Origin of the sequence: Pseudomonas azotoformans (assembly GCF_900103345.1) — a bacterium.
In the GTDB taxonomy this organism is placed as follows: Bacteria; Pseudomonadota; Gammaproteobacteria; order Pseudomonadales; family Pseudomonadaceae; genus Aquipseudomonas; species Aquipseudomonas azotoformans.
This window is the reverse complement of the sequence record NZ_LT629702.1, coordinates 4,438,078-4,548,817: the sequence shown is the minus strand read 5'-3', so window position 1 is coordinate 4,548,817 and position 110,740 is coordinate 4,438,078. Positions and strand designations below refer to the sequence as shown.

The following is a 110,740-nucleotide window of genomic DNA, read 5'->3' as shown; positions in this document are numbered from 1 at the left end:
GTTGCAGCCCCGTAGATGCGGGCTGATGATTGGGAAGGCGCAGGATTGTAGCGCAGTGGGGCGAGTGCGCCCAAACCCGGGCATTCGTAACCGGATTTTTTAGCAGTGCCCCGAATCGGCCCGCGGCTCTATAATGCTCGGCAGTTTTTCGTCCTCAGTACAGGTATCCCCTATGAAACGTCCAAGTGGTCGCGCTGCCGATCAGCTCCGCTCGATCCGCATCACCCGCAACTACACCAAACACGCCGAGGGATCCGTACTGGTCGAGTTTGGCGATACCAAGGTGATCTGCACCGTCAGCGTCGAAAACGGCGTACCGCGCTTTCTTAAAGGCCAGGGCCAGGGCTGGCTGACCGCCGAGTACGGCATGTTGCCGCGCGCCACCGGCGAGCGTAACCAGCGTGAAGCCAGTCGTGGCAAGCAAGGTGGCCGCACCCTGGAAATCCAGCGCCTGATCGGTCGTTCCCTGCGCGCCGCCCTGGACATGTCCAAGCTGGGCGACGTGACCCTGTACGTCGACTGCGACGTGATCCAGGCCGACGGCGGTACCCGCACCGCGTCCATCACTGGTGCCATGGTGGCCCTGGTTGACGCGCTGAAAGTGATCAAGAAGCGTGGCGGCCTCAAGGGCGGTGATCCGCTCAAGCAAATGATCGCCGCTGTTTCGGTCGGTATGTACCAGGGCGAGCCTGTGCTGGACCTGGACTACCTGGAAGACTCGGCTGCCGAGACCGACCTGAACGTGGTGATGACCAGCACCGGTGGTTTCATCGAAGTGCAGGGCACCGCCGAAGGCGCGCCATTCCAGCCGGCCGAACTGAACGCGATGCTGGCCCTGGCCCAGAAAGGCATGACCGAGATCTTCGAACTGCAGAACGCCGCCCTGGCTGACTGAACACGCCTCAAGGAGAAGCGCCATGAATCACAACAGCCAAATGCCGGTGCCGACGCCTTCCTACGAAGTGCGCCAGGGCGCGATGTTGTGCCATCTCGCGGCGTTTCTGGGGTTTGTGTTCCCCTTCGGCAGCGTCGTTGGGCCACTGATCCTGTGGCAGATGAAGAAAGAAGTGGACCCGTTCATTGATGATCAGGGCAAGGAAGCCCTGAACTTCCAGATCACCGTCGCCATCGCCTGGATCGCTTGCATGGTGCTGGCTTTCGCGGTGATTGGTTTTTTCCTGATGTTCGCCCTGGCGATCGCCACGGTGGTGCTGACCATCATTGGCAGCATCAAGGCCAACAAGGGTATCGCCTACCGCTATCCCTTGACTTGGCGTGTGATCAAATAATGAGCACCCACAAAAAAACCGACAGCGATGTCGGTTTTTTTGTGCCTGGGAAAAGACCTCAGATGGTCAGTGTCCAGTCGTAGTCCACGATCAGCGGCGCGTGCTGCGAAAAGCGTGGCTGGCGCGGCAGGCGTGCGCTGCGAACGAACCGGCGCAGACCCGGGGTCAGCAACTGGTAGTCGAAGCGCCAGCCCAGGTTGAGCATCTCAGCCTGTTCGTTATCCGGCCACCAGCTGTACTGGTCGCCTTCGCGGCTGACTTCGCGCAGGGCATCCACATAACCCATGTTGCCGACAATCTCGTCCATCCAGGCCCGTTCCGGCGCCAGGAAGCCCGGGGATTGCTGGCTGTCGCGCCAGTTTTTGATATCCAGCTTCTGTTGCGCCACGTACAGCGAGCCACAATAAATGTACTCGCGACGTTTGCGTCGCTGTTTATCCAGGTAACGGGCGAAATCGTCCATTAGCTTGAACTTCTGGTTCAAGTCTTCATCGCCGTTCTGCCCCGAAGGAAGCAGCAAGGTCGCGATGCTGACCTTGTCGAAATCGGCTTGCAGGTAGCGCCCGTAGCGGTCGGCTGTCTCGAAGCCGAGGCCGCTGATGACCGCCTTGGGTTGCAACCGCGAATACAAAGCTACGCCACCTTGGGTGGGCACTTCGGCATCGCAGGCATAAAGGAAGTAGCCATCCAGTTGGAAGGCTGGGTCGTCCAGTTCAAAGGCGGAGGCGCGGGTATCCTGCAGGCAGATGACGTCGGCATTCTGGGCTTGCAGCCAACTGAGCAAACCACGCTCGACTGCAGCCTGAATACCATTAACGTTCACACTGATGATCCGCATAAATGGCCCCAAAAATCGCGTGCGTGTATGATACACGCCGTCTACCTAATTAGCTAAATCCGTGGTATCTGAGGCTTTTTTCATGCAGGCGTATCAACGCGATTTCATTCGTTTTGCCATCGATCGCGGCGTTTTGCGCTTCGGTGAGTTCACCCTGAAGTCCGGGCGCACCAGCCCGTACTTCTTCAATGCAGGCTTGTTCAACACAGGTTCGGCCCTGGCTCAACTGGGTCGTTTCTACGCGGCAGCCATCGTTGAAAGCGGTATTTCCTTCGACGTACTGTTTGGCCCGGCCTACAAGGGTATTCCCCTGGCGGCGGCGACTGCCGTGGCCCTGGCGGAACATCATGGCCAGGACCTGCCTTGGTGCTTCAACCGCAAAGAGGCCAAGGCCCACGGCGAAGGCGGCAGCCTGGTCGGAGCTCCGCTCAAGGGTGACGTGCTGATCATCGACGATGTGATCACCGCCGGCACCGCTATCCGCGAAGTGATGCAGATCATTGCTTCCCAGGACGGCGCCAAGGCCGCCGGCGTGCTGATCGCGCTGAACCGCCAGGAGCGTGGCAACGGTGAGTTGTCGGCCATCCAGGAAGTGGAGCGTGATTTCGGCATTCCAGTCGTGAGCATCGTGTCGTTGAACCAGGTGTTGCAGTTCCTGGAAGATGATCCGCAGCTCAAGCAGCACCTGCCGGCGGTGAAGGCGTATCGCGAGCAGTTTGGCGTCTGACCCCGAGCTCCCTTGTGTGTGAAGGCTAGTGTGGGAGGGGGCTTGCCCCCGATGACGGAGTGTCAGTTGCAGTTATTTGGCTGATACACCGCCAATCGGGGGCAAGCCCCCTCCCACATTTGGATCTACAGTGTGTTCAAGCACAAAAAAGGCCCCGCTCAATCAGATTGAGCGGGGCCATTTTGTTTGTAGCCTTTAAGGACGCTTGCGGTTACTGATCAACGTACCCATGCCGGTATCCGTGAAGATCTCCAGCAGTACCGCATTCGGCACGCGGCCATCGATGATCAACGAGCTGCCGACGCCGCCTTGCACCGCTTCCAGCGCGCAGCGGATCTTCGGCAGCATGCCGCCGTAGATAGTGCCGTCGGCGATCAGGTCGTCCACCTGTTGGGTGGTCAGGCCGGTCAGCACCTTGCCTTGCTTGTCCATCAGGCCGGCGATGTTGGTCAGCAGCATCAGCTTTTCAGCCTTCAGCGCTTCGGCCACCTTGCCGGCCACCAGGTCGGCGTTGATGTTGTAGGACTCGCCATTGGCGCCCACGCCGATCGGCGCGATCACCGGGATGAAGTCGCCCTTGACCAACAGGTTCAGCAGGTCGGTGTTGACGCCTACCACTTCGCCCACCTGGCCGATGTCGATGATTTCCGGCTGGGTCATCTCCGGTGTCTGACGGGTCACCGTCAGCTTTTTCGCGCGGATCAACTCCGCGTCCTTGCCGGTCAGGCCGATGGCGCTGCCGCCATGGCGGTTGATCAGGTTGACAATGTCTTTGTTGACCTGGCCGCCGAGGACCATCTCCACCACGTCCATGGTCTGCGCGTCAGTGACGCGCATGCCATCGATGAAGTGACTCTCGATCGACAGGCGCTTGAGCAGGTCGCCGATTTGCGGGCCGCCGCCGTGCACCACCACCGGGTTGATCCCCACGGCTTTCATCAACACGATGTCGCGGGCAAAGCCGGTTTTCAGCTCGTCGCTTTCCATGGCATTGCCGCCGTACTTGATCACCAGCGTCTTGCCGACGTAGCGTCGGATGTAAGGCAACGCTTCGGACAGGACCTTGGCAGTGTTGGCAGCGGCTTCGCGTTCGAGGGTCATTCAGGGCTCCGGTAAAAAATCAGAACGGTAATTGGAGATCAGGGGCAACACGTTTCAACTGGGCGTGGAACACGTCCTTGATGCGCTGCAACTCAGCCTCGGTATCCGCCTCGAAACGCAGGACCAGCACCGGTGTGGTGTTGGACGCGCGAACCAGGCCCCAGCCTTTGGCGTAATCGACTCGCACACCATCAATGGTGGTCAGGTTGGCGCCTTCGCCCCATTGCGCATCGTGCAGTGCGTCAATGATGCTGAATTTGCTCTCCTCGGTCACATGGATATTGATCTCTGGCGTAGAAATATCGTTCGGGAAGGTCTGGAACAGCTCTTCGGCGGTAGATTTTTCCTTGCTGAGGATCTCCAGCAACCGCGCGGCGCTGTAAATACCGTCGTCAAAGCCGAACCAGCGCTCCTTGAAGAACACGTGGCCGCTCATTTCGCCGGCCAACAGGGCGCCGGTTTCCTTCATTTTCTTTTTGATCAACGAGTGACCGGTCTTCCACATTAGCGGGCGACCGCCATATTCCTTGATCAGCGGGGTGAGGCGGCGGGTGCACTTCACGTCGAAGATGATCTCGGCATTGGCATTGCGTGCCACTACATCACGGGCGAACAGCATCAACAGGCGGTCGGCGAACACGTTCTCGCCAGTGTTGGTCACCACGCCCACGCGGTCGCCGTCGCCGTCGAAGGCCAGGCCGACATCCGCTCCGGTTTCCTTGACCTTGGCGATCAGGTCCACCAGGTTCTCCGGCTTGCCTGGGTCCGGGTGGTGGTTGGGGAAGTTGCCGTCCACGTCGCAGAACAGCGGGATCACTTCGCAGTTCAGGGCTTCGAGCAACTGTGGGGCGATTACGCCAGCGGCACCGTTGCCGCAGTCCACCACCACTTTCAGGCGGCGTGCGAGTTTGACGTCACCAGTGATTTGATCAGAGTAGCGCTGCAGGATGTCGACTTTGGTGACGGTGCCCTTGCCGCTGGTCAGGTCGTTGGTCTTCAGGCGGTCATGCAGGGCCTGGATCTGTTCGTTGGCCAGGGTGTCGCCGGCGATGACGATCTTGAAACCGTTGTAGTCCGACGGGTTGTGGCTGCCGGTGAGCATCACCCCGGACTTACCGGCCAGTACGTTGGCGGCGTAGTACAGTGCCGGCGTCGGCACCAGGCCCACGTCGCTCACATGGCAACCGCTGTCTGCCAGGCCCTGGATCAGTTGTTCCACCAACTCCGGGCCGGACAGGCGACCGTCACGGCCGACCGACACGTTGGGCTCGTCCTGGGCCAGGCTCTGGGCGCCGATGGCCCGGCCAATCCAGTAGGCGGTTTCGGCGGTCAGGGTCTTGGGCACCACGCCACGGATGTCATAAGCGCGGAAGATGCTGTCGGGGAATGTCGGGGCTACTCGGGCTGCGGTACTCATCGCGGGGGGAAACTCCATCTGAAGGGGGCAAGGCTGGCCTTAATGTGGCTGGCCGGCAGGCTCAAACTGAAGGGTATGACGGTGTTTTCGGCAGAGAGTTCGTGGTGCAAAAGTGCCATCGGCGTGCTGGCGCCGCTTTTCTGTCTGCGTAATGCTTTGATTTCTATGGGGAAATCTCGCTGATAAAGTCCGCGCATTCTTCGTCCTGAAAAGCCTTGCGGTGGCGTCGGGCCGGGCAACGGCGCCCGGCCAGGTTCAGCTTAGTCAGTGGCTGCCGGAATGCCCAAAACCGCCTGCGCCGCGTTGGGTCTCATCGAACTCCTCGACCAGTTCGAAGTGCGCCTGCACCACCGGCACCAGTACCAACTGGGCAATGCGCTCGCCGACGGCGATGTTGAACGCGGTCTGGCCACGGTTCCAGCACGACACCATCAACTCGCCCTGGTAGTCCGAGTCGATCAGGCCGACCAGGTTGCCCAGCACGATGCCGTGTTTGTGGCCCAGGCCCGAGCGCGGCAGGATCAGCGCCGCCAGGCCAGGGTCGCCCACGTAGATCGACAGGCCGGTGGGGATCAGGATGGTCTGGCCCGGTTCAAGGACGGTGTCTTGCTTGAGCATGGCGCGCAGGTCGAGGCCTGCGGAGCCCGGGGTGGCGTAGGCCGGCAGTGGGAATTCGCTGCCGATGCGTGGGTCGAGGATCTTGGCTTGCAAAGCGTGCATGGAAATTAAACCTGGTTCAGCCGTTGGGCGATAAAAGAGATCAGTTGACGGGCAATCTTGCCCTTGCTGGTCTGGGCGAAAAGGGTGGCGTGCAGGTCGCGGTCGATCACGCTGCAGGCGTTTTCCTCGCTGTTGAAGCCGATGCTTGGGTTGGCGACATCATTGGCAACGATCAGGTCGAGGTTTTTGTCTTTCAATTTGCGTGCGGCGTAGTCCAGCAAATGCTCGGTCTCGGCGGCAAAGCCGACGCTGAACGGACGGTCCGGACGCGTGGCGATGGTGGCCAGGATGTCCGGGTTGCGCACCATTTGCAGGAGCAGGCCGTCTCCGCTCGTAGGGTCTTTCTTGAGCTTTTGCGGGGCGACGACTTCCGGGCGGTAGTCCGCAACCGCCGCCGAGGCAATGAACAGGTCGCACGGAATGGCTGCCTCACAGGCCGCCAGCATGTCGCGGGCGCTGACCACGTCGATTCGCGTGACCCGATCAGGGGTCGGCAAATGCACCGGGCCGGTGATCAGGGTGACGCGTGCGCCTGCCTCGACCGCCGCTTCGGCCAGGGCAAAGCCCATTTTTCCTGAGCTATGGTTGGTGATGTAGCGCACCGGGTCGATGTTTTCCTGGGTCGGGCCGGCGGTGATCAACACGTGCTTGCCGGTCAGGGCCAGGTGCTGGAAACACTCGGCGGCGCACAGAGCCAGGTCAGTGGCTTCGAGCATGCGGCCCATGCCAACGTCGCCGCAGGCCTGGCTGCCGGATGCCGGGCCGAACACCTTGAGGCCTCGGCTTTGCAGAAGCTGGGTGTTGGCCTGGGTCGCGGGGTCGCGCCACATGGCCTGGTTCATGGCCGGGGCGATGGCAACGGTGGCGTCGGTGGCGAGTACCAGAGTGGTCAGCAGGTCATCGGCGATGCCTTGGGCCAGGCGCGCGATCAGGTCGGCGGTGGCCGGCGCGATCAGCACCAGGTCGGCCCATTTGGCCAGCTCGATGTGACCCATGGCGGCTTCGGCCGCAGGGTCCAGCAGGTCCAGGTGAACCGGGTGCCCGGACAAGGCCTGCATGGTCAGCGGGGTGATGAACTCACTGCCACCGCGCGTCATGACCACGCGCACTTCGGCGCCCTGGTCCAGGAGCCTGCGGACCAGCTCTGCGCTCTTGTAGGCGGCAATGCCGCCGCCAACGCCGAGAACGATGCGTTTCCGATACAGACGCTGCATTGGTTTGCCTTTCCAGTTCAGTGTTGCCAGTTCAATGACGCCTGCGATGCCCCCTCCCCAGGGGAAATCGCCTGCAAAAAAGAGGGCCTACGATAACACAGCGTCCGCGAGGCAACAGCGGTACGCATGGCATACAGGGAGAGGGAGGCGGGATGAGTATTCGCGATTGGCCGGCGGCAGAGCGGCCGCGAGAGAAGCTTTTGGAGTGGGGCGCGGCGAGCCTGTCGGATGCCGAGTTGCTGGCGATCTTCCTGCGTACCGGGGTTTCCGGCAGGAGCGCGGTCGACCTGGCGCGCCATCTGCTGGCGCAATTCGGCGGCTTGCGCCCATTGCTGGAGGCCAGCCAAACATTGTTCAACCAACAATTGGGCCTGGGGCCGGCGAAGTTTGCCCAGTTGCAGGCGGTGCTGGAAATGGCCAAGCGTCATATGGCCGAGCGCCTGCGACACGACTCGGTGCTGGAAAGCCCGGTGGCGGTGCGCGATTACCTCAAGGCCATGTTGCGCCATGAGCCCCACGAGATATTCGGCTGCCTGTTCCTTGATTCACGGCACCGGGTGCTGGGTTTCGAGGCTTTGTCCCAAGGCACCATCGACGCGGCGATGGTGTATCCCCGGCAGGTGGTCAAGCGCGCTTTGGCCTACAACGCGGCGGCGTTGATCCTGTGCCACAACCATCCTTCCGGGAGCCTTGAGCCGAGTGCAGCTGATCGGAAATTGACCAAATTACTGCAAAAGGCCTTGGAGGTGGTGGACGTGCGGGTGCTGGATCACATCATTGTGGGGGATGGAGACCCGTTGTCGATGGCGGAATATGGGTGGATGTAGGAGCTGGCAAGCCAGCTCCTACAGAGGGGTTACTTGACGCTGACCTTCGAAAAATCCTGGCGTCCGAACGGGCTCACCTGGTAGCCCTCGACACTCTTGCGGGCCAGGGCAAACGCTGTGGGGTGCGCCAGCGGCAACCACAAGGCCTGTTGCTGGATCTGCGCCTGGGCCTGTTGGTACAGCTTGCTGCGCACGCCTTGCTCGCTGGTGGTCTTGCCGGCGCTGATCAGCTTGTCCAGCGCAGGGTCGCAGTAGCGGGCGAAGTTGGTGCCCGATTTCACCGCCGCGCAGGAGAACTGCGGGGTCAGGAAGTTATCCGGGTCACCGTTGTCGCCGGCCCAGCCCATGAACAGCAGGTCGTGTTCGCCGGCCTTGGCGCGGCGGATCAGTTCGCCCCATTCGATCACACGGATCTCGGCCTGGATGCCGACCTTGGCCAGGTCAGCCTGCAGCAGTTGTGCGCCAAGGTTCGGGTTGGGGTTCAGCAGGCTGCCGGTGGGGCGGGTCCAGAGGGTGGTCTTGAAGCCGTCCTTGAGTCCGGCGCGGTCGAGCAGCGCCTTGGCCTTGGCGAGGTCCTGTGGATAACCCGGCAGCTCCTTGGCGTAGCTCCAGGTGTTCGGCGGGTAAGGGCCATTGGCGGCCTCGGCGGTGCCTTCAAACACGGCCTTGAGGTAGCTGCCCTTGTCGAAGGCCAGGTTGATCGCCTGGCGCACTTCGGGCTTGTCCAGCGGCGGGTGCTGGCTGTTGATGGCCACAAAGGCGGTCATGAAGGCAGCGGTCTTCTCCACCTTGAGCGCCGGGTCCTTTTCGGCCTCACCCACGTCCAGCGGCTTGGGCGACAGCGCAATCTGGCACTCATCGCGGTGCAGTTTCTGCAGGCGTACGTTGGCGTCCGGCGTGATGGCGAAGATCAAGTTATCCACAGCCGGTTTGCCGGCGAAGTAGTCCGGGTTGGCCTTGTAGCGCACCACGGCATCTTTCTGGAAACGGCTGAAGATAAACGGTCCAGTGCCGATCGGCTGGCTGTTAAGCTTCTCCGGCGTGCCGGCCTTGAGCAGTTTGTCGGCGTATTCGGCCGGGTAGATCGACGCGAAGCCCATGCTCAGCGCGGCGAGGAAGGTGGAGTCGGCATGATCCAGGGTGAAACGCACGGTCAGTGGGTCGAGAGCGTCGATCTTTTTTACCAGCGTCGGCAGTTGCAGCGACTGGGCGTGAGGGAAGCCGCTCTGGGCGATCTTGTGCCAGGGGTTGGCCGGGTCGAGCATGCGCTCGAAGCTGAAACGCACGTCTTCGGCGGTCAGGGTGCGGCTTGGGGTGAAGTACTCGGTGCGATGGAATTTCACATCCGGGTGCAGCTTGAAGGTATAGGTCAGGCCATCCGGCGAGACGTCCCAGCTGTCCGCCAGGCTGGGCACCAGTTTGCCACTGGTCGCGTCATAGTCCACCAGGCGGTTCATCAGCACGTCGGCCGAGGCATTGGTGGTGGTCAGCGAATTGTATTGCACCACATCGAACCCTTCGGGGCTGGCCTCGGTGCAGACGCTCAAGGTGCTGGCGGCAGAGGCCAGCGGGGCGATAAAGAGAGGGGCTAGCAATAGCGGTAGGGCAGCGAGGCGCATGTTCGGTTTCCTTTGCAGATCGAAGGCCCATCTGCGAGTGCAGTCTGGAAAAGTCCTACCGTAGTGGTCTGATAGGTAAATGACTAGCCCATTTTTGCCTGTGCTTTTGCGCCAAATGCTGTTTTGATGGCGCCTCGGTGCGTTTCTTCGTGCACTTCACCGTGCCCGTATGCGCCGTAAATCATTCTGTGCGACGAGCGGTCGGCTATGACAGCGGCCCCTCCTGGCAACGGTTCAGGCGTCTGCCGCCAAGATTTACGCCAGTAAAAACACGCGGGCTGTTGTTGCACTGGGGTCTTTCTGGTATAAAGCAGCGCTCTTTTCTAGGGGCCCGGTTCCTTCGCTTGTAGGTGTAGCCGGTAAGACCCTAAAGAAACGCGGCGCCTGGCGCCAAATGACTGAGAGATTAAGCGGCCAACCCATGCCGGGTTGGGCATGTGGTTTTAGAGGGCTGAGGCATGTCGAGAGTCTGTCAAGTTACCGGTAAGGGTCCGGTGACTGGGAATAACATTTCCCACGCAAATAACAAAACCCGTCGTCGTTTCCTGCCGAACCTGCAGCATCACCGCTTCTGGGTTGAAGAAGAGAAACGTTTCGTCCGTCTGCGCGTATCTGCCAAAGGCATGCGCATCATCGACAAGCGTGGCATCACTGTCGTGCTGGCTGAATTGCGCCGCGCTGGCACAATCTAAGGAGCTATATCATGCGTGAATTGATTCGAATGATCTCTAGCGCCGGTACTGGTCACTTCTACACTACCGACAAGAACAAGCGTACTACCCCGGACAAGCTCGAAAAGAAAATGTTCGACCCGCGCGTTCGCAAGCACGTGATCTACAAAGAAGGCAAAATCAAGTAATTGATTTTCCTCCTTGTGAAAAAAAGCCCGTATCTCACGATTCGGGCTTTTTTTTGCCTGATCGTTCCCACGCTCTGCGTGGGAACGCCGCCTCGGACGCTCCGCGTCCCGCCGTCTTGATCAGGCCTTCTGTTCAAACACCACGTAGATCTTGCGGCACGCCTCCAGCACTTCCCAGGTGCCGCTGAAACCAGCGGGAATCACGAAACGGTCGCCAGCGCGCAAGGTCTTGGCGTTGCCGTCGGCATCACGCAGCACGGACACGCCCTGCACAATTTCGCAGTACTCATGCTCGGTGTAATTGACCTTCCACTGCCCGACTTCACCTTCCCACACGCCCGCGCTCATCTGGCCGCAGGGGCTGTTGTAGTGGTTGTAAATCGTTTGTTCGGGGTCACCCTTGAGGATTTTTTCGGCGGCAGGGCGGTAGCGCTCGGCGGCGGTCTTGGCTTGGCTGAAGTCGACGATGTCCTGGATGCTCATGTGCGTGTCCCGTCTGGCCTGCGGTTGGAGAGCCCAAAGTCTATGTTTATTAAAATGAACATCGCAAGGGCGTTTACTGGCGTTATGTCAAATATATTGAAACACCCCCAGCCGCTGGTTTAGGGTGGCAGCTGCCTTGCGCCGAACCATTGGCTGGCGGGCAAGAATTCTTTAAGGCTGCCGTGGGACATCCCCTGGCCCTTGTATTCAATAAGAGGAGGACACTCGCATGACCACCCTGACCCGTGCCGACTGGGAACAACGCGCCAAGGATCTGAAGATCGAAGGCCGCGCCTACATCAATGGCGAGTACACCGCCGCTGTTTCCGGTGACACCTTCGAATGCATCAGCCCGGTCGATGGTCGCCTGCTGGCCACCGTTGCCAGCTGTGACGCCGCCGACGCCCAGCGCGCCGTCGAAAACGCCCGCGCCACCTTCAATTCCGGCGTGTGGTCACGCCTGGCGCCGGCCAAGCGCAAATCCGCCATGATCCGTTTTGCTGCGTTGCTCAAGGCCAATGCCGAAGAGCTGGCGCTGCTCGAAACCCTGGACATGGGCAAGCCGATCAGCGACTCCCTGAACATCGACGTACCCGGCGCGGCGAATGCCCTGAGCTGGAGTGGCGAGGCCATCGACAAGATCTACGACGAGGTCGCCGCGACCCCGCACGATCAGCTGGGCCTGGTGACCCGTGAGCCCGTGGGTGTTGTCGGCGCCATCGTGCCGTGGAATTTTCCGTTGATGATGGCCTGCTGGAAGCTGGGGCCTGCGTTGTCCACCGGTAACTCGGTGATCCTCAAGCCGTCCGAAAAGTCCCCGTTGACCGCCATCCGTATCGCGGCACTGGCCGTTGAAGCCGGTATTCCAAAAGGTGTATTCAACGTGCTGCCGGGCTACGGCCATACCGTGGGCAATGCGCTGGCGCTGCACATGGACGTCGACACCCTGGTGTTCACCGGCTCCACCAAGATTGCCAAGCAACTGTTGATCCGCTCCGGCGAATCGAACATGAAGCGCGTCTGGCTGGAAGCCGGCGGCAAGAGCCCGAACATCGTGTTCGCCGACGCGCCGGACCTGCAAGCCGCTGCCGAATCCGCCGCCGGCGCCATCGCCTTCAACCAGGGCGAGGTCTGCACCGCCGGTTCACGTCTGCTGGTGGAGCGCTCCATCAAGGACAAATTCCTGCCGCTGGTGATCGAGGCCCTCAAGGGCTGGAAGCCAGGCAACCCGCTGGACCCGGCGACCAATGTGGGCGCACTGGTTGACACCCAGCAGATGAACACAGTGCTGTCGTATATCGAAGCGGGTCACGCCGATGGCGCCAAGTTGGTTGCGGGTGGCAAGCGCACGCTGGAAGAAACCGGCGGCACCTATGTTGAACCGACGATTTTCGACGGTGTGACCAATGCGATGAAGATCGCCAAGGAAGAAATCTTCGGCCCAGTCCTGTCGGTGATCACCTTCGACAGCGCTGAAGAGGCTGTCGCCATTGCCAACGACACCATCTACGGCCTGGCCGCGGCGGTGTGGACGGCGGACATCTCCAAGGCGCACCTGACCGCCAAGGCCCTGCGCGCCGGTAGCGTGTGGGTCAACCAGTACGATGGCGGCGACATGACCGCGCCGTTTGGCGGCTTCAAGCAGTCGGGCAACGGTCGCGACAAGTCGCTGCATGCGTTCGACAAGTACACCGAGTTGAAGGCGACCTGGATCAAGCTCTAAGCAGCACGCTGGGTCAAATGTGGGAGGGGGCTTGCCCCCGATAGCAGTGTGTCAGGCGCCAGCGGTGCTCACTGATCCACCGCAATCGGGGGCAAGCCCCCTCCCACACTGGTTTGTGTGAACTTGAAAATGATCCACAGGAGCGTGGAAATGCGTTGGGCGACTTATTTCGCCGTATTGGCCTCGGTGCTCAGCGTCGGCCTGGCCCTGGGCGTCAGCATGCCGCTGGTGTCCCTGCGCCTGGAAAGCTGGGGCTACGGCAGTTTCGCGATTGGCGTGATGGCAGCGATGCCGGCCTTTGGCGTATTGCTCGGCGCGAAGGTTTCCAGTCGCCTGGCCTCATGGCTTGGCACCGCCAACCTTATGCGCCTGTGCCTGTGGGCGGGCGCGGTGTCCATCGGCCTGCTGGCGATCCTGCCCAGCTACCCGGTGTGGCTGGTGCTGCGCCTGATGATCGGCGTGATCCTGACCATCGTGTTTATCCTCGGCGAGAGTTGGATCAACCAGTTGGTGGTGGAGCAGTGGCGCGGCCGGCTGGTGGCGCTGTACGGCTGCAGCTATGCCTTGAGCCAGCTGTCGGGTCCGTTACTGTTAGGCTTGATCGGCACCGATCATGACTACGGTTTCTGGGTGGGTGTCGGCCTGTTGATGGTTGCGCCGCTGTTGCTGCTGGGGCGCTCAGGTGCGCCGAGCGCCGAGTCCTTCAGCGTGACGTTCGCGCAACTGTGGCGCTTCTGCCGGAGCCTGCCGGCGATTGCCTGGGCGGTGGCGCTATTCGCTGCGTTCGAGGCGATGATCCTGACGTTGTTGCCGGTGTACTGCCTGCAACAAGGGTTCACCGCTGAGATCGCCTTGGCCATGGTCAGCACGGTAGTGGTTGGCGACGCGTTACTGCAATTGCCCATCGGTGCACTGGCCGACTATTTGCCTCGGCGCACGTTATTTCTGGGCTGTGCTGTGTTGTTGCTGGTATCGAGCCTGGCGATTCCGCTGCTGATGCACACGCCATTGATCTGGCCGATATGGGTGGTATTCGGTGCGAGTGCCGGCGGCTTGTTTACCCTGTCATTGATCTTGATCGGCGAGCGTTACCGCGATGTCGCGCTGGTACGCGCCAATGCCCACGTGGCGCAGTTGTGGGGTATCGGCTGCCTGATCGGCCCGTTGGTGGCAGGGGCGGGTACCCAGTGGATCAGCGGGCATGCGTTGCCGCTGCTGATGGCGGCGGGTGCGCTGGGCTTGGTGCTTCTGCTGGTGCGCCAGGGTGCCTTCGGCGCAGCACAGCCCGTGTAGGAGCGAGCTTGCTCGCGAAGAGCTCAATGGCACCACGTTAAGTCAGACAGCCCGCGTTATCGTTGACGTTTTTCGCGAGCAAGCTCGCTCCTACAACATGCGCTCAAGGCCAACACTGGTGGCAAACCAGGCATTGAACCGTCGCCACCAGCTCCCCGGCTCGCGGGTCAGGGTGTGCAACTGGCCGTTATCTTCGGTCACCCACACGACCTGGCCGTCCTGCAATTTCGCTTCATAGCTCAGGGCGGGCGCCATGCCTTGCAGCGCCAGGTTGCGCACGTGTTCGGCCAGCTCGGGGCTGTCGACCAGCACACCGACTTCGGTGTTCCACAGCACCGAGCGTGGGTCGAAGTTGAACGAGCCAATAAAGGATTTCTCGCGGTCAAAGATCATCGCCTTGCTGTGCAGGCTGGAATCCGAGCCCTTGAATGTGCCTCGGCGAAACAGATGCGGGCCACTGCCACCGCCATCCCCGGGCTGGCGGCGCAGCTCGTAGAGCTTGACTCCATGCTCCAGCAGCGCCTTGCGGTACGGCGCATAACCCCCGTGCACGGCGGGCACGTCGGTGGCCTCCAGGGAATTGGTCAGCAGGCTCACCGACACGCCCGCATCGGCGCGCCCGGTCAGGTACACCAGCCCCGGCTGCCCTGGCACGAAGTACGCCGAGATCATCATCAGCTCGTGATTGACGCCTTGCAGTTCCGGCGCCAGTTGCGTGGTGAGCAGCAGCCTGGGGTCCGGGTCGGCTTTGGCCAGCACCTTGCTCGGTGCATCCCACAGCGCCTGGTTCCAGGCCCAGATCAGCTCACGGCGCCAGGTGTCCATGCGCGGTTGGGTCTGGTAGGTACGCAGGCGGTTGTACAGCGCGTGGTTCTGCTGGCGCGACTCGGCCAGGGACGCTTCCAGGCGTACGCGCGCGGCGGCCAGGTCGCCCTTGGATGGCGCGTTGGAGACGAAGTCATCGATGGGCTTGCTCAGCGCGCTGTTCCAGTACTGGTCGAAACTGTGGCCCAGTTGCTCGGCCACCGGTCCCACGCTGAGCATGTCGATATCGGTGAAGTTCAGGTTGGGCTCGGCGTCGAAATACTCATCCCCCAGATTACGCCCGCCGACGATGGCCACGCTGTTGTCCGCCAGCCACAGCTTGTTGTGCATGCGTCGGTGTTGCAGCGACAGGTTGAACAGGCGGCCCATGGCCCGCGTTACACCGGTGCTGCGCCCCAGGTGCAACGGGTTGAACAGGCGGATCTCGATCTTGGGATGGGCCGCGAGGGTGGCGATGATCTGGTCGAGGCCGTCGCTGGTGGTGTCGTCCAGCAGGATGCGCACACGCACGCCACGGTCGGCGGCCTTGAGCAGTTCGTCCACCAGCATGCGGGTGCTGATGCCGTCATGCACGATGTAGTACTGCAGGTCGAGGCTGGTCTGGGCGTTGCGGATCAGCTCGGCGCGGGCCATGAATGCCTCGCTGCTGTTGGGCAGCAGGCGAAAGCCCGAGCGCCCCTGATAGGGCGCGGCCTGGGCCTGGATCGAGCGGCCGAACGACGATTGCGCAGCGGGCAGGGCGTCGCTGGGGATACGCGGTGTACTCACGGTGGCACAGCCGCTCAGGGCCAGGGCTCCCAGCAGGCAAAACGGTAATAGCCGTTGAATCATCAAGGGAGCGGCTTCCAGATCAGGGCGGTTGTCGGCATATGACGGCAAATTTCCGGTAAAGGTCAGTCGGCCGTCTCCGCCAGCATCTTGATCGCGGCGGCCCCGACCTTGCGCACGGCTTCTTCAATCTGCGCGGTTGGCTTGGCAGAGTAGTTCATACGCAGGCAGTTCCGGTACTTGCCGGAAGCGGAAAAGATACTTCCTACCGCTACTTGCACGCCTTGTTCCACGAGGACGCGGTTGAGTTTCAACGTATCGAAACCTTCCGGCAGTTCGATCCACAGCATGAAGCTGCCTTGCGGCCGGCTGGCGCGGGTGCCTGGCGGGAAGTAGCGGCTGACCCAATCGAGCATCAAGTCGCGATTACGCTGGTATTGGGTGCGCATCCGCCGCAAATGCGGTTCGAAATGCCCGCCTTTGAGAAACTCGGCTATGGCAATCTGCGGTTGAGTCGCTGTGGAGCCGGTGCTGATGTATTTCATGTGCAGCACCCGTTCCAGGTATCGGCCCGGTGCCACCCAACCAATGCGCAAACCGGGTGCCAGGGTTTTCGAAAACGAGCTGCACAGCAGCACACGGCCGTCTTCGTCGAAAGACTTGATGGTGCGCGGGCGCGGGTAGCTGAAGGCCAGTTCGCCGTACACATCGTCTTCGATAATCGCCACGTCGAAGCGCTGTGCCAAGGTGAGCAACGCCCGCTTGCGCGCCTCCGGCATGATGTAGCCCAGGGGGTTGTTGCAGTTGGGGGTCAGCTGGATGACTTTGATCGGCCACTGTTCCAGCGCCAGCTCCAGCGCTTCGAGGCTGATGCCGGTGATCGGGTCGGTAGGGATTTCCAGGGCTTTCATGCCCAGGCCCTTGAGGGTCTGCATGGCGCCGTGAAAGCTCGGCGAGTCCACCGCAACGATATCGCCGGGCTCACAGATGGCATGGATGCTGGCGGACAGCGCCTCATGGCAGCCGGTGGTGATCACGATGTCCTCGGCCGTCAGTTGGCAGCCGGAATCCAGGGACAGACGCGCAATTTGCTCGCGCAGCTCCATACAGCCGAGAATGTTGTCGTAATACAGGCCCGGCAGGTCCTGGCGGCGACTCACCCGGGCCAGGCTGCGCAGCAGGGGCTTCAAGGTGGGCGACAATACATCAGGCATGCCGCGACCCATCTGTATGACATCCTTGCGCGGCGTTGCGCGTATCAACTCCAGTACCTGGTCCCATTGGGAAATGTCCACTGGGCGCTGAGCCGGACGACCGACTTCGGGCAGGGCCGGCAACTCGCGGCCCACCGGAACGAAGTAGCCGGATTTCGGCTTGGGCGTCGCCAGGCCGTTGTCTTCGAGCAAGCGATAGGCCTGCTGCACGGTGCTCAGGCTGACCCCGTGTTCCACGCTCAAGGCCCGTACAGAAGGCAGTCGATCACCGGGGCGATAGAAGCCTTGTTCGATGCGGGTGCCCAGCAATTCGGCGAGGTTCATGTACAGGGTCATGGCGGTCGCTCCAGAGGGACCATTACAGATAGGCAGAAAATACAGGATTCAGCGCTATATAGGCAGTATCTGTATGGATTTAATAAAGATTGGTTGAATCTGTAATGGTTTTGCCGGCGCGCTCATGCTGGTCACTCAAGGCAACAAGCAACTGAGGGGCGGCAAAATGAACGGCATGAGCGATGTGCGGCTGGCGTTACACAGTCAGGAACTGGAGGCTGGGCAGGAGCGGGCGACGGCGCCGCGCGATATCAGTCGCTGGGGGTTGTTCTGGCACCGTAGCCAAACGCGCAGGGCGCTGCTGCACCTGACCCGCGAGCAGTTGCGCGACGTCGGGCTGACCGCTGAGCAGGCGCGCCACGAAGGACTGAAACCGTTCTGGCGCGATTGATCAGACCAGCTCTTTGAGGCGGTGCCAGAGCATACCCAGTGCCAACAGCGGCGAGCGCAGGTGCTTGCCGCCGGGGAAAGTGATGTGCGGCACCTGAGCGAACAGGTCGAAGCGGCCCTGTTGCTGGCCGCTGATGGCTTCGGCCAGCAACTTGCCCGCCAGGTGCGTGGCGTTGAGGCCATGGCCGGCGTAGGCCTGGGCGTAATACACGTTGGGCTGGTCGGCCAGGCGGCCAATCTGCGGCAGACGGTTGGCGCCGATGCCGATCATGCCGCCCCATTGGAAGTCGATGTTCACATCGGCCAGTTGTGGGAACACCTGCAGCATCTTCGGGCGCATATAGGCGCCGATGTCCTTCGGGTCGCGACCGGAATAATGACAGGCACCGCCGAACAGCAGGCGGCGGTCGGCGGACAGCCGGAAGTAATCCACCGTGACACGCTGGTCGCACACCGCCATGTTCTGCGGCAACAGGTTGGCGGCCTGGGCTGCGCTCAACGGCTCGGTGGCGATGATGTAGCTGCCGGCGGGCAGCACCTTGCCGCTGAGGTGCGGGTTGAGGCCATTGAGGTAGGCATTGCAGGCCAGCACCAGAGTCTTGGCGCGCACGTTGCCTTGGGCGGTGTGTACGTTGACTTCTGGGCCGTAGTCGATGCGCGTGACTTCGGATTGTTCGAACAGCTTCACGCCCAAATGCTGCGCGGCGGCGGCTTCACCGAGGGCCAGGTTCAGCGGATGCAGGTGGCCGGAGCCCATGTCGATCATGCCGCCCACATAGCGGTCGGAGCCAATCACGCTGGGCATTTCGTTGGCTTGCAGCAGGCGTATGTCGTGACGATAGCCGAGGCTGTGCAGTTCCTCGGCATCTTCGGCCAGACCGTGCAGGTCGCGGGGTTTGTTGGCGAGGTCGCAGTAGCCCCAGGTCAGGTCGCAGGGGATCTGGTAGCGCTCGACGCGCTCACGCACAATCTCCACCGCCTCCAGCCCCATCAGCTTCATCTGGCGTACGCCCTCGGTGCCGATCACGTTGGCGAACTGGTCCAGGCCATGGCCGACGCCGCGGATCAGTTGGCCGCCGTTACGCCCGCTGGCGCCCCAGGCGATCTTGCGCGCTTCCAGCAACACCACGCTGAATCCACGTTCGGCCAACTCCAGCGCGGTGTTCAGCCCGGAAAAACCGCCGCCGACCACGCACACATCCGCCGTCATTTCGCCGGTCAACACCGGGTACTCAGGTTGCGGCACGCTGCTGGCGGCGTAGTAGGAAGCGGTGTGCCGGGCGCTGGCAGTCATGGGGAACATCCCTGTTTGGAAAATTTGACGCAGGATACAGCGGTCGGACGAAGCTGTCTGCGCGGGGCGTTTTGCGGCAGAATCCACGCCTATTCGCCGTTCGGTACGTGTTTCGATGAGTTGCAACAGTCAGAAAATCAGCGCCCTGCGCAGGCAGATTCCTTCGTTCGAGTGCGTCCCCGGTTGCCACGACTGCTGTGGGCCGGTAACCACCTCGCCCGAGGAAATGTCGCGGCTGCCGCGTAAGACTGCGGCTGAGCAGGACGCGGCCATGGAGGAGCTGAACTGCGTGCACTTGGGCCCCAACGGCTGCACGGTGTACGACGAGCGCCCGTTGATCTGCAGGTTGTTCGGCACCACCAAGACCCTGCCGTGCCCGAATGGACGGCGCCCGGTGGAGCTGATTCACCCACGGGTGGAAAAGCAGATTCACGACTACATGGCGAGCACCCGGCAGGTGCTGGTTTAGCGGTTTTACACAGTCCAAATGTGGGAGGGGGCAAGCCCCCTCCCACATGTTGACCCGAGTGTGTCAGGTCAGTCCGGGATCGGCAGGTTCAGGCTCTCTTTCACCTCTTCCATCACGATATAGCTCTTCGACTCCCGCACATGGGGCAGCTTGAGCAGGATGTCGCCAAGCAATTTGCGGTACGACGCCATCTCGGAAATCCGCGCTTTCACCAGGTAATCGAAGTCGCCAGAAACCAGGTGGCACTCCAGCACATGGGGCAGTTTCAGTACGGCGCGGCGGAATTCCTCGAAGGTGTCGCCGGACTTGTAATCCAGGCTGATCTCGACAAATACCAGCAAACTCCCCTTCAAATGCTGGGGATTGAGCCGCGCGTTGTAGCCCATGATGATCCCTTCACGCTCCAGCCGGCGCACGCGCTCGGTACAGGGCGTGGTCGACAGCCCGACCTTTTCCCCCAACTCCGTGAACGAAATACGCCCGTCGGTTTGCAGGATGCGCAGGATGTTGCGATCGATCTTGTCCAGCTCCCGCTTGGTCTGGGTGTTGGTACGCATAGGGGATACGCCTCTGTGAAAAGGGTTTTTGCCGAGAATTGTCGCCAAATATAGGCAGTTATATAGTGAAATGCACTGGCAATTGTTTTTTACACTGCGCTCATCATTGCTCGAACAACACACGTCAGCGGCCATGCCCGCGATGAGGATATAAAAATGCGCGTTCTGGTCTTGGGTAGCGGCGTCATTGGTGTGACCAGTGCCTACTATTTGGCGCGGGCCGGCTTTGAAGTGGTCGTGGTCGACCGTCAGCCTGCCGCTGCCATGGAAACCAGTTTCGCCAACGCCGGCCAGGTGTCGCCAGGCTATGCCTCGCCATGGGCCGCGCCGGGCGTGCCACTCAAAGCCATCAAGTGGCTGCTGCAACGCCACGCGCCGCTGGCGATCAAGGCTACCGCCGATATCGACCAATACCTGTGGATGGCGCAGATGCTGCGCAACTGCACCGCCAGCCGTTACGCGGTGAACAAGGAGCGCATGGTGCGCCTGTCCGAGTACAGCCGTGACTGCCTCGACGAACTGCGTGCCGAGACCGGCATTGCCTACGAAGGCCGCAGCCTGGGGACTACCCAGCTGTTCCGCACCCAGGCGCAGCTCGATGGTGCGGCCAAGGATATTGCCGTGCTGAAAGAGTCCGGCGTACCGTTCGAGCTGCTCGACCGCGCCGGTATCGCCCGCGTCGAACCGGCCCTGGCCAGCGTCACGGATATCCTCGCCGGCGCCCTCCGCTTGCCTAACGACCAGACCGGCGACTGCCAGATGTTCACCACCCGCCTGGCCGAGATGTGCAAGCAATTGGGCGTGGAGTTCCGCTTCGAACAGGACATCCAGCGCCTCGACTACGCCGGTGATCGCATCAACGGCGTGTGGATCGACGGCAAGCTGGAAACCGCCGACCGCTACGTGCTGGCCCTCGGCAGCTACTCGCCGCAGTTGCTCAAGCCGCTGGGGATCAAGGCGCCGGTGTACCCGCTCAAGGGCTACTCGCTGACCGTGCCGATCACCAACCCGGCGATGGCGCCGACTTCGACGATTCTCGACGAGACCTACAAGGTCGCGATCACCCGTTTCGACAACCGCATCCGCGTCGGTGGCATGGCTGAAATAGCCGGTTTTGACCTGTCGCTGAACCCGCGTCGGCGTGAAACCCTGGAGATGATCGTCAACGACCTTTATCCTCAGGGCGGCGATTTGACCGAAGCCAGTTTCTGGACCGGCCTGCGCCCGACCACACCCGACGGCACGCCGATTGTCGGTGCCACCCCGTTCAAGAACCTGTTCCTGAACACCGGCCACGGCACCCTCGGTTGGACCATGGCCTGCGGCTCCGGTCGTTTGCTGGCCGACCTGATGGCCAAGAAAACCCCGCAGATCAGCGCCGAGGGTCTCGATATTTCTCGTTATGGCAACCACCAGGAGTCCGCACAACATGTCAATCCAGCGCCAGCTCACCAATGAGCGCATGAGCCAGATCGTTGTCCACAGCGGTACCGTGTATCTGGCCGGGCAAGTCGGTGACGACATGAACGCCGGAATTGAACAGCAGACCCGTGAAACCCTGGCCAATATCGAGCGTTTGCTCGACCTGGCCGGTACCGACAAGAGCAAGCTGCTGTCGGTGACGATCTATCTGAAAGACATCGACGCGGATTTCGCCGGCATGAACGCGGTCTGGGACAAGTGGCTGCCCAAGGGCGTCGCCCCGGCCCGTGCCACGGTTGAAGCCAAGCTGTGCGAACCGCAAATCCTGGTGGAGCTGTCCGTTGTGGCCGCGCTGCCTTGATCACCGATCCCTCTCCCGGCGCCGATGCTGTCTGTCGGTGCCGGTTTTTCTTCACTTTGCCGCCTAGAAGCCTGCCGCCATGCGTCCTGCCCGTGCCCTGATCGACCTCCAAGCCCTGCGCCACAACTACCAATTGGCCCGTGAAGTCACGGGGGCCAAGGCCCTTGCCGTGATCAAGGCCGATGCCTACGGGCATGGTGCCGTGCGTGTCGCCCAGGCATTGGAAGCCGAGGCAGACGGGTTTGCCGTGGCGTGCATTGAGGAGGCGTTGGAACTGCGCGCCGCTGGGATTCGTGCGCCGGTCCTGCTGCTGGAAGGTTTTTTCGAGGCCGATGAGCTGCCGCTGATCATCGAGCATGATTTCTGGTGCGTGGTGCATTCGCTGTGGCAACTGGAGGCCATCGAGCAGGCCCCATTGAGCAAGCCACTGACTGTCTGGCTCAAGCTCGATTCCGGTATGCACCGTGTCGGCCTGCACCCCAAGGATTATCACGAGGCTTACCAGCGCCTGCTGGCCAGCGGCAAAGTAGCCAAGATCGTCTTGATGAGCCACTTCGCCCGCGCCGATGAACTCGACTGCGTGCGCAGCGATGAACAGGTGGCCGTGTTTGACGCGGCGCGCCAGGGCTTGGCGGCCGAGGTCAGCCTGCGCAATTCGCCGTCGGTGATGGGCTGGCCGACGGTGTCCAGCGATTGGGTGCGACCCGGCATCATGCTCTACGGTGCGACGCCGTTCGGTGAAGACCAGGCCGTGGCCGCGCGCTTGCAGCCGGTAATGACCCTGGAGTCCAAGGTGATCTGCGTCCGTGAACTGCCGGCCGGTGAGCCAGTGGGGTACGGCGCCAAGTTCATCACGCCCAAACCGATGCGTATCGGTGTGGTTGCCATGGGCTATGCCGATGGCTACCCGCGCCACGCGCCGACGGGCACGCCGGTACTGGTGGCCGGGCAGCGCAGCCAATTGCTGGGCCGTGTGTCCATGGACATGCTGTGCATCGACCTCACGGACGTGCCGCAGGCCGGCCTTGGTTCCACCGTGGAGCTATGGGGTAAAAATATCCTCGCCAGTGACGTCGCGGTTGCCGCCGAGACCATTCCGTATCAGCTGTTCTGCAACCTGCGCCGCGTGCCAAGGCTCTATTCCGGCGCTTGACCGCCGGGTACGAACGCAACCGTCCGGTATTTAGGCCCAAGTGTTGTAAATACTGAACGCTGTCGCCATGATAACGCTCAATTACAACAAAGCCTGAATCCTAGGAGGCTCCTGCATTGGACGTCGGCGAACGACTGCAATCCATCCGTAAACTGAAGGGTCTTTCCCAGCGCGAGCTCGCCAAGCGCGCGGGTGTCACCAACAGCACCATTTCGATGATCGAAAAAAACAGCGTCAGCCCCTCGATCAGCTCCTTGCGCAAGGTGCTGGGCGGCATCCCCATGTCGATGGTCGAGTTCTTTTCCGAGGAGATCCTCCAGGAAATACCGACGCAGATCGTCTATAAAGCCAATGAGCTGATCGACATCTCCGACGGCGCCGTCACCATGAAACTGGTAGGACGGGCGCACCCCAGCCGGGCGATTGCGTTTCTCAACGAAATCTACCCGCCGGGCGCCGACACAGGCGAAGAAATGCTCACCCACGAAGGCGAAGAAACCGGGATTCTGGTGGAAGGTCGCCTGGAGTTGGTGGTCGGTCTTGAAACTTTTGTGCTCGAAGCGGGCGATAGCTACTACTTTGAAAGCACCAAGCCCCATCGTTTTCGCAATCCGTTCGACGTGCCGGCGCGACTAATCAGCGCAGCCACACCCGCGAACTTTTAAGAAAAGAGGCGTCCTGCCAGCGTTGCAGAGGCACCCGAGCTGTATTCCGTGGGGTCGAATCTCCCTTTATTTAATAGGGTTGTTTCGGCCAGGCGGGCTAACCGTTATACTTTCGCCGCCTGCGAAACCGTGGCCGCAGGCGTGAATAGCCACCATTGAGGGTGAACGCGTGAACCTAATTATGAAAATGCTGGCTGCACCAGCAACCGTACTGGCCCTATGGGCTGTCAGCGCTCAAGCTGCGACCAATGATGATATTGCCAAGCGCCTGGAGCCTGTCGGCCAGGTCTGCGTCCAGGGCCAGGAATGCAAGGGCATGGAAGTGGCGGTCGCCGCAGGTGGTGGCGCTGCGAAGACGCCGGATGACATCATCGCCAAGCACTGCAACGCTTGTCACGGTACCGGCCTGTTGGGCGCGCCGAAAATCGGCGATACCGCCGCCTGGAAAGAACGCGCCGATCACCAGGGCGGCCTCGACGGCATCCTGGCCAAGGCGATCACCGGTATCAACGCCATGCCGCCAAAAGGCACCTGCGCCGATTGCTCGGATGATGACCTCAAGGGTGCAATCAAGAAGATGTCCGGCCTCTGATCCGCCGATCTTCGTCAAAAATGCCGCTTACGAGCGGCTTTTTTGTGCCTGGGATTGGTGTTTCAGCGCTGTTCATTGCAGCAAAGACCCGGCAAGCTCGGTCCAACCCCTAATCATGGAATGTTCAGGAGGGTCGGATGGTGCAGTTGTGTTCAATCGAGCAAGCAGTTGACGACGTACTGGCGCGGTTGCCGGCGCATATCCACATGGGCATGCCCCTCGGGCTGGGCAAGCCGAACCGGTTCGCCAATGCCTTGTACCGGCGCATCGCCAAGTTGCCGGAGCGGGCGCTGACCATCTATACCGCGTTGAGCCTGGGCCGCCCGACGATGGGCGATGGGTTGCAGAAACGCTTTCTCGAACCCTTTATCGAGCGGGTGTTCGGTGATTATCCCGAGCTGGACTTCCTTGCCGACCTGCACAACGACAACCTTCCGAACAATATTCACGTCCAGCAGTTCTTCATGCAGCCCGGCAGCCTGCTGCACAGCGAGTCGGCGCAGCAGGATTACGTCAGCAGCAACTACAGCCATGCCGCTCGCGACATAAACGCCGCCGGCTTGAACCTGGTGGCGCAACTGGTCGCCAGCAGCAGCGAACATCCGGATCGCCTGAGCCTGAGCTGCAACCCGGATATCACCCTCGACCTGTTGCCGATGATCGCCAAGCGCCGTGATGCCGGTGAAACCGTGCTGATCGTCGGCCAGGTCCACAGCGATTTGCCCTACATGCCCGGCGACTCTGAGCTGGGTATGGATACCTTCGATTACCTGATCGATGAAAAAGACAGCACCACGCTGTTCTCCACGCCGAACATGCCGGTGGGCTTCCAGGACCATTTTATCGGCCTGCATGCCAGCACCCTGGTGCGCGATGGCGGCACCTTGCAGATCGGCATCGGCTCCATGGGCGACGCGCTGACCGCCGCGCTGCTGGCGCGCCAGGCCGACAACGAGTCCTATCGCTCGCTGCTGACCGACCTGGACGTGTACCAGTGGGCGCCGCTGATCAGTCATGAAGGCGGCGTCGATCCCTTCGCCCGGGGGCTTTACGGGTGCAGCGAAATGTTCGTCAACGGCCTGCTGGTACTGGCGGACGCGGGGATTATCCGTCGCAAGGTCTACCCGGATGTGGCGACGCAACAGCAGGCCAATGCCGGCACGCTCGACGATGCGGCGCAGCCCGACGGCATTTCGATCCACGGCGGCTTTTTTCTTGGCCCGCGCAGTTTCTACCAGCGCCTGCAGGAAATGACTCACGCCAAGCGCGTCGAATTCAACATGACCCGCATCAGCTACATCAACGAGCTGTACGGCCAGGAAGAACTCAAGCGCCTGCAGCGGTTGGATGCACGGTTTATCAACAGCGCGATCATGGTGACGCTGCTCGGCGCGGGTGTAGCCGACCAGCTGGAAGATGGACGTGTACTCAGCGGTGTGGGCGGTCAGTACAACTTTGTGGCCCAGGGCCATGCGCTGGAAGGCGCGCGGTCGATCCTGATTCTGCGCAGTTGGCGCGAGTCGGCGGGGGAGGTCAGTTCCAATATCGTCTGGGACTACGGCCACTGCACCATTCCCCGGCATCTGCGGGATATTGTCATCACCGAATATGGCATTGCCGACCTGCGCGGGCAGACGGATGCCAAGGTGATCGAGGCGTTGCTCAATATCACCGACTCACGCTTCCAGGACGATTTGATCAAGGAGGCGCAAAAGGCCGGCAAGCTGCCCAAGGATTTCCAGCTGGATCCGCGCTTCGCCGATAACACGCCGGAGCGGTTGCAAGGGATTCAGGCACGCCATCGTCGGTTGTTTCCGGAGTATCCGCTGGGCAGCGATTTCACCGATGAAGAGCGGGATTTGTTGCGGGCGCTGAACTGGCTCAAGAGCAAATTCAAGCTGACGGAGATTCTGGAGTTGGGCAAGGCGGCGTTGGATGCGCCAGAGCCGGAGGCGTTTCCCAAGCATCTGGAGCGGATGCGGTTAGGTAAGCCGGAGGGGCTGAAAGAGGATCTGTACCAGCGGCTCCTACTCGCCGGCCTACAGGCCACCGCGCACTGACAGGCAACACAGGGTCAATGTGGGAGGGGGCTTGCCCCCGATTGCAGTGTGTCAGTCAGTTCCTCTGATACTGATACACCGCTATCGGGGGCAAGCCCCCTCCCACATTTTTACCGTGCCCGCTCAGTCGCAGGGGTTATTCGATGAACGTGACGACGCCACCTTCCAGCGACTTGACCCGCGCCAGCGACTCAACCCTATAACCCTGCGCATCCAATTCCGCACGGCCACCCTGGAACGACTTCTCGATCACGATCCCCAAACCGGCGACGGTCGCGCCGGCCTGCTTGATGATCGAGATCAGCGCCTGAGACGCCTTGCCATTGGCCAAAAAGTCATCGATCACCAGCACGCGGTCGCTGCTGGTCAGGTGGCGAGGGGAGATTGCCACGGTGCTTTCGACTTTCTTGGTGAAGGAATACACCGTTGCCGACAGCAGGTTTTCCGTGAGGGTCAGGGACTGTTGCTTGCGCGCGAAGATCACCGGTACACCCAGGTTCAGGCCGGTCATGATCGCCGGCGCGATGCCCGAGGCTTCGATGGTGACGATCTTGGTGATGCCCGAGTCCTTGAACAGTGCGGCGAATTCGTCGCCGATCAGCTTCATCAGCGCCGGGTCGATCTGGTGGTTCAGAAAGGCGTCGACCTTGAGTACCTGATCGGAAAGCACGATGCCTTCTTCGCGAATTTTCTTGTGCAGTGCTTCCACGGAAAGCTTCCTCTAATGACGCGGTGTGCGCCGAAAGTAGATTGAAAAGTAGTCGATTCTAGCGCTTTAACATCGCGCGTATGTCCGCCAAGGCGGTGTTGCCGCGAACGGCCTTCACCTCGGTCGGGGTGTCGTCATTACCTTCCCAGGCCAGGTCATCCGGCGGCAGTTCATCCAGGAACCGGCTGGGGGCACAATCGATGATTTCGCCGTACTGTTTGCGCTTGGCGGCAAAGGTGAAGGCCAGGGTCTGACGCGCGCGGGTAATGCCCACGTAGGCCAGGCGGCGTTCTTCTTCGATGGTGTCGGCTTCGATGCTGGAGCGATGCGGGAGGATTTCCTCTTCCATGCCCATGATGAACACGTAGGGGAATTCCAGGCCCTTGGACGCATGCAAGGTCATCATCTGTACACCTTCGGCGCCGTCTTCCTCTTCCTGCTGGCGCTCGAGCATGTCGCGCAGCACCAGCTTGCCGATGGCGTCTTCGACGGTCATCTCGCCGTCTTCGTCTTTTTCCAGGGTGTTTTTCAGCGCTTCGATCAGGAACCAGACGTTGCTCATGCGGTAATCCGCAGCCTTGTCGCTGGAGCTGTTGGTGCGCAGCCAGTTTTCGTAGTCGATGTCCATGACCATGCTGCGCAGCGCGCTGATCGGGTCTTCGCCGGCGCACTGCTCGCGCACCTTGTCCATGAAGCGCTTGAAGCGCGACAGGCGATCGGTGAAGCGCGAGTCCAGGTGTTCGCCCAGGCCGATTTCATCGGTGGCGGCGTACATCGAGATCTTGCGTTCGGTGGCGTAGTTGCCGAGTTTTTCCAGGGTGGTCGAGCCGATTTCGCGGCGCGGCACGTTGATTACGCGCAGGAAGGCGTTGTCGTCGTCCGGGTTCACGATCAGCCGGAAGTAGGCCATCAGGTCCTTCACTTCCTGGCGTCCGAAAAAGCTGTTGCCGCCCGACAGGCGATACGGCACCTGGTGGTGCTGCAATTTCAGCTCGATCAGCTTGGCCTGGTAGTTGCCGCGATAGAGGATCGCGAAATCGCTATAGGGCCGGTCGGTGCGCAGGTGCAGGCTGAGGATCTCGACGGCCACGCGCTCGGCTTCGGCGTCTTCGTTGCGGCAGCGGATCACGCGGATTTCATCGCCGTGGCCCATCTCGCTCCACAGTTGTTTTTCAAACTCGTGGGGGTTGTTCGAGATCAGCACGTTGGCGCAGCGCAGGATGCGGCTGGTGGAGCGGTAGTTCTGCTCCAGCATCACCACTTTCAAGGACGGGTAATCGTCCTTGAGCAGCATCAGGTTTTCCGGGCGCGCGCCGCGCCAGGCGTAGATCGACTGGTCATCGTCGCCGACCACGGTGAACTGGTTGCGCTTGCCGATCAGCATTTTCACCAGCAGGTATTGGCTGGCGTTGGTGTCCTGGTATTCGTCCACCAGCAGGTAGCGCACTTTGTTCTGCCATTTTTCGAGGATGTCGGCGTGTTCCTCGAACAGCTTTACCGGTAGCAGGATCAGGTCATCGAAGTCCACTGCGTTGAACGCCTTGAGCGTGCGCTGGTAGTGGGTGTAGACGATGGCGGCAGTCTGTTCCTTGGGGTTGCGTGCGTTTTCCAGGGCCTGGGGCGGCAGGATCAGGTCGTTTTTCCAGGCGCCGATCATGTTCTTGATCTCATCCACGCCGTCGTCGCCTGCGTACTCCTTTTGCATGATGTCGGTCATCAGCGACTTCACGTCGGTCTCGTCGAAGATCGAGAAGCCCGGCTTGTAGCCCAGCCGCACATGCTCCTTGCGGATGATGTTCAGGCCCAGGTTGTGGAAGGTACACACGGTGAGGCCACGGCCTTCGCCACCCTTGAGCAGGGTGCCGACGCGCTCTTTCATTTCCCGCGCGGCCTTGTTGGTAAAGGTCATAGCGACGATGTACTGGGCGCGGATGCCGCACTGCTGGATCAGGTGCGCGATCTTGCGGGTGATCACGCTGGTCTTGCCGGAGCCTGCGCCGGCGAGCACCAATAGAGGGCCGCCGACGTAGTTCACGGCTTCTTGCTGCCGGGGATTGAGTCGGGACATACAGAATTCAGGGAGTCGTTGTTCAAAAGGGCGGGCATTTTAACAGGCTGGCAGGATTCTGCTCTGTCAGAACGACAGTGTGACGTACCGCTCGATCTAAATTTGCCGGTTTTGATACTTTGCCGCAGGATGTCGGGGTTGTTTGCGACTAATGTTTACAGTTCGCGTGTTTGATAACCCCTATCATTGGTGATTATCCGGCCGCACGTCATAATGCCCGCCGCCACGATTTTTTGCAGAGTCTAGGGAGCTAGCTTGTCTACGCCTGTCGAACCCTTGCGTTTGCTGCTGCTGGCCGATGAGCCCGCGTGGGCAGCGTTATTGCGCGAGTGCCTGGCGCCGATGGGCGATGGGGCTGTGCTGATCAGCGCACCAAACTGGGAATCCGTGAGCCGTCTGTTCGATGACGACCACAGCGCTGTGCTATTGACCACGCCCGGCCTGCAACCCGGGCCTGGCCGTTGCAGCCTGCCGTGCGTGTTGTTGCTGGAGCAGGAACCGCTGGTTTCACCGCTTGGCGTCAGCGATTGGCTGGTGCGTGATGTATTGGATGCCGATACAGTGCGCCGCTGCCTGCGCCACGTCCGCGAGCGTGGCGTGCTGGAAAATACCCTGCAGCGCCTGGCTGAGCAGGACCCGCTCACCGGCATCGCCAACCGCCAGGGCTTCCAGACCCTGTTGACCGCGCGCCTGGCCGAGAACGAAGGCCGTGGCCTGGCCCTCGGCCACCTGGACCTCGACAACTTCCGCCACGCCAACGATGCCCTCGGCCACCAGGCCGGCGACCGGTTGATCCTGCAAGTGGTGTCGCGGCTCAAGAGCCAGCTCGAGGTCGGCGACCAACTGGCGCGCCTGGGCAGCGACGAATTCGCCCTGCTGATCGATACCCGCCGGGCACCCCAGCGCGCCGAGTGGATGGCCGAGCGCATCACCGAAGTCATGGCCGAACCCTATTGGGTGGATGGCGAAAGCCTGCTGATCGGCTGCAGCCTGGGCGTGGCCCATGCCCGCGCTCGCGCCGGTGCCGACCCTTTGATGTGGCACGCTCATATCGCCATGCAGCAGGCCAAGAGCACCCAAGGCTGCACCTTTCATATCTTCAACGAACGTATCAACCGCAACGCGCGCAGCCTGGCCGACCTGGAAAGCGAGCTGCGCCGCGCCTTGCGCCGTGACGAACTGGAGCTGCATTACCAGCCACGCCTGGACCTGGACGACGGCCATATCGTCGGCCTGGAGGCCCTGGTGCGCTGGCGTCATGGCGAGCGCGGCCTGTTGCCACCAAGTGAATTCGTGCCGTTGGCCGAGCAAAGCGGCCTGATCGTGCCGCTGGGCTACTGGGTGATCTCCCGGGCCCTGCGCGACATGCAGGACCTACGCGAACGCGGCCTGCCGGCGTTGCACATGGCGGTCAACCTGTCGTTCCGCCAGTTCCAGGACAGCCAGTTGCTCTCCACACTCAGCCGGCTGATTGCCGAGCGGGGCGTGGAGGCGCAATGGCTGGAGTTCGAACTGACCGAAACCGCCGTGATGCGCCGCAGTGACCTGGTCAAGCAGACCATGGACGCCCTCGGCCGCCTGGGTGTGCGGTTTTCCCTGGATGACTTCGGTACGGGTTTCTCATCGTTCGTGCACCTCAACAGCCTGCCGATTGCCTTGTTGAAGATCGACAAGAGCTTTGTCGGTGGCATGGAGGAGCGCGAAGAAAACCGCAAGCTGGTGCATGCCATGATCAACCTGGCGCACAACCTCAACCTGGAGGTGGTGGCCGAAGGGGTGGAGACGCCTGAGCAACTGGCGCTGTTGCGTTTGTTTGGCTGTGACCAGGCCCAGGGTTACCTGATCAGCAAGCCGCTGCCGTTGCCGGAGTTGGTGGAGTACCTGACCTTCGGCAAAAGCCAGCAAGCTTTGCTCGGTTAGAAGTGTGGGAGGGGGCTTGCCCCCGATGACGGAGTGTCTGCCAGCTCATCTGTTACTGACCCATTGCTATCGGGGGCAAGCCCCCTCCCACAGTTCCTGCCGCGGCGGCTCCTGCCGAATCATCCGCTTCATCTTTGCCTCAAACGCCCAGGTCAGGCTCACCGCCGCGCACGCCAGGCCCAGCGCCAGGCCCCACCACACGCCGGTCGGTCCCCAGCCCAGGGTGAAGGCCATCAGCCAGGCCGACGGTGCGCCAATCAGCCAGTAGCAGCCCGCGCCGATCAGGAAGGTGGTCTTGGCGTCCTTGAGTCCACGAATGCAGCCCATGGCGATGGTCTGCACGCCGTCGAACAGTTCGAACCAGGCGGCGACGGCCAGCAGGCTGACGGCCAGGACGATTACGTCGTGGAACGCCGGGTCGTTGTGGTCGATGAGCAGTCCGATCAGCGGGTCGGAATAGAGCCACAGCACGGCAGCAAATCCCAGCATGATCGTCGCGCCAAAGCCGATGCCGACACGACCGGCCAGGCGCGCCTGCAGCAACTGCCCGGCGCCGTAGTGCTGGCCGATGCGCATGGTCACCGCGTAGGACATTCCCGCAGGCACCATGAACGCCACCGAGACGATCTGCAATGCGATCTGGTGCGCCGCCAACTGCGTGCTGCCCATGGTGCCCATGCACAGCGCCGCAAACGCAAACAACCCGACTTCTACTGCATAGGTACCGCCGATCGGCAGGCCCAGGCGCCATAACTCGCGCAGGTACTGGGTGTTGAGGCGCAGCAGGCCGGTACTCAGTGGGTAGGCCGCATAGGTGCGGTTGCTGCGGATGTACCACATCAGCGTCAGCGCCATGCCGTTGGCAACGATAGCTGTGACCAGGCCAATGCCCATCAGACCGAGCTTGGGCAGGCCGAACATCCCTTCGATCAGCGCGTGGTTGAGCAGGTAGTTGAGTACCGTGCCGCCAAGGCTGATCACCATCACCGGCGTCGCCTTGCCGATTGCGCTGGTGAACCCGCGCAGAGCCATGAAACTCAGGTAGCCGGGCAGGGCGAACGGCAAGATCGTCAGGAATTGCCCGGCCGAGTGCACGTTGGTCTCGGTCTGGCCAAACATCAGTAGCACTGGCTTGAGGTTCCACAGCAGCAAACCGGCCGCCAGGGCCATCAGCCACGCCAGCCACAGCCCGGCCTGGGTCAGGCGGGTGGCGCCTTCGATATCGCCCGCGCCGTGACGGATGGCCACCAGCGTGCCCACGGCGGCAATCACGCCGATGCAGAAAATCGCCACGAACGAGTAGGTCGCCGCGCCCAGGCCGCCACCGGCCAAGGCTTCGGGGCTCAGGCGCGCCATCATCAGGGTGTCGGTCAGCACCATCAGCATGTGTGCCAACTGTGAGGCAATCAACGGCCCTGACAGCCGCAGAATGGCCCAGAGTTCGGTACGTGCCGGATGTTGCATGATCATCACGCTCGTAAAGTCAGAGGGTTGTGGAAGGCTTGATTCTCGGCGCTCTCGGTTCATTACACAAAAGGATTAAAGCGATGGTGTGCATGACTTAAACTCATGTGTATTGATCTGATAGTGTTGGTGGATCGCTCTGTAGGAATTTACCGATGTCTCGACGCCTTGCTCCGCTGTATGCCTTGCGCGCATTCGAGGCCGCCTCGCGGCACAATTCCTTCACCCGGGCAGCGGAGGAGCTCTCCATCACGCAAAGTGCGGTGAGCCGGCATATCCGCACGCTGGAAGAGCATTTTGCCTGTCGCCTGTTCCAGCGCAGTGGCCGCACCTTGCAGCTCACCGAGGCGGCACGCCTGCTCTTGCCGGGCGTGCGCGAAGGTTTCGCCGCATTGGAGCGGGCCTGCCACACCCTGAACGCCGAAGACGACATCCTGCGCATGAAGGCGCCGTCGACCCTGACCATGCGCTGGCTGCTGGCGCGTCTCAGCCGCTTCCGGGCGTTGCAGCCAGGCAACGAAGTGCAACTGACCAGCGCGTGGATGAGCGTGGACGAGGTGGATTTCAACCAGGAGCCCTTCGACTGCGCGGTCTTGCTGAGCTACGGGCACTTCCCGGCGGACTGGGAGGCCAGCTACCTGTTTCCGGAGCTGCTGATCCCGGTAGGTGCGCCGAACCTGCTGGAGGACGGGCCCTGGGATGTCGCACGTCTGGCCACCGCTGAATTGCTGCACCCCACGCCCGACCGTCGCGATTGGCGCAATTGGTTGGAGCGTATGGGATTGTCATCTCAGGTGTCGCTCAAGGGTGGGCAGGTGTTCGATACCCTTGAACTGGGCATGATCGCCGCTGCGCGGGGTTACGGTGTGTCCATGGGTGACTTGCTGATGGTGGCCGAAGACGTGGCCCAGGGGCGCCTGAGCCTGCCGTGGCCAACGGCGGTGGCCAGTGGCGAAAACTACTACCTGGTATGGCCTAAAACCCGCCCCGGCGGCGAGCGTTTGCGGCGCCTGGCGGAGTTTTTGCAGGCGGAGGTCAAGGCCATGGAATTGCCCCCGGTCGAACGCCTCGAGTGAGGGGCGGCAGAGCGTTTGTGCAATCGTTTGCGTGATACCCCTGTGAATCGCTCAAGTATTGCCTCGGCCCGCCGAAGTAGGTGTGTTGGAACCATCGTGCACCAACGTTTCCCACCAGATAATTTGCCGAGCAACGCTATGAGATCAGGATGATCCTGGCCTCGGCCAGGAGCCGTCATGTCTCAACCTCGCGCCCGGATAGCCTCCCAGTTAGGCCTGGCATTAGCCGTGATTCTGGCTGTCGTCATCAGCGGCAGCACCGTGTTTGCCTTGCGTTCGCTCGACTCCGCCAACCTTGCCACCCGCGAGGAGCACCTGGCCAGCGAGGCGCGTTTGCTCGCCGACCAACTCAACACCTTCCACAGCACCTTGCGCGAAAGTACCCAGCGTTTGAGCGGGCTGTTTGAAAAACGTTTCGGCGCCGGTTTGAGTGTGCATGCGGACCAGCCTGTGACCGTGGCCGGTGTGCAGACCCCAAGCCTGTACCTGGGCAATCAGGTGTTGAACAACAACTTCAATGAAGTGGATGAGTTCAAGCAGATGTCCGGTGGCGTGGCCACGGTATTCGTGCGCAGCGGCGAGGACTTTATCCGTATCAGCACCTCGTTGACCAAGCAGGACGGCAACCGCGCCATCGGTACGGTGCTGGATCGCCAGGGCCCGGCCTACCAGCGGGTGCTCAGCGGGCAGACCTATATCGGCCGTGCGGTGCTGTTCGACCGCTCCTACATGACCCAGTACAGCCCGGTGCGCGACAGCAGTGGCCAGGTGATCGCGGTGTTGTTCATCGGGTTCGACTACACCGATGCGCAGAATGCCCAGTTCGACAACCTCAAGCGGTTCCGCATCGGCCAGACCGGCTCCCTCGCCTTGCTGGATGAGCAGAAGCGCTGGCTGGTACCGCCGGCGGGCGTGCAGGCGCTGGATCAAGCCGTACCTGTGATGCTGGACCTGGCCAAGACGCCGGGCACAGGGCGCTTCTGGGCAGATAAAAGCGAAGATTTCTACAGCGTGTCGGTGCCTTTCGAAGGCGGGCCGTGGGCCGTGGTCGCGAGCATGCCCAAGGCCGAAATCCGCTCGGTGACGTGGGACGTCGGTATCCGCCTGGTCATAGGTAGCGTGCTGGCCATGCTGCTGGCGGTCGGTGCAACGGTGTGGTTGCTGCGCAGCAAGCTGGCGCCGTTGGGCGACCTGGTGCGCCAGGCCGAAGCCTTGGGCGCGGGCGACTTGAGCGCACGCTTGAACGTGTCCAGTCATGATGAAATCGGCCAACTGGCGCGCAGTTTCAACCAGATGGGTGAAGCGCTGTCGACCATGGTCTCGCATATCCGCAAGGCGGCCGAAGAGGTCAACAGCCGTGCCCAGGCGCTGTCCGGTTTGTCCGGTGGCGCCTATGAAGGCATGGAGCAGCAGTCCGGCGAGATCACCAGCATGGCCGGCGCGGTGGAAGAATTCAGCGCCACCTCGCTGAACATCGCCGAAAACATGGGTAGCACCGAACGCCTGGCCCAGGAAAACGCCCAACAGACCCGCATCGGGCGCAACTCGATGCAAGAGGCGTCGTCATCCCTGGAACACATCGCCACTGCGCTCAACAGCACGGCCACGGTGATCAACACCCTGGGCCAACGCTCCCAAGAGATCGGTGGAATCGTCGGCGTGATCACCTCGATTGCCGAACAGACCAACCTGCTGGCGCTCAACGCCGCCATCGAGGCCGCCCGCGCCGGTGAACAAGGCCGTGGGTTTGCCGTGGTCGCCGATGAGGTACGCAACCTGGCGTCGCGTACCCGCAAGGCCACTGACGAAATCTCCGGAATGATCCAGAGCATCCAGCAGGAAACCGGCAACGCCATCAGCACCATGGAGCGCGGCAATGTGTTGATGCAGGAAGGCCTGTCGCGTAACGCTGACGTGGCGTCGGCCCTGGCGCGTATCGACGAGCAAAGCCGCTCGGCCGGTCAGCAGTTTGCCGCGATCACCACCGCCACCCAGGAACAGAGCAGCACCGCGACCTTGCTCAGCAGCAACCTGCAGAGCATCGCGCTGGCCAATAGCGAGCAGCGGGAAGTGGTGTCGAACCTGGCGATTACCGCCAAGGAACTCGAAACCCTGGCGGCGGGCTTGCGGCATGAGGTGGACCGGTTTCGTTGAGGCCTAGCGGTCGCCCAGGCCTGGGTCAACGCGCTTGCCGATGTCCTTCAGGCGCGCCAGTTGGTCGACCATGCCGGGGGCTTCGTCCATGCTGGTGACGAAGGTCCACAGGTAAGTCATGACCGCGTAGATATGGCCGGCCTTGACCGCGGGTGACAACGCCAACTGGCTGATGGCGACCACAAACAGCAAGGCGGCCAGCGTGCCGAGAAACAGGTACGCAGCCGCCTCGCGATCCGACAGCCAGATGCGCAGGCGTGAAAGGACCTGGTAATGGCGCCGCAGGGTTGGTGCGCCGACTTTTTCCACCAGGCCGATTTCTTTTTCCAGCCGGTTGTTTAGCCGTTCATGCAGCTCCTGGTTGCGTCGGGCAAAGCGTGGCAACAACGTGATGCACAGCACCAGTGCGCCCAGGCACGCCAGGCCTACCCAGGGCTCGATCACGATCAACATCACCGCCGCGCCGATAATCGACACCAGCGCCGTGGCGATGATTGGTACATGCTTTTCAAAGAAGTCGACAAACTCCCGCGCGAGCACCACCCGTGCCGCCGATTTCGACGTGCTGTGGTTCTGCAGGCGTTGATTGAGGATCACCGGCACCGCCAGATCGGCGTAAATCCGCGTGAAGGTCCGCGTATCCAGCGCCCGCCGCGCCGCGCCGACCACCCAGAATGCCAGGACCACGGCGGCGTAGAACAGCGCGTTGCCGGCGTCGCCACGGATGATCGCGTCCACCGCAAACCCGGCAAACAACGGGTAGGCCAGCAACAGGGCATTTTCCAGTGCGACCAGCGACAGCGTGGCGGACAGCTTGCCCGGATAGGCTTTGGCAATCGCCTTGAGGGTCTGGCCGGCGGATTGCTGGCCAATTTTCTTGCTTTCTTCAATCAGGATTTGAGGGGTGACGGATGTCATGGGTGCACCAAAGGGGTGGTAGACGCTATGATTGAGCGACTGCTCAAGTATCCTTGAGCGATCGCTCAAAAAGCAAGCGCCGCTTATCTGCGGCGTCGAAAGGAATTGCCCATGTCGCGTATCGACCGTAAAGACCAGATCATCGCCGCCGCCCTGGAACTGTTTCGCAGCAAGGGTTTTGCCGATGTGTCCACCCGCGACCTGGCCGAACATGCCGGACTGTCCCGCAGCCATGTCTATCACTACTTCAGCGACTGGAAGGAACTGCGCCGCGAAGCCTTCGTGCGGTTTGCCAACGAACAGTTGGACGAAGTACGCGCGCCCCTGGCAGAAGCAGCGCCCCTGGACGCCTTTGTGGGTTTTTTGCGTGACTGCCTGCCAAGCACCGCTGATGCAGGGTGGGCACTGTGGCTGGATGCCTGGGACGAAGCGATGCAGGACCCGGAAATGGCCCAGGCTTACCTGGCGATCAACGCCCAATGGCAAGGCATGCTCGCCGAGGTGATCGAGCGGGGGGTGGCTGCCAACGTCCTGCATTGTGACTCGCCACAACGCGCTGCCCGCCAGATCTTTGCCGTGGCGATGGGCTATGCCGACGACCTGATGCTCAAACCCTCAACGGAGTCGGCCGAAGCGGCGCTGGATGAGGTGATGGAAGTGGCGCGGCTGCTGTTGGACTTCCCTGAGGCACCTAACTGACGGTCGCGGGCCGATACTGCAGCGCCTCCGCCAAGTGCGGCCGGGTGATGCTATCGGCGTGTTCAAGGTCGGCCAGGGTGCGCGCCACTTTGAGCAGGCGATGGGCCGCGCGCAGGGATAGCGTCAGCCGTTCACAGGCGGTTTCCAGCCAGCCTTCATCGGTCTTCGCCAGCTTGCAGTGCTTGCGCAGCCCCGGTAGATCAAGGAACGCATTCGCACAGCCCTGGCGTTGTTGTTGGCGGTCGCGGGCCTGGGCGACCCGTGCCGAGGCTTCGGCAGTGTTATCGCCTGCCTGCTGGGTTGGATTCAATGCGGTGGTTTCTCGCGCCACAGTGAGGTGCAAGTCAATACGGTCCAACAAGGGGCCGGAGAGCTTGTTGCGATAGCGCTGAACCTGCTCCGGAGTGCAGCGACAACGCCCGCTGGGTTCGCCCATGTACCCGCAAGGGCAGGGGTTCATGGCGGCTACCAGTTGGAAGCGGGCCGGGAAGCTGACGCGATCGCGGGCGCGGGAGATGACGATGTGGCCCGATTCCAGAGGCTCGCGCAGCACCTCCAGCACCTTGCGGTCGAACTCAGGCAACTCATCGAGGAACAGCACGCCGTGATGGGCCAGGGTAATTTCCCCCGGCTGCGGTTTCGACCCGCCGCCCACCAATGCCGGAGCTGAGGCAGAGTGGTGCGGCTGGCGAAACGGTCGGTGTGGCCAGTGACTCAGCGGCGCCAGGCTGACGACCGACTGGATCGCCGCCACTTCCAGGGCTTCCTGCTCGCTCAAGGGTGGCAACAACCCCGGCAGGCGACTGGCGAGCAAGGTCTTGCCGGTGCCGGGTGGGCCGCTGAACAGCAGGTTATGCGCGCCCGCCGCCGCGATCAGCAGGGCGCGCTTGGCGGCGAGCTGGCCCTGTACTTCACTCAGGTCCGGGTATGGCTTGTTCAGGTACAGCAAGCCGTCGGATTTGTAGGGCTCTATAGGCTGATGCCCATTCAGGTGCGCCACCACCTGCAGCAAATGATCCACCGCGATCACCTTCAACCCCGAGGCCAGGCACGCTTCCTCGGCATTCGCCCGAGGCACTATCACGGTGCGCCCGGCCTTGCGTGCCGCCAATGCGGCCGGCAATACGCCTTTCACCGCTCGCACTTCGCCAGACAGCGCCAACTCTCCGAGGCATTCCACCTCATCGAGCATCAGCGACGGCACCTGCATGCTGGCCGCCAGGATGCCCAACGCTATCGCCAGGTCAAACCGCCCGCCGTCCTTGGGCAGGTCGGCGGGGGCCAGGTTGAGGGTGATGCGGCGGGCGGGGTATTGCAGGGCGGAGTTGAGAATGGCGCTGCGCACCCGGTCCTTGCTTTCCTTGACGGCTGTTTCCGGCAAGCCCACCAGCGTCAGGGACGGCAAACCATTGGCCATGTGCACTTCGACGGTGACGGCAGGGGCTTCGACGCCGATCTGGGCGCGGCTGTGGACGATGGCGAGGGACATGCTCGCTCCTTGAAGAATGGGGGCCGCTTCCTGCGGTTTTTCAAGGGTAGACGAGGTGGGGGAGAGCACGGCGGGGGAGGTTTTACAGAACGTATCCAGAGCGCTGGAAATCAACTGTAGGAGCGAGCTTGCTCGCGAAGAGCGTCAACGGTAACGCAGCGAATCTGGTTTGACGCGGCGCTTTCGGGTTCTTCGCGAGCAAGCTCGCTCCTACAAGGGAGGGGTTATTTGGTTGGTGGCGTCAACCGCGCTTCCAGCTCCGCTACTTTGGCCTCCAGGCTCTCCAACCGCGCACGCGTGCGGGCCAACACGACCATCTGGCTATCAAACTCTTCGCGGCTTACCAGGTCGAGTTTGCTGAAGCCGCTTTGTAGCAGCGCCTTGAACTGGCTTTCGATTTCATTGCGGGGCAGCGGGGTATCGCCGCTGAACAGGCGAGAGGCGTGGCCGCTCAGGGCGTCGAGGAGGTCTTTGGGCGCGAGCATGGGAAACATTCCGGAAAACTGTTGGCCGGCAGTGTATCACGCAGCGTCTATAGTCTTTTTCACGATGGCGAGCGCACGCTTTTCGCGCAGCAGGTCGGGCGGCGGCGCACTATTTTTGTGCGCAATAACCCCGCCACAAAGCCCCGCGGGTGGGTATGTGTAGGCAAAGGACTGATTTCAGTGATTTTTACGGAGCTGGCAAGGTTTCTGCTTAGACGATCATGACCCATGCACTGATGCAGTCGCTGTGACGAATGCAGTGCGCCGACGGATCAGGGGTACAGGTTTCGTCACCAGTGGTTCGCTGGCGTCGCAACGGCAAATGCCGAGGCGACGATGCGTTACAAAGCCAGGCACTGCGCTTAGACTTGAGACGGGTTTGTTTTCCTGGGGCAAGTCCACCAATTCGGGAGAGAGTTTTCATGAAGCTAGTCACTGCCATCATCAAGCCGTTCAAATTGGACGATGTACGCGAGTCGTTGTCCGAGATCGGCGTGCAGGGCATTACCGTTACTGAGGTCAAAGGCTTCGGTCGGCAGAAGGGTCACACCGAGCTGTATCGCGGCGCGGAATACGTAGTCGATTTCCTGCCGAAGGTGAAGATTGATGTCGCCATTGACGACAAGGATCTTGACCGGGTTATCGAGGCGATAACCAAGGCCGCCAACACCGGCAAGATCGGTGACGGCAAGATCTTCGTGGTCAATCTGGAACAGGCTATTCGCATCCGTACCGGCGAAACCGATACCGACGCAATCTAAGCCGCCAAACCCCAACGCCCCAGGAGAAAACAATATGACTCTGCGTAAATTCGCAGGGCTCGGAGCCCTGTTGTCCATCGTAATGCCAAGCCTGGCCATGGCGGCAGACGAAGTGGCGGCTCCAGTCCTCAATTCCGGCGACACGGCGTGGATGCTCACATCCACCGCGCTGGTGCTGTTCATGACCATTCCAGGCCTGGCGCTGTTCTACGGCGGCATGGTGCGCTCCAAAAACATTCTTTCCGTGATGATGCAGTGCTTCGCCATCACTGGCCTGATCACCATCTTGTGGTTCGTCTACGGCTACAGCATGGCGTTCGATACCACTGGTATGGAAGCAGGCGTTGTCAACTTCAACTCGTTCGTGGGCGGCTTGTCCAAGCTGTTCCTCTCGGGTGTGACTCCGGCGAGCATCACCGGCCCTGCGGCGTTGTTCCCTGAGGCGGTGTTCGTCACCTTTCAGATGACCTTTGCCATCATCACTCCGGCGCTGATCGTCGGTGCTTTCGCCGAGCGCATGAAGTTCTCCGCGATGCTGATTTTCATGGGTGTCTGGTTCACCCTGGTGTACGCACCGATTGCCCACATGGTGTGGGGCGGTCCGGGCTCTTTGCTGGGCGACTGGGGTGTACTGGACTTCGCTGGCGGCACCGTGGTGCACATCAACGCCGGTGTGGCTGGCCTGGTGGCGTGCATCGTGCTCGGCAAGCGTAAAGGCTTCCCGACCACCCCGATGGCACCGCACAATCTCGGTTACACCCTGATCGGCGCGGCCATGTTGTGGATCGGCTGGTTCGGCTTTAACGCCGGCTCGGCCGCTGCGGCCAACGGCACTGCCGGCATGGCGATGCTGGTCACCCAGATCGCTACCGCTGCTGCGGCACTGGGCTGGATGTTCGCCGAGTGGATCACCCACGGTAAGCCAAGCGCACTGGGCATCGCCTCGGGTGTGGTAGCTGGCCTGGTGGCAATCACTCCGGCTGCTGGCACCGTGGGTCCAATGGGCGCCCTGGTGATCGGCCTGGTCGCCGGCGTGATCTGCTTCTTCTGCGCCACCAGCCTCAAGCGCAAGCTGGGCTACGACGACTCCCTGGACGCATTCGGCGTGCACGGTATCGGCGGTATCGTCGGTGCGATCCTCACCGGTGTGTTCGCAGCCCCTGCACTGGGCGGCTTCGGCACGGTGACTGACGTGGCTGCACAGGTCTGGATCCAGGCCAAAGGCGTCGGCTTCACGGTGATCTACACCGCTATCGTGACCTTCATCATCCTCAAGGTGCTGGATATGGTCATGGGCCTGCGGGTGACCGAAGAGGAAGAGGCGGTCGGCCTCGACCTGGCGCAACACAACGAACGCGGCTACAACTTGTAAGTACGCGAAAAAAAGATGCCCGGCTTGCCGGGCATTTTTTTGTCTGGTGTTTGTCAGTCGTAACACGCGCTAGCGGTTTTTAAGCGGTGTTTGTGATGGGATGCACACGGCACTTTTCCGCATGCCAATGTCTTACAGGCATGTAGGCGTATTCGGCACTTTGTTTTTTCCCTGAGCGCGCTAGAATGCGCGCCGATGGGCGGAGAACTGTATGTGGCAACAGACCCTGATTACCCTGCGGGCCAAGCCCCGGGGCTTTCACCTGGTAACCGATGAGTTGCTGGCCGGCTTGCCTGAATTGAAGGCCTGCCGTGTGGGCTTGTTGCACCTGTGGCTGCAGCACACCTCGGCCTCGTTGACCGTCAACGAGAATGCCGACCCGGCGGTACGCCGTGACTTCGAACGTTATTTCAATTCGCTGGTGCCGCAAGGCCTCGCAGGGTTCGAACACAACGACGAAGGTCCGGACGACCTGCCGGCGCACTTCAAGGCCAGTCTCCTGGGCTGCCAGCTAAGTTTGCCGGTGAAGGCCGGCCGCTTGGCGATGGGGACCTGGCAAGGTGTTTATCTGGGCGAGCACCGTGATCATGGCGGTGCTCGTAAAGTCCTCGCCACCTTGCACGGTGATGGGGCATAAGCCACTGGTTAACCAGTGGATGTTGATTTTTTTCCGGCAGCCGTCGACAGAGGGTGAAGCTGGGCTATAACTAATCTGCTTTTCGCAAGTCATGAGGTAGAACATGAGCGACGATGATCTGGAAAACGACGAACTCGAAGTAGGTGACGAAGACGACACCGAAGAAGGCCTCGAAGCGGCGGCGGAAGACGTTGCCGACGACGACGGTGGCGATGATGCACCTGTCCCGGCCGCCAAAGGCAAAGCCAAGGCAGCTGTGTCGGTAGACGAATTGCCAAGCGTTGAAGCCAAGAACAAAGAGCGTGATGCCCTGGCCCGTGCGATGGAAGAATTCCTCGCTAAAGGCGGCAAAGTGCAGGAAGTCGAGGCCAACGTGGTGGCAGACCCACCGAAGAAGCCGGATAACAAGTACGGCAGCCGACCTATTTGAGGTCCGTCACCTGCTTGTAAGAAAAAGCCCGCCGTCGCTGCGGGCTTTTTCATGGTTTGAGGTCACCGGCGATAAAAAATGAGGGAGGGGGCAAGCCCCCTCCCTCATTTTGACCTGCGGTATTACTTCCAGCTGCGCAGCAGTTTCGGCAACTCTGTCAGGCTACGAATCTGCGCATCCGGTCGCTTGTCTCCCTCCCATACCTTACCCGTCGGGTTAAACCACACCGCCCGTAACCCCGCCTGCTGCGCCCCGGCAATATCATCCCCCGGGTGATCGCCAACATGCACCGCCGCACCAGCGTCTACGCCACCACGCTGCAACGCCTCCTGAAACAACCGCGCATCCGGCTTGGCGATGCCGATATCTTCGGCGCGCAGCGCAAAATGGAAGTAGTCCGCGAGGCCAACGCGCTGCACATCCGCATTACCGTTGGTGATCACACCCAGCAGGAAGTGCTGACGCAGTGCCTTGAGCATGGGCTCGGCTTCGGGAAACGGGGTGAGCTGGTGGCGCGCGTGGATGAACGCTTCGAAGCACACATCCGCCATTTCCGTGGCCTCAGGCTGTGGATAACCAGCCTCTTCAAACGCATGCATCAACACCCGGTGGCGCAGGATGCTGATGCGGTGTTTCAGCTCAGGATGGCGCTCCAGCACCTGCTGGCGAAGACTGGCGAAGTGCTCCAGCGGCAAATCGCCGACTTTGGCGGCGTTGAGCGCCAGCCATTCGCGCATCGATGCTTCGGCACTGATGATGACGGGTACGTTGTCCCAGAGCGTGTCGTCCAGGTCGAAGGTGATCAGCTTGATACTCATGAGTCGCCGTCCTTGATGCGTTTGGCCCTTGGGTGGGCGCTGTCGTACACCGTTGCCAGGTGTTGGAAATCCAGATGGGTATAGATCTGTGTGGTCTTGATATCGGAGTGGCCCAGTAGCTCTTGCACGGCGCGCAGGTCCTGGGACGATTCCAGCAGATGGCTGGCGAAAGAGTGTCGCAGCATATGTGGGTGCAGGTTCTGCCCCAGCTCTCTCTCCCCGGCGGCCTTCACCCGCACCTGAATCGCCCTTGGTCCAAGACGCCGGCCTTGCTGGCTGACGAACACCGCATCGTCCGCCGGGTTGGTCAACAGGCGCAGCGGCAACCACAGCTGCAACGCCTCCCGTGCCTTGCGGCCTACCGGCAGGACACGGGTCTTGCTGCCCTTGCCGAGCACTTGCACCAGGCCGTCTGCCAGGTCCAGTTGATCCAGGTTCAGGCCGGTCAGCTCAGAAAGGCGCAGGCCCGAGGAATAGAACAGTTCCAAAATCGCCTGGTCGCGGTGGGCCAGGAAGTCATCCTCGACCGCACCATCGAGCAGTTGCAGGGCACGGTCAGTGTCCAGGGTCTTGGGCAGGCGCCGCTCGCCCTTGGGTGGCGACAGGCCGTTGGCCGGGTCGTGGTCGCACAGGCCTTCACGGTTCAGGTAGTGATACAGCCCACGCACCGCCGAGAGCAGGCGCGACAGGCTGCGCGAGGATTGGCCGGCCTGGTGCAGGCGCGCGATCAGGCTGCGCAGGCCCTGGATATCCAGGGCCTTCCAGCTGTCGATCCGTTGTTTCTCGCAGTACGCCAGAACCTTGTTCAAGTCCCGTCGATAGGCTTCCAGGGTATGGGGCGACACCTGGCGCTCGTTGCGCAGGTGAGCGCAGTAAGCGTCCAGTTGCCGTTCCATGGCTAGCGCACCGCGCGCAGGGCGGTGGTGAACCGCGGCAGGACGCGGCCCAGGACTTCGGCGATGTAGGTCAGGAACAAGGTGCCCACGGAGCTTTTGTAGTGCTGAGGATCGCGGCTGGCGATGGCCAGTACGCCATGCAGGCCTTGATGACTGAGGGCCACGACGGCGGTGGAGCCAATCTGCTTGCGCTGTTCGGCGCCGAACAGGAAGTCCAGTTCGTGCTCGCGCAACGTGCCGCTGATGGTCTTGCCCTCGGACAGCAGGCCGCCGATTGCGGTTTGTGCGTCGCTGCCGCTGACCCATCGACCCACCGGCATCGGGTTGTCGCTGAACAGGATCAGGCTCACGAATGGCACCTGGAAGTCCTGGCGCAGGCTGTCTTCCACCGCGATCACCGTTTCTTCCAGGCTGGTGGCGTCCATCAGGGTCAGGATCAGGCGGCGGGTTTTCTCGAACAGGCGATCGTTGTCGCGGGCGACGTCCATCAGGTGCGAGAGCTTGTGGCGCATTTCGATATTGCGCTCGCGCAGGATCTTCATCTGCCGCTCCACCAGCGACACGGTATCCCCGCGCTGATGGGGGATGCGCAGTGCCGGCAGTAACTCTTCGTGCTCGACGAAGAAGTCCGGGTTAGCCTCAAGATACGCCGCAACAGTGGCGGCCTCCAGGCTGTCGCTCGGGGTAGCGGGTGCGGGTACTTGAGGCTTATCGGTCATTGGCTTGGCTCACTCATAGACGGACCTGTCCTTCGTATACGCGCGAGGCCGGCCCGGTCATCATCACCGGGTGGCCAGGGCCTGCCCACTCGATGGACAAGCGTCCACCGGGCAGGTCGATCAGCAGCGGCGAATCCATCCACCCCTGGCTGATCGCGGCCACGGCAGCGGCGCATGCACCGGTACCGCAGGCCTGGGTTTCGCCGGCGCCGCGTTCCCACACACGCAATTGCGCGCGGGAACGGTCGATCACCTGCAGGAAGCCCACGTTGACCCGCGCCGGAAAGCGCGGGTGGTGTTCGATCTTCGGCCCCAATTCATGCACGGGCGCGTTGTTGATGTCGTTGACCCGCAGCACCGCGTGGGGGTTGCCCATGGACACGGCAGCGATGTCGACGGTCTTGCCATCAACGTCCAGGGCGTAGCTGACAGCTTGCTCGGTGGCCTGGAACGGAATATCCGCCGGCACCAGGCGTGGCGCGCCCATGTTGACGCTGATCTGGCCATCACTGCGGATATCCAGCTCGATCACGCCGCTCTTGGTCTCGACGCGGATCTGTCGCTTGGCGGTCAGGCGCTTGTCCAGCACAAAGCGCGCGAAGCAGCGCGCACCGTTGCCGCACTGTTCCACTTCGGAACCGTCGGAGTTGAAGATCCGATAACGGAAATCCACCTCCGGGTTGGTTGGCGCCTCGACAATCAGCAACTGGTCGAAACCAATGCCGGTGTGACGGTCGCCCCACTGTTTAGCGTGCTTGGGCAGGATATGCGCGTGCTGGCTGACCAGGTCGAGGACCATGAAATCATTGCCCAGCCCGTGCATCTTGGTAAAACGCAGCAGCATGGCTTACTCCGGCAGCAGGCTTTCGCCAGCATACAACTCGGCTACCGTCTCGCGGCGACGCACTTCAAACGCTTGATCACCGTCCACCAGCACCTCGGCGGTACGCCCGCGGGTGTTGTAGTTGGAACTCATGACAAACCCATAGGCACCGGCCGAATGCACGGCCAGCAGATCGCCTTCTTCCAGGGCCAGCTGACGATCCTTGGCCAGGAAGTCGCCGGTCTCGCAGATCGGGCCGACGATGTCGTAGGCGCGGGCTTCGCTGGCGCGAGGCGTCACGGCGGTGACATTCATCCAGGCCTGGTACAGCGCCGGGCGGATCAGGTCGTTCATCGCCGCGTCGACGATGGCGAAGTCTTTGTGCTCGGTGTGCTTGAGGTACTCGACCTGGGTCAGCAGCACGCCCGCGTTGGCGACGATATAGCGGCCCGGTTCGAACATCAGCGTCAGGTCGCGGCCTTCGATGCGCTCGCGCACGGCCTGGATATAGTCGGCAATCAGCGGCGGCTCTTCGTCGCGATAACGCACGCCTACACCACCACCGAGGTCGATGTGGTGCAGGTAGATGCCGCATTCGCCGAGACGGTCGATCAGCGCCAGCAGGCGGTCGAGGGCATCCAGGAACGGTGGCAGGCTGGTCAGTTGCGAGCCGATATGGCAGTCGACGCCCAGCACTTCCAGGTTCGGCAGTTGGGCGGCGCGGATGTACACGTCTTCGGCGTCGGCGATGGCGATGCCGAACTTGTTCTCTTTGAGACCGGTGGAAATGTACGGGTGGGTGCCGGCGTCGACGTCCGGGTTGACGCGCAGGGAGATCGGCGCGCGAACGCCCATCTCGGCGGCCACGACCTGCAGGCGCTCGAGTTCGTCGGTGGATTCGATGTTGAAGCAATGCACGCCGACTTCCAGGGCGCGACGCATGTCTTCGCGGGTCTTGCCGACGCCGGAGAACACGATCTTGTCCGCCTTGCCGCCAGCCGCCAATACACGTTCCAACTCACCACGGGAGACGATGTCGAAACCAGCGCCCAGACGCGCCAGGACATTCAGTACACCCAGGTTGGAGTTGGCCTTGACCGCGTAGCACACCAGGTGCGGCACGCCGTCGAGCGCATCGGTGAACGAGCGGTACTGGGCTTCGATATGCGCACGGGAGTACACATAGGTCGGGGTGCCAAAGCGCTGGGCAATCGCGGACAACGCCACGCCTTCCGCGAACAGCTCGCCGTCCCGGTAGTTAAAAGCGTCCATGGAGTACCCTTATTCGTAGGTGTCGTGCTTATGCGCTTTGGATGGTTTTTGCGACGATTGCGCCTGTTCATTCGGGTCTTTGCTGTCATCGGGCAGGTACAGCGGGCCTTTTTGACCACAGGCACTAACGAGGCAAGCGACCGCGACGAGCGCAGCAAGGGAAGAGATCAGGCGCTTCATGGCGAAATCCTTGAATATGCATTAATTGCGCCCGAGTATACCGACCACCCGCCAGCTTGCCTATGCGCTGGAATACCCGTCCGGCGGGGGTTTGCCGACATGGTTATGAAGTGGACTACGCTGGCCGTGGATATTTCGTACCGCCAATCGCGATGGAATCGGTATCCTTTGCAATCGGCGGGGCTCGCCCGTATCGTGCGGCGCTTGAGCAAAACCAGACACTTTTGAGGTTGCCACAATGAGTTTGACCGAAGCCCGTTTTCACGACCTGGTGGATTCGACCCAGCAGGCGCTGGAAGATATTTTCGATGACAGCGGCCTGGACGTGGACCTGGAAAACTCGGCTGGCGTGCTGACCGTCAAGTTCGAGAGCGGTCAGCAACTGATCTTCAGCCGCCAGGAGCCTTTGCGTCAGCTGTGGCTGGCAGCACGTTCCGGTGGCGTCCACTTCGACTATGACGAAGAAAGCGGCAAATGGCAGTGCGACAAAAGTGAGGAACTGTTGGGCGAAATGCTTGCGCGCCTGGTCGAGGAATATACCGGCGAAGCGCTGGACGTCGACGAGATTTGATCGTGACCCAGCCTGCAACCGTACGTCCGCCCAAGCCACTGTTCAGTAATGTCAGCCCGGCGGTGCCGTCACCTTGTATCAGTTTGTGTCGCCTGGACGAGCAGAAAGTCTGCCTCGGCTGCTTCCGCCATGTGGAAGACATCCGTGAATGGCGCTCTGCCGATGATGCACGGCGCCGGATCATCTGCGCCGAGGCCGAGCAGCGCCGGGCCCACGCCTGAGGCTGTCTTGTTTATTTGTGACGCTGTGGTAGTGTCCGGATACGCCTCAACTCATCGAGGCCCGTGAGAACCCCGCCTTTCCTGGCGGGGTTTTGCTTTTTTGTGCAGAAAAAAGGAGTCTGCCTGAATCATGACCACCGCACCGTCCATCATCCTCACCCGTCTTGACGTGCAGCGTCTGGAGCAACTGATCGACCGCCTGGGCGACGAATCTCCCGGCGTCGAAGCGTTGCAAGCCGAACTCGACCGCGCCGAAGAAGTGGTTGGCCACGATGAAGTGCCTGCGGGTGTCGTGACCATGAACTCCAGTGTGCATTGCCGTGAGCAAGGCAGCGGCAAGGACTACCACCTGACCCTGGTCTACCCGAAAGACGCCAATGCCGATGAAGGCAAGATCTCGATCCTGGCGCCGGTAGGCAGCGCCTTGCTGGGTCTGCAGGTTGGCCAGCACATCGACTGGCCGGCCCCGGGTGGCAAGACACTCAAGCTGGAATTGCTCAGTGTTGAAGGCCAGCCCAAAGACGGCGGTGCCTTCCCCCTTTAAATCTGGCCCAGCGCCTCGTTGAGCGACAGCTCAAGTTCGGCCTTGTAACGCAGATAAAGGTTGCTTGGGCTTTGCACATCACCGAGCAGGCCGGACAGGTCGAGGTCGGTGATGTAGCAGCGGTAACGTTCGGGCTCCCGGCGTTGCCCGACGATTTCCTGAGCGACCACTGCAAACAGCTGGTCGCCAAATTCCAGCTCGGAAAACTCCCGCTGATTGCAGTACAGGGTGATCCCCACCTGGCCCAGCGCTGCCTTGCCGATAATCGCCTGCACGTCATAGAACGGTTTGTTCGCCGGGTTCAACGGCGCAGGACGAGGCTCGATGCCGCGCGCGCGACCGCTGCCCGACGGCAACAGTTGGTAATACAAGGTTTGCACTGCGCCCAGTGGCTCATGCGGGTCCAGCGGTGACAGCGCGTCGCGGCGATAAATGATCGACTGCAAGAAACGCTGCAACGGCGCCAGCAGGCTCTGTTCGTCATGGAACGGCAAGCGCTGTTGCCACAGCGCGTTGAATTCATCCAGCACATACAGCTCGGCAAAGCCCTCGTTGACCCGGTAAAACACCTGCACACAATCGGCCTGGCCCATCGGTAGCAGCAGCGCCAGGTCGTGGTCTTCCAGGGCCATGGCATCCAGGTGCAATGGGCTGTAGCTGGCCAATTCTTCGCTGAGGTAGGCGATCAGCGTCTCCTGAGTCGGCAGTGACACGTGCGTGGCCTGGCCCGGTATCAGCTCCATCACGTGATAGTGCTGCTGTACCTGGAGCAGGTAACGGTGATTGCCCTGACCGAGCAGCAGGTTCTGGGCGGTGTCGAAGATTTCTTCCACGCGCTGGGCAATGAACTGCGCACGGTTGTGACAGAAGCAGCGCACCCGCAGCCGTGGCAGATGGTCCGCCGGCAATTGGTTGAGGTAGTCGCGCAGGCAGTCGAGCAGGGCGTGAGGGCCGTCGTAGCGGCTGACCATCACCTCGTTCCAGCTATTGAGCGTGACTTGGTCCAGCGTCAGCACCAGGTTGTCGCGCACCCCGGCATAGCTCAGGGAGTCGGTGCGCTCGGTGGTCATCAGAATGTTCAGGTCGCGGTGATGCTTGAGCGGGTCGACGCCGACGTTGATCAGCAGCAACACTTCCTCGGGCACCGCCGAGCGCAGCAGGCGTTCTTCATCGACGCTGGCCAGGGGCAGGGCGATGCTCTGTTGCAGGCTGCCCAGCAGGTTGAACAGCTCGAACTCGGTCATGTCGCTGGTGCCGGGGTGCAGGGCCAGGCGCGTGCTGCTGTCGATCACACCATTGCGATGGCACCAGGTGAGCATCTCCAGCAGATCGCGGCTGCGCTTGATCGGCGCGAAGTGCTCCCACTCCAGGGCTGTGAGGTTACCGTTGTACAGGCCCCAGTGGTGCTGGCCCGGCTCCTTGCGATTGGGTGATTGCACCAGGGTCAGGGTGTCTTCGGCCAAATCCGGGGCGATGCCGGGGTTGATGAACTCGACTTTGCCGGCCTTGCGTTCAAAGGCGGCGTACAGGCGCCGGCCCAGCACATTGAGGTCGCGCTTGTTGATCAGGCTGACGGTCTGTTCGGTGCGGGCGAACTGGGTCAGGAAGCGATAGCTGTAATTGAGCTCGTTGACCAGCGCCCGGCGCTCGGAAGCAACCTGACGCACTTTCCATTGGCTGCGGCTGTCCAGCAGCGTCAGTTGGCGTTGGTCCCAGCCCCACTCATGGGCCAGGCGCTCCAGCAGCAGGCGTTGCCAGCTGGTGCTGCGCTGGCCGGCGCTGAGCTTGCGGTTGACCTTCAGGTACAGCGCGCGCCGCACCAGTTCCAGGCGCTCGGGCTCGTTGCGGGCCTTGAGGTATTCCTCGATGCGGCGGTACACCACGATGTACGGGTCCAGCTCATCCAGATCCATCTGGTTGGCGAATACCGCCCGCTTGAAGCGCAGGCTCAGGCAATGCACGTTCGGGTGTTCGCTGGCGTAGACCTCGGTCAGCAGCAGCTTGAGCACCGACTTGTAGGGCGACTCGATGCCCTTGAATAGTTGCCACAGCCCGGCGCCGATGAACTCGCCCGGGGGGATGCGCGCCAGGTGACCAAGGTCCAGGGTTTCGTCGGCGCGGATAAAGCGCTTGGAAATCAGCGTGTGGGTGAACTCGGCATAACGAGTCTCTTCATACACCGGCACCAGCCACCAGATCGGCGTACGCCCGGCCAGCCAGATGGCGGTGCGGTAGAACTCGTCCAGCAGCAGGTAATGCTGGGTGGTGCCGCAATCGTCGGAACTCAGTTGCGTGTCGCGCTCACCGAGCACGAAGCGTGTCGGCTCGATCAGGAAGAAGTGTGCCTCGGCGCCCATGGTCAAGGCCCAGGCTTCCAGCAGTTGGCACTTCTTGCGCAGTTCGGCCAGTTCGTTTTCGCCGAGGTCGGGGGCGTGACACACCCACACGTCCATGTCGCTCTGGTCGGCCTGGGCCAGGGTGCCAAGGCTACCCATGAGGAACAGGCCGTGGATCGGCCGTGGTGGGTTGCCGTGGCGTGGCTTGTAGGAGAACGAGCGGGTCAGGCGCTGGGCTTCGGTCAGCGCCTGGGCGTCGGGCTCGAAATTCGACAGGCCGGCCGGTGTACTGCCCGACACATAGCCAGGCAGCAGCGGATGATTGACGTGGAAGAACAGCGGCAACAAGGTCAGCACGCTTTGCTGACGCGGTGTCAGCCCTTCGACAGCCCGGGCCATGCGGCCTTCGTTGAGGGCCATGAAACGCGCGCGTAATTGGGCCAGCACCTTGCGGTCGATGCCTTCGTCCAGGTCGGGGCGGATTTCATGGGTGCGGGTCATGTCGAGGTCGGTGGCTCGCAGGGCCCGACGTGGGCAGCCGTGTAGGAGTTTACAGCCAGTAGCGTAGGAGGTTTAGAGGGAAATGGTTTTTGACGTCAGAATTTTTGCGCGTGCACGGCAACGCCCTCGGAATCCGCACGGGGCGGACTCCATGGGCGGTGTCAGGTATCAGGCGGCTTCTTTGGTGGTGGCAGTGGTCAAGATAGTCAGCAGGGTCTGGGCTTGTTCGGCAGCGTCCCGGCCAAGGCTGGTCAGGTAGCCCCCGTCCGGCTGGTCGATAAGTCCTTTCGCGTGCAGGCGCTTGGCAGCGGCGATGGCAGTGGGCGCGGCGGTCTGGTGGACTTTCAGACCTTCCTTGGTGCTGTCCAATGGGAAGAGTACAAGGATTTCCAGTTCGGCAACCAACTCAGGGGTATACGACATAAGGACTCCAGACTTTCTAAGAATTTATTAGAGGCTAGCAGGCCATAAGGTGAACGCACTTTGCCGAACTGTCCAGCGTGTTGCTGCGCCCCTGGATTATTGCTTTTCCGGAGGCAATTCCGGCAGGGCGCGCAGTGCAGTTTCATACCATTCGGTATTGAACGCGCGGTCCTCTTCCAGCAGCGCATCGATTTCGACAGCCAGCACATGGGCCATCAGTTGCAGGATCTCTTCACGCTCGTAACCCACCAGGGTCAGCTTGTTGAACGTGGCTTTGGCCGCCGGCGGGTTTTCGCTCTCGATCTGGTTTTCGATCGCTTCGATCAGGGTGGTTTCGGCGAATTCTTCTTCGTCGTTGTCGATATCGGTCGGCTCGCTCATGGCAGGCTCCTCAAGGAAAGGGCGTCAGTCTACCCCCATTCAGGCGGCTGATGCTGCTGGCAAGGCCGGGCCCTGGGAGCTATAACCCTTGCAGCCAACCCCATTCCCGGCCTGGAGGCACTCGCAATGCTCAAGCTCTACGGATTTTCGGTCAGCAACTACTACAACATGGTCAAGCTGGCGCTGCTGGAGAAAGGGCTGCCGTTCGAAGAGGTGCCTTTTTACGCGGGCCAAACCCCGGAGGCCCTGGCGGTGAGCCCGCGAGGCAAGGTGCCGGTGCTGGGCGTGAAACAGGGTTTTATCAACGAAACCAGTGTGATCCTTGAATACATCGAGCATACCCAGGAAGGGCCCGCGCTGCTCCCGGCCGAGCCATTCCAGCGTGCACAGGTGCTGGCGCTGTGCCGGGAAATCGAGCTGTACATCGAGTTGCCTGCTCGCGCGTGTTTTGCCGAAGCGTTTTTCGGCATGCCGGTGCCGGAGGCGATCAAGGAGAAGTCCAAGGCCGAATTGTTGTTGGGTTTTGGTTCATTGGGCAGGCACGGCAAGTTCGCGCCTTATGTCGCTGGGGAGAGCTTCACGATTGCCGATTTGTATTTCATGTACAGCGTGAACCTCGCCTGCGCGGTGGGCGAGAAGCTGTTTGGGCTGGATTGGCTGGCTGAGATGCCAAAGGCCAAGGCGTTGTTGGACAGGCTGCATGCAATGCCCAATGCCCAGAAGGTGGCAGCGGACAGGGAGGCGGCGATGCCGGCATTTATGGCGATGATTGCTGCCAAGAAATAGAGGGTAGGTGCCTGTGGTGACGCCTTCGCGAGCAAGCCCGCTCCCACACTTGACCGCGTTCCACACTTGGAATGCAGTCGAATGCGGGCTTGCTCGCGAAGCTTTTAGCGGCTGGCGAGCAGGGCCTGGCCGCGTACGACGGCTGCCTTCACCTGCGCCGGCGCGGTGCCGCCCACGTGGTTACGGGCATTCACCGAACCTTCCAGGGTCAGCACGGCAAACACGTCCTGCTCGATCTGGTCGCTGAACTGGCGCAGTTCTTCCAGGCTCATTTCCGCCAGGTCCTTGCCGGTGTCCACGCCGTACTTCACGGCATGGCCGACGATTTCGTGGCAATCGCGGAACGGCAGGCCACGGCGCACCAGATAGTCCGCCAGGTCGGTCGCGGTGGAGAACCCGCGCAGCGCTGCTTCACGCATGATCGCGTGCTTGGGCTTGATCGCCGGAATCATGTCGGCAAACGCGCGCAGGGAGTCGCGCAGGGTGTCGGCGGCGTCGAATAGCGGCTCCTTGTCTTCCTGGTTGTCCTTGTTGTAGGCCAGGGGTTGGCCTTTCATCAGGGTCAGCAGGCCCATCAAGGCGCCGAACACGCGGCCGCTCTTGCCACGCACCAACTCGGGCACGTCGGGGTTTTTCTTTTGCGGCATGATCGAGCTGCCGGTGCAGAAGCGGTCCGGCAGGTCGATGAACTGGAATTGCGCGCTGGTCCACAGCACCAGCTCTTCGGAGAAGCGCGACAGGTGCATCATCGCGATGCTGGCGGCGGCACAGAATTCGATGGCGAAGTCACGGTCCGATACGCCATCCAGCGAGTTGCCGCCAACGGCGTCGAAGCCCAGCAATTGTGCGGTGTACTCGCGGTCGATCGGGTAAGTGGTGCCAGCCAGTGCGGCGCTGCCCAGAGGCATGCGGTTGGCACGTTTGCGGCAGTCCACCAGGCGCTCGTAGTCACGGCTGAGCATTTCGAACCAGGCCAGCAGGTGGTGGCCGAAGGTCACCGGTTGCGCGGTCTGCAGGTGAGTGAAACCCGGCATGATGGTGTCCGACTCACGCTCGGCCTGCTCCAGCAAACCTTTCTGCAGGCGGGTGATTTCGGACAGGATCAGGTCGATTTCGTCACGCAGCCACAGGCGGATATCAGTGGCCACCTGGTCGTTGCGGCTACGGCCGGTGTGCAGCTTCTTGCCGGTCACACCGATGCGGTCGGTGAGGCGGGCCTCGATGTTCATGTGCACGTCTTCCAGGTCGACGCGCCAGTCGAACGTGCCGGCCTCGATCTCGCCACGGATGGTGGTCAGGCCGTCGATGATGCTATCGCGCTCGGCATCGGTCAGCACGCCGACCTTGGCCAGCATCGTCGCGTGGGCGATGGAGCCCATGATGTCGTGGCGGTACAGGCGCTGGTCGAAGGTGACGGAGGCGGTGAAGCGGGCGACGAAGGCGTCGACGGGTTCACTGAAGCGGCCGCCCCAGGACTGGTTGGTCTTGTCGGTGCTCATGGATTCGCTCGTGATCTGCTTAATAAAGAGGCATGGAAGTGTGCCGGCGATAATAACAGGGTTGCCCGTGGACGCGGTGCTGCGGGTCGTCGGCATTTTTATTTGTGCAAAGGATGGCTAAGTGCCTTGCCGCCGACCGCGTCCAGGACGAGACTGAGCGAAGGGGCTTTATTGAAACGATATTTGACGATTGAGCAATGTCGTCTCAGCGAGCGTCTACAGTTGGACTGATAGTGTGTGAATGCACCAAAGTCGGGTGATGCGGTCAGAGCCCAGACTATCCATTAAAAAAGGGGGGTATTCGGATTGTGTATCAGCAAACCCTACGACGATGCCCGAAGGCAGCAGGTCTTGGGCGCTATTGAACAGGTCCGGGTAAATATGGGTGCCACTCTCAGGGCACTTTTTGCCGCTCGCGCTAGTCTTAGCGTGGATCGCTGTGACGCAAGTCACCGCACCTGTCTACGCTATCCTTGTGCGAGACTCACGCAGGAATCCAGCGCAATATGAATGTCCTGATCGTTGATGACGAACCCCAAGCCCGCGAGCGACTGAGCCGTCTGGTCAGTGAACTCGAGGGTTACGCAGTATTAGAGCCGAGCGCCACCACGGGCGAAGAGGCGTTGACGCTGATCGACAGCCTCAAGCCGGATGTGGTGTTGCTCGATATCCGTATGCCGGGCCTCGATGGCTTGCAAGTTGCGGCTCGATTGAGCGAGCGAGAGTCGCCACCTGCCGTGGTGTTTTGCGCAACCGGTGAAGAGCTTTCCGCGGAAACGCTGGAAGCCAGCGGTGTCAGCTTCCTCACCAAACCGGTGGTGGGCGACGCCTTGCTCAAGGCCCTCAAAAAGGCTGAGCGCCCAACCCGCGTCCAGCTTGCCGCCTTGACTCAGCCTGCCGCCCAAAGTGGTAACGGGCCACGCAGCCATATCAGTGCACGTACCCGCAAAGGCATCGAACTTATCCCGCTGGGTGAAGTGGTCTATTTTATTGCCGATCACAAGTATGTGACGCTGCGTCATCAGGGCGGCGAAGTGTTGCTCGATGAGCCGCTGAAGGCGCTTGAGGATGAGTTTGGCGACCGCTTCGTGCGTATCCACCGCAACGCGCTGGTGGCCCGTGAGCGCATCGAGCGTTTGCAGCGCACGCCCCTGGGGCATTTCCAGCTATTCCTCAAAGGCCTTAACGGCGACGCGTTGATCGTCAGCCGACGGCATGTGGCCGGTGTGCGCAAGATGATGCAGCAGCTTTAGCCCACGGGCTGTAGCGAGGCCTGCACTCCATATCCCGGTGCGACGTGGCCAGGGAGGCCCCGCACTTGCTGATTCAAATCAAAGCGTATTTGCCTGAGCTGTTATTATCTGCCGTATCTATTCAGTACGGATTGATCCATGTCCTCTCGCGAAATCCGCATCGCCACCCGTAAAAGCGCCCTGGCCTTGTGGCAGGCCGAATACGTCAAAGCACGCCTTGAGCAGGCCCACCCTGGCCTAAAGGTGTCCCTGGTGCCCATGGTCAGTCGCGGCGACAAGCTGCTCGACTCGCCCCTGTCGAAGATCGGCGGCAAGGGCCTGTTCGTCAAGGAGCTGGAAACCGCGCTGCTGGAAAACGAAGCCGACATCGCCGTGCATTCGATGAAAGATGTACCCATGGACTTTCCCGAAGGCCTGGGCCTGTTTTGCATCTGCGAGCGTGAAGACCCGCGTGACGCCTTCGTTTCCAACACGTACGCATCGTTGGATGAGTTGCCCCTGGGCAGCATCGTCGGTACGTCGAGCCTGCGCCGCCAGGCACAGCTGCTGACTCGCCGCCCGGACCTGCAGATTCGCTTCCTGCGCGGCAACGTCAACACCCGCTTGGCGAAGTTGGACGCCGGTGAATATGACGCAATCATTCTCGCCGCCGCCGGCTTGATCCGCCTGGGCTTTGAAGACCGTATCACCTCAGCCATCAGCGTCGAGGATAGCCTTCCCGCGGGTGGACAAGGCGCTGTGGGTATCGAATGCCGCACCGCCGACAGCGAAATCCATGCCCTGCTCAAACCCCTCGATCACCACGATACCGAGGTGCGCGTCACGGCCGAGCGCGCCCTGAACAAGCACCTTAATGGTGGTTGCCAGGTGCCGATCGCCTGCTACGCCGTGCTCGAAGGTGAAAACCTGTGGTTGCGTGGCCTGGTGGGTGATCCGGAAGGCGGCACCCTGCTGACCGCCGAGGTCCGTGGTCCGCAACGTGATGCCACGGCCCTCGGTATCCAGGTGGCTGAAGCGCTGCTGGAGAAGGGCGCCGGTGCCATTCTGCAAAAAGTCTACGGCGAGGCCGGCCCGCAGTGACCGAATGGCGTGTGCTGCTGACGCGGCCTGCCGAGGAGTCGATGGCCCTGGCGGCCACGTTGTCGGAAGCGGGGATTTTCAGCAGCAGCTTGCCGTTGCTGGATATTGAGCCGCTGCCTGTCACTCCGGAACAGCAGGCTGTCTTCCATGACCTGAGCCGCTACTGCGCGGTGATCGTAGTGAGCAAGCCGGCGGCGCGACTTGCGGTCGCGCAGCTGGATCGCCCATGGCCGCAGTTGCCATGGTTCAGTGTCGGCGCCGCCACCGCGCAGGTATTGGCTGATCACGGCCTCAACTTTCACTATCCCCCCACTGGCGACGACAGCGAGGCCTTGCTTCAATTGCCTGCGTTGCGCGAGGCTATCGCACGCCCTGATGCCCAGGTCTTGATCCTGCGAGGCGAGGGTGGTCGTGAGCTGCTGGCGGAGCGTTTGCGTGAGCAAGGTGCTAGTGTCGACTACCTGGAGTTGTATCGCCGTTTCCTGCCGGCCTACGACGCCGGGGTACTGATGCAACGCATCCAGTTGGAACGCTTGAACGGCCTGGTGGTCAGCAGTGGGCAGGGTTTTTTACACCTGCAAGCCCTGGCCGGAGCCGATTGGCCGCAAGTGGCACAGCTACCGTTGTTCGTGCCGAGCCCGCGAGTCCAGGAGATGGCGCGGGCCGCCGGTGCAGAAAAAGTTGTGGATTGTCGTGGTGCGAGTGCCGCGGCTTTGTTAGTGGCGATACGGAGCTATACCGTTCCCACTCTCTGAAACGCAAAGGACGGATACGTGAGCGAAACAGCCTTGCCTAAAGATGAAACCCAACCCGCGCTTGATGCGCCGGTTGAGTCACCGGTCACCGCGCTGCGCCGTGGCAATGGCCTGGCAATCATCGCCCTGCTGCTCGGCGCCGCCGGTGTTGCCGCCGGCGGTTGGGGGATCTGGCAGGTCCGCGCCCTGCAAGCCAGCAGCCAACAGCAGTTGGGCCAGGTGCAGACCCTCGATGACCAGTCCCAGTCCCTCAAGCAAAGCCAGCAACAACTGGCGGCGCGCCTGGCGCAGTTGCCGGGTGCGGATGAGCTGGAGGAGCGCCGTCGCCTGGTGGCCCAGTTGCAGGGCGACCAGCAACGCCTGAGCCAGCGCCTGGAAACCGTGCTGGGCGCCAGCCGCAAGGATTGGCGTCTTGCTGAGGCCGAACACTTGATTCGCCTGGCGAGCCTGCGTCTGTCTGCCCTTCAGGACATCAACAGTGCGCAGGCGCTGGTGCAGGGTGCCGACGAGATTCTTCGCGAACAAAGCGATCCCGGCTCCTACGCTGCCCGCGAGCAATTGGCCAAGAGCCTTGCCGCGCTGCGCAGCACCGAGCAGCCGGACCGCACCGGGCTGTACCTGCAATTGGCGGCCTTGCGCGATCAAGTCGTGCAACTGGCGGCCATCGCTCCAGAGTACCAATTGACCGAGCCGGCCTCCCAAGGGCGCCCCACCTCGGACACCGAAAGCCGCTGGAGCCAGTGGTGGGAGCAGATTTCCCGCTACTTCCGCATCGACTTCAACCCGGACGACAACATTCGTCCGCTGCTGGCCGGCCAAGGCTTGAACCAGGTGCGCCTGGCCCTGAGCCTGGCCCTGGAGCAAGCACAATGGGCTGCGCTCAATGGTGAGTCGGCGGTCTACAGCCGCTCCCTGGGCGAAGCGCGTAGCGTCTTGCAGGACAACTTCAACCAGGACAACCCGCAGAGCAAGGCGATGCTGGCACGTATCGCCGAGCTTGAGCCCAAGGCGGTGTCGGTGGTGACGCCGGACCTGGCTGCGAGCCTGGCGGCCGTGCAGGCGTACCTTGAGCGGCGTCATCTGTCAGCCGACGAAGCCAAGGCGGCGGCGACGCCGGCGAAGCAGGAGTAGAGCCGATGAAACGTTTCTATGTGGTCCTGGTGCTGGCGATTGCCATCGCGCTGGCGCTGGCGGTGGGCATTTCGAAACACACTGGCTACGTGCTGGTCACCTATCCGCACGTGCTGCATTACGAGTCGAGCCTGTGGGCGACCGTGGTGGCAGTGTTTGCCATCGGTTTGGCGATCTACCTGATCCGCGTACTGCTCAGCCTGGTCACTACCTCCGGTGGTGTGGTCAACCCGTGGTCGCGACGCAACCGCAGCCGCCGCGTGCAAATTGCCATCGAGCAAGGCCAGATGGACCTCGCCGAAGGTCGCTGGGCCAGCGCCGAGCGCCACCTGCACCGCGCTGCCGAAGCTGAGCGTCAGCCACTGCTGTACTACCTCGGCGCGGCCCGTGCCGCGAATGAGCAGGGGCGCTACGAAGAGTCCGATGGTTTGCTGGAGCGTGCCCTGGAGCGTCAGCCCCAGGCCGAGCTGGCGGTTGCCTTGAGCCACGCCCAGCTGCAACTGGACCGTGGTGATACGGAGGGTGCGCTCACCACCTTGCAGGCGATGCACGAACGCCACCCCCACAATGCACAGGTGCTGCGCCAATTGCAGCGCTTGCATCAGCAGCGGGGCGACTGGTCATCGGTGATCCGCCTGTTGCCGGAATTGCGCAAGGATAAAGTCCTGCCCGCCAGTGAACTGGCCGAGCTAGAGCGTCGCGCGTGGGGCGAGAACCTCAGCCTCGCAGCCCAACGCGAAGAACAGGGCGAGGCCGGCTTGCAGTCCCTTGAACGGGCTTGGCAACAATTGACGTCCGCACAGCGTCAGGAGCCGCAATTGGTCCTGGCTTACGCCGAGCAATTGCGCCAACTGGGCGCCGACGCCAAGGCTGAGGAAGCATTGCGTGCCGCGATCAAGCGTGGTTACGACAGCCACCTGATCCGGCTGTACGGTCTGTTGCGTGGCAGCGATCCGGCTCGGCAGCTGAAGTTTGCCGAAGGTTGGCTGAAGGATCATCCTGGCGATGCCAGCCTGCTGCTGACGTTGGGCCGTCTGTGCCTGCAAAACAGTTTGTGGGGCAAGGCGCGGGATTATCTGGAAAGCAGCCTGCAGGTGCAGCGCAACCCTGAGGCCTGCGCCGAGCTGGCCCGCTTGTTGGCACAACTGGGTGATACCGAGCGCAGTAACCAATTGTTCCAGGAAGGGCTGGGGTTGCTGGATAACCGTTTGCTGGCTTCACCGCTACCCGTCCCGGCGCGGGTTTGAGGTAGGAAGACAGGCGAGGGTTGGCTCGGATAGTTCTGGCAGCCAATCCCTCAGGACCTCAGAAAGCGGTTATCAGCGCGATTGTGGGCAAAGTCCGACGCTCTGTTGTCCAAAGTCTTCCATCTTCTGGCGGGATATCCTTACCCTCTCGCGGAATCGTCTGCTCCTGCATGTATTGAAAGCGGTCAGGCCTTTCCTCTACCGTAGCGACCTATCTTTCGCGATGCGGATAAAGCATGTCTTTGGCCCCTTCACGCTCCCTGTATTTCCTTGCGTTCCTGGCGGGTGCGCTGACATTGGGTGCCTCGTTTTACCTCGAGTTCGGGGTCTCGTTGCGTCCTTGCTTCCTGTGCCAGATGCAACGGGGTTTCCTGGCCGGTTTTACATTGGTCAATCTGGTCGCCGCCCTCCATAACCCCAAGCGCTCGGTTATCTACCTGTATGGGCTGGCGAGCATGGGCTTCGCACTGCTGGGTGCCATAACCGCCGTACGCCAGGTACTGCTGCAAAACGCCGCACCGGGACAGTCGGCTGATTGCTGGCCCAGCCTGCATTACATGATCGAAAACCTGTCGTTTTGGCAGGCTCTGCAATTGACTGTCAAAGGCACCGTCGACTGCGTTGAGATCAACTGGACGCTGTTTGACTTGAGCCTGCCGGAGTGGAGCCTGCTGTTCTTCATTGGGATGTTGATACTGGGCGCCATGCAATTTTCACAGCTGTTTTTGAGCCAACGTTTGCGCCTGGCGAGGCGCTGATATCGGGTCGCAGTTTGTAGGACGGGATTAAACACTTGTATGAACTTTCTCTCCTGCGTACCTTGAAGCCATAGTCATGCGGGCATAATCTGGCCCGCACGTGTTATTGAAAACATTTGTCAGAGGTGGCCTTGTCCGGCTGCTGCTTTATCCTTGAAGTGTTGCGCGGGCACCAGGCGGCAGCGCCCCTATTAGGGAAGAGAGATCATCATGCTGGAAAGTTGTCAGAATGCTCAGGAACGCTGGGGTGGGGTGCACAAGCTGATCGATAGCTGGTTGAAGGCACGTCACGAACTGGTTCGGGCCTTTGATGCTCTTGGCGCCAAGCCTGAAGCACTGGCCGAGAACCGTGAACCGTTGCAGGACTTTTGTGGTGTGTTGGTGGACTACGTGTCAGCCGGCCATTTCGGTGTCTACGAACAACTGACTAAGGAGGCGGAGGCCTTCGACGATCAGCGTGGCCTGGATTTGGCTGAGACCATCTACCCGCGTATCGATGTCATCACCGAGAAGCTGCTGGAGTTCACCGACCTGTGTGATGCCGGTAACTGCGTAGCGGATAAATTCAAAGAATTGGGCGCGTTGCTTCACGAACGATTCGAGCTGGAAGACTGCTTGATCGAAGTGCTGCACAACGCTCACAAGGAAGAGTCTGCTACGCAGGCTTGACCCTCGACAGCGATACAAAAAACGGTGCGCATGGCGCACCGTTTTTTATTGCCTCAGTGTCGGGTACCGAGCAATTCGATCTCGAACACCAGGGGGGTATAGGGCGGAATCAATTCGCCGGCACCGTCGGCGCCATAGGCTTGGGCTGATGGAATCACCAGGCGCCATTTGGCGCCCACCGGCATCTGTTGCAGCGCGCTGCTCCAACCGCTGATCACACTGTCCAGGCGAAACCATTGAGGTTGCGCGCTCTGGTCGAACACAGTCCCATCGGGTAGCCGTCCCACGTACTTCACTTGAACCTGGTCGCTGGCCTTCGGCTTGTCGCCAGTGCCTGGGGTGAGTTCGGTGAGCAGGACGCCATCCGCCAATTCGCGCACACCTTTTGCGGCTTTTTCTTTGCTCAGGAATTGTTGTTCGGCCGCGAGTGCTTTTTCGCTTTGAGGTGCCTGCGCGTCAGCTGCGCTCTGTGCTTCGTGCTGGGCAAGAATCTGTTCGATGCGTGCGTTGTCCAGCGCCAGGGGTTTGCCTTGATAGGCTTGCTTGAGGCCGTCAATCAGCGCCTGGATCTGCAGGTCGGGAACCTCCTGGCGCAAGCGTTCACCGAGGCTGGCGCCCAGGCTGTAGGCGAGGTCGTGCTGGTTCTGCCCAGGGTTTTTTACCGGCGATTGTTCGCTCGCATTGGCCACTGAAATCGCCAGGCCAAGCACAAGAAAAAGGTAACGCGACATGGGCATCCTCCCGCCGAAAGTGCGACGGATTATGCCAGTGTGGTGACGTAAAAAGTGCCGCGTATTTTCGTTATATCGATAAGAATTTTCTCACGGTGCAACGCCAGGCAAACGATACTGTCAACATGCCCTAGCGGCGGTAAGAGCAGAGGGCTAGTATGAGCCGCACCCACGTCAGCCAGGAGGTAAACCATGTCGGCCAAACAGAAGCCTGTTAATACCCCGTTGCATTTACTCCAACAACTCTCGGGCAGCTTGCTCGAACATCTGGAAAGCGCCTGTTCCCAAGCGTTGGCCGATGCAGAAAAACTGCTCGCCAAGCTGGAAAAACAACGCGGTAAAGCGCAAGAAAAGCTGCACAAATCCCGCACCAAACTGCAAGACGCCGCTACTGCCGGCAAGGCCAAGGCACAAGCCAAAGCCAAAGACGCTGTCAAAGAACTTGAGGATCTGCTGGATGCCCTCAAGGATCGCCAGGCTGAAACCCGCGCCTACATTTCCCAACTGAAAAAAGATGCTCAGGAAAGCCTGAAACTGGCCCAGGGCGTTGGTCGTGTGAAGGAAGCCGTGGCTAAGGTGTTGGGCGCTCGTACCCCAGCCAAAGCTGTTGCAGCGAGCGCGGCGAAGAAGCCGGCGAGCAAAGCTGTTGCTGCCAAGGCACCCGCTAAGGCCGCAGCAAAACCTGCTGCTGCCAAGCCAGCCGCCAAGCCAGCGGCTAAAACTGCTGCTGCGAAACCAGCCGCCAAACCAGCTGCTAAAACTGCTGCTGCGAAACCAGCCGTCAAGCCAGCCGCTAAAACCGCTGCTGCGAAACCAGCCGCCAAGCCAGCCGCTAAAACCGCTGCTGCGAAACCAGCCGCCAAGCCAGCTGCTAAACCTGCTGCTGCGAAACCAGCCGCCAAGCCAGCCGCTAAAACCGCTGCTGCGAAACCAGCCGCCAAGCCAGCTGCTAAACCTGCTGCTGCGAAACCAGCCGCCAAGCCAGCCGCTAAAACCGCTGCTGCGAAACCAGCCGCCAAGCCAGCTGCTAAACCTGCTGCTGCGAAACCAGCCGCCAAGCCAGCGGCTAAACCTGCTGCTGCGAAACCGGCCGCCAAGCCAGCCGCTAAACCAGCAACTGCGAAACCAGCCGCCAAGCCAGCCGCTAAACCAGCAGCTGCGAAACCAGCAGCTGCGAAACCAACTGCCAAGCCAGCTGTTGCGAAACCTGCTGCCGCCAAGCCAGCAACACCTGCTGCCGCCCCGGCTGCATCCACCGCTCCAACTGCCCCGGCCAGCAGCACATCTGCCCCGGTAGCGCCAAGCACCACTCCAACCAGCGCTTCCTAAGTGCTGGTGGCCACGACGCGCAGCTGTTGCAGCGCGTCGTGGTCAAGGTTGGCGGCATCCTCAGCCGCCAGTCCTTCCAGCCACCCTCGCGGGTCCCCCGCATCGCCAGTCGGCCACGTTTGAGCCAACGCTTCCAGGCGTGCCAGCAACTGCCGTTCGGCGTCTAGCTCCAGGGCCTTGACCCGCTCGCGTAACCCCGCCAACTCCTCATCCTGCTGCGCCATGGCGCGCCATTGCATGCGCACTTGTCGTAACGGTTTGATTACGTGTGTCTGCCAAGGCCCGGCGATCTGTTTCAGCGCCTGCATGCGCTCGGCGGTCGCCGTCACCGCGCGCTGCTCCAGCCACGCACCACATAGCAACAGGCACACGTCCGCACCTTGCTCCTGCAAACGCAGGCAAGCGGACTCGCACCCTGAGCGGGCGTAAGTCGAAAGGGCAAAGCTCCACAGGTCAGCGCACATATTCACACCCAAGCCAGCGGCCAACGAAGCTGGTAGACTCCGCCGCCATTATGATCCGACTTCAAAGCCTAACATTACAGCGTGGCCCGCAACGTCTTCTCGAAGACGCCGAGCTGACCCTGCACGCCGGTCACAAAGCCGGCCTGATCGGTGCCAACGGCGCCGGCAAATCCACGTTGTTCGCCCTGTTGCTGGGTGAGCTGACCCCGGATTCCGGGGACTGCTTGCTGCCGGCCGACTGGCGCATCGCCCATATGCGCCAGGAGATCGACACCCTGGACCGCATCGCGATCGACTACGTGCTCGACGGCGACCTGCGCCTGCGTCAGGTGCAACACGACCTGGCCGAGGCCGAGAAAGCCCAGGACGGCGCCGCACAGGCGCGCCTGCACTCGGAACTCGACAGCGCCGACGGCTACACGGCTGACGCCCGCGCGCGCAAAATGCTCGCCGGCCTGGGCTTTACCAACGAACAGATGGACCGCCCGGTCGCCGACTTCTCCGGCGGCTGGCGCATGCGCCTGAACCTGGCGCAGGCGTTGATGTGCCCGTCTGACCTGTTGCTGCTCGACGAACCGACCAACCACTTGGACCTTGATGCGATCCTGTGGCTGGAAGAGTTCCTCAAGAACTATCAGGGTACTTTGCTGCTGATTTCCCACGACCGGGATTTCCTCGACGCCGTGGTCGACAACATCGCCCACGTCGAACAGAAGAAAATCACCCTCTACCGTGGCGGCTACACCGCGTTCGAACGCGCCCGCGCCGAACGCCTGGCCCAGCAGCAACAGGCCTACGAGAAGCAGCAGGCGCAACGTGCGCACATGGAAAGCTACATCGCCCGCTTCAAGGCCCAGGCTACCAAGGCCCGCCAGGCCCAGAGCCGGATCAAGGCCCTTGAGCGCATGGAAGAGCTGTCGGCGGCCCATGTCGACTCACCTTTCGACTTCGTCTTCCGTGAGTCGGTGAAGATCTCCAGCCCGTTGCTGGATCTTTCCGATGCGCGCCTGGGCTATGGCGACAAGACCATCCTGGAAAAAGTGAAGCTGCAGCTTACGCCGGGTGCGCGTATCGGTTTGCTCGGCCCCAACGGCGCGGGCAAGTCGACGCTGATCAAGAACCTGTCGGGCGAGCTGTCGCCCCTGGCAGGCCGCCTGACCCGTGGCGAGAACACGGTGGTGGGTTACTTCGCCCAGCATCAGTTGGACTCGCTGGACTCCAAGGCCAGCCCGTTGCTGCACCTGCAGCGCCTGGCACCGACCGAGCGCGAGCAGACCCTGCGCGACTTCCTCGGTGGTTTCGACTTCCGTGGCGCGCGTATCGACGAGCCGGTGCTGAACTTCTCTGGCGGCGAAAAAGCCCGCCTGGCCCTGGCGTTGATCGCCTGGGACCGCCCAAACCTGCTGCTGCTCGACGAACCGACCAACCACCTCGACCTGGAAATGCGCCTGGCGCTGACCATGGCCCTGCAGGAATTCAGTGGTGCGGTATTGGTGGTGTCTCACGATCGCCATTTGCTCAAGAGCACCACGGATAACTTCCTGCTGGTGGCTGACGGTAAAGTCGAAGAGTTCGACGGCGACCTGGATGACTACGCACGCTGGCTGACGGATTACCGCCTGCGCAACGCGCCGGTCAGCAACACCCCGGTCAACCCGGACAAGACCGACAAGAAAGCCCAGCGCCAGGCCGCCGCCGCACTGCGTCAGCAGTTGGCGCCGCACAAGCGTGAAGCCGATAAGTTGGAAACCGAGCTGGGCAAGGTGCACGAGCGCCTGGCCAAGATCGAAGCCAGCCTGGGCGACAGCGCCGTCTACGAGGCGGCCCGCAAGGATGAATTGCGCGACCTGCTGGCTGAACAGGCCAGGCTCAAGGTGCGCGAAGGGCAATTGGAGGAAACCTGGATGGAAGCCCTCGAATTGCTGGAAACCCTGCAAGCAGAGCTGGAGGCGCTGTCCTGATGGAAGCGTTGCAACTGCCGATCCCGACGCAGTGGGTCGAACCCGTATGGGTCGGCGTGCAAATCCTGCTGATCCTGCTGGCCGGCTACCTCGCCCAGCGTTTTGTTGCCAAGGGCCTGACTCGCCTGGGCGAGCGCTACCCGTTCCCGCCGCAACTGCTGATGCCACTGCGCGGCGGCTTGCGCTGGCTGATCATGGGCAGTGCGCTGATCTTTGTGTTGGGTCGCCTGGGCGTTTCCGCCACGGTGTTGTGGACGGCGCTGTCGGGGTTTGTTGCGGTCGCCGCGGTGGCGTTCTTCGCCATGTGGTCGGTGTTGTCCAACCTGCTGTGCGCCATTCTGATCTTCACCGTCGGGCCGTTCCGCTTGGGTGATATCGTCGAGCTGGTGGACACCGTCGACAAACCGGGCGTGAAGGGCCGGGTCGTGGCGATCAACCTGCTCTACACCACGCTGGTCGAAGTGGCCGAGGCCGGTACCGACAGCGCGATGGTGCAGGTGCCTAACAGCCTGTTCTTCCAGCGCTCGGTGCGCCGTTGGCCAGGTACCCACCTGTCTTCTCTGTAGGAGCGAGCTTGCTCGCGAAGATCGTCAACGATAACGCAGCGCATTCAGTTGGCCCGCGTCGCCTGTGGTTTTTTCGCGAGCAAGCTCGCTCCTACAAAAATATATAGCCATCCTTTGGTCGGCGGAGTTAGCTTAAGGCACAACAGCAAACTCCCTCCTGAGGTGTGTAATGGCACTCGATACGTGGCTGGCCTTTTTCCTGGCCAGTTGGATCATCTCCCTTTCCCCTGGCGCTGGCGCCATCGCCTCGATGTCCAGCGGGCTGCAATACGGTTTCCTGCGTGGTTACTGGAATGCCATCGGCCTGCAACTGGGCTTGGCGATGCAGATTGCCGTGGTCGCGTGCGGCCTGGGTGCCATTCTGGCGACGTCTTCCACCGCCTTCTATGCGATCAAATGGTTTGGCGTGGCGTACCTGGTGTACCTGGCCATCAAGCAATGGCGTGCCTTGCCCATGGACATGACCGATGACGCGGCCGTGCGCCCGATCGGCAAGCCGATGGCGATGATGTTCCGTGGCTTCCTGGTCAATGCCAGCAACCCCAAGGCCCTGGTGTTCATGCTGGCGGTGCTGCCGCAGTTCGTGAACCCGCAGGCGCCGCTGCTGATCCAGTACCTGATCCTCGGTGCAACGATGATCTGCGTCGATATGATAGTGATGGCGGGGTACACGGGGCTGGCGTCGAAGGTGTTGCGTCTGTTGCGTACGCCTAAGCAGCAGAAGCGGATGAATCGTACGTTTGCGGGGTTGTTTGTGGGGGCTGCGGGCTTCCTGGCCAGCCTGCATCGTGCCACGGCATAACTGACACAACCGGATTAAAAATGTGGGAGGGGGCTTGCCCCCGATGGCGTTGTGTCAGTCAGCTAACTTGTAGCTGACCCACCGCTATCGGGGGCAAGCCTCCTCCCACATTAGTTTTGCGGTGTTTGTGAATGGGGCGTCAGCGCAGGATCTTCGGCGCTTCATCCCTTGGCAGGTTATTGCGCAACGCAGGCTTGCCCGGGTCTTGATACCCGCCAGCCATTTGCTCTGCCAACTGCCGCGCTACATCTTCACCCAGCGCTTTCGACACTTCCTTCACCACCCGTGGCCGGTTCAGGCTCACGCGTACATCGCGGCTGTTCACCAACTTGGTGTCCTGACCTTCACCCATGGCGGTAAACGCCGAGGTGATCTCGTAGGTGCGTGTATTGATCAGGCTGAAATCCGCCACCAGCGTCAGGCCCAGCACCGCCGAGTAGCTGTTGGTGTGGTCCAGGGCGTTGATGTCCTGGGTGAAGTCGATATCCGACAGCGTGCCAAACAGCACATAGTCCGCACCCTTGAAGTGGCCGGCCTTGATGCGTTTGATCACGTCGTAGACGTCACCCTTGGCATCGGCGGTGTAAGGCGTGCCCTGCACCAGTTGGAACTGGTGGGACTTGAGGATCTCGCCCTTGATATCCCCGCTGAATTTACGCAACTCGGTCTGTTCGATGTAGCGGGTGCGGCTCTCGTACTCGCTGTAGTTCGACGCACCGCTGGCGTGGTAGGCGCTGGCCTGGAAGTTGTTGCTCGCCGACACCTGGTGAATGTATTCCTCGACCCGCGCCTCGTAGGCCAGGTCAGTCACCGCTATCTTCGGGGCGGCCGAGGCGCCAAAGGCGCACAGCAGGCCGATCATGCCGATCCATGCACGCATTGCTTAGCGCTCCGTGGTCTTGCGGATTTCTTTTTCGTCCATCCATTCGGCCAGGCCGCTCTCGACGTCGATCAGTTGCAGGCTGAACTTGTAGAACACGTCCTTGTAGTCCGAGCTGCGCTTGACGATGGAGCTGATGGAGCCTTCCAGGCGGTACTTGGCGGCGACCATGTTGCCGGTCTTGCTGACGGTGGACTTCTTGTACAGGCCGCTCTGGTTCTGCAGCTTGAGCTGGTCGACCTGGCTCTGCATGTCGGTGTTGTCGCTGGCGAAGCGTGCGGTGCCGGTTTTCATCAGCTGGGTCTTGATCGACGTGGTGATCTCGCGGGTATCGATGTACTCGCTGGTCTTGTTCTTCACGTCATACACCTGCACCACCGGGCGACCCTGCAGGATGCCGGACTGGGCCAGGGAGCGGGTCATGCTTTCGGCGATCATCTGCAGGTCGGTGGAGCCGAACTCGTTGGTCACCAGTTCCACGGCCTTGGTATCGCCGTAGCTGATGTTCTTACCGCCCAGTACCGGCGAAGTGTTGGAGCAACCGCTGGCCAGGATGGCGACGACGGCAAGGATCGAGAAGCGTGCAAACATGGGGAAATCTCTCAGCAGCAAAGAGGGACGGCTCAAGGGGTTTTCACTTCAAGACGGAAGTCCGCCGCCTGCGGCAAATTGGCAATCGCCGGCAGGAAGGTCGCCTGGTTGGCGTACAGGTTCAGCACTTTCCAGGTTTCTTCATCGCCCACCGGGAAACCATCGGCACCTAGCCAGGCAAAGCGGTAGTACATCATCTGGTTGCTGCTGGTGATGTTGCTCAACTGCACCTTGGCGGTCAGGAAGCCGTTCTCGCGCGCCACACGGATGGCGCCGACGGCGATGCCCTTGAACTTGCCCATCACCACGATTTTGCTCGCGGCGCTGCCGGGTTCCGGCGGTGGCGGGGTGGCGCAGCCGGCCAGCAGGACCAGCGCCAGGGCGCCGAGGATGAAATGACGCATAGCGTGCTCCTTAAGGTTGTTTGAGGGCGATGGCCTGGGCGGCGGTGCTCGGCACCACATGGGTGGCCAGGCCACCGGCGAAGACCTGGTTGCCAACGACGCGCAGGGTGATCACCTGGTAGCGTTGATCGGCCTTGACCGTCACCAGGGTGCCACCCAGGGCGTTGGGCAGGCTGACCTGGTGCTCACCGTGCTTGAGGCGCAGGCGGGTCACCTGGGTCATGTCCGGCAGGGTGCGCCAGGTGCGGGTGTCGGCACCTTCGGTGACGGCCGAAGCAATACCCAGCACCAGGCCGGCCATCGGGTTGGTTTTGTTCAGGTTGGTCTGTGCCACGCCACGGGTGACCGCCCGCACGGTGGTGCGCAGGATGATCCCCGGCATGTCATCACGCAGGGCGCGGCGAGACATGGCCGTGGTGCTGTTGAGTGCGGTGAGGTTCTGTTGCTGGCCGTCGACGCCGATCTGGGCAAACGTGGCAGTGGATGTATCTGCCTTGATCACCGGGAACGACAGCGGGGTGATCACCAGGTTGCCATTGATCGGGATCGGCAGGGGCAGGCGAATCGAGTCGCGGGCCGGTGCCAGGCCGCTTTGCACCACGATCAGCACGTCGGTTTCATCGGCGCCGACCTTGGATTTGTCCAGGTCCAGCAGGGCCTGTTCCAGCAGCGGGGTATTGGGGCGCAATTCGGCGGCCTTGCGGTAGCCGGGCGCAGCCAGGTCTTTTTCACCCAGGGCTTCGTAGACGAAGCCCGCCAGGTAATGACTGAACGCACTCTGGTAGCTGTTTTTCAGGCCAACCACTTCCGGTGCGTCGAGGGCTTCTACCGGGTAGCCACGCAGGTCTTTCATCTGGGTGGTTACGCCTTCGCGCTGGGCTTCGTCCTCACGCTTGAGGTATTCCTTGTCGCGCAGGTCGGCGATCACCGCTTCGCGTTCGTGGGTCTTCTTGATTTCGGTGCGCGCACCGTCGAAGTCGTTCAGGGCCAGCAGGTTCAGCGCCATCTGGGTGGTCAGCATGACCTTTTCATAGTCATAGCCTTCGTAGCGACGCACCTTGTCGTTGGCCAGGAAACTGCCGAACTGGGCGAGGTATTTTGCGCTGTCGAACTTGACCGACTCTTCCCACTTGTAGACTTGCAGGTCGGCGCTGCGCCAGGCGGTCTGGCTGCCGGTCAAATCACCCTTGGCACGCAGCAACTCGCCCTTCTCGAAGAAATAGAGCAAGTCCTTGTCGTCGCCGGTGTTGTTCTTTTCCAGCAGTGTCAGGGCTGCATCGACATTGCCGGTGGCCAGTTGCTGGTTGGTGGCTTGCAGCTCCGTGTCGTAGCTGCGAAACATCGAACAACCGGACAGCAAGGTCACCGCCGCGAGCGCGAGCGAAGGTAAGGCGCGAAATGCCATGCAGACTTCTTCCCTGAAAGTATCAACCGATGTGGTCATTCCTTATAAAAACCAGGAATGAAATTCCCTTTCGAACTAACAGGGCGCGGCATTATAAGCGCCATTGCTGGCAAAACAATGGCTTTTTGCCCGACAAAATCGATAAAGGCGCCACTAGTCAGCTCTTAAAAATGCCTCACCTCAAACAACGACAAATCACTTACGCCTTGAGTCAAACCCCTTAAGGTTTAACAATGTGTTACTTCGTATTTCCCTTTGAGATTCGTTCATGATTGCGCCCTTTCGTTTTCTCGCCTGGCTGATGTTGCCGGCGTTGATGTCGTGCAGCTTCAACCTGTTGGCCGCGACGGCCGAGGGCGCCCCACAGGCCCTGCATTTGCTGGACTACATTGGCGCTGACTATCCTCCGACGGTGGTGGCGGGCAAGGTCATCGATGAATCTGAATACCGCGAACAGTTGGAGTTTCTCGGCGTATTGCAGGGCCTGGTGGCAGAACTGCCGCAACGCCCGGAACGCGTGGCGCTGGTCAAAGGCGTCGATGAACTGCTCGCGGCGGTAACCGCCCGTCAGGACGGCGCGACAGTCGCCCGCCAGGCCCGCCAATTAGGCGCCCAACTGGCAGTGGCCTATGAAGTCAGCCAGGCCCCGGCGATCACCCCTGATCCAACGCGTGGCGCGCCGCTCTATGCCCAGCATTGCTCGGTGTGCCACGGCACCGCTGGCGCGGGTGACGGCCCGGCCAGCGTGGGCATGACCCCACCACCGGCCAATCTGCGTGACGCCGGGCGCCTGGATCGCCTGAGCCTCTACGCGATCTACAACACCCTGGGCCTGGGTGTTGAAGGCACCGACATGCCGTCTTTCGCCGACCAGCTGGACGACCGCCAGCGCTGGGACCTGGCCACCTACATCGCCGGCTTTACTGCCGACCCGGCTGCTGCAAAAAGCGAGCAACCGTTCAACCTCGCCGACCTGGCCCGCCAGACCCCCAATGAAGTGCTGGCGGCCAACGGCCCAGCCGCCGCCGCGACGTTCCGCGCCCAGCGTGCGCAACCGCCGCAGGTCAAGCGTGGCCCTGCGCAGTTGCTCGACTACACCGCTGCCACCCTGGACAAGAGCCTGGCAGCGTTCCAGAAGGGCGATCATGAGCAGGCCTACGACCTGTCCGTGGCTGCCTACCTGGAAGGTTTCGAACTGGTAGAAAGCTCGCTGGATAACGTCGACGCCAACGTGCGCAAGGACACCGAGAAGGCGTTGATGGCCTACCGGCAGTCGTTGCAGGACGGTTTGCCGGTTGAACAGGTGCAGCAACGCCTGGACATCGCCAAGGGCAAGCTCACCGAATCCGCCGGCCTGCTCGGCGGTGATGGCTTGAGCTGGTCATTGAGCTACATCTCCGGTTTGCTGATTCTGTTGCGTGAAGGCCTGGAAGCGATCCTGGTGCTGGTAGCGATCCTTGCGTTCCTGCGCAATACCGGCCAGCAATCGGCGGTGCGTAGCGTCAACGTCGGCTGGGGCCTGGCACTGCTGGCGGGTCTGGCAACCTGGGCATTGGCCGCGTATGTGATCGACGTGAGCGGCGCCCAGCGTGAATTGCTTGAAGGCTGCACGGCGCTGTTTGCCAGTGTGATGGTGCTGTGGCTCGGCGTGTGGATGCACGACCGCCGTCACGCCGCCGCCTGGCAGGACTACATCAAGAGCAGCCTGGTAGGCGGCGGCGGGCGCTTCGGTTTTGCGGTGCTGGCGTTCTTCTCGGTGTACCGCGAGCTGTTCGAAGTGATCCTGTTCTACGAAACCCTGTGGCTGCAAGCCGGCCCGGCCGGGCACAACGCGGTGCTGGCAGGTGGCGCCACGGCGCTGGTGCTCTTGGTGGGCCTGGCATGGGTGATCCTGCGGGGTTCGGCGAAGCTGCCGCTGGCGTTGTTCTTCGGCATCAACGCGGCGTTGCTGTGTGCGCTGTCGGTGGTGTTTGCCGGGCATGGCGTGAAGGCGCTGCAGGAAGCCGGCATCTTCGGCACCCGGCCGGTGGCTTTCTTTGATTTCGATTGGCTGGGCATCCACGCCGATGCGTACTCGTTGAGTGCACAGGCGGTGGCGATCCTGGCGATTGTGGTGCTGTACGGCCGCAGCCGGCTGACCGAAACGCGCCGGGTGGTTGCCTGAGCATGCGGGTGTGGATCGACGCCGACGCCTGCCCTCGGGCAGCCAAGGACCAGGTGGTGAAGTTCGCCCTCAAGCGCCAGTTCGAGGTGGTGCTGGTGGCCGGTCAGAGCCAGATCAAGCCGAGCTTCTCGTGTGTGAAGCTGATTGTGGTGCCCAGCGGCCCGGATGCGGCGGATGACTACCTGGTGGAGCACGCGGTGCCCGGGGAGTTGGTGATCTGCAGCGATGTGCCGCTGGCCGACCGCCTGGTGAAGAAGGGCGTTACGGCGCTTGATCCACGCGGCAAGGAGTTCAGCCCGGCGAACATGAGTGAACGGTTGGCGGTGCGCAATCTGTTCACTGATCTGCGTGAGCAAGGCCAGATGGGCGGTGGGCCACCGCCCCATGGGGAGAAGGAAAAGCAGGCGTTTGCCAATGCGTTGGACCGCATTCTCACAAAGTTGATGCGTCCGGCTTGACCCTATGGTGATCCGGTTTCTTGTGGTGAGCGGGCTTGCCCCGCGCTGGGCTGCGCAGCAGCCCTAAAACATACAACCGTGTTCTAACTGACTTACCGCATTGCCTGGATTAGGGCGGCTTCGCCACCCAACGCGGGGCAAGCCCGCTCACCACGACAAGCCGCTCACCACGACAAGCCGCTCACCACGACAAGCCCGCTCACCACAACAAACGTGCTCGCCACAGTGGGGGCTATCAGTCGTTCTCGTGGGTCAATTCCAGCACCCGATCCACCAGTTTGTTGATCCCCGAAGCGACTTCACTGATGTTCTTGCCGAGCATATAGGCCGGGGTGCTCACCAGTTTGCGTGCCTTGTCTTCGACGATATCTTCCACCCCGCATTCCTGGTGCGTTGCGCCCATCTTGTCCAGTGCGGCGGCGGTGTCGGCGCAGTTGCCGATGGTGCAGGTGACGCCGGGGCCGTAGATCTTCGCCGCCAGGGCCGGTGAGATGCAGATCAGCCCCACCGGCTTGCCCGCTTCGGCAAAGGCTTCGGCCAGTTCCAGCACCTGCGGGTTGACGCTGCAGCCAGCACCCTCCACGGCAAAGTTCGAGAGGTTTTTCGCCGCGCCAAACCCACCGGGCACGATCAGCGCATCGAAGTCGCCGGCGTTGGCTTCGCGGATATCTTTCACGTCACCCCGGGCGATCCGCGCTGACTCCACCAGCACATTGCGCGACTCGGGCATCTCTTCGCCGGTGAGGTGGTTGATCACATGCAGTTGCGCAATATCCGGGGCAAAGCATTGGACCTGAGCGCCACGCTGGTCCAGGCGCAGCAAGGTGATCACGCTTTCGTGGATCTCTGCGCCGTCGTACACGCCGCAGCCGGAAAGGATCACTGCAATCTTTTTGCTCATGGGCATTTCTCCTGGGGTCTTGGCGTTAAATGTCTACTAATTTGTCATCTGTTGCCAATGGGATCTCACGCCGCTGCACCTAATCTTGATGTAACAAAAATAGACCGGACCAGACCATGGACTTCGTGCCTTACGCGGTACCGTTTTTCATCGCCTTGATCGTGGTAGAGCTGCTCGCCGATCGCTGGCGCGGCGAGCGCAACTACCGGGTGGCGGACGCCATCAACAGCCTCAGCACCGGTGTGCTGTCCACCACCACGGGGCTGCTGACCAAAGGCGTGGGGATTTTGACCTACGCGTTTGCCCTCAAGCATCTTGCTGTCATCGAACTGCCGGCCCAGAGCGTCTGGACCTGGGTGTTCGCTTTCGTGTTCTACGACTTCTGCTATTACTGGCTGCATCGCATGGGCCATGAACGCAACATCCTGTGGGCCGCGCACTCGGTGCATCACCAGAGTGAGGACTACAACCTCAGCACCGCCCTGCGCCAGACCAGTACCGGCTTCCTGCTGAGCTGGATTTTCTACCTGCCCCTGGCCGTACTCGGCGTGCCATTGGTGGTGTTTATCAGCGTGGCATCGCTTAATTTGCTCTATCAATTCTGGGTGCACACGCGGCACGTGCCGAAGCTCGGCTGGTACGAGTGGTTTTTTGTCACGCCATCCAATCATCGGGCTCACCATGCACAGAACGCTCTCTACATGGATCGTAACTACGGCGGCGTGTTCATTATTTGGGACCGGCTGTTCGGCACTTTCCAGGAGGAAGACGACAACGAACCGGTGATTTTCGGCGTGACCACACCGTTGGCCAGTTGGAACCCGCTGTGGGCCAACCTGCAGTTTTATGCGCAGTTGTGGAGTGATGCGCGACGCACCGAGCGCTGGTGGGACAAACTGCGCATCTGGTTCATGCGCACCGGCTGGCGCCCGGCGGACGTGAAGGCCAAATATCCATTGGCCAAACATGACCTGAGCCAGTTCCGCAAATTCGACGTGCCGCTGGATGTGCGTCAACAGGTCTATATCGCCCTGCAATTTGCGGCGTATGTGGGCTTTGGCAGCTATCTGATGAATTTCGGCGAGGGTTTGCCCACGGCGGCATTGATCCTGGGTTGGAGTGCCATGGCGCTGGGGCTGTTTACCTTGGGCGTGGCCCTGGAGAACCGGCCGTGGGCGTGGAAGGCCGAGCTTTCGCGGCTGGTGCTGAATGTGCCGTTGGTGTGGCTGGCACCGTTGGTCGGGTTATGGCCGGCCAGCAACCTGAGCTGGCTGGGCCTGCTGAGCTACAGCTTGCTCAGTGTGATTGGTCTCTACTGCTGCAGAAGCCGGTTTACTCGACTGGTGTCTTAGGCGGCTCGACCGGGACCGGCTCTGCCGCGAGCCGGGCCTTCGCCTCGGCGCAGGCCTCGCGGGCGATGCGTGCATTCTTGATGCGACGGCGCAGCCACAGGCCGAAGCCCAGGATCAGTAAGGCACCCAATACCCACAGCTCGTATTTCTTGATGCTGCCCAACATACCTTCCAGCACCGCGCCGAAGTGATAGGCCGCAGCGCCCAACGCCAAAGCCCAGATCGCAGCGCCAATGCCGTTGAGGATCAGGTAGCGCAACGGCGGGTAGCCGGACAGGCCGATCGCCACGGGCATGACCGTGCGCAACCCGTACACGAAGCGAAAGCTCAGTACCCAGATATCCGGGTGCTTGCGGATGTGCTCCAGGGCCTTGTCGCCCATCAATTGCCAGCGTGGCTTGCGCGCCAAGAGCTTGCGGCCGTGCCTGCGACCCATGTAATACCAAAGCTGATCGCCGGCGTAGCTGCCGAAAAAGGCAACCACCACCACCAGGTTGATATCCATGTATCCACGGAACGCCAGGAAGCCTGCGAGAACCAGAATGGTCTCGCCTTCAAAGAAGGTGCCCAGGAAGAGCGCAAAGTAGCCGAAGTCATGCAGAAATTGTTGAAGCATGGTCTGGGGTGCTGGCGAAATGAACGCGCAGCCTACGCCTTCATGAAGATTCATGAAAGTATCGAGATGTGTCACGAAGTGAACAATTCCTACGGAAATGCCGAATGCGACTACAGGTCGCATCCTTAAGCACAACTGTCATACCTTCGTCATAATGGCCGCTTATAACTGCAACGCTCGCCCGTAAACCCGGGCTCAGGAGTCTGTCGTGAGCTTTACCCCTGCCAATCGCCTGTTCCCCGCCACCCGTCTGCGTCGCAATCGTCGTGATGATTTTTCTCGCCGTCTGGTACGTGAAAACGTGCTGACGACCGACGATCTGATCCTGCCGGTGTTTGTGCTGGATGGGGAAAACCGTCGGGAAGCGGTGGCTTCGATGCCGGGCGTGGAGCGTTTGACCATTGATCTGTTGCTTGAAGAAGCCGCCGGTTGGGTTGAACTGGGGATTCCGGCCTTGGCACTGTTCCCGGTCACGCCGGCTGAACTCAAGTCGTTGGATGCTGCCGAAGCCTGGAACCCGGACGGGATCGCCCAGCGTGCTACCCGTGCCCTGCGCGAGCGTTTTCCGGAGCTTGGGGTGATCACCGACGTGGCGTTGGACCCGTTCACCACCCACGGCCAGGATGGCATTCTTGACGAAGACGGCTATGTTCAAAACGACATCACCGTTGATGCGCTGGTCAAGCAAGCCTTGTCCCATGCGGCAGCCGGCGCCCAGGTGGTTGCCCCGTCAGACATGATGGACGGCCGCATCCAGGCGATTCGCGAAGCCCTGGAGCTGGCCGGCCACGTCAACGTGCGGGTCATGGCCTACTCGGCCAAGTACGCCAGCGCCTATTACGGCCCGTTCCGCGATGCGGTGGGCTCGGCGCTGAACCTGGGCAAGGCCAACAAGGCCTCGTACCAGATGGACCCGGCCAACAGCCATGAAGCCCTGCACGAAGTGGCGGCTGACCTGGCCGAAGGCGCTGACATGGTGATGGTCAAACCGGGGATGCCGTACCTAGACATCCTTTATCGGGTCAAAGACGAATTCAAGGTGCCGACCTTTGTTTATCAGGTCAGTGGCGAATACGCGATGCACATGGCTGCAATACAGAATGGATGGCTGAGTGAAGGGGTGATCCTTGAATCCCTGACAGCCTTTAAACGCGCCGGGGCTGATGGCATCCTGACCTACTTCGCCGCCCGCGCCGCCCAATTGCTTAGAGAGCAACAATAGCCCTCACAGGAACACTCGATGAATACCGAAGGACTCACAGAAGTTGCCGTAAAAGACGCTCACCCGGTGGTTGAACAAGTCACCGAGACCCCGCCGGAGCATGAGCCCGCCGCGCCCGTCGTGGTGGCCGAACCGCCCGTGCCGGCCCCGGTAGCGGCGGTGACCAACCTGGATGACAGCAGCCTGTACATCCACCGCGAGCTGTCACAACTGCAATTCAACATTCGCGTGCTGGAACAGGCGCTGGATGAGTCCTACCCGCTGCTGGAGCGGCTCAAGTTCCTGTTGATCTTCTCCAGCAACCTGGATGAGTTCTTCGAGATCCGCGTCGCCGGCCTCAAGAAGCAGATCACCTTCGCCCGTGAACAGGCCGGCGCCGACGGCCTGCAGCCGCACCAGGCGCTGGCGCGCATCAGCGAGCTGGTGCACGGCCATGTGGACCGCCAGTACGCGATCCTCAACGACATCCTGCTGCCGGAGCTGGAAAAACATCAGGTCCGCTTCATCCGCCGCCGTCACTGGACCACCAAGATCAAGACCTGGGTGCGTCGCTACTTCCGTGACGAGATCGCGCCGATCATCACACCGATCGGCCTGGACCCGACGCACCCGTTTCCGTTGCTGGTGAACAAGAGCCTCAACTTCATCGTGGAGCTGGAAGGTATCGACGCCTTTGGCCGCGACTCGGGCCTTGCGATCATCCCGGCGCCGCGTCTGTTGCCACGGATCATCAAGGTACCGGAAGAGGTGGGGGGCGCTGGCGATAACTATGTATTCCTGTCGTCGATGATCCATGCCCACGCCGATGACCTGTTCCAGGGCATGAAGGTAAAAGGCTGCTACCAGTTCCGCCTGACCCGTAACGCCGACCTGGCGCTGGACTCCGAAGACGTCGAAGACCTGGCCCGTGCCCTGCGCGGCGAGCTGTTCTCGCGGCGCTACGGCGATGCGGTGCGCCTTGAGGTGGCCGACACCTGCCCGAAACATCTGTCGGACTACCTGCTCAAGCAGTTCAACCTGGGCGAGACCGAGTTGTATCAAGTCAATGGCCCGGTGAACCTGACGCGCCTGTTCAGCATCACCGGCCTGGACAGCCATCCGGAACTGCAATACACGCCATTCACCCCACAGATCCCGAAACTGCTGCAAAACAGCGAGAACATCTTCAGCGTGGTGAGCAAGCAGGACATCCTGCTCCTGCACCCGTTCGAGTCCTTCACGCCCGTGGTCGACCTGCTGCGCCAGGCCGCCAAGGACCCGCATGTGTTGGCCGTACGCCAGACCCTGTACCGTTCCGGCGCCAACTCGGAAATCGTCGATGCCTTGGTTGACGCCGCGCGCAACGGCAAGGAAGTCACCGCGGTGATCGAGTTGCGTGCGCGGTTCGACGAAGAATCCAACCTGCAACTGGCCAGCCGCCTGCAAGCAGCCGGTGCGGTGGTGATCTATGGCGTGGTCGGCTTCAAGACCCACGCCAAGATGATGCTGATTCTGCGCCGCGAAGCCGGTGAGATCGTGCGTTACGCCCACTTGGGCACCGGTAATTACCACGCCGGCAACGCCAAGCTCTACACCGACTACAGCCTGCTGACTTCCGACGACGCCTTGTGTGAAGACGTCGGCAAGTTGTTCAGCCAGTTGATCGGTATGGGCAAGACCTTGCGCATGAAGAAGCTGCTGCACGCGCCGTTCACCCTCAAGAAGGGCATGCTCGACATGATTGCCCGCGAAACCCAGTTCGCCCTCGACGGCAAGCCGGCGCACATCATCGCCAAGTTCAACTCGCTGACCGATCCGAAGATCATCCGCGCGCTGTACAAGGCCAGCCAATCCGGCGTGCGTATCGACCTGGTGGTGCGCGGCATGTGCTGCCTGCGTCCGGGCATTGTCGGGGTGTCGCACAACATTCACGTGCGCTCGATCATCGGCCGGTTCCTGGAGCACACGCGGGTGTTCTACTTCCTCAACGGCGGCGAAGAACAGATGTTCCTCTCCAGTGCCGACTGGATGGAGCGCAACCTCGACAAGCGCGTAGAGACCTGCTTCCCGGTGGAAGGCAAGAAGTTGATCATGCGGGTCAAGAAGGAGCTGGAAAGCTACCTCACCGACAACACCCACAGCTGGAGCCTGCAGTCGGACGGTCGCTACGTGCGCAACACGCCGACCGGCAACCAGAACCCGCGCAGTGCGCAGGCGACGTTGTTGGAGAAGTTGGGTAGTCCGATTCTGTCGGTGAACTAACAGCTGGCCCTACTGTGTGAGCTGGCGTGTTGTGGTGAGCGGGCTTGTCCCGCGCTGGGCCGCGAAGCGGCCCTAAAACCAAACGCCGCATTCTGCCTGACGGAATGCGGCGTTTTCATTGGGGCTGCTTCGCAGCCCAGCGCGGGACAAGCCCGCTCACCACACAAGCCCATCCCACAATTGTTTTGCAGCGTTCTTCAGATCAGCGCAGGTTCAGGCTGAACCCCACCCGGGTCAGCCACTCGGCTTCCTGGCCAAAATCCGCCTGGGTCAGTTGATTCTCATCCAGCCAGCCTTTCGGGAACACCACGTCCAGGCTGTCGCCGTCGGCGCGCAGGGTCACCTGGGGCATTTCCTGGGTGCCACGGATGTGGTGGAACAGGATCGCAAAGCGCAGCAGCACGCACAGGCGGATCAGCTTGATGCCTTCGTCACCGAATTCAGCGAATTTGTCCCTGGGGATGTTACGGCGATGGCCGCGCACCAGCAGGGCGAGCATTTGCTGGTCCTCGCGGGAGAAGCCGGCCAGGTCCGAGTGCTCGATCAGGTAGGCGCCGTGCTTGTGGTAATGGTAGTGGGCGATGTCCAGGCCCACTTCATGCACCTTGGCGGCCCAGCCCAGCAGCTCGCGCCAGACGCCATCTTCCAGGTCCCAGTCCTCGGCCACCTGGTCGAAGGCGTGCAGGGCTTTGCGCTCCACACGTGCGGCTTGTTCCAGGTCGACGTGATAGCGCTCCATCAACGAGGTGAGCGTGCGCTCACGCACGTCTTCGTGGTGATGGCGACCCAGCAGGTCGTAGAGCACACCTTCGCGCAGGGCACCGTCACAGTGGTCCATGCGTTGCAGTTCAAGAGCATCGAAGATCGCTTCGAGAATCGCGAGGCCGGCCGGGAAGATCGCGCGACGATCAGGCTTGATACCGTCGAAGTCGATTTTCTCGGCGTCCCCCAGTTTGAACAGCTTGCGCTTGAGCCACGCCAGGCCCTGGGCGTTGACTTCACCGGTGCCATGGCCGCCGGCTTTCAGTGCCAGGCCGATGGCACGGATGGTGCCGGACGAGCCGATGGCTTCATCCCAGGTCAGGCGATGCAGGGCGTGTTCGATGCTCATGATCTCCAGCCGCGCCGCCGTATAGGCCTGGGCGTAGCGTGCCGGGGTGATCTTGCCGTCTTTGAAGTAACGCTGGGTGAAGCTGACGCAGCCCATCTGGAGGCTTTCGCGCAACAATGGCTCGAATCTTTGCCCAATGATGAATTCGGTACTGCCCCCGCCGATGTCGGCGACCAGGCGTTTGCCCGGGGTGTCGGCCAGGGTGTGGGACACGCCCAGATAGATAAGACGGGCTTCTTCACGGCCGGAGATGACTTCTACCGGGTGCCCGAGGATCTCCTCGGCGCGGCGGATGAATTCGCCACGGTTACGTGCTTCACGCAACGCGTTGGTGCCGACGATTCGAACGGCGCCCAGGGGCATGCCGTTGATCAGTTGCGCAAACCGCTTCAGGCAATCGAGCCCGCGTTGCATGGATTCTTCGTTGAGCTGGCGCTCGTCGTCGATCCCGGCAGCCAGTTGCACTTTCTCTCCGAGCCGCTCAAGGATGCGGATTTCGCCGTTCTGGGCCTTGGCCACGACCATATGAAAGCTGTTGGAGCCCAGGTCGATGGCGGCGATCAGGGACAGATTCTTGGCTTGGGATTGCGGCATGGTAAGAGGGTCTCGGTCGATAACCCAACCATCGTGCCACGATCGACCTTTGGTGCCAACGCGTACTGCTTGGGTAATTTTCCGGCAGGTGTCTGTGAGGGATTTTTGTGGGAAATGTAGGGCGTTTTTCAAAGCGCTCCGTGGATAGCGCTTTAAGTTTGTAGGAGTTTTGTCAAAGAACTGTAGTTGAACTGTTTGTGAATTTCCCTACAGGGTCGATATCAATACCCTATGTTGTTTATTGGGTTGAGACTACTCTTTGTCTTTACTGCTCTCACAATAACTAGGGTCTTGTCTTATTTTTCAATCGAGGGCGTGACCGCAGACTGTCACTCGGCAATCTTGCCTTGGTGTTATTTATTTACAGCTTTACATGCCCCAATCGATTTTCTGGGGGGTGTGAAAGTGAAAAATGAATACGCCTGACAACGTCAAGTGATGAGGTAGTTATGAATAAAGTTGTGGGTTTTACGTTCGGGTTGATGTGCTTGGGGGCGACGGTAACCGCTCAGGCCAATACCGGTAGTTCGGGGAACCTGAGAGTTATCGGTACTATTAAACCGGCAGCCTGTACGGTAACTCTCACTGGGGGGGGGACTGTTGACTACGCGACGATTCCAGCAGCAAGCCTCCCGGCGAATGATTACTATCATTTGTCAGAAAAGCCCCTGCCGTTCAGCATAAACTGCGGGTCGACTGCTACCCAAGTGTCCTTGTCTATTGCTGACTCGCAGTCCAATAGCACGGTGCCTGGCATTTTAGGCCCGGGTTTTCCCGAATCCCAGAATTTTGGCCTTGGCATGGTGGGCACCAAGCGTACGGGCGGTTACTCGGTCAGGTTTATGAACCTTACCGCTACCGGCTCTTCCTTGTATCCGCTGAAAAGGGTGAGTCAGAGCGCTGGTTGGTTGTACAACAGCGACGGTAGGATCGATAAGACCCCATACCAGCATTCGTGGAGTCGTAGTACAGCACCGACCCCTGCGTTGGTTAGTTCGGTTTCCGGCACGCTCATCGTTAAAGCCGTTATCAATAAAGCCAATGATTTGAACCTTAGCCAAGATGTTCCTTTGAACGGGCTCGCTACTCTGGTCGTCGCTCGAATCTAAATAGTTAACGCCAGCCTGCATTGCGGTTTATTTAGCCGGAACTGCATGTGGGCTGCTTATCGCTGTTTGAACGGCTGTTCATGGTTTTCATTTTGTATGTGGGTGCAACTTGATGTGGCGTACTTTGAGTTCTGTGGTTGCGTTGTTCGGCTGTATGAGTCTTTCTTGTTTGTTATCGGGGGATGTTATAGCAGCTGGCATGGAGCCGGAAACATCGGTTGTCATTCTTTATGAAGAAAACGGTGAGGCGACGATTAACGTCAGAAATACCGATGCCAGTGCCGCATTGCTTCATTCGGTCATTCAGAACATCCCGGAAGACCCTGAGCCGTTGTTGATCGTTACGCCGCCTATTGCGCGAGTCGAGGCGGGAGAAACACAACTCGTACGTGTTATCAGTACTTCAAAGCTACCGCTCAAGACTCAACGTTTGAAGCGTATTACGTTTGAGGGGATACCGCAGGCGCGCGCCGAGGGCAGCTCGACCATCGGCATTACGATTCGACAAGACCTGCCGCTGATTCTCCATCCTCAAGGTTTACCAAGACATCAAGAACCTTGGAAGCTGCTTGAGTGGAGGTTGCGGGGCAATCGGCTGACGGTACATAACAATAGCGCCTATGTCATACGTTTCGGGCTGGAGGTCCAGCTGCTCCCAAAAAGACAGCTCGGCGTTTTGCCACGTACTTACATCCTGCCGGGCGAAGTCCTGTCGACCCTTGTCGAGGGTGCATTGGTGGATGCTGACGCCATCGAGATACAACCTGCAACTGTCTATGGCTACTCGGTGGGTGTTTTCCAGGCTCCGGTTGTGATCGATGCGGGCTGATCGGAAGATGAAAAAAGTCGACGATACGGGCCGTCAGCATCAGCCTTCACTGTCTTTGCAGGCTTCGATTTCCCGAGCCTTGGGTTCTAGGGTTTTCATAGGGCTTACTGCGCTCTGGAGTGTTCCTGCCCACTCTCTGGCGTTGGGGGACGGTTTTGATCTCGCTGTGTTGGCTGCGAATGGGATCGACCCGAAGGTTGCTGATTATTTTCGTAGTGCCGCGCGCTTTCGGGAGGGTGTCCAGGTGGTGGGGCTGCGGGTCAATGGGAATTCGCTGGGCCTTGTAGAGGCGCGATTTGATTACCAGGGACAACTGTGTTTTACGCCGGGCCTGTTGGAAAAAGCAGGTTTGCGGGTGCCCGATGCCATTATTCGTCAGGGCGTCGCAGCCAGCCAGGCGTGTCATGATTTTTTGGGAGAGTACCCCGCCACCATCGTCAGGCTGCGCCCCGGCAGCGATGAGGTGACGCTGGTGGTGCCCACTCAGTCAATGCGTGAGTCTGATTGGGATCTTGGAGGGTTTTCCCAGGGTGGCACCGCTGCATTGTTCAATTACGACGTGCAAGGGTTTGGTGAACGCTCCGGCAGCGATTCTACCCGTTCCATGTCCGCTTATACCGAGGCGGGGTTCAATCTGGGGAACTGGATAGTCCGTAGTCGCCAGTTCTATGTATCCGATAACGGCGAGAGCCGCAGCGAGCATGTAAGCGCTTACGCACAGCGCGATTTCACCGCGTTGAATACGACATTCCAAGTCGGGCAGATTTCCAGTGACAACCCCGTATTTGGCGGGTTGCAGTTGTCGGGTTTCCAGTTCTCTCCCGATGGCCGGTCCCGTGGTGCGGGTGGTGACAGTCAGGTGGTGGTTGAAGGCCTTGCATCCAGCGATTCCAGGGTCGATGTACGTCAGGCAGGTGTATTGATTTATACGACGCTTGTGCCTGCGGGGCCCTTCACCCTCACGGGCCTGCCCTTGTTAAATGGCACCAGTGACCTTGAGGTGAGTGTCACCGGTACGCGCGGCGGCGGGCATAGCTTTACCGTGCCGGCGGCATCGTTTCGTGGCGCCGTTCAGGTCAAGACTGGCTATTACTTCTCCGTAGGTCAGGCCCGTGGGGCAAAACTGGATTCCGGGCAAGCGCCGATTGTTGCAATGGGGAGCGGCACTTGGGGGCTGGGGCGGGATTCGTCGTTAGGGTTTGGTCTGTTGAGCACCGACGCGTATCACGCAGCAGGAGGGACGCTGAGTACTGTTTTTTTCCAGCGACTATCGGTTGGTGTTCGCCAAAACCTGTCTCGTGACAGCCTGGGTAGCGTTCGGGGTGGGCGTAGCGCTATTTCTGTGGGAAGCCCCCTGAAGGCCAATATTGAAACAAGTGTGAGCGCTACGACGCAGACGCGTGGGTATCGTGAGGTACTTGAAGCGGGTCGGTCGGTTGCCCGTGGCGAGTTGGATGCGCGGTTCAAGAACCAATACACGGCCGGGGTAAGTTGGTTTAGCCCGCATTTTGGGGGCTTTTCCCTCAATTACTCTCGCAGTTCGCAATTTGACGGGCAATCGGCCGGACACGTGTCCACCTCATGGAACCGCGAGTTCAGCGGCACTCATGTAGCGCTGATTGCCGATTCCCGAGTAGGCGGTTCCAGACCACGTAACACCAGACAGACGCCGTATGAGCAGCGCAGTCGCGCACCAGGTAAAGAACGTTCGGTTCGCCTGGAGGTCACCATCCCGCTCGGAGAAAATCGCACTGTCCGGTCTTACGCCAGTCGCCGAGAGGACCGAGTCGATCTGGGCAGCACGTTCAGTGAACGGGTCAACGACTCCGTGAACTATGAGGTGGGCGTAGCTCGCGAACACGTCACCCAGGAACAGTCGATACAAGGGCGGGTGAATGTAACTCCGCGTTATACACAGTTCTCGGTTGGTATGCGCAGGGACGCTCTGGGCTCAGGCTATTCCGGTCAATTACAGGGCGGTGTGGTGGCTCATGAGCGCGGTCTGACGTTCTCGCCCTATACCGTGCAGGATACGTTTGGCATCGTCGCGGTGGGGGATGTCGGAGCCGCAAAGGTTTCGACCCCGCAGGGGCCTGTCTGGACTGATTACCGTGGTCAAGCAGTGATTGCAGGCCTTCCCGCCTATCACAACAGCAATGTGGAAGTGCAGACCCAATCGCTGCCTAGGCGTGTAGATCTGAAAAACGGGACCAAGACGCTCAAGGCCGGGCGTGGCTCTTTCAGTACCGTTGACTTCGAGGTGATAAAAGTGCGCCGCCTCCTGCTTGAAGTTCGTGATGCGCATGGGCGGCTCCTGCCCCAGGGCGCTCCGGTTTTTGGCAGGAAGAACGCCTTTTTGACCAGTGTCGTGGGTGACGGCATGGTGTTCCTGAACGACCTGAATGAACTGCAAGCCTTGAACATTTCCCTTCCTGATACCTCCACCTGTTCGGTGCAACTGAACGCTGAGCCAGAAATCGATGAAGATAAATATTATGAAACAGCATCTGCTGTCTGCCATGTGCTGTGAGCCGGCGAGCCAGCTTGAGTCACGTAGCCTGCGCTATGGGCTTGGCTTTTGGCTGCTGTCTTTTGTGGTACTTATGCCCGGTGATGCATCAGCTGGCGAGTGTCGAGTGTCCCTGAGTCAGCCCCAGGTTGATTACGGTGTCATTCGTCGTGCCGAGTTACTGGACGAGCAATCGGGTCGGCCACAATTTTCCTTGGGTAAACGTACGCTTCAGCTGAATATTGCCTGTCCTGATTTGTCGCCTATGGCTATGCGTTTTACGGGGGCGCCCTTAGGGACCGGGTTCCGGTTCGGGCGCCAAGGATACTTCACGCTGAGTGTTCAACAGGCTCAAGTGGATGGGCAGCCCGTTGAGCTGCTTGCATCACGTCGATCCGATGATCCCGCGACCGGGCACCTTTTGCCAGGCATGGCGCTTTTTGCGTCTGTGGGCGGCTCGCCAATACAAGGGCGCCGCTTTACGGCCTTGGTCAACCTCGAGACTTTCGTGCCAGCGATCGGGCTTGCCGTGAGTGGCGAAACCCTGTTCGAAGGGAGAGGGAGCTTCGAATGGGTTCCAGGTACCTGAAGTTAGCCCGGTTGTTCCACCGACCCGATGAAATTGGCGAACTCCGGGGTTCTGGGGTTGGCGAACAGTTCCTGGGGAGGTCCCACTTCATGCACCTTGCCCTGGTGCATGAAAACCAGCTTATCGCCGACTTCCCGGGCGAAGCGCATCTCATGGGTCACCATGATCAAGGTCATGCCGTCCTTGGCCAATTGGCGCACCACGCTGAGCACTTCATTGACCAGTTCCGGGTCCAGCGCCGAGGTGATTTCATCGCACAGCAGCACCTTGGGCGACATGGCAAGCGCACGGGCAATCGCCACACGCTGTTGTTGCCCGCCGGACAGGCGATCGGGGAAGGCGTCGAATTTCTCGCCAAGCCCGACGCGTTCCAGCATCTGTTTCGCCAGTTGGGCTGCCTTGGCCTTGGGCACTTTCTGCACCACTTGTGGCGCGAGCATGACGTTCTCGCCGACCGTCAGGTGCGGGAACAGGTTGAATTGCTGGAACACCATGCCGACTTTCTGTCGCAGGCTGCGCAGGTCGGCGCGGGCGGCATCGAGGTACTCGCCATCGACTTCGATCACGCCGTCGTTGATGGATTCCAGGCCGTTGAGCGTGCGCAGCAACGTGGATTTGCCCGAGCCGCTGCGGCCGATGATCGCCACCACCTGGCCTTCATCCACGGTCAGGTCGATGCCCTTGAGCACGTGGTGATCGCCGTAATACTTATGCAGGGCAGAAATTCTAAGCAGAGGCATGCAGTCTCCTTTCCAGGTAGCGGGCACTGAGGGACAGGGGGTAGCAGAGTAAAAAGTAACCAAGGGCCACCAGGCCGTAGACCATGAAGGGTTCGAAGGTGGCGTTGGCGAGCATGCCGCCGGTCTTGGTCAGTTCGGTGAAGCCGATGATTGAGGTCACGGCGGTGCCCTTGACCACCTGCACCGAGAAGCCCACTGTCGGCGCCACGGCAATGCGCAGGGCCTGGGGCAGGATCACATAGCGCAGTTGCTCCAGCGGGTTGAGCGCCAGGCTGGCCGACGCTTCCCATTGCCCGTGGGCGATGGAGTCGACGCAGCCGCGCCAGATCTCGGCGAGGTAGGCGCTGGTAAACAACGTCAGGGCAATCGCCGCCGCCAGCCAGGGCGAGATATCCACACCGAGCAGGGCAATGCCGAAGAACACCAGGAACAGCTGCATCAACAGCGGCGTGCCCTGGAACAGTTCGATGTAGGTGCGCGCCACATTACGCGCAAAGGCGTTGCGGCTGATGCGCATCGTCATCACCAGCAAGCCGATCACGCCGCCGCCAACAAACGCCACCAGTGACAGCAGCAACGTCCATTGCAGGCCGGTGGCCAGGTTGCGCACGATGTCCCAGAAGGAAAAATCACTCATCGACTGTTCCTCATCACAAAACGGCGGCCGATCCAGTTGAGCAACTGGCGGATCATCAGCGCCATGCACAGGTACACCAGGGTGGTCAGGGCATAGGTTTCGAACGCGCGGAAGTTGCGCGACTGGATAAAGTTGGCGGCAAAGCTCAGTTCTTCAGTGGCGATCTGCGAGCACACCGCCGAACCGAGCATCACGATGATGATCTGGCTGCCCAGGGCCGGCCACACCTTGCCCAGCGCCGGCAGCAGCACCACGTGGCGGAAGGCCTCGAAGCGCGTCATTGCCAGCGCCGCGGCAGCTTCCAATTGCCCGCGAGGAATGGCCTGGATGCCCGCGCGGATGATTTCCGTGGAGTAGGCGCCGAGGTTGATCACCATCGCCAGCACGGCAGCTTGCCACTCGGTGATCTTCAGCCCCAGGGACGGCAGGCCGAAGAAGATGAAGAACAGCTGCACCAGGAACGGTGTGTTGCGGATCAACTCGACATAAACGCCAAAGAACCAGGCGAACGGCTGGATCTTCCACGCCCGCACTACGGCGCCGACGGTGCCCAGGGCCACGCCGAGGATGGCGCCGATGGCTGTCAGCTCGAGGGTGAACAGCGCACCGCGCAACAGCAGGTCGGTATTGGCCAGCACCGGCACAAAGTCAAATTGATACGCCATGGGTCAGCTCCGCTCTCAGAGATCGGCGGGCAGTGGCTCTTTCAGCCATTGCATAGCGTTCTTTTCCAGGCTGCCATCTGCCTTGGCCGCGACCAGGATCTGGTTGACCTTCTCCAGCAGGGCCGGCTCGTTCTTGTTCACGCCCACGTACACCGGAGAGTCCTTGAGCTTCACTTTCAACGCCGGCACGCGTTTGGGGTTGCGCTCGCTGATCGCCACCATTACCACGTTGCCGCTGGCAATCAGGTCAACCTGGCCGGCCAGGTAGGCGGCGATGGTCGAGTTGTTGTCCTCGAAGCGCTTGATCGTGGCTTCCTTGGGGGCGACGGCGGTCAGTTCGATATCTTCGATGGCGCCACGGGTCACGCTGATGGTTTTGCCCTTGAGATCGTCGGTGCTACTGATGGCGGCATCAGGCGGGCCGAACACGGCAAGGTAGAACGGTGCGTAGGCCTTGGAGAAATCAATCACCTTCTCGCGCTCAGGGTTCTTGCCCAGGCTGGAGATCACCAGGTCGACCTTGCCGGTGGTGAGGAACGGGATACGGTTGGTGCTGTTGACCGGGGTCAGTTCCAGCTTGACCTTGAGCTGGTCGGCCAGCAGCTTGGCGGTGTCGATGTCCAGGCCGCGTGGCTTCATGTCGGGGCCGACCGAGCCGAAGGGCGGGAAGTCCTGGGGTACGGCGACCTTGAGGGTGCCACGGGCGACGATGTCGTCCAGACCATTGGCCTGGGCGGGTGCCTGGCTCAGCATCAGGCTGGCAAACAGGGCAGTAAGCAGGGCGCTGTAGCGCTTGGTCATGGCAACTCTCCGAGAAGGGCGAAGGGGTTTTCTGGATTTGCCCAGTGCACAGCCCATGCCATCACCCTCCGAATTGTCTGCAGGGCCGGTATTTGTTGAGCTGTGGTGGTCGGACTGGTCTGAACAGTGCCTGGGCTTTGCGCACTGTTTTCGAGCGTCGGCAAAACCTCGCGAGCCCCTTTGGGGCGTGGCTTGCCGCCTGCCACGAATAGCTTTACAACTAGCCACTCAGTTGACTGGAACCTTGAGTTTTTTATGAATTCCATCGCCCAAGCCGTACCGGAAGCGGCCCTGCAGGCCATCCGCAAACTGATCAAGGAGCAAGGCTTCGGACCGGGCGATGCGTTGCCGTCGCAACGGCATCTGGCGGTGCAGTTGGGGGTGAGCCGAGCGTCGTTGCGTGAGGCAATGTCGTCCCTCAGCGCGTTGGGTGTGGTCAGTGTGCAGCCGGGCAAGGGCGTGTTCGTGCAGGCGGTCGAGGAGTCGCCAGGGTTCGCCTGGCCCTTTGCGGCACAGGCCACGCCACTGGATATCTTCCAGTTGCGCTATGCCCTGGAAGGTTTTGCAGCGGGGTTGGCGGCGGTGACGCTGAGCATCGATGAGTTGGACAGCCTGGAAGACAATGTCGAGGCCATGCGCAAGGTCCTCAAGGCCAGCGACTTCGAAGCCGCGGCCCGGCTCGACTTCGAATTTCACCAGCGCATCCTGCTCGCCAGTGGCAACCAGGCGATGGTGAGCATCCTGAGCGCGAGTGCCGAGGTTTTTCTGGAGAGCCAGAAGCTACCGTTCATCCGACCGGAACGGGCCATGGAGACCTGGCAGGAGCATCGTCGGATTCTGCGCGCCCTGGCCCGGCGCGCCAGTGCGGCGGCGCAGAAAACCATGCAGGAACACGTGCGCAATGCGGCGTTGCGCACCGGCATTGCCTTCGTGACCCCCGTCACTCCCTGAGTTGGGCTATACCCAAACTCATGGGTCATCATAGGAAGACTCAATCAGAGGCGGCTTCCTGAACGGGGGAAGGGCAGCTATGATGGGCCACGTTTTTTTTGCTTACAATCCGGAGACATCCATGAGCAACGATCTTATCAAGCACGTCACCGACGCGACCTTTGAGGCCGAAGTACTCAAGGCTCAAGGCCCGGTGCTGGTTGACTACTGGGCTGAATGGTGCGGCCCTTGCAAAATGATCGCTCCAGTCCTGGACGACATTGCGACCACCTACGAAGGCAAGCTGACCATTGCCAAGCTGAACATCGACGACAACCAGGAAACCCCGGCCAAGCACGGCGTGCGTGGTATCCCGACCCTGATGCTGTTCAAGAACGGCAACGTCGAAGCGACCAAAGTAGGCGCGCTGTCGAAGTCTCAGCTCCAAGCTTTCCTCGACGCGAACATCTAAGCGTCGTCAAAAAAGCCCCGCAAAATAGCGGGGCTTTTTCGTGAAACAGGGCTAGACGCTCCGAAACTCAGGTGGTACATTCGGCCCCGCACTGGTTTCTCCACTGCCCCCTGCAAGCCGTCGCCGACGCATTCCTTTTCGATTAGTACGCGATCCTGTCGCCTTCTCTGCGGCGCGGCCTCATTAAGCCAAAAGCTTAATTTCCCCCCTCCATAAATGATTACGTCATTCCTATATGAATCTGACTGAACTCAAGCAAAAGCCGATTACCGACCTGCTCCAATTGGCCGAAGAAATGGGCATAGAAAATATGGCCCGTTCGCGCAAGCAGGACGTGATTTTCTCCCTGCTCAAGAAGCACGCGAAAAGCGGCGAGGAAATCTCCGGTGATGGCGTGCTGGAGATTCTCCAGGACGGCTTCGGCTTCCTCCGCTCTGCTGACGCGTCCTATCTCGCCGGCCCAGACGATATCTACGTCTCGCCGAGCCAGATCCGTCGCTTCAACTTGCGCACCGGTGACACCATCGTTGGCAAGATCCGCCCTCCGAAAGAAGGCGAGCGTTATTTCGCCCTGCTCAAGGTCGACACGATCAACTTCGACCGTCCCGAGAACGCGAAAAACAAGATTCTCTTCGAGAACCTGACCCCGCTGTTCCCGACCGTGCGCATGAAGATGGAAGCCGGTAACGGTTCCACCGAAGACTTGACCGGTCGTGTGATCGACCTGTGCGCCCCGATCGGCAAGGGCCAGCGCGGCCTGATCGTCGCGCCGCCGAAAGCCGGTAAGACCATCATGCTGCAGAACATTGCAGCGAACATTGCGCGTAACAATCCTGAAGTTCACCTGATCGTGCTGCTGATCGATGAGCGTCCGGAAGAAGTGACCGAAATGCAGCGCACCGTGCGCGGTGAAGTGGTTGCCTCGACGTTCGATGAGCCGCCAACCCGCCACGTGCAGGTTGCCGAAATGGTGATCGAGAAGGCCAAGCGCCTGGTCGAACACAAGAAGGATGTGGTGATCCTGCTCGACTCCATCACCCGTCTGGCCCGTGCCTACAACACCGTGATCCCGAGCTCCGGCAAGGTATTGACCGGTGGTGTCGATGCCCACGCCCTGGAGAAACCGAAGCGTTTCTTCGGCGCCGCGCGCAACATCGAAGAAGGCGGCTCGCTGACCATTATCGCCACCGCACTGGTTGAAACCGGTTCGAAGATGGACGAAGTGATCTACGAAGAGTTCAAGGGTACCGGCAACATGGAACTGCCCCTGGACCGTCGCATCGCGGAAAAACGCGTGTTCCCGGCGATCAACATCAACCGTTCCGGCACCCGCCGCGAAGAGTTGCTGACCGCTGACGACGAACTGCAGCGCATGTGGATCCTGCGCAAGCTGCTGCACCCGATGGACGAAGTAGCCGCCATCGAGTTCCTGGTCGACAAGCTGAAAACCACCAAGACCAACGACGAGTTCTTCCTGTCGATGAAGCGTAAGTAATACGACGTTTCAGGTCCTGAAGAATGGCGCCCCCAGGGGCGCCATTTTTTTGTGCCCGTTTTTTAAGCGCTGCTGGCAGGCAAACACACCCTGGAGCAGGTAGGATGTACGCCTATTTTACGGGTGGCATGGTTAATGAAATTCAAGGATCTTCGGGATTTCGTGCAGCAACTTGAGCAGCGCGGAGAGTTGAAACGTATCCAGATGCCGATTTCCCCGGTGCTGGAAATGACTGAGATTTGCGACCGTACCCTGCGCAACAAGGGCCCGGCGCTGCTGTTCGAGAACCCGACCGGCTTCGATATCCCGGTGCTCGGCAACCTGTTCGGTACGCCCGAGCGTGTGGCTTTTGGCATGGGCGCCGAGTCGGTCAGCGAATTGCGCGAGATCGGCAAGCTGCTGGCCTTCCTCAAGGAACCCGAGCCGCCCAAGGGGCTGAAGGACGCCTGGTCGAAGCTGCCGATCTTCCGCAAGATCATTGCCATGGCCCCCAAAGTGGTCAAGGACGCGGTGTGCCAGGAAGTGGTCATCGAAGGCGATGACGTCGATCTCGCCATGCTGCCGGTGCAGACCTGCTGGCCCGGCGACGTCGGCCCGCTGATCACCTGGGGCCTGACCGTCACCAAAGGCCCGAACAAGGACCGTCAGAACCTCGGTATCTACCGCCAGCAAGTGATCGGCCGCAACAAGGTCATCATGCGCTGGCTGAGCCATCGTGGCGGCGCGCTGGACTTCCGTGAGTGGTGCGAGAAGCACCCCGGCAAACCGTTCCCGGTCTCCGTGGCCCTGGGCGCCGACCCCGCCACCATCCTCGGTGCCGTGACCCCAGTGCCCGACAGCCTGTCCGAATACGCCTTCGCCGGTCTGCTGCGCGGTAACCGCACCGAGCTGGTGAAATGCCGTGGCAACGACCTGCAAGTGCCGGCCACTGCCGAAATCATCCTTGAAGGCGTGATTCATCCGGGTGAAATGGCCGATGAAGGCCCTTACGGCGACCACACCGGCTACTACAACGAAGTCGACAGTTTCCCGGTCTTCACCGTCGAGCGCATCACCCATCGGATCAAACCGATCTACCACAGCACCTACACCGGCCGGCCGCCGGATGAGCCGGCGATTCTCGGCGTGGCGCTCAACGAAGTGTTCGTGCCGATCCTGCAGAAACAATTCCCTGAGATCACCGACTTCTACCTGCCGCCGGAAGGCTGCTCGTACCGCATGGCCATCGTGACCATGAAGAAGTCGTACCCAGGCCATGCCAAGCGGGTAATGCTCGGTGTGTGGTCGTTTTTGCGACAGTTCATGTACACCAAGTTCGTTATTGTCACCGACGACGACATCAACGCCCGCGACTGGAACGACGTGATCTGGGCCATCACCACGCGCATGGACCCCAAGCGCGACACGGTGATGATCGACAACACGCCGATCGACTACCTCGACTTCGCGTCGCCAGTGTCGGGCCTGGGTTCGAAGATGGGCCTGGATGCCACCCACAAATGGCCGGGCGAAACAACCCGCGAGTGGGGCCGGGTGATCGTCAAGGATGAAGCCGTCACCGCCCGTGTCGATGCGATCTGGAAAGAATTGGGAATAGATTGATGCGTGTAACCCTGCAACCTTCCGGCGCCGTGCTGGAACTGGTCCCTGGCGAGCGAATCCTCGAAGGCGCGCGTCGCCTCGGTTACGAATGCCCTCAAGCCTGCCGCAACGGCGTGTGCCATGTGTGCGCCGCGCTGTTGGTGGAAGGCCGCGTGCAGCAGGCCGGTGAAGTGCGAGATCACGGTGAGTTCTACACCTGCATTGCCGAGCCGCTGGAAGATTGCGTTGTGTTGTGGGATGGCGTGCTGGCGCCGGGAGAGTTGCCGTTGCGCAAGCTGTCGTGCCAATTGAGTGAATGCGTAGAGGTCGGTGGCGACGTGTGGCGTGTGCGCCTGCGTGCGCCGGCTGGCAAGGCGGTGCGTTACCACGCCGGCCAGTACCTGATGATCGAGCGGGAGAACGGCGAGAAATCCGCATTCTCCCTGGCGTCGGCGCCTCATGCCGGACGTGAGCTGGAGTTGCATGTGCTGGCCCGCGAGGACAGTGCCCGCACTTTGCTTGCGCAACTGCAACGCAACCAGATGGCCCGTGTGGAGCTGCCGTTTGGTGATACCCACCTGGCCGAGTTGCCTGACGGGCCGCTGGTGTTGATCGCCGCCGGCACCGGCATGGCGCAGATGCACAGCCTGATCGAACACTGCCGCGCCTCCGGCTTCAAGCACCCGGTGCACCTGTACTGGGGCGTGCGCCGCCCGGAAGATTTCTACGAGATCGAACACTGGGACCAGTGGTTGCAACTGCCCAACCTGTTTTTGCACAAAGTCGTCAGCGACCTGTGCGGTTGGGAAGGGCGCTGCGGGTTGTTGCATGAAGCGGTGTGCGAAGACATTGCCGACCTCAAGTCGGTGCACGTCTACGCCAGCGGCTCGCCGGCAATGATCTATGGCACCTTGGATGCGTTGGTCGAAGCCGGCATGGATGCGCACCAGATGCGCGCCGACGTGTTTGCCTATGCGCCACGCTGAGAGGCCTACTGGGAATGCTCTTGTAGTGAGCAGGCTTGTCCTGCGTTGGGCTGCGAAGCAGCCCCAGTAAAGGCACCGCGCAGTTTCAGTTAAAGCGAGTCGTCTGGTGTGGGGCTGCTTCGCAGCCCAACGCAGGGCAAGCCTGCTCACCACAGAGTCAAAAACGTACGCCGGTCGTCACCATCGCTGCGTTGAACCCCAGCAACACCAATTCCGCCGCCACTGGCCCGTAATGCGTGCCCACCGACGGAATGATCACCGGCGCCACGCCGAAACGGTTCAATGGGATCTTGTCGCGGTACTTGCCGCGATAGCCCTGGATCGCCCCGCCCGTCAGTTTCAAATACACCGGATAGTCGGCCATGTCGTAGCGTTTACCCGCGTACGCGTAGTACGAGCGCTGGCTGAACGAGTTGCGAAACGTCGCCCCGCCATACACAAAACCTGAGGCTTCATTGCGCTCCAGGCCGATCAGGTCCTGGTTGTTGTTGTGGTCCGGGTCCGGCGCAAAGTGCCGGGTGTAGACGCTGGTCTGCGCGTACCAGAAACCTTTGTCGTCCTCGGTGGCCGGTGTTTCGCCCGCCAGTGCGGTGGTGGCCTGGGCCAGGAACAGCAGGCCAGGCAGTTGGAATTTCTTCATGGGTGCGACCTCGATAGTCGGTTTGATGCTCGGCTAAGTGGGTCATAAGGTGGGCGACATTTTGACGGTTTGGCACGTTCCCAGGCTGAACCGGGGCTGAAACTACCGGGATTGAGACGCGCAATCCTGACGAATGGGCGAGTTTGCTTATGCAATCGCTTATGCTTTAAAGGTATTTAATTTGTTACATAAATATCCTTAAGCTATATCGCAACGGACTACCGACTCTTTCACAACCACCAATCACTGACCGCCACCGCCCGCCAGCCGGATCGATCGTACGAACTCAGAGCACGACGTTCTGGTTTTTGATTCAAAGGGGAGCGGTATGGGGAGCTACAAGCAACACGCGTTGTACACGGCGATTTTGTCGGCCAATTTGCTGACCGCCGTGGGTTTCAATCCTGTCTTCGCGGCCGAAACGTCCGCCACCGATACACCCAAGCTCGACACCGTGATCGTCACCGGCACCCGCGCCCAGGAGCGTACGGCCAGTGCTTCGCTGTCACCCATCGATGTGATTTCCGGCGATACCCTGCGCAGCACCGGCTCCGATGAGCTGGGCGCAGTGCTGGCGCGGCTGATTCCGTCGATCAACTTCCCGCGCCCGAGCCTGGTGGACGGTGCTGAGTTGGTGCGTCCTGCGCAGTTGCGTGGCCTGTCGCCGGACCAGGTGCTGGTGCTGGTCAACGGCAAGCGTCGCCATACCAGCGCGTTCGTCAACCTGGGCGGTGCGGTAGGGCGTGGCTCGGCGCCGGCGGACCTGAACGCGATCCCGCTGTCGGCGGTAGACCATATCGAGGTGCTGCGCGATGGCGCTTCGGCGCGCTACGGCTCGGACGCCATTGCCGGGGTGATCAACGTGATCCTCAAGCACGCCGACCATGGCGGCTCGATCTCCACCAAGTTCGGCGAATACAAGAAGGGCGACGGTATCCAGCGTAATGTCAGCGGCAATACCGGCCTGGCATTGGGCGATAACGGCTTCATCAACCTCTCGGCCGAAGGTGCCGATAACGATTACACCAACCGTGCCGGCAATGATTACCGCCCAGCCAGTGTCGGCTCCACCACCTACGGCCAGCGCGTGTTCCGCCAGGGCGAACCGGCCACCAATGAAGGCAAGTTACAGTTCAACTCGGAATATTCGGTCAACGATGCCGCCGAGTTCTACACCTTCGGCGGCTACAGCAAGCGGCGCGGTGAGACGGCGGCGTTCTACCGGGCGAGCAACGCTTCCAACAACATTGCGGCACTCAACCCCAACGGCTACCTGCCGTTGATCAAGGGCAACCTGGAGGACACCTCGCTGGTGGTGGGCCTGCGTGGGCTGCTGGCCTACGACTGGCACTACGACCTCTCGGCCAACTACGGCAAGAACCAGTACGAGTTGAGCACCGAAACCATCAACACCTCCCTGGGCCTGGCCACGCCGCGCAAGTTCGACAACGGCACCCTGAGCAACGACCAAAAGCAAGTCAGCCTCGACCTGTCCCGTGAGTTCGACGTGGGCTTCCTGCCATACCCGGTCTCCGTGGCCTTTGGCGGTGAATACCTGCGCCAGGGTTATGAGATTGAAGCGGGTGAACCGGCGTCCTACTACCAGACCGGCAGCTCGGGCCTCGGCGGCTTCCGTGATGCCGACGCCGGCAGCAGTTCGCGCCACAACTGGGCCCAGTACCTGGACCTGGAAACCAACTTCACCGAAAAGCTCAGCGCATCGGCCGCCGTGCGGCATGAGGATTACAGTGACTTCGGTTCCAACGTCAGCGGTTCGCTGTCGGCCCGTTACGACTTCACCCCGCAGGTGGCCTTGCGCGGCAGTATCTCCAACGGCTTCCGCGCACCGTCCCTGGCGCAGCAGAACTTTGCGTTCACCTCATCGCAGTTGATCGGCAGCGACATCCGCGAGGCCGGTACTTTCCCGGCGTCGAGCCAGGTGGCCCGCCTGCTGGGCGCCGAAGACCTCAAGGCCGAGAAGTCGCGCAACTATAGCCTTGGCCTGGTACTGGAGCCTGCCGACGACCTGACAGTGACGGTGGACGTGTATCGCATCGATATCCGCGACCGTATCAGCCTGTCGTCCAACCTCAACCTGGACCCGGCCACCCAGGCCTATCTGCGTGCCAACGGTGTCGGCAACATCAACTACACCACCGCCCGCTACTTCACCAATGCCACCGACACCAGCACCGACGGCGTCGACCTGGTGGCCAACTATCGCTATCAGTTCGATAACGGCATCCGTTGGAACAGCACCGTAGGCTACAACTACAACCACACCCGGGTGACGGACGTGAAGCCCAACCCGGCCATCCTCGATAGCCTGGGTGCCAACCTGGTGCGGGTAGACCGTCGCGAGAAGAGCGGTTTGTTGGGCGATACCACGCCTGAGCACAAGCTGAGCCTGGGTAACGACTTCACATTCGGCAATTGGGCGCTGCACAGCAACCTGGTGCGCTATGGTGAATTCACCAGCTACCAGGCAGACAAGGTCAACGACCAGACCTTCAAGGCGGCCTGGGTGCTGGATCTGTCGGCGGACTACAAGCTGAAGAACTGGACCTTCACCCTGGGCGGCGACAACGTCACCGATAAATACCCGGAGAAGGTCAACGCGTTCGCCAGCAGCGGTGGCAATTTGGCCTATAGCACTTTTTCGCCGTACGGTTACAGCGGTGCGTTCTATTACGGTAAAGTTGCCTACAACTGGTAAAGCACAGGAGACCTAAGCGATTTGCCATGACCGTTATTGAATCCGATCTTTTGCAATTGGCTTACCCTCCGCGGCTCGATCTTGGGCCGCAACTCACTCACGAACAGTTGATGAGCTCGATGCAGGCCACCATGGCGCGGCATAAGGGTGGGCCGGTCTGGTTATTCGCTTACGGTTCGCTGATCTGGCGTCCTGAATGCTCCTCGACCGAGCGGGTGCGGGCACGGGTCCACGGTTATCACCGGGGCCTGTACCTGTGGTCCCATGAGCATCGGGGTACGCCGGAGCTGCCGGGGCTGGTCTTTGGCTTGGATCGTGGGGGCTCCTGCAGCGGGTTTGCCTACCGTTTGCCGGAAGATCAGCTGGAAGCCTCGCTGTACGCCCTTTGGCAGCGCGAGATGCCTTACCCGTCCTACCGGCCACACTGGCTCAGCTGCCGTCTGGAAGATGGCAGTACCGTACAGGCGCTGGGGTTTGTGTTGGAGCGGCACTTGCCCAGCTACGCCGGCAACTTGCCCGATATCGTGCTGAACCATGTGCTGCAAAGCGCTTGCGGGCGTTACGGCACCACTCGCGATTATGTCGAGCAGACCGTCAACGCCCTGCGTAGCCACGCCATGCCAGATAAGAACCTGGAGGCGCGGCTCAAGCGTTGTGCAAAGGGTTGCCCGGGCGGTTAACGCGCCGAGCTGACGCTGTTGGTGTGCCACAGCGTTGGGATCAGGAAGGCGATTGCCAGCAGGCACGCGCCGATCAGCAGCACGAAACCGCCGTCCCAGCCGAAATGGTCGACGGTGTAGCCCATGGCCGCACTGGCCGCCACTGAACCGCCCAGGTAACCGAACAGACCGGTGAAACCCGCAGCAGTACCGGCGGCTTTCTTCGGTGCCAGTTCCAGCGCCTGCAGTCCGATCAGCATCACCGGGCCGTAGATCAGGAAGCCGATGGAGAACAGCGCAATCATGTCGATCATCGGGTTGCCCGGCGGATTGAGCCAGTACACCAGGGTCGCCACGGTCACCAGCGCCATGAACACGATGCCGGTCAGGCCACGGTTGCCACGGAAGATCTTGTCCGACATCCAGCCGCACAACAGCGTGCCCGGGATACCTGCCCACTCATAGAAGAAGTACGCCCACGACGACTTGTCGACCGTGAAATGCTTGGCTTCTTTCAAATAGGTCGGTGCCCAGTCCAGTACGCCGTAGCGCAGCAGGTAGACGAACACGTTGGCGAAGGCGATGTACCACAGCATTTTGTTGCGCAGCACGTATTTGACGAAGATTTCCTTGGCGCTGAATTCATCTTCGTGGCTGGCGTCGTAGCCTTCCGGGTAGTCGTTCTTGTACTGCTCGATTGGCGGCAGGCCGACCGATTGCGGGGTGTCGCGCATGGTGATGAAGGCAAACGCCGCCACCAGCAACGCCACGGTGGCCGGTACGTAGAACGCCGCGTGCCAGTCGTTGAACCAGGCCATGCCAAGCAGGAACAGCGGGCCGATCAGGCCGCCGCCGACGTTGTGCGCCACGTTCCACACCGACACCACGCCGCCACGTTCTTTCTGCGACCACCAGTGCACCATGGTGCGTCCACTCGGCGGCCAACCCATGCCTTGGGCCCAGCCGTTGATGAACAGCAAAATGAACATCATGGTCACGCTGGACGTTGCCCAGGGTGCGAAACCGAAAATGAACATCACCCCGGCGGAAACCAGCAGGCCGAAGGGCAGGAAGTAGCGTGGGTTGGAGCGGTCGGACACCAGGCCCATGAGGAACTTGGACAGGCCGTAGGCAATCGCGATGGCCGACATCGCCAGGCCCAGTTCGCCGCGGGTGTAACCCTCGTCGATCAAGTAGGGCATGGCCAGGGAGAAGTTTTTGCGCAGCAGGTAGTACCCGGCGTAACCGAAGAAAATACCGGCGAAGATCTGCCAGCGCAGGCGTCGGTAAGTGCTGTCTATTTTTTCTTCAGGCAGGGGCGCCTGATGTGCGGCAGGACGAAAGAAAGCAAACATTCAAGAGCTCCAGATTTCTTGTTTTGACTGCGGATGCGAATGTTACAGTTTCGTTACCGAAAATAGCATCGCCTCTTATCTACAAACAACCAGAAATGAACGCTAATGAATGTTCCCTTACGAACACCGCAGATCGAAAAGTGGGAGGGGGCTTGCCCCCGATAGCTGTTTATCAGTCTGTATAGCTGTGACTGACACACCGCTATCGGGGGCAAGCCCCCTCCCACATTGACGGTATTTCAAATTTTTAGCGGGTTTGGACGACGACCTTTCCAACCGCCTTGCGCTGCCCCAGGTCATTGATCGCCTGGGCGGCCTGTTCCAGCGGATACACCTGCGACACCAGCGGCTTGAGCTTGCCCTCCCCATACCAAGTGAACAACTGCTGGAAGTTCGCCGCATTATCCTGCGGCTGGCGCTGAGCGAATGAACCCCAGAACACCCCAACCACCGCCGCGCCCTTGAGCAGCGCCAGGTTCACCGGCAGCTCGGGAATGCGCCCGCTGGCAAACCCCACCACCAACAAGCGGCCGTTCCAGGCGATAGCGCGGATGGCCTGGTCAAATAGGTCGCCGCCCACCGGGTCGTAGATCACATCGGCACCATTGCCGTCGGTGAGGCGCTTGATCTCGTCTTTCAGGCTGGTTTCGCTGTAGTTGATCAACTCATCGGCGCCGGCGGCCTTGGCCACCGCGAGTTTGTCGGCGCTGCTGGCGGCGGCGATCACACGGGCGCCCATGGCCTTGCCGATCTCCACGGCGGCCAGGCCCACGCCACCGGATGCGCCGAGTACCAGCAGGGTTTCGCCGGGTTGCAGGTTGGCCCGTTGCTTGAGCGCGTGCATCGACGTGCCGTAGGTCATGCTGAAAGCCGCAGCGGTGTTGAAGTCCATGCTCGGCGGGATCGGCAGTACGTTATAGCCCGGCACCGCGACCTGTTCGGCAAAGCTGCCCCAGCCGGTCAGCGCCATGACCCGGTCACCGACTTTCAGGTGGTCGACTTTTTCGCCCACTTCACTGACCACGCCTGCCGCTTCGCCACCCGGCGAGAACGGGAAGGGCGGCTTGAACTGGTACTTGCCCTCGATGATCAGCGTATCCGGGAAGTTGACCCCGGCCGCGTGCACGTCCAGCAGGATTTCGTTCTTCTTGATCGCAGGGCTTGCGACATCTTCCAGCACCAGGGTTTCGGCAGGGCCGAAGGCTTTGCACAGCACAGCTTTCATCGGACTATTCCTTTTGGCGTCGTGGCCGATAAGTGTAGGAGGGTACGCCCGTGGGTCAACGAGCATGCCCAGGCCTGATAAGCCGCCATAAGCTTGTGCTCTGCCTTGCTAGCGTTATGCTACCCGGCAACCGAATGTGAGGAATGAACTGTGAAAGCGTGGATCCTATTGATGCTGGCCCTGACCTTGCCGATGGCGGCCCAGGCCGAAGAAGCCAAAGAAGGCGAGGCGCCGAAGGTCAGCTATATCAGCCTGAGCCCGCCGTTCGTGGGCAACTACGGCCTGGATGGCACGGCGAAACTCAAGGTGTTCAAGGCCGACATTGCCCTGCGCGTGACCGGCACCGAAGCGGCCGCCGCTGTCAAAGCCAACGATGCGCTGATTCGTAACCAGTTGGTGGCGCTGTTCACCCAGCAGACCAACGAGGCGATGAGCACCGTCGAGGGCAAGGAAAAACTGCGCCAGGAAGCGTTGAAGCAGACCCAGCAAGTGATGAATGACGAAACCGGCAAGCCGGTGGTGGAAGACCTGTTGTTCAACAACCTGATCATCCAGTAAGCCTCCTTAGTACTATGGGCCTGGCTTCTGTGGTGAGCGGGCTTGCCCCGCGCTGGGCGACGAAGTCGCCCCAAAACCATACACCTCGGTGTGCCTGAAGAAATGTGGTGAGTCTGATGGGGCTGCTGCGCAGCCCAGCGCGGGGCAAGCCCGCTCACCACAACAAGCCGGATCCAGGCTTATGAGGCGAGGCTTTTCCTGAACCGCGCCAACGCCACCACAAAAAACACCAACCCAATCCCCGCCAGCGCCAGCAAGTCCGGCCACACCACGCTCACCCCTGCATCGCGAAACAGAATCGCCGCACTCAAACTCACAAAGTGCGTCGACGGCGACCCCTGCATCACCCACTGCAACCACTCGGGCATGCTGTCCAGCGGCGTACTGCCACCCGAAAGCAGCAGCATCGGGATAATCACCGGAATCGCCAGCAGGCCGAATTGCGGTGTCGAGCGCGCAAGCGTCGCGAGGAAAATCCCCAGCGCCGTGCTGGCAAACAGGTAAAGCGCTGTCACGAACAGGAACAACCCTAGCGACCCGGCCAGTGGTACACCGAGCAAGCCTTTGACCACCACCTCCACCGACAGCCAGGTGCACAGCACCACCACCAGCATGTTGCTCCAGATTTTCGCCAGCATGATTTCCAGTGCCGTCAGCGGCAGCACCAGCAAATGGTCGAGGGTGCCGTGTTCACGCTCACGCAGCAGGGCGGTGCCGGTCAGGATAATGGCGAGGATGGTGATGTTGTTGACGATCTGGATCACCGCCAGGAACCAGCCGCCTTCCAGGTTGGTATTGAACAGCGCCCGGGTAGTGAGCTGCGCGGGTGCCCGGCTGGCGGCATCGGCTTGTCCGCTGTAGGTGAGCAGTTCGCGCTGGAAAATCCGCCCGATGTAGCCCGCGCCCATGAACGCCTGGCTCATTGCCGTGGCATCCACATTCACCTGCACCCCCGGCTGGCGCCCCGCCAACAGGTCGGCCTGGAAATTCGCCGGCACATTGATTACGAAGGTGTACTTGCCGCTGTCCATGACCCTGTCCAATTGGTCATAGGCCAACGGCGCGGGTGCCTGGAACTCGGGCGGTTGCAGCGCCTCGGCCATCTGCCGCGAGAGGGCGCTGTGATCTTCATCGACAAATGCCACGCTGGCGTTGTGCACCCCGATCACCGAACCGGCGGCGGGCATGTAGATTGCCACGGTGAAGGCGTAGAACAGAAACAGCAGCAACACGCTGTCGTGGCGCAGGCTGGTCAGTTCCTTGATCCCCAGCCGCAGAATGTGCGCGAACTTATGCATCAGGCCTCCTGCTTCTTGAGCATGACCAGGCTCAGCCCGGTAAACCCGACGAAGAACCCGAACAGCGCCAGGCACTGGGGCCATAACTGGCGCAGGTCCAGGGCCTTGGTGAAGGTGCCTACGGCAATGTCCAGGAAGTGGCCGGCCGGAAACAGCATGCCCATCAGGGCCGCCGCGCCTTCCAGGGACGAGCGCGGCACGATCAGTCCGGAGAACTGGATGGTCGGCAGGCTGGTGATGATCATGGTGCCGAGGATGGCCGCGATCTGCGTGCGGGTGAACGCCGAAATCAGCAGGCCCATACTGGTGGTCGCCAGCACGTAGAGCAGGCCGCCAAATGCCAGCGTCAGGGCGCTGCCCTTGAACGGCACACCGAACAGCCAACGGTTCATCGCCACCAATACCGCCAGGTTGACCAGGCTCACGGCCAGGTACGGCGCCTGTTTGCCGAGCAGGAACTCCAGGCGCGTCAGCGGTGTGGCATAAAAGTTGGTGATCGAGCCCAGCTCTTTCTCGCGCACGATGCCGAGGGCGGTGAGCATTGCCGGGATAAACGCCAGGATCAGCGCCATCACGCCGGGGCCGATGGCATTCACGCTGACCACGTCCTGGTTATAGCGAAAGCGCGTTTCCAGCTTGGCGGCGGCCGGGGTGTTGCGAGGCAGGCTGCTCAGTTCGGCCAGTTGCTGCAGGTTCTCCTGATGCACGGCCTCGACATAGTTACGGCTGGTTTCCGCGCGAAACGGCATGCCGCCGTCCAGCCACGCGGCCACCGTGGGCTGGCGGCCGGCGTAGAGGTCGCGGCCAAAGCCGGACGGAATCTCCAGGGCCAGTTTGATTTCCGAACGTTGCAGGCGCCGGTGCAGTTCAGCCGGCTCCTGGATCGGCGCCTGCTCGGCGAAATAGCGCGAACTGCGAAACGCCTCCAGGTAGGCACGGCTTTGTGGTGTCTGGTCCTGGTCGTAGACGGCGAAGGCGAGGTTTTCCACATCCAGGGAAATGCCGTAGCCGAAGATCACCATCATGAACATCGCCCCCAGCAGGGCGAAGGCCATGCGCACTTTGTCGCGCAGCAGTTCCTTGCCTTCGCGGCTGGCCACGGCCACCAGCCGGGCCAGGCTGAAACCGCGCTTGCTCACCGACGCTGTGCTGGATTCGCTGACGGTCTTGGCGGTCGCGGTGGGCTCGGCCTCGCCCTGGGCTTGTTCCAGGCACGTGACGAACGCGGCTTCCAGCGTATCGCCGTGGAATTGCTGTTGCAGCGCATCCGGCGTATCGCAGGCCAGCACCCTGCCCGCGTGCATCAGGGAGATGCGGTCGCAGCGCTGGGCTTCGTTCATGAAGTGGGTGGACAGGAAGATGGTCACGCCTTGCTCGCGGGACAGCTCGATCAGCAATCGCCAGAAGTCATCCCGCGCGGCCGGGTCGACGCCCGAGGTGGGCTCGTCGAGAATCAGCACTTCCGGGCGATGCAGCACCGCCACCGCCAATGACAAACGCTGGCGCAGGCCCAGGGGCAGCTCGCCGGACGGTTGCTCGGCGACGTCACCCAGGTCGAAACGCTGGATCAGCTCATCGATGCGTGGGCCGCTGTCCACCTTGGGCAGGTCGAACAGTTGCGCATGCAGCACCAGGTTCTGGCGCACGCTGAGTTCGCCGTACAGCGAAAAGCTTTGCGACATGAAACCCACGCGCTTGCGGGTGGCCAGGTCCTTGGCGTTCACCGGGTTGCCCAGCAGCGTCGCGCTGCCCTCGGTGGCCGGCATCAGCCCGGTGAGGACTTTCATGGTGGTGGTCTTGCCGCAGCCGTTGGAGCCGAGGAAGCCGAAGATCTCGCCGCGACCAATGGCGAAGCTGACCTTGTTCACCGCGGTGAAATCGCCGAAGCGCAGGGTCAGGTCATGGGCCTCGATGGCGACATCGGTGTTGTCGCTCTCCCTCGGCGGGATCACCAGCGGCTGGTTGTCGTGGGCGCTGTCACCCTGGAAGTGGGTGAAGGCTTCGTCCAATTTGCCGCTGGGAGTCGCGGCGGCCAATGCGCTGCTCAGGCCATGGGCGATCAGCTTGCCGCGATCGAGCATCAGGCAGTGTTCGAACTGCTCGGCCTCTTCCATGTAGGCCGTGGCCACCAGCAGCGTCAGTTGTGGGCGTTCGCTGCGTACGCTGTCGACCAGTTCCCAGAAGCGTCGACGTGACAGTGGGTCCACGCCGGTGGTGGGTTCGTCGAGGATCAACAGGTCCGGGTCGTGGATCAGCGCGCAGCACAGACCAAGCTTCTGTTTCATGCCGCCAGAGAGCTTGCCCGCCGGGCGCTCGGCAAAGCGCGCGAGATCGGTGGCCAGCAGCAGGTTGTGCATGCGCTGGTCGCAATCGGCTTTGGACAGGCCGAACAGCGTGGCAAAGAAACGGATGTTTTCGCTGATGGACAGCTCGGGGTACAGGTTGCCGCCCAGGCCCTGGGGCATAAAGGCAATGCGCGGGTACAGGCTGTTGCGGTGACGGCGATCATCAATGGCTCCGCCGAGCACCTGCAACTGGCCGTCCTGCAGCTTTTTAACCCCGGCAATCAAACCCAGCAGGCTCGACTTGCCCGCGCCATCCGGGCCGATCAACCCGCAGCGGGTTCCGGCCGGTAGGCTGAAGGCGATGTCGACCAGTGCCTGCTGCTTGCCGTAGCGGTGGTTGATCCCCGTGGCCTGGAGCGCCAGGGCGGTCATTGCAGGTTGGCCGGCCAGTCGATGTCAGCCGTGCGTACGTAGCCGGCGCCGGGCATGCCCGGTTTGGCCTGGGGCAGGGCGCTGGGTTGGGTCAAGCGCAGTTTGACGCGAAATACCAGTTTCTGGCGTTCGTCGCGGGTTTCCACTTCCTTGGGGGTGAACTGGGATTTGGCCGCGACAAAGCTGATCTTGGCCGGCAGCGGCTGGTCGGGCAGGGCGTCGAGCAGGATGCGTGCGTCGCTGCCGACGGTAAGACGGCCGGTCACGGAGGCGGGCAGGTAGAGGTTCATGTATTGATCGTTGGGATCGATCAACAGCAGCACGCGTCCGCCCGCCCCCAGTACTTCGCCGGGTTCGGCCAGGCGCAGTTGGATAACGCCGTCGATGGGCGCGCGCAGGCTGCTGTCGTCGATCTCGCTGGTGAGCTGGGCGACCTGGGCCTCGGCGGCGCCAATGGCGGCCTTTACCGAATTGACCTGGGCCTGGGCGGCAACCACGGCGGCGTTGCCGGTGTTCTGCCGGGCTTGTTGCTGGTCGATCAGTTGGCTGCTGGCGAAGCCGCGCTTGTACAGCTCCTGGGTGCGCTTGAGTTCCTGGTTGGCCAGCAGTTGCTCGCTCTGGCGCAGTTGCACGTTGGCCTCGGCGGCGGCGAAGTTTTCCTTGGCGCGCAGCACTTCGGCTTCGGCCTGGGCGCGTTGGGCTTCGAGGGTACGGGTGTCCATGCGTGCAAGCAGTTGGCCCTTGAGCACCTTGTCACCTTCGTCCACGCGCACTTCGGCCAGGCGCCCGGGGATTTTGGCGGCGATCTGTACTTCGGTGGATTCCAGGCGCCCATTACCCATGCTCAGGCCTTCGGGCAGGCGGTCCTGGGTGGAGCGCCAATAACCGAAGCCGCCAGCACCCAGCAACAGGGCGATGAGGGCAACGGCGAAGAGGCGGGAGGTGTGGTGGTTCGTCGACATGGCTGCTTCCTGCGGCGTTAGCGTCCTAGTGTGAGCGGTTTGCCCCGGCGGGGCGTTGATGCCGGTCAGTCAAATCAAATGGATTACGGCCGCCCATTGCTCGGGCGTGACGGCCATCACCGACAACCGGCTGCCTTTTTGTACCAGGGGCAGTTCGGCAAGGGCCGTTTGCTGTTTGAGGTAGCCCAGGCCGAGCACCTTGGGAAAGGTGCGCACATGGGCAACGTTGATCGCGCTCCACGGATTTTTCTCCGGGGTGGCCTTGGCGTCGAAGTAGTGGCTTTCGGGCTCCAACGCGGTGGGATCCGGATAGGCCGCCTCGATGATTTTGCCGATGCCGGCAATGCCCGGCTCCGGGCAACTGGAGTGATAGAAGAAAAACTCGTCACCCACCGCCATGGCCCGCAGAAAGTTACGCGCCTGGTAGTTGCGTACCCCGTCCCAGCGGGCTTCGCCAAGCTTTTCCAGGCCTTTGATGGAGAGTTCGTCGGGCTCGGATTTCATCAGCCAATAGGCCATTGTTGGGCTCCTGAAATAAGCGGTGGGCAAGTTGTCCTGCAATTTGATGACAAACCGACAGTCGGTTGGCGCCAAGGTTTGCGTGTTGGTTCACGTTACCGCAGAATGCCGGCTTTTAAAGCTTGACGCAGCTGCAACGGACTACTTTGGAACGTTGTTGTCATCGTGTACGAGGTGCCTGAAGGGGGGCAATCGATGCAACGTAAACCGGATTTACTATGGATTTTGGTGATTTTGTTTGGTCTGGGCGTCGTGACCACCGGGTATGCCCAAAGCTTGTGGTCGAACAAGACCGATGCACCCGTTGAACTGACTCAGCAGCAGCCGCAACCGTTCAAGCGCTGACCCTTCTTCAAGGCGCCGCTGTCTCCAGTGGCGTCTTCGCAATATACCAATGCTTATCGGTAACGGTGCCCGCCAACGGCACATCCCAGCTCGCCTGCGCCAATCGATCGACCTTCTGGCATTCATGGGCCAGGCCCAGCAGCGTCGGCTTGCGCCAGCTCTGGCGGCGCGCCAGGTAAGCCAGGCTGCGGTCGTAGAACCCGCCGCCCATGCCCAGGCGTCCGCCGGCATCATCAAAGCCCACCAACGGCAGCAGCACCAGGTCCAGCGCCCAGACTTTGCGTTGGCGGCTGATGTTCACCCGCGGTTCCAGGATGCGAAAGCGATTGGGCAGCAGCTTCTCACCAGGCTTGACCCGTTGGAACACCATCTTGGTACGTGGCCAGGCGCTGAGCACTGGCAGGTAGGTGGCCTTGCCCCGGCGCTGCGCCGCACGCAGCAGCAGGCGCGGATCGATTTCACCGTCCGTCGGTAGATACAACGAGATATGTTTGGCCCGGCGAAACAGCGGGTGCTGTGCCAGTTGCCGATACAGGCCGTGGGCGGCTTTGCGTTGCTCACTCGGTGTGAGGGCGCGGCGGGCTTTGCGCAACATGCGTCGAAGTTGCGGACGGGAAAGCGGCGCAGGTTCGGTCATGGTTTCGGCTCATAAAACAATGCCAGTCCGAGGACTGGCATTGAGTTTGGGAATTCAGGCTCCCCGACAGAGCCGCTGTCGACTTAGCCCTTGAACCCGAAAGTTCAAGGTGGAAGATGCAGTAGGCTTTAAGGCTTTCCGTCTAGCGGACATGCACACCAGCCCAACGTGCAACTTCCAGGGTAGTGCGAATCGGCTCAGGGACATCGCCGACTGGCAAACACGCCAGGGAGTGGGGCGAGTATACCTTAAACAGACGCGGCAATCAGCCCTTGGGTGCTTCCGGATCGCTGGAAAGCACCAGATCGACACGCTCCAGCAAGTCACGCACCTGCTCGCGCGTCGAGCCGCTGGCCTGCACGTCAGGGCGTTCCTGCTTATGCAGCAGATCGTGGGTAATGTTCAGGGCGGCCATCACGGCGATGCGGTCGGCGCCGATGACTTTGCCGCTGCTGCGGATTTCACGCATCTTGCCATCCAGGTAGCGGGCGGCGCTCACCAGGTTGTTGCGCTCTTCCTGGGGGCAGATGATCGAATATTCTTTGTCGAGGATCTGCACGGTGACGCTATTGCTTGAACTCATGAGTCTTGCTCCAGGGCCTTCAGGCGCGAAATCATCGATTCGACCTTACGCCGGGCGATTTCGTTTTTTTCAATGAGGTGAGCGCGTTCCTCGCGCCAGGTCTTTTCCTGAGCTAATAGGAGTCCGTTTTGACTCTTAAGTTGCTCGACCCGAGTAATTAGCAATTCGAGTCTGGCCATCAGCGCTTGCAGGTCGGTGTCTTCCATTGGGTTCCACTGGATTTGTCTGATGAATGGCAACTGCAGGATAAACGATCTGACGCCCTTGATAGTCTTGGTACGTCTGCCGGTGCTAGGATACAGCGCTCCATTCTAGACATTGCGCCGTCTGGCGCCTAGCTCACCATGCCTATTCAGAACTCCCCGTACGATGCTTTCTCCAAACTGCTGAGCGCCAGCGGCCACCCCTGCTCGCCGGCCGAACTGCACGGCGTGTTGCTGGGCCGCAGCTGCACCGGCGTCGGCTTCGATGCCGACAACTGGCTGGCCGACGTGGCCGAGCTGCTGGAAACCGAACCGACCGACAACGTGCGCAACGCGCTGATCGGCCTGCAAGAGATGGTCAAGGGCGAGCTGACCGGTGATGACGTCACCGTGGTCCTGCTGCTGCCGACCGACGACGCGCCGCTTACCGAGCGTGCCGCCGCACTGGGCCAATGGTGCCAGGGCTTCCTCCACGGCTTCGGCGTGAACGCCGGCGGCCTGGAACTGAGCACCGACGCCAAGGAAGTGCTGCAGGACCTGGCAGCCATCTCCCAGGTGCAAGACGCCCTGGAAGAGTCCGAAGACGGCGAGGGCGACTACATGGAAGTGATGGAATACCTGCGCGTCGCGCCGCTGCTGCTGTTCACCGAGACCAAAAAATCGGCTGAGCCGGCTGCACCCAAGCCGTCGCTGCACTAAGAAAGGAAGCCCATCTGCCCATGATCCATATCCCCAAAGCGGAATACACCCGGCGCCGCAAGGCGCTCATGGCGCAGATGGAACCCAACAGCATCGCGATCCTGCCGGCCGCCGCCGTGGCGATCCGCAACCGTGATGTCGAGCACGTCTACCGCCAGGACAGCGACTTCCAATACCTGAGCGGTTTCCCCGAGCCGGAAGCGGTGATCGTGCTGATGCCCGGTCGCCAGCACGGCGAGTACGTGCTGTTCTGCCGCGAACGCAACGCCGAACGCGAACTGTGGGACGGCCTGCGCGCCGGCACCGAAGGCGCGATTCGTGACTTTGGCGCCGACGATGCCTTCCCCATCACCGATATCGACGACATCCTGCCCGGCCTCATCGAAGGCCGCGACCGGGTGTACTCGGCCATGGGCAGCAATGCCGAGTTCGACCGGCACCTGATGGAGTGGATCAACGTGATCCGCTCCAAGGCCCACCTGGGCGCCCAGCCACCGAACGAATTCGTTGCCCTGGATCATCTGCTCCACGACATGCGCCTGTATAAATCGGCGGCGGAAGTGAAGGTGATGCGCGAGGCGGCGCGAATCTCTTGCGCGGCCCACGTGAAGGCGATGCAGGCCAGCCGGGCCGGCCTGTATGAGTTCAGCCTGGAAGCCGAGCTGGATTATGAATTTCGCAAAGGCGGCGCGAAAATGCCGGCCTACGGTTCCATCGTCGCCGCCGGGCGCAACAGTTGCATCCTGCATTACCAGCAGAATGACGCGGTGCTCAAGGACGGCGACCTGGTGCTGATCGACGCCGGTTGCGAGATCGACTGCTATGCCAGCGACATCACCCGCACCTGGCCGGTCAGTGGCAAGTTCTCGCCGGAACAGAAAGCGATCTACGAGATTGTGCTGGCCTCCCAGGAAGCCGCCTTCGCGGAGATCGCCCCGGACAAGCATTGGAACCAGGCCCATGAGGCGACTGTGCGGGTCATCACCGCCGGGTTGGTCAAGCTGGGGTTGTTGCAGGGTGACGTCGACGAACTGATCGCCAGCGAAGCCTATAAGGTGTTTTACATGCACCGTGCCGGTCATTGGCTGGGCATGGATGTACACGATGTGGGCGAATATAAAGTGGGCGGTGAATGGCGTGTGCTGGAAGTCGGCATGGCGTTGACCGTGGAACCGGGGATCTACATTTCACCGGACAACCAGAACGTGGCAAAGAAATGGCGTGGCAT

108 protein-coding genes, 1 other RNA gene and 1 pseudogene (1 of these 110 cut by a window edge) are annotated in these 110,740 nt (G+C 61.2%); 59 read left to right on the top strand and 51 right to left on the bottom strand.

The features are described from left to right. The first annotated feature begins 172 nt into the window (after positions 1 to 172). The gene (rph, locus tag BLR69_RS20765) at positions 173 to 895 is read left to right on the top strand and encodes a ribonuclease PH (RefSeq protein WP_016975928.1); all 723 of its coding nucleotides are present in this window, start codon (positions 173 to 175) and stop codon (positions 893 to 895) included. A gap of 22 nt (positions 896 to 917) precedes the next feature. After that, on the top strand, positions 918 to 1,289 hold the full coding sequence (locus BLR69_RS20760; protein WP_071494615.1) for a DUF4870 domain-containing protein: 372 nt from the start codon (positions 918 to 920) through the stop codon (positions 1,287 to 1,289). Between the two features lie 58 nt (positions 1,290 to 1,347). Here the strand turns inward: BLR69_RS20760 and BLR69_RS20755 are convergent, their stop codons facing one another. Further along, positions 1,348 to 2,127, bottom strand: coding sequence for an exodeoxyribonuclease III (locus BLR69_RS20755; RefSeq protein ID WP_003195493.1), 780 nt, complete (start codon positions 2,125 to 2,127; stop codon positions 1,348 to 1,350). An 82-nt stretch (positions 2,128 to 2,209) separates the two neighbouring features. Between BLR69_RS20755 and pyrE the strand changes: the two genes are divergently transcribed. Then, positions 2,210 to 2,854, top strand: coding sequence for an orotate phosphoribosyltransferase (pyrE, locus tag BLR69_RS20750; RefSeq protein ID WP_071494614.1), 645 nt, complete (start codon positions 2,210 to 2,212; stop codon positions 2,852 to 2,854). Positions 2,855 to 3,049: 195 nt separating this feature from the next. On the opposite strand, the gene argB is transcribed toward pyrE, so the two are convergent. The 4 genes and pseudogenes from argB to coaBC all read right to left on the bottom strand — a co-directional run bounded on the left by argB (position 3,050) and on the right by coaBC (position 7,306). Next, entirely contained in the window at positions 3,050 to 3,955 is a 906-nt protein-coding gene (gene argB, locus BLR69_RS20745; protein WP_058424243.1) for an acetylglutamate kinase, read from the bottom strand. 19 nt (positions 3,956 to 3,974) lie between these two features. Next, a pseudogene (locus BLR69_RS20740) lies at positions 3,975 to 5,396 on the bottom strand (phosphomannomutase/phosphoglucomutase); the annotation flags it as partial. Between the two features lie 240 nt (positions 5,397 to 5,636). Beyond that, the gene (gene dut / locus BLR69_RS20730) at positions 5,637 to 6,092 is read right to left on the bottom strand and encodes a dUTP diphosphatase (RefSeq protein WP_071494612.1); all 456 of its coding nucleotides are present in this window, start codon (positions 6,090 to 6,092) and stop codon (positions 5,637 to 5,639) included. 5 nt (positions 6,093 to 6,097) lie between these two features. Beyond that, positions 6,098 to 7,306 carry a bifunctional phosphopantothenoylcysteine decarboxylase/phosphopantothenate--cysteine ligase CoaBC gene (gene coaBC, locus BLR69_RS20725; protein WP_016970585.1) on the bottom strand — a complete coding sequence of 403 codons (1,209 nt, stop codon included), beginning with the start codon at positions 7,304 to 7,306 and terminating at the stop codon, positions 6,098 to 6,100. A gap of 152 nt (positions 7,307 to 7,458) precedes the next feature. On the opposite strand from coaBC, the gene radC reads away from it, so the two are divergent. Beyond that, positions 7,459 to 8,133, top strand: a complete 675-nt coding sequence (gene radC, locus BLR69_RS20720; RefSeq protein ID WP_071494611.1) for a RadC family protein — start codon at positions 7,459 to 7,461, stop codon at positions 8,131 to 8,133. A gap of 29 nt (positions 8,134 to 8,162) precedes the next feature. Here the strand turns inward: radC and BLR69_RS20715 are convergent, their stop codons facing one another. Continuing rightward, entirely contained in the window at positions 8,163 to 9,752 is a 1,590-nt protein-coding gene (locus BLR69_RS20715; protein ID WP_071494610.1) for an ABC transporter substrate-binding protein, read from the bottom strand. 458 nt (positions 9,753 to 10,210) lie between these two features. Between BLR69_RS20715 and rpmB the strand changes: the two genes are divergently transcribed. Beyond that, the gene (gene rpmB, locus BLR69_RS20710) at positions 10,211 to 10,444 is read left to right on the top strand and encodes a 50S ribosomal protein L28 (RefSeq protein WP_010207494.1); all 234 of its coding nucleotides are present in this window, start codon (positions 10,211 to 10,213) and stop codon (positions 10,442 to 10,444) included. Positions 10,445 to 10,455: 11 nt separating this feature from the next. Continuing rightward, positions 10,456 to 10,611 (top strand): 50S ribosomal protein L33, encoded by a 156-nt coding sequence (rpmG, locus tag BLR69_RS20705; RefSeq protein WP_003176906.1) that lies wholly within the window; start codon positions 10,456 to 10,458, stop codon positions 10,609 to 10,611. A 120-nt stretch (positions 10,612 to 10,731) separates the two neighbouring features. On the opposite strand, the gene BLR69_RS20700 is transcribed toward rpmG, so the two are convergent. Then, positions 10,732 to 11,094, bottom strand: coding sequence for a cupin domain-containing protein (locus BLR69_RS20700; RefSeq protein ID WP_058424239.1), 363 nt, complete (start codon positions 11,092 to 11,094; stop codon positions 10,732 to 10,734). A gap of 229 nt (positions 11,095 to 11,323) precedes the next feature. On the opposite strand from BLR69_RS20700, the gene BLR69_RS20695 reads away from it, so the two are divergent. Beyond that, complete coding sequence (locus tag BLR69_RS20695) at positions 11,324 to 12,817, top strand: aldehyde dehydrogenase (protein WP_058424238.1); 1,494 nt, start codon at positions 11,324 to 11,326, stop codon at positions 12,815 to 12,817. Positions 12,818 to 12,967: 150 nt separating this feature from the next. Continuing rightward, positions 12,968 to 14,110, top strand: a complete 1,143-nt coding sequence (locus BLR69_RS20690) for an MFS transporter (RefSeq protein WP_071494609.1) — start codon at positions 12,968 to 12,970, stop codon at positions 14,108 to 14,110. Between the two features lie 90 nt (positions 14,111 to 14,200). Here the strand turns inward: BLR69_RS20690 and BLR69_RS20685 are convergent, their stop codons facing one another. Together BLR69_RS20685 and BLR69_RS20680 are read right to left on the bottom strand one after the other, a co-directional pair. Then, complete coding sequence (locus BLR69_RS20685; protein WP_071494608.1) at positions 14,201 to 15,766, bottom strand: phospholipase D family protein; 1,566 nt, start codon at positions 15,764 to 15,766, stop codon at positions 14,201 to 14,203. Positions 15,767 to 15,828: 62 nt separating this feature from the next. After that, complete coding sequence (locus BLR69_RS20680) at positions 15,829 to 17,253, bottom strand: aminotransferase-like domain-containing protein (RefSeq protein ID WP_071494607.1); 1,425 nt, start codon at positions 17,251 to 17,253, stop codon at positions 15,829 to 15,831. A gap of 166 nt (positions 17,254 to 17,419) precedes the next feature. Here BLR69_RS20680 and BLR69_RS20675 point away from each other — a divergent pair, with 166 nt between their 5' ends. Next, positions 17,420 to 17,644, top strand: coding sequence for a DUF1127 domain-containing protein (locus BLR69_RS20675; RefSeq protein ID WP_071494813.1), 225 nt, complete (start codon positions 17,420 to 17,422; stop codon positions 17,642 to 17,644). Here the strand turns inward: BLR69_RS20675 and BLR69_RS20670 are convergent, their stop codons facing one another. Continuing rightward, positions 17,645 to 18,937 (bottom strand): NAD(P)/FAD-dependent oxidoreductase, encoded by a 1,293-nt coding sequence (locus tag BLR69_RS20670; protein WP_071494606.1) that lies wholly within the window; start codon positions 18,935 to 18,937, stop codon positions 17,645 to 17,647. 115 nt (positions 18,938 to 19,052) lie between these two features. Here BLR69_RS20670 and BLR69_RS20665 point away from each other — a divergent pair, with 115 nt between their 5' ends. Then, positions 19,053 to 19,406, top strand: a complete 354-nt coding sequence (locus BLR69_RS20665) for a YkgJ family cysteine cluster protein (RefSeq protein ID WP_058424233.1) — start codon at positions 19,053 to 19,055, stop codon at positions 19,404 to 19,406. 68 nt (positions 19,407 to 19,474) lie between these two features. Here the strand turns inward: BLR69_RS20665 and BLR69_RS20660 are convergent, their stop codons facing one another. Then, positions 19,475 to 19,963 (bottom strand): Lrp/AsnC ligand binding domain-containing protein, encoded by a 489-nt coding sequence (locus BLR69_RS20660; RefSeq protein ID WP_003176896.1) that lies wholly within the window; start codon positions 19,961 to 19,963, stop codon positions 19,475 to 19,477. Between the two features lie 156 nt (positions 19,964 to 20,119). Between BLR69_RS20660 and dadA the strand changes: the two genes are divergently transcribed. The 6 genes from dadA (at position 20,120) to BLR69_RS20630 (ending at position 26,216) form a co-directional block, all read left to right on the top strand. Then, positions 20,120 to 21,421, top strand: a complete 1,302-nt coding sequence (dadA, locus tag BLR69_RS20655; RefSeq protein ID WP_071494605.1) for a D-amino acid dehydrogenase — start codon at positions 20,120 to 20,122, stop codon at positions 21,419 to 21,421. Then, positions 21,393 to 21,746, top strand: coding sequence for a RidA family protein (locus tag BLR69_RS20650; RefSeq protein WP_071494604.1), 354 nt, complete (start codon positions 21,393 to 21,395; stop codon positions 21,744 to 21,746). The genes dadA and BLR69_RS20650 overlap by 29 nt, the downstream gene beginning before the upstream one ends. Positions 21,747 to 21,825: 79 nt before the next feature. Next, entirely contained in the window at positions 21,826 to 22,899 is a 1,074-nt protein-coding gene (gene alr, locus BLR69_RS20645) for an alanine racemase (protein ID WP_071494603.1), read from the top strand. A 116-nt stretch (positions 22,900 to 23,015) separates the two neighbouring features. Then, positions 23,016 to 23,564, top strand: a complete 549-nt coding sequence (locus tag BLR69_RS20640) for a cupin domain-containing protein (protein ID WP_003176893.1) — start codon at positions 23,016 to 23,018, stop codon at positions 23,562 to 23,564. 181 nt (positions 23,565 to 23,745) lie between these two features. Continuing rightward, complete coding sequence (locus BLR69_RS20635; RefSeq protein WP_043293857.1) at positions 23,746 to 24,156, top strand: c-type cytochrome; 411 nt, start codon at positions 23,746 to 23,748, stop codon at positions 24,154 to 24,156. Positions 24,157 to 24,293: 137 nt separating this feature from the next. Next, positions 24,294 to 26,216 carry an acetyl-CoA hydrolase/transferase C-terminal domain-containing protein gene (locus BLR69_RS20630; protein ID WP_071494602.1) on the top strand — a complete coding sequence of 641 codons (1,923 nt, stop codon included), beginning with the start codon at positions 24,294 to 24,296 and terminating at the stop codon, positions 26,214 to 26,216. Between the two features lie 136 nt (positions 26,217 to 26,352). On the opposite strand, the gene BLR69_RS20625 is transcribed toward BLR69_RS20630, so the two are convergent. Next, positions 26,353 to 26,925 (bottom strand): xanthine phosphoribosyltransferase, encoded by a 573-nt coding sequence (locus tag BLR69_RS20625; RefSeq protein ID WP_025856334.1) that lies wholly within the window; start codon positions 26,923 to 26,925, stop codon positions 26,353 to 26,355. A 58-nt stretch (positions 26,926 to 26,983) separates the two neighbouring features. Beyond that, entirely contained in the window at positions 26,984 to 28,993 is a 2,010-nt protein-coding gene (gene rep, locus BLR69_RS20620) for a DNA helicase Rep (protein WP_058424228.1), read from the bottom strand. Between the two features lie 255 nt (positions 28,994 to 29,248). On the opposite strand from rep, the gene BLR69_RS20615 reads away from it, so the two are divergent. Beyond that, the gene (locus BLR69_RS20615) at positions 29,249 to 30,913 is read left to right on the top strand and encodes a putative bifunctional diguanylate cyclase/phosphodiesterase (RefSeq protein ID WP_071494601.1); all 1,665 of its coding nucleotides are present in this window, start codon (positions 29,249 to 29,251) and stop codon (positions 30,911 to 30,913) included. A 66-nt stretch (positions 30,914 to 30,979) separates the two neighbouring features. Here the strand turns inward: BLR69_RS20615 and BLR69_RS20610 are convergent, their stop codons facing one another. After that, on the bottom strand, positions 30,980 to 32,383 hold the full coding sequence (locus tag BLR69_RS20610; protein WP_071494600.1) for a NorM family multidrug efflux MATE transporter: 1,404 nt from the start codon (positions 32,381 to 32,383) through the stop codon (positions 30,980 to 30,982). A 149-nt stretch (positions 32,384 to 32,532) separates the two neighbouring features. On the opposite strand from BLR69_RS20610, the gene BLR69_RS20605 reads away from it, so the two are divergent. Together BLR69_RS20605 and BLR69_RS20600 are read left to right on the top strand one after the other, a co-directional pair. Next, complete coding sequence (locus BLR69_RS20605; RefSeq protein WP_071494599.1) at positions 32,533 to 33,453, top strand: LysR substrate-binding domain-containing protein; 921 nt, start codon at positions 32,533 to 32,535, stop codon at positions 33,451 to 33,453. Between the two features lie 177 nt (positions 33,454 to 33,630). Further along, entirely contained in the window at positions 33,631 to 35,607 is a 1,977-nt protein-coding gene (locus tag BLR69_RS20600) for a methyl-accepting chemotaxis protein (RefSeq protein ID WP_071494598.1), read from the top strand. A 3-nt stretch (positions 35,608 to 35,610) separates the two neighbouring features. Here the strand turns inward: BLR69_RS20600 and BLR69_RS20595 are convergent, their stop codons facing one another. Continuing rightward, entirely contained in the window at positions 35,611 to 36,525 is a 915-nt protein-coding gene (locus BLR69_RS20595; protein WP_172832135.1) for an ABC transporter six-transmembrane domain-containing protein, read from the bottom strand. Between the two features lie 111 nt (positions 36,526 to 36,636). Here BLR69_RS20595 and BLR69_RS20590 point away from each other — a divergent pair, with 111 nt between their 5' ends. Continuing rightward, positions 36,637 to 37,224: a TetR/AcrR family transcriptional regulator gene (locus BLR69_RS20590; protein WP_071494811.1), complete on the top strand. Its 588-nt coding sequence runs from the start codon at positions 36,637 to 36,639 to the stop codon at positions 37,222 to 37,224. On the opposite strand, the gene BLR69_RS20585 is transcribed toward BLR69_RS20590, so the two are convergent. Both BLR69_RS20585 and BLR69_RS20580 read right to left on the bottom strand, forming a co-directional pair. Next, positions 37,217 to 38,713 carry a YifB family Mg chelatase-like AAA ATPase gene (locus tag BLR69_RS20585; protein ID WP_071494597.1) on the bottom strand — a complete coding sequence of 499 codons (1,497 nt, stop codon included), beginning with the start codon at positions 38,711 to 38,713 and terminating at the stop codon, positions 37,217 to 37,219. The genes BLR69_RS20590 and BLR69_RS20585 overlap by 8 nt on opposite strands. Before the next feature lie 224 nt (positions 38,714 to 38,937). Beyond that, positions 38,938 to 39,198: an accessory factor UbiK family protein gene (locus tag BLR69_RS20580; protein ID WP_071494596.1), complete on the bottom strand. Its 261-nt coding sequence runs from the start codon at positions 39,196 to 39,198 to the stop codon at positions 38,938 to 38,940. A 422-nt stretch (positions 39,199 to 39,620) separates the two neighbouring features. Between BLR69_RS20580 and glnK the strand changes: the two genes are divergently transcribed. The 4 genes from glnK to sutA all read left to right on the top strand — a co-directional run bounded on the left by glnK (position 39,621) and on the right by sutA (position 42,398). Beyond that, a complete protein-coding gene (gene glnK / locus BLR69_RS20575) occupies positions 39,621 to 39,959 on the top strand; it encodes a P-II family nitrogen regulator (RefSeq protein WP_002555808.1) in 339 nt (112 codons plus the stop codon). Positions 39,960 to 39,993: 34 nt separating this feature from the next. Further along, positions 39,994 to 41,331, top strand: a complete 1,338-nt coding sequence (locus BLR69_RS20570) for an ammonium transporter (protein WP_071494595.1) — start codon at positions 39,994 to 39,996, stop codon at positions 41,329 to 41,331. 211 nt (positions 41,332 to 41,542) lie between these two features. Then, positions 41,543 to 41,968 (top strand): secondary thiamine-phosphate synthase enzyme YjbQ, encoded by a 426-nt coding sequence (locus tag BLR69_RS20565; RefSeq protein ID WP_010567185.1) that lies wholly within the window; start codon positions 41,543 to 41,545, stop codon positions 41,966 to 41,968. Between the two features lie 103 nt (positions 41,969 to 42,071). Beyond that, the gene (gene sutA, locus BLR69_RS20560) at positions 42,072 to 42,398 is read left to right on the top strand and encodes a transcriptional regulator SutA (protein WP_015886504.1); all 327 of its coding nucleotides are present in this window, start codon (positions 42,072 to 42,074) and stop codon (positions 42,396 to 42,398) included. A 122-nt stretch (positions 42,399 to 42,520) separates the two neighbouring features. On the opposite strand, the gene BLR69_RS20555 is transcribed toward sutA, so the two are convergent. Genes BLR69_RS20555 through lptM form a run of 6 tightly spaced genes read right to left on the bottom strand, consistent with a single transcriptional unit; the run spans position 42,521 to position 47,106 of the window. Then, complete coding sequence (locus BLR69_RS20555; RefSeq protein WP_071494594.1) at positions 42,521 to 43,216, bottom strand: HAD family hydrolase; 696 nt, start codon at positions 43,214 to 43,216, stop codon at positions 42,521 to 42,523. Continuing rightward, positions 43,213 to 44,112 (bottom strand): tyrosine recombinase XerC, encoded by a 900-nt coding sequence (gene xerC, locus BLR69_RS20550; protein WP_058424219.1) that lies wholly within the window; start codon positions 44,110 to 44,112, stop codon positions 43,213 to 43,215. The genes BLR69_RS20555 and xerC overlap by 4 nt, the downstream gene beginning before the upstream one ends. Before the next feature lie 2 nt (positions 44,113 to 44,114). Further along, positions 44,115 to 44,831, bottom strand: coding sequence for a DUF484 family protein (locus tag BLR69_RS20545; protein ID WP_071494593.1), 717 nt, complete (start codon positions 44,829 to 44,831; stop codon positions 44,115 to 44,117). Between the two features lie 13 nt (positions 44,832 to 44,844). Then, positions 44,845 to 45,675, bottom strand: a complete 831-nt coding sequence (gene dapF, locus BLR69_RS20540) for a diaminopimelate epimerase (protein ID WP_071494592.1) — start codon at positions 45,673 to 45,675, stop codon at positions 44,845 to 44,847. A gap of 3 nt (positions 45,676 to 45,678) precedes the next feature. Then, a complete protein-coding gene (gene lysA, locus BLR69_RS20535; RefSeq protein WP_071494591.1) occupies positions 45,679 to 46,926 on the bottom strand; it encodes a diaminopimelate decarboxylase in 1,248 nt (415 codons plus the stop codon). Positions 46,927 to 46,935: 9 nt separating this feature from the next. Continuing rightward, positions 46,936 to 47,106: an LPS translocon maturation chaperone LptM gene (gene lptM / locus BLR69_RS20530; protein ID WP_010207449.1), complete on the bottom strand. Its 171-nt coding sequence runs from the start codon at positions 47,104 to 47,106 to the stop codon at positions 46,936 to 46,938. 238 nt (positions 47,107 to 47,344) lie between these two features. Between lptM and cyaY the strand changes: the two genes are divergently transcribed. The 3 genes from cyaY to rnk all read left to right on the top strand — a co-directional run bounded on the left by cyaY (position 47,345) and on the right by rnk (position 48,442). Then, entirely contained in the window at positions 47,345 to 47,677 is a 333-nt protein-coding gene (gene cyaY / locus BLR69_RS20520) for an iron donor protein CyaY (protein WP_058424216.1), read from the top strand. A gap of 2 nt (positions 47,678 to 47,679) precedes the next feature. Beyond that, on the top strand, positions 47,680 to 47,898 hold the full coding sequence (locus BLR69_RS20515; RefSeq protein ID WP_071494810.1) for a DUF1289 domain-containing protein: 219 nt from the start codon (positions 47,680 to 47,682) through the stop codon (positions 47,896 to 47,898). Between the two features lie 130 nt (positions 47,899 to 48,028). Beyond that, on the top strand, positions 48,029 to 48,442 hold the full coding sequence (rnk, locus tag BLR69_RS20510; protein ID WP_058424215.1) for a nucleoside diphosphate kinase regulator: 414 nt from the start codon (positions 48,029 to 48,031) through the stop codon (positions 48,440 to 48,442). Here rnk and BLR69_RS20505 read toward each other — a convergent pair. The 3 genes from BLR69_RS20505 to BLR69_RS20495 form a co-directional block, all read right to left on the bottom strand. Next, positions 48,439 to 51,279: a class I adenylate cyclase gene (locus BLR69_RS20505; RefSeq protein ID WP_071494590.1), complete on the bottom strand. Its 2,841-nt coding sequence runs from the start codon at positions 51,277 to 51,279 to the stop codon at positions 48,439 to 48,441. The genes rnk and BLR69_RS20505 overlap by 4 nt on opposite strands. 168 nt (positions 51,280 to 51,447) lie before the next feature. Then, the gene (locus BLR69_RS20500) at positions 51,448 to 51,702 is read right to left on the bottom strand and encodes a TIGR02647 family protein (protein ID WP_010207442.1); all 255 of its coding nucleotides are present in this window, start codon (positions 51,700 to 51,702) and stop codon (positions 51,448 to 51,450) included. A gap of 96 nt (positions 51,703 to 51,798) precedes the next feature. Continuing rightward, entirely contained in the window at positions 51,799 to 52,083 is a 285-nt protein-coding gene (locus tag BLR69_RS20495) for a hypothetical protein (RefSeq protein ID WP_010207441.1), read from the bottom strand. A gap of 126 nt (positions 52,084 to 52,209) precedes the next feature. On the opposite strand from BLR69_RS20495, the gene BLR69_RS20490 reads away from it, so the two are divergent. Next, positions 52,210 to 52,869, top strand: coding sequence for a glutathione S-transferase family protein (locus BLR69_RS20490; protein WP_033897504.1), 660 nt, complete (start codon positions 52,210 to 52,212; stop codon positions 52,867 to 52,869). Between the two features lie 104 nt (positions 52,870 to 52,973). Here BLR69_RS20490 and argH read toward each other — a convergent pair whose 3' ends face one another. Continuing rightward, positions 52,974 to 54,368: an argininosuccinate lyase gene (gene argH / locus BLR69_RS20485; protein WP_071488042.1), complete on the bottom strand. Its 1,395-nt coding sequence runs from the start codon at positions 54,366 to 54,368 to the stop codon at positions 52,974 to 52,976. Between the two features lie 506 nt (positions 54,369 to 54,874). Between argH and BLR69_RS20480 the strand changes: the two genes are divergently transcribed. From BLR69_RS20480 to BLR69_RS20455, 7 genes are all read left to right on the top strand, one after another. Then, positions 54,875 to 55,621 (top strand): LytR/AlgR family response regulator transcription factor, encoded by a 747-nt coding sequence (locus BLR69_RS20480; protein WP_071494589.1) that lies wholly within the window; start codon positions 54,875 to 54,877, stop codon positions 55,619 to 55,621. A gap of 138 nt (positions 55,622 to 55,759) precedes the next feature. Further along, positions 55,760 to 56,701: a hydroxymethylbilane synthase gene (gene hemC, locus BLR69_RS20475; RefSeq protein WP_058424209.1), complete on the top strand. Its 942-nt coding sequence runs from the start codon at positions 55,760 to 55,762 to the stop codon at positions 56,699 to 56,701. Next, on the top strand, positions 56,698 to 57,456 hold the full coding sequence (locus BLR69_RS31215) for a uroporphyrinogen-III synthase (RefSeq protein ID WP_071494588.1): 759 nt from the start codon (positions 56,698 to 56,700) through the stop codon (positions 57,454 to 57,456). Before hemC ends, BLR69_RS31215 begins: the two co-directional genes overlap by 4 nt. Before the next feature lie 18 nt (positions 57,457 to 57,474). After that, the gene (locus BLR69_RS31210) at positions 57,475 to 58,587 is read left to right on the top strand and encodes a uroporphyrinogen-III C-methyltransferase (RefSeq protein WP_071494587.1); all 1,113 of its coding nucleotides are present in this window, start codon (positions 57,475 to 57,477) and stop codon (positions 58,585 to 58,587) included. 5 nt (positions 58,588 to 58,592) lie between these two features. Continuing rightward, the gene (locus BLR69_RS20465) at positions 58,593 to 59,834 is read left to right on the top strand and encodes a heme biosynthesis protein HemY (protein WP_071494586.1); all 1,242 of its coding nucleotides are present in this window, start codon (positions 58,593 to 58,595) and stop codon (positions 59,832 to 59,834) included. Positions 59,835 to 60,070: 236 nt separating this feature from the next. Beyond that, complete coding sequence (locus tag BLR69_RS20460; RefSeq protein WP_071494585.1) at positions 60,071 to 60,592, top strand: disulfide bond formation protein B; 522 nt, start codon at positions 60,071 to 60,073, stop codon at positions 60,590 to 60,592. Between the two features lie 210 nt (positions 60,593 to 60,802). Then, entirely contained in the window at positions 60,803 to 61,261 is a 459-nt protein-coding gene (locus tag BLR69_RS20455) for an Rsd/AlgQ family anti-sigma factor (protein WP_058424204.1), read from the top strand. A gap of 53 nt (positions 61,262 to 61,314) precedes the next feature. On the opposite strand, the gene BLR69_RS20450 is transcribed toward BLR69_RS20455, so the two are convergent. Then, positions 61,315 to 61,992 (bottom strand): FKBP-type peptidyl-prolyl cis-trans isomerase, encoded by a 678-nt coding sequence (locus tag BLR69_RS20450; RefSeq protein WP_071494584.1) that lies wholly within the window; start codon positions 61,990 to 61,992, stop codon positions 61,315 to 61,317. A 192-nt stretch (positions 61,993 to 62,184) separates the two neighbouring features. Here BLR69_RS20450 and BLR69_RS20445 point away from each other — a divergent pair, with 192 nt between their 5' ends. Next, complete coding sequence (locus BLR69_RS20445; protein ID WP_083365819.1) at positions 62,185 to 63,321, top strand: AlgP family protein; 1,137 nt, start codon at positions 62,185 to 62,187, stop codon at positions 63,319 to 63,321. Here the strand turns inward: BLR69_RS20445 and BLR69_RS20440 are convergent. Beyond that, entirely contained in the window at positions 63,318 to 63,785 is a 468-nt protein-coding gene (locus BLR69_RS20440) for a TIGR02444 family protein (RefSeq protein WP_071494583.1), read from the bottom strand. The two genes, BLR69_RS20445 and BLR69_RS20440, sit on opposite strands and share 4 nt — an antisense overlap. Before the next feature lie 50 nt (positions 63,786 to 63,835). Between BLR69_RS20440 and BLR69_RS20435 the strand changes: the two genes are divergently transcribed. The 3 genes from BLR69_RS20435 (at position 63,836) to BLR69_RS20425 (ending at position 67,114) form a co-directional block, all read left to right on the top strand. Next, positions 63,836 to 65,746, top strand: coding sequence for an ATP-binding cassette domain-containing protein (locus BLR69_RS20435; RefSeq protein ID WP_071494582.1), 1,911 nt, complete (start codon positions 63,836 to 63,838; stop codon positions 65,744 to 65,746). Continuing rightward, positions 65,746 to 66,312: a mechanosensitive ion channel family protein gene (locus BLR69_RS20430; protein WP_071494581.1), complete on the top strand. Its 567-nt coding sequence runs from the start codon at positions 65,746 to 65,748 to the stop codon at positions 66,310 to 66,312. The genes BLR69_RS20435 and BLR69_RS20430 overlap by 1 nt, the downstream gene beginning before the upstream one ends. A gap of 169 nt (positions 66,313 to 66,481) precedes the next feature. Then, positions 66,482 to 67,114, top strand: a complete 633-nt coding sequence (locus tag BLR69_RS20425; protein ID WP_071494580.1) for a LysE family transporter — start codon at positions 66,482 to 66,484, stop codon at positions 67,112 to 67,114. A gap of 139 nt (positions 67,115 to 67,253) precedes the next feature. Here the strand turns inward: BLR69_RS20425 and BLR69_RS20420 are convergent, their stop codons facing one another. The 4 genes from BLR69_RS20420 to BLR69_RS20405 are packed head-to-tail and all read right to left on the bottom strand — an operon-like array spanning position 67,254 to position 70,394. Continuing rightward, positions 67,254 to 67,994, bottom strand: coding sequence for a penicillin-binding protein activator LpoB (locus tag BLR69_RS20420; RefSeq protein ID WP_071494579.1), 741 nt, complete (start codon positions 67,992 to 67,994; stop codon positions 67,254 to 67,256). A gap of 3 nt (positions 67,995 to 67,997) precedes the next feature. Then, positions 67,998 to 68,585, bottom strand: coding sequence for a penicillin-binding protein activator LpoB (gene lpoB, locus BLR69_RS20415; RefSeq protein WP_071494578.1), 588 nt, complete (start codon positions 68,583 to 68,585; stop codon positions 67,998 to 68,000). Between the two features lie 32 nt (positions 68,586 to 68,617). Beyond that, positions 68,618 to 68,989, bottom strand: coding sequence for a YcfL family protein (locus BLR69_RS20410; RefSeq protein ID WP_008439304.1), 372 nt, complete (start codon positions 68,987 to 68,989; stop codon positions 68,618 to 68,620). 10 nt (positions 68,990 to 68,999) lie between these two features. Further along, complete coding sequence (locus BLR69_RS20405; RefSeq protein WP_071494577.1) at positions 69,000 to 70,394, bottom strand: COG3014 family protein; 1,395 nt, start codon at positions 70,392 to 70,394, stop codon at positions 69,000 to 69,002. 268 nt (positions 70,395 to 70,662) lie between these two features. Between BLR69_RS20405 and BLR69_RS20400 the strand changes: the two genes are divergently transcribed. After that, on the top strand, positions 70,663 to 72,558 hold the full coding sequence (locus tag BLR69_RS20400; protein WP_071494576.1) for an FTR1 family protein: 1,896 nt from the start codon (positions 70,663 to 70,665) through the stop codon (positions 72,556 to 72,558). Positions 72,559 to 72,560: 2 nt separating this feature from the next. After that, on the top strand, positions 72,561 to 73,016 hold the full coding sequence (locus BLR69_RS20395) for a YaiI/YqxD family protein (RefSeq protein ID WP_010207421.1): 456 nt from the start codon (positions 72,561 to 72,563) through the stop codon (positions 73,014 to 73,016). A gap of 235 nt (positions 73,017 to 73,251) precedes the next feature. Here the strand turns inward: BLR69_RS20395 and elbB are convergent, their stop codons facing one another. Next, complete coding sequence (elbB, locus tag BLR69_RS20390; RefSeq protein WP_071490475.1) at positions 73,252 to 73,917, bottom strand: isoprenoid biosynthesis glyoxalase ElbB; 666 nt, start codon at positions 73,915 to 73,917, stop codon at positions 73,252 to 73,254. 116 nt (positions 73,918 to 74,033) lie between these two features. On the opposite strand from elbB, the gene BLR69_RS20385 reads away from it, so the two are divergent. Continuing rightward, positions 74,034 to 75,269 carry a sterol desaturase family protein gene (locus tag BLR69_RS20385; RefSeq protein WP_071494575.1) on the top strand — a complete coding sequence of 412 codons (1,236 nt, stop codon included), beginning with the start codon at positions 74,034 to 74,036 and terminating at the stop codon, positions 75,267 to 75,269. Here BLR69_RS20385 and BLR69_RS20380 read toward each other — a convergent pair. Further along, entirely contained in the window at positions 75,250 to 75,885 is a 636-nt protein-coding gene (locus tag BLR69_RS20380; protein ID WP_058426693.1) for a DedA family protein, read from the bottom strand. The genes BLR69_RS20385 and BLR69_RS20380 overlap by 20 nt on opposite strands. A gap of 208 nt (positions 75,886 to 76,093) precedes the next feature. Between BLR69_RS20380 and hemB the strand changes: the two genes are divergently transcribed. Both hemB and ppk1 read left to right on the top strand, forming a co-directional pair. Next, positions 76,094 to 77,107: a porphobilinogen synthase gene (gene hemB, locus BLR69_RS20375; RefSeq protein WP_071494574.1), complete on the top strand. Its 1,014-nt coding sequence runs from the start codon at positions 76,094 to 76,096 to the stop codon at positions 77,105 to 77,107. Positions 77,108 to 77,125: 18 nt separating this feature from the next. Beyond that, positions 77,126 to 79,348, top strand: a complete 2,223-nt coding sequence (gene ppk1, locus BLR69_RS20370) for a polyphosphate kinase 1 (RefSeq protein ID WP_071494573.1) — start codon at positions 77,126 to 77,128, stop codon at positions 79,346 to 79,348. 202 nt (positions 79,349 to 79,550) lie between these two features. On the opposite strand, the gene ppx is transcribed toward ppk1, so the two are convergent. Then, the gene (gene ppx / locus BLR69_RS20365) at positions 79,551 to 81,053 is read right to left on the bottom strand and encodes an exopolyphosphatase (RefSeq protein ID WP_071494572.1); all 1,503 of its coding nucleotides are present in this window, start codon (positions 81,051 to 81,053) and stop codon (positions 79,551 to 79,553) included. 449 nt (positions 81,054 to 81,502) lie between these two features. Between ppx and BLR69_RS20360 the strand changes: the two genes are divergently transcribed. The 4 genes from BLR69_RS20360 (at position 81,503) to BLR69_RS20345 (ending at position 86,089) form a co-directional block, all read left to right on the top strand. Continuing rightward, positions 81,503 to 82,162 (top strand): DUF1120 domain-containing protein, encoded by a 660-nt coding sequence (locus BLR69_RS20360; RefSeq protein ID WP_083365818.1) that lies wholly within the window; start codon positions 81,503 to 81,505, stop codon positions 82,160 to 82,162. Between the two features lie 112 nt (positions 82,163 to 82,274). After that, positions 82,275 to 82,991 (top strand): fimbria/pilus chaperone family protein, encoded by a 717-nt coding sequence (locus BLR69_RS20355; protein WP_208527871.1) that lies wholly within the window; start codon positions 82,275 to 82,277, stop codon positions 82,989 to 82,991. A gap of 7 nt (positions 82,992 to 82,998) precedes the next feature. Continuing rightward, on the top strand, positions 82,999 to 85,521 hold the full coding sequence (locus BLR69_RS20350) for a fimbria/pilus outer membrane usher protein (RefSeq protein ID WP_083365861.1): 2,523 nt from the start codon (positions 82,999 to 83,001) through the stop codon (positions 85,519 to 85,521). Then, complete coding sequence (locus BLR69_RS20345) at positions 85,487 to 86,089, top strand: DUF1120 domain-containing protein (RefSeq protein ID WP_083365817.1); 603 nt, start codon at positions 85,487 to 85,489, stop codon at positions 86,087 to 86,089. Before BLR69_RS20350 ends, BLR69_RS20345 begins: the two co-directional genes overlap by 35 nt. Before the next feature lie 2 nt (positions 86,090 to 86,091). On the opposite strand, the gene BLR69_RS20340 is transcribed toward BLR69_RS20345, so the two are convergent. The 4 genes from BLR69_RS20340 to BLR69_RS20325 are packed head-to-tail and all read right to left on the bottom strand — an operon-like array spanning position 86,092 to position 88,932. Next, the gene (locus BLR69_RS20340; protein ID WP_071494569.1) at positions 86,092 to 86,829 is read right to left on the bottom strand and encodes an amino acid ABC transporter ATP-binding protein; all 738 of its coding nucleotides are present in this window, start codon (positions 86,827 to 86,829) and stop codon (positions 86,092 to 86,094) included. Next, positions 86,816 to 87,466, bottom strand: a complete 651-nt coding sequence (locus BLR69_RS20335) for an amino acid ABC transporter permease (RefSeq protein ID WP_071494568.1) — start codon at positions 87,464 to 87,466, stop codon at positions 86,816 to 86,818. The genes BLR69_RS20340 and BLR69_RS20335 overlap by 14 nt, the downstream gene beginning before the upstream one ends. Then, complete coding sequence (locus BLR69_RS20330; RefSeq protein ID WP_071494567.1) at positions 87,463 to 88,131, bottom strand: amino acid ABC transporter permease; 669 nt, start codon at positions 88,129 to 88,131, stop codon at positions 87,463 to 87,465. The genes BLR69_RS20335 and BLR69_RS20330 overlap by 4 nt, the downstream gene beginning before the upstream one ends. 15 nt (positions 88,132 to 88,146) lie before the next feature. Further along, entirely contained in the window at positions 88,147 to 88,932 is a 786-nt protein-coding gene (locus tag BLR69_RS20325; RefSeq protein WP_017530859.1) for a transporter substrate-binding domain-containing protein, read from the bottom strand. Positions 88,933 to 89,187: 255 nt separating this feature from the next. On the opposite strand from BLR69_RS20325, the gene BLR69_RS20320 reads away from it, so the two are divergent. The 5 genes from BLR69_RS20320 (at position 89,188) to BLR69_RS20300 (ending at position 94,396) form a co-directional block, all read left to right on the top strand. After that, positions 89,188 to 89,883: a FadR/GntR family transcriptional regulator gene (locus tag BLR69_RS20320; protein ID WP_071494566.1), complete on the top strand. Its 696-nt coding sequence runs from the start codon at positions 89,188 to 89,190 to the stop codon at positions 89,881 to 89,883. A gap of 121 nt (positions 89,884 to 90,004) precedes the next feature. Further along, the gene (trxA, locus tag BLR69_RS20315) at positions 90,005 to 90,334 is read left to right on the top strand and encodes a thioredoxin TrxA (RefSeq protein ID WP_003213989.1); all 330 of its coding nucleotides are present in this window, start codon (positions 90,005 to 90,007) and stop codon (positions 90,332 to 90,334) included. 235 nt (positions 90,335 to 90,569) lie between these two features. Continuing rightward, positions 90,570 to 91,829, top strand: a complete 1,260-nt coding sequence (gene rho, locus BLR69_RS20310) for a transcription termination factor Rho (protein ID WP_016973082.1) — start codon at positions 90,570 to 90,572, stop codon at positions 91,827 to 91,829. A gap of 135 nt (positions 91,830 to 91,964) precedes the next feature. Continuing rightward, positions 91,965 to 93,431, top strand: coding sequence for a 4-hydroxy-3-polyprenylbenzoate decarboxylase (gene ubiD, locus BLR69_RS20305; protein WP_003176824.1), 1,467 nt, complete (start codon positions 91,965 to 91,967; stop codon positions 93,429 to 93,431). Next, entirely contained in the window at positions 93,431 to 94,396 is a 966-nt protein-coding gene (locus BLR69_RS20300) for a CDP-6-deoxy-delta-3,4-glucoseen reductase (protein ID WP_071494565.1), read from the top strand. Before ubiD ends, BLR69_RS20300 begins: the two co-directional genes overlap by 1 nt. Before the next feature lie 157 nt (positions 94,397 to 94,553). Here BLR69_RS20300 and BLR69_RS20295 read toward each other — a convergent pair whose 3' ends face one another. Beyond that, positions 94,554 to 95,036, bottom strand: a complete 483-nt coding sequence (locus BLR69_RS20295; RefSeq protein ID WP_071494564.1) for a sn-glycerol-3-phosphate transporter — start codon at positions 95,034 to 95,036, stop codon at positions 94,554 to 94,556. Between the two features lie 328 nt (positions 95,037 to 95,364). Here BLR69_RS20295 and BLR69_RS20290 point away from each other — a divergent pair, with 328 nt between their 5' ends. Together BLR69_RS20290 and BLR69_RS20285 are read left to right on the top strand one after the other, a co-directional pair. Beyond that, positions 95,365 to 97,752, top strand: coding sequence for a TonB-dependent receptor plug domain-containing protein (locus BLR69_RS20290; RefSeq protein WP_071494563.1), 2,388 nt, complete (start codon positions 95,365 to 95,367; stop codon positions 97,750 to 97,752). 26 nt (positions 97,753 to 97,778) lie between these two features. After that, positions 97,779 to 98,432 (top strand): gamma-glutamylcyclotransferase, encoded by a 654-nt coding sequence (locus BLR69_RS20285; protein WP_071494562.1) that lies wholly within the window; start codon positions 97,779 to 97,781, stop codon positions 98,430 to 98,432. On the opposite strand, the gene glpT is transcribed toward BLR69_RS20285, so the two are convergent. Further along, positions 98,429 to 99,766 (bottom strand): glycerol-3-phosphate transporter, encoded by a 1,338-nt coding sequence (glpT, locus tag BLR69_RS20280; RefSeq protein WP_025857408.1) that lies wholly within the window; start codon positions 99,764 to 99,766, stop codon positions 98,429 to 98,431. The two genes, BLR69_RS20285 and glpT, sit on opposite strands and share 4 nt — an antisense overlap. Before the next feature lie 247 nt (positions 99,767 to 100,013). Beyond that, the gene (locus tag BLR69_RS20275) at positions 100,014 to 100,991 is read right to left on the bottom strand and encodes an NADPH:quinone oxidoreductase family protein (RefSeq protein WP_071494561.1); all 978 of its coding nucleotides are present in this window, start codon (positions 100,989 to 100,991) and stop codon (positions 100,014 to 100,016) included. A 150-nt stretch (positions 100,992 to 101,141) separates the two neighbouring features. Here BLR69_RS20275 and BLR69_RS20270 point away from each other — a divergent pair, with 150 nt between their 5' ends. Then, entirely contained in the window at positions 101,142 to 101,549 is a 408-nt protein-coding gene (locus tag BLR69_RS20270) for a flagellar basal body-associated protein FliL (protein WP_032884296.1), read from the top strand. 179 nt (positions 101,550 to 101,728) lie between these two features. On the opposite strand, the gene BLR69_RS20265 is transcribed toward BLR69_RS20270, so the two are convergent. From BLR69_RS20265 to BLR69_RS20250, 4 genes are all read right to left on the bottom strand, one after another. Then, positions 101,729 to 102,847: an ABC transporter permease gene (locus tag BLR69_RS20265; RefSeq protein ID WP_071494560.1), complete on the bottom strand. Its 1,119-nt coding sequence runs from the start codon at positions 102,845 to 102,847 to the stop codon at positions 101,729 to 101,731. Further along, positions 102,847 to 105,564: a ribosome-associated ATPase/putative transporter RbbA gene (gene rbbA, locus BLR69_RS20260; RefSeq protein WP_071494559.1), complete on the bottom strand. Its 2,718-nt coding sequence runs from the start codon at positions 105,562 to 105,564 to the stop codon at positions 102,847 to 102,849. The genes BLR69_RS20265 and rbbA overlap by 1 nt, the downstream gene beginning before the upstream one ends. Next, entirely contained in the window at positions 105,561 to 106,526 is a 966-nt protein-coding gene (locus BLR69_RS20255; RefSeq protein ID WP_071494558.1) for an HlyD family secretion protein, read from the bottom strand. The genes rbbA and BLR69_RS20255 overlap by 4 nt, the downstream gene beginning before the upstream one ends. A 69-nt stretch (positions 106,527 to 106,595) precedes the next feature. Next, a complete protein-coding gene (locus BLR69_RS20250) occupies positions 106,596 to 107,045 on the bottom strand; it encodes an EVE domain-containing protein (protein ID WP_071494557.1) in 450 nt (149 codons plus the stop codon). 195 nt (positions 107,046 to 107,240) lie between these two features. On the opposite strand from BLR69_RS20250, the gene BLR69_RS30815 reads away from it, so the two are divergent. Beyond that, positions 107,241 to 107,390, top strand: coding sequence for a hypothetical protein (locus tag BLR69_RS30815; protein ID WP_092355790.1), 150 nt, complete (start codon positions 107,241 to 107,243; stop codon positions 107,388 to 107,390). Between the two features lie 7 nt (positions 107,391 to 107,397). Here the strand turns inward: BLR69_RS30815 and BLR69_RS20245 are convergent, their stop codons facing one another. From BLR69_RS20245 to BLR69_RS20230, 4 genes are all read right to left on the bottom strand, one after another. Continuing rightward, the gene (locus BLR69_RS20245) at positions 107,398 to 108,027 is read right to left on the bottom strand and encodes a 5-formyltetrahydrofolate cyclo-ligase (RefSeq protein WP_071494556.1); all 630 of its coding nucleotides are present in this window, start codon (positions 108,025 to 108,027) and stop codon (positions 107,398 to 107,400) included. 56 nt (positions 108,028 to 108,083) lie between these two features. Beyond that, positions 108,084 to 108,262: non-coding RNA, 6S RNA (gene ssrS / locus BLR69_RS20240), on the bottom strand. Positions 108,263 to 108,292: 30 nt separating this feature from the next. Beyond that, positions 108,293 to 108,610, bottom strand: coding sequence for a cell division protein ZapA (locus tag BLR69_RS20235; protein WP_058426457.1), 318 nt, complete (start codon positions 108,608 to 108,610; stop codon positions 108,293 to 108,295). Further along, a complete protein-coding gene (locus BLR69_RS20230) occupies positions 108,607 to 108,816 on the bottom strand; it encodes a TIGR02449 family protein (protein WP_007982902.1) in 210 nt (69 codons plus the stop codon). The genes BLR69_RS20235 and BLR69_RS20230 overlap by 4 nt, the downstream gene beginning before the upstream one ends. A gap of 138 nt (positions 108,817 to 108,954) precedes the next feature. Between BLR69_RS20230 and BLR69_RS20225 the strand changes: the two genes are divergently transcribed. Next, the gene (locus BLR69_RS20225; RefSeq protein ID WP_058426458.1) at positions 108,955 to 109,512 is read left to right on the top strand and encodes a YecA/YgfB family protein; all 558 of its coding nucleotides are present in this window, start codon (positions 108,955 to 108,957) and stop codon (positions 109,510 to 109,512) included. Positions 109,513 to 109,532: 20 nt separating this feature from the next. Beyond that, on the top strand, positions 109,533 to 110,740 hold the 5' portion of the coding sequence (gene pepP, locus BLR69_RS20220; protein ID WP_071494555.1) for a Xaa-Pro aminopeptidase. The gene runs 115 nt beyond the window's last position; only the first 1,208 of its 1,323 coding nucleotides appear in the window; its start codon is at positions 109,533 to 109,535; the stop codon falls past the right edge of the window.

Coding starts and splice junctions, on each gene's coding strand:
- rph (WP_016975928.1), top strand. CDS start 173: ATGAAACGTCCAAGTGGTCGCGCTGCCGATCAGCTCCGCTCGATCCGC.
- BLR69_RS20760 (WP_071494615.1), top strand. CDS start 918: ATGAATCACAACAGCCAAATGCCGGTGCCGACGCCTTCCTACGAAGTG.
- BLR69_RS20755 (WP_003195493.1), bottom strand. CDS start 2,127: ATGCGGATCATCAGTGTGAACGTTAATGGTATTCAGGCTGCAGTCGAG.
- pyrE (WP_071494614.1), top strand. CDS start 2,210: ATGCAGGCGTATCAACGCGATTTCATTCGTTTTGCCATCGATCGCGGC.
- argB (WP_058424243.1), bottom strand. CDS start 3,955: ATGACCCTCGAACGCGAAGCCGCTGCCAACACTGCCAAGGTCCTGTCC.
- dut (WP_071494612.1), bottom strand. CDS start 6,092: ATGCACGCTTTGCAAGCCAAGATCCTCGACCCACGCATCGGCAGCGAA.
- coaBC (WP_016970585.1), bottom strand. CDS start 7,306: ATGCAGCGTCTGTATCGGAAACGCATCGTTCTCGGCGTTGGCGGCGGC.
- radC (WP_071494611.1), top strand. CDS start 7,459: ATGAGTATTCGCGATTGGCCGGCGGCAGAGCGGCCGCGAGAGAAGCTT.
- BLR69_RS20715 (WP_071494610.1), bottom strand. CDS start 9,752: ATGCGCCTCGCTGCCCTACCGCTATTGCTAGCCCCTCTCTTTATCGCC.
- rpmB (WP_010207494.1), top strand. CDS start 10,211: ATGTCGAGAGTCTGTCAAGTTACCGGTAAGGGTCCGGTGACTGGGAAT.
- rpmG (WP_003176906.1), top strand. CDS start 10,456: ATGCGTGAATTGATTCGAATGATCTCTAGCGCCGGTACTGGTCACTTC.
- BLR69_RS20700 (WP_058424239.1), bottom strand. CDS start 11,094: ATGAGCATCCAGGACATCGTCGACTTCAGCCAAGCCAAGACCGCCGCC.
- BLR69_RS20695 (WP_058424238.1), top strand. CDS start 11,324: ATGACCACCCTGACCCGTGCCGACTGGGAACAACGCGCCAAGGATCTG.
- BLR69_RS20690 (WP_071494609.1), top strand. CDS start 12,968: ATGCGTTGGGCGACTTATTTCGCCGTATTGGCCTCGGTGCTCAGCGTC.
- BLR69_RS20685 (WP_071494608.1), bottom strand. CDS start 15,766: ATGATTCAACGGCTATTACCGTTTTGCCTGCTGGGAGCCCTGGCCCTG.
- BLR69_RS20680 (WP_071494607.1), bottom strand. CDS start 17,253: ATGACCCTGTACATGAACCTCGCCGAATTGCTGGGCACCCGCATCGAA.
- BLR69_RS20675 (WP_071494813.1), top strand. CDS start 17,420: ATGAACGGCATGAGCGATGTGCGGCTGGCGTTACACAGTCAGGAACTG.
- BLR69_RS20670 (WP_071494606.1), bottom strand. CDS start 18,937: ATGACTGCCAGCGCCCGGCACACCGCTTCCTACTACGCCGCCAGCAGC.
- BLR69_RS20665 (WP_058424233.1), top strand. CDS start 19,053: ATGAGTTGCAACAGTCAGAAAATCAGCGCCCTGCGCAGGCAGATTCCT.
- BLR69_RS20660 (WP_003176896.1), bottom strand. CDS start 19,963: ATGCGTACCAACACCCAGACCAAGCGGGAGCTGGACAAGATCGATCGC.
- dadA (WP_071494605.1), top strand. CDS start 20,120: ATGCGCGTTCTGGTCTTGGGTAGCGGCGTCATTGGTGTGACCAGTGCC.
- BLR69_RS20650 (WP_071494604.1), top strand. CDS start 21,393: ATGTCAATCCAGCGCCAGCTCACCAATGAGCGCATGAGCCAGATCGTT.
- alr (WP_071494603.1), top strand. CDS start 21,826: ATGCGTCCTGCCCGTGCCCTGATCGACCTCCAAGCCCTGCGCCACAAC.
- BLR69_RS20635 (WP_043293857.1), top strand. CDS start 23,746: ATGAAAATGCTGGCTGCACCAGCAACCGTACTGGCCCTATGGGCTGTC.
- BLR69_RS20630 (WP_071494602.1), top strand. CDS start 24,294: ATGGTGCAGTTGTGTTCAATCGAGCAAGCAGTTGACGACGTACTGGCG.
- rep (WP_058424228.1), bottom strand. CDS start 28,993: ATGTCCCGACTCAATCCCCGGCAGCAAGAAGCCGTGAACTACGTCGGC.
- BLR69_RS20610 (WP_071494600.1), bottom strand. CDS start 32,383: ATGATCATGCAACATCCGGCACGTACCGAACTCTGGGCCATTCTGCGG.
- BLR69_RS20605 (WP_071494599.1), top strand. CDS start 32,533: ATGTCTCGACGCCTTGCTCCGCTGTATGCCTTGCGCGCATTCGAGGCC.
- BLR69_RS20600 (WP_071494598.1), top strand. CDS start 33,631: ATGTCTCAACCTCGCGCCCGGATAGCCTCCCAGTTAGGCCTGGCATTA.
- BLR69_RS20595 (WP_172832135.1), bottom strand. CDS start 36,525: ATGACATCCGTCACCCCTCAAATCCTGATTGAAGAAAGCAAGAAAATT.
- BLR69_RS20590 (WP_071494811.1), top strand. CDS start 36,637: ATGTCGCGTATCGACCGTAAAGACCAGATCATCGCCGCCGCCCTGGAA.
- BLR69_RS20585 (WP_071494597.1), bottom strand. CDS start 38,713: ATGTCCCTCGCCATCGTCCACAGCCGCGCCCAGATCGGCGTCGAAGCC.
- BLR69_RS20580 (WP_071494596.1), bottom strand. CDS start 39,198: ATGCTCGCGCCCAAAGACCTCCTCGACGCCCTGAGCGGCCACGCCTCT.
- glnK (WP_002555808.1), top strand. CDS start 39,621: ATGAAGCTAGTCACTGCCATCATCAAGCCGTTCAAATTGGACGATGTA.
- BLR69_RS20570 (WP_071494595.1), top strand. CDS start 39,994: ATGACTCTGCGTAAATTCGCAGGGCTCGGAGCCCTGTTGTCCATCGTA.
- BLR69_RS20565 (WP_010567185.1), top strand. CDS start 41,543: ATGTGGCAACAGACCCTGATTACCCTGCGGGCCAAGCCCCGGGGCTTT.
- sutA (WP_015886504.1), top strand. CDS start 42,072: ATGAGCGACGATGATCTGGAAAACGACGAACTCGAAGTAGGTGACGAA.
- BLR69_RS20555 (WP_071494594.1), bottom strand. CDS start 43,216: ATGAGTATCAAGCTGATCACCTTCGACCTGGACGACACGCTCTGGGAC.
- xerC (WP_058424219.1), bottom strand. CDS start 44,112: ATGGAACGGCAACTGGACGCTTACTGCGCTCACCTGCGCAACGAGCGC.
- BLR69_RS20545 (WP_071494593.1), bottom strand. CDS start 44,831: ATGACCGATAAGCCTCAAGTACCCGCACCCGCTACCCCGAGCGACAGC.
- dapF (WP_071494592.1), bottom strand. CDS start 45,675: ATGCTGCTGCGTTTTACCAAGATGCACGGGCTGGGCAATGATTTCATG.
- lysA (WP_071494591.1), bottom strand. CDS start 46,926: ATGGACGCTTTTAACTACCGGGACGGCGAGCTGTTCGCGGAAGGCGTG.
- lptM (WP_010207449.1), bottom strand. CDS start 47,106: ATGAAGCGCCTGATCTCTTCCCTTGCTGCGCTCGTCGCGGTCGCTTGC.
- cyaY (WP_058424216.1), top strand. CDS start 47,345: ATGAGTTTGACCGAAGCCCGTTTTCACGACCTGGTGGATTCGACCCAG.
- rnk (WP_058424215.1), top strand. CDS start 48,029: ATGACCACCGCACCGTCCATCATCCTCACCCGTCTTGACGTGCAGCGT.
- BLR69_RS20505 (WP_071494590.1), bottom strand. CDS start 51,279: ATGACCCGCACCCATGAAATCCGCCCCGACCTGGACGAAGGCATCGAC.
- BLR69_RS20500 (WP_010207442.1), bottom strand. CDS start 51,702: ATGTCGTATACCCCTGAGTTGGTTGCCGAACTGGAAATCCTTGTACTC.
- BLR69_RS20495 (WP_010207441.1), bottom strand. CDS start 52,083: ATGAGCGAGCCGACCGATATCGACAACGACGAAGAAGAATTCGCCGAA.
- BLR69_RS20490 (WP_033897504.1), top strand. CDS start 52,210: ATGCTCAAGCTCTACGGATTTTCGGTCAGCAACTACTACAACATGGTC.
- argH (WP_071488042.1), bottom strand. CDS start 54,368: ATGAGCACCGACAAGACCAACCAGTCCTGGGGCGGCCGCTTCAGTGAA.
- BLR69_RS20480 (WP_071494589.1), top strand. CDS start 54,875: ATGAATGTCCTGATCGTTGATGACGAACCCCAAGCCCGCGAGCGACTG.
- hemC (WP_058424209.1), top strand. CDS start 55,760: ATGTCCTCTCGCGAAATCCGCATCGCCACCCGTAAAAGCGCCCTGGCC.
- BLR69_RS20465 (WP_071494586.1), top strand. CDS start 58,593: ATGAAACGTTTCTATGTGGTCCTGGTGCTGGCGATTGCCATCGCGCTG.
- BLR69_RS20460 (WP_071494585.1), top strand. CDS start 60,071: ATGTCTTTGGCCCCTTCACGCTCCCTGTATTTCCTTGCGTTCCTGGCG.
- BLR69_RS20455 (WP_058424204.1), top strand. CDS start 60,803: ATGCTGGAAAGTTGTCAGAATGCTCAGGAACGCTGGGGTGGGGTGCAC.
- BLR69_RS20450 (WP_071494584.1), bottom strand. CDS start 61,992: ATGTCGCGTTACCTTTTTCTTGTGCTTGGCCTGGCGATTTCAGTGGCC.
- BLR69_RS20445 (WP_083365819.1), top strand. CDS start 62,185: ATGTCGGCCAAACAGAAGCCTGTTAATACCCCGTTGCATTTACTCCAA.
- BLR69_RS20440 (WP_071494583.1), bottom strand. CDS start 63,785: ATGTGCGCTGACCTGTGGAGCTTTGCCCTTTCGACTTACGCCCGCTCA.
- BLR69_RS20435 (WP_071494582.1), top strand. CDS start 63,836: ATGATCCGACTTCAAAGCCTAACATTACAGCGTGGCCCGCAACGTCTT.
- BLR69_RS20430 (WP_071494581.1), top strand. CDS start 65,746: ATGGAAGCGTTGCAACTGCCGATCCCGACGCAGTGGGTCGAACCCGTA.
- BLR69_RS20425 (WP_071494580.1), top strand. CDS start 66,482: ATGGCACTCGATACGTGGCTGGCCTTTTTCCTGGCCAGTTGGATCATC.
- BLR69_RS20420 (WP_071494579.1), bottom strand. CDS start 67,994: ATGCGTGCATGGATCGGCATGATCGGCCTGCTGTGCGCCTTTGGCGCC.
- lpoB (WP_071494578.1), bottom strand. CDS start 68,585: ATGTTTGCACGCTTCTCGATCCTTGCCGTCGTCGCCATCCTGGCCAGC.
- BLR69_RS20410 (WP_008439304.1), bottom strand. CDS start 68,989: ATGCGTCATTTCATCCTCGGCGCCCTGGCGCTGGTCCTGCTGGCCGGC.
- BLR69_RS20405 (WP_071494577.1), bottom strand. CDS start 70,394: ATGGCATTTCGCGCCTTACCTTCGCTCGCGCTCGCGGCGGTGACCTTG.
- BLR69_RS20400 (WP_071494576.1), top strand. CDS start 70,663: ATGATTGCGCCCTTTCGTTTTCTCGCCTGGCTGATGTTGCCGGCGTTG.
- BLR69_RS20395 (WP_010207421.1), top strand. CDS start 72,561: ATGCGGGTGTGGATCGACGCCGACGCCTGCCCTCGGGCAGCCAAGGAC.
- elbB (WP_071490475.1), bottom strand. CDS start 73,917: ATGAGCAAAAAGATTGCAGTGATCCTTTCCGGCTGCGGCGTGTACGAC.
- BLR69_RS20385 (WP_071494575.1), top strand. CDS start 74,034: ATGGACTTCGTGCCTTACGCGGTACCGTTTTTCATCGCCTTGATCGTG.
- BLR69_RS20380 (WP_058426693.1), bottom strand. CDS start 75,885: ATGCTTCAACAATTTCTGCATGACTTCGGCTACTTTGCGCTCTTCCTG.
- ppk1 (WP_071494573.1), top strand. CDS start 77,126: ATGAATACCGAAGGACTCACAGAAGTTGCCGTAAAAGACGCTCACCCG.
- ppx (WP_071494572.1), bottom strand. CDS start 81,053: ATGCCGCAATCCCAAGCCAAGAATCTGTCCCTGATCGCCGCCATCGAC.
- BLR69_RS20360 (WP_083365818.1), top strand. CDS start 81,503: ATGAATAAAGTTGTGGGTTTTACGTTCGGGTTGATGTGCTTGGGGGCG.
- BLR69_RS20355 (WP_208527871.1), top strand. CDS start 82,275: ATGTGGCGTACTTTGAGTTCTGTGGTTGCGTTGTTCGGCTGTATGAGT.
- BLR69_RS20350 (WP_083365861.1), top strand. CDS start 82,999: ATGAAAAAAGTCGACGATACGGGCCGTCAGCATCAGCCTTCACTGTCT.
- BLR69_RS20345 (WP_083365817.1), top strand. CDS start 85,487: ATGAAACAGCATCTGCTGTCTGCCATGTGCTGTGAGCCGGCGAGCCAG.
- BLR69_RS20340 (WP_071494569.1), bottom strand. CDS start 86,829: ATGCCTCTGCTTAGAATTTCTGCCCTGCATAAGTATTACGGCGATCAC.
- BLR69_RS20335 (WP_071494568.1), bottom strand. CDS start 87,466: ATGAGTGATTTTTCCTTCTGGGACATCGTGCGCAACCTGGCCACCGGC.
- BLR69_RS20330 (WP_071494567.1), bottom strand. CDS start 88,131: ATGGCGTATCAATTTGACTTTGTGCCGGTGCTGGCCAATACCGACCTG.
- BLR69_RS20325 (WP_017530859.1), bottom strand. CDS start 88,932: ATGACCAAGCGCTACAGCGCCCTGCTTACTGCCCTGTTTGCCAGCCTG.
- BLR69_RS20320 (WP_071494566.1), top strand. CDS start 89,188: ATGAATTCCATCGCCCAAGCCGTACCGGAAGCGGCCCTGCAGGCCATC.
- trxA (WP_003213989.1), top strand. CDS start 90,005: ATGAGCAACGATCTTATCAAGCACGTCACCGACGCGACCTTTGAGGCC.
- rho (WP_016973082.1), top strand. CDS start 90,570: ATGAATCTGACTGAACTCAAGCAAAAGCCGATTACCGACCTGCTCCAA.
- ubiD (WP_003176824.1), top strand. CDS start 91,965: ATGAAATTCAAGGATCTTCGGGATTTCGTGCAGCAACTTGAGCAGCGC.
- BLR69_RS20300 (WP_071494565.1), top strand. CDS start 93,431: ATGCGTGTAACCCTGCAACCTTCCGGCGCCGTGCTGGAACTGGTCCCT.
- BLR69_RS20295 (WP_071494564.1), bottom strand. CDS start 95,036: ATGAAGAAATTCCAACTGCCTGGCCTGCTGTTCCTGGCCCAGGCCACC.
- BLR69_RS20290 (WP_071494563.1), top strand. CDS start 95,365: ATGGGGAGCTACAAGCAACACGCGTTGTACACGGCGATTTTGTCGGCC.
- BLR69_RS20285 (WP_071494562.1), top strand. CDS start 97,779: ATGACCGTTATTGAATCCGATCTTTTGCAATTGGCTTACCCTCCGCGG.
- glpT (WP_025857408.1), bottom strand. CDS start 99,766: ATGTTTGCTTTCTTTCGTCCTGCCGCACATCAGGCGCCCCTGCCTGAA.
- BLR69_RS20275 (WP_071494561.1), bottom strand. CDS start 100,991: ATGAAAGCTGTGCTGTGCAAAGCCTTCGGCCCTGCCGAAACCCTGGTG.
- BLR69_RS20265 (WP_071494560.1), bottom strand. CDS start 102,847: ATGCATAAGTTCGCGCACATTCTGCGGCTGGGGATCAAGGAACTGACC.
- rbbA (WP_071494559.1), bottom strand. CDS start 105,564: ATGACCGCCCTGGCGCTCCAGGCCACGGGGATCAACCACCGCTACGGC.
- BLR69_RS20255 (WP_071494558.1), bottom strand. CDS start 106,526: ATGTCGACGAACCACCACACCTCCCGCCTCTTCGCCGTTGCCCTCATC.
- BLR69_RS20250 (WP_071494557.1), bottom strand. CDS start 107,045: ATGGCCTATTGGCTGATGAAATCCGAGCCCGACGAACTCTCCATCAAA.
- BLR69_RS30815 (WP_092355790.1), top strand. CDS start 107,241: ATGCAACGTAAACCGGATTTACTATGGATTTTGGTGATTTTGTTTGGT.
- BLR69_RS20245 (WP_071494556.1), bottom strand. CDS start 108,027: ATGACCGAACCTGCGCCGCTTTCCCGTCCGCAACTTCGACGCATGTTG.
- BLR69_RS20235 (WP_058426457.1), bottom strand. CDS start 108,610: ATGAGTTCAAGCAATAGCGTCACCGTGCAGATCCTCGACAAAGAATAT.
- BLR69_RS20230 (WP_007982902.1), bottom strand. CDS start 108,816: ATGGAAGACACCGACCTGCAAGCGCTGATGGCCAGACTCGAATTGCTA.
- BLR69_RS20225 (WP_058426458.1), top strand. CDS start 108,955: ATGCCTATTCAGAACTCCCCGTACGATGCTTTCTCCAAACTGCTGAGC.